At 45.6% G+C, this 115343-nt stretch carries 109 protein-coding genes, 1 tRNA gene and 3 pseudogenes (1 of these 113 running past the window's edge); 52 read left to right on the forward strand and 61 right to left on the reverse strand.

Features of this window, described 5'->3' with window-relative positions:
- The first annotated feature begins 110 nt into the window (after positions 1–110).
- The 10 genes and pseudogenes from QUB44_RS05850 to QUB44_RS05895 all read left to right on the forward strand — a co-directional run bounded on the left by QUB44_RS05850 (position 111) and on the right by QUB44_RS05895 (position 3144).
- On the forward strand, positions 111–440 hold the full coding sequence (locus QUB44_RS05850) for a type II toxin-antitoxin system RelE/ParE family toxin (RefSeq protein WP_172189571.1): 330 nt from the start codon (positions 111–113) through the stop codon (positions 438–440).
- 4 nt (positions 441–444) lie between these two features.
- Positions 445–798, forward strand: a complete 354-nt coding sequence (locus tag QUB44_RS05855; RefSeq protein ID WP_333364275.1) for a transcriptional regulator — start codon at positions 445–447, stop codon at positions 796–798.
- 13 nt (positions 799–811) lie between these two features.
- Positions 812–924 (forward strand): annotated as a pseudogene (locus tag QUB44_RS05860) (SRPBCC family protein); the annotation flags it as partial.
- A 34-nt stretch (positions 925–958) separates the two neighbouring features.
- A complete protein-coding gene (locus QUB44_RS05865) occupies positions 959–1300 on the forward strand; it encodes a type II toxin-antitoxin system RelE/ParE family toxin (RefSeq protein WP_333364278.1) in 342 nt (113 codons plus the stop codon).
- A complete protein-coding gene (locus QUB44_RS05870; RefSeq protein WP_333364281.1) occupies positions 1293–1643 on the forward strand; it encodes a transcriptional regulator in 351 nt (116 codons plus the stop codon). Before QUB44_RS05865 ends, QUB44_RS05870 begins: the two co-directional genes overlap by 8 nt.
- A gap of 13 nt (positions 1644–1656) precedes the next feature.
- Positions 1657–1770: pseudogene (locus QUB44_RS05875) on the forward strand (SRPBCC family protein); the annotation flags it as partial.
- A 34-nt stretch (positions 1771–1804) separates the two neighbouring features.
- A complete protein-coding gene (locus tag QUB44_RS05880) occupies positions 1805–2134 on the forward strand; it encodes a type II toxin-antitoxin system RelE/ParE family toxin (RefSeq protein WP_333364284.1) in 330 nt (109 codons plus the stop codon).
- Between the two features lie 4 nt (positions 2135–2138).
- Complete coding sequence (locus tag QUB44_RS05885) at positions 2139–2498, forward strand: transcriptional regulator (RefSeq protein WP_333364287.1); 360 nt, start codon at positions 2139–2141, stop codon at positions 2496–2498.
- A gap of 12 nt (positions 2499–2510) precedes the next feature.
- Positions 2511–2972 carry an SRPBCC family protein gene (locus QUB44_RS05890; RefSeq protein ID WP_333364289.1) on the forward strand — a complete coding sequence of 154 codons (462 nt, stop codon included), beginning with the start codon at positions 2511–2513 and terminating at the stop codon, positions 2970–2972.
- The gene (locus QUB44_RS05895) at positions 2956–3144 is read left to right on the forward strand and encodes a CPXCG motif-containing cysteine-rich protein (protein ID WP_006635525.1); all 189 of its coding nucleotides are present in this window, start codon (positions 2956–2958) and stop codon (positions 3142–3144) included. The genes QUB44_RS05890 and QUB44_RS05895 overlap by 17 nt, the downstream gene beginning before the upstream one ends.
- A 103-nt stretch (positions 3145–3247) precedes the next feature.
- On the opposite strand, the gene QUB44_RS05900 is transcribed toward QUB44_RS05895, so the two are convergent.
- The 3 genes from QUB44_RS05900 to QUB44_RS05910 all read right to left on the reverse strand — a co-directional run bounded on the left by QUB44_RS05900 (position 3248) and on the right by QUB44_RS05910 (position 6267).
- Entirely contained in the window at positions 3248–3991 is a 744-nt protein-coding gene (locus QUB44_RS05900; protein WP_333364292.1) for a gamma-glutamyl-gamma-aminobutyrate hydrolase family protein, read from the reverse strand.
- 204 nt (positions 3992–4195) lie between these two features.
- Entirely contained in the window at positions 4196–4858 is a 663-nt protein-coding gene (locus QUB44_RS05905; RefSeq protein ID WP_333364295.1) for a DUF2834 domain-containing protein, read from the reverse strand.
- Between the two features lie 143 nt (positions 4859–5001).
- Positions 5002–6267, reverse strand: a complete 1266-nt coding sequence (locus QUB44_RS05910; RefSeq protein ID WP_333364559.1) for an FAD-dependent oxidoreductase — start codon at positions 6265–6267, stop codon at positions 5002–5004.
- A 225-nt stretch (positions 6268–6492) separates the two neighbouring features.
- On the opposite strand from QUB44_RS05910, the gene QUB44_RS05915 reads away from it, so the two are divergent.
- Both QUB44_RS05915 and QUB44_RS05920 read left to right on the forward strand, forming a co-directional pair.
- Positions 6493–7893: a glycoside hydrolase family 10 protein gene (locus QUB44_RS05915; RefSeq protein WP_333364298.1), complete on the forward strand. Its 1401-nt coding sequence runs from the start codon at positions 6493–6495 to the stop codon at positions 7891–7893.
- Positions 7894–8369: 476 nt separating this feature from the next.
- Complete coding sequence (locus QUB44_RS05920; protein WP_333364300.1) at positions 8370–9350, forward strand: aldo/keto reductase; 981 nt, start codon at positions 8370–8372, stop codon at positions 9348–9350.
- Between the two features lie 208 nt (positions 9351–9558).
- On the opposite strand, the gene QUB44_RS05925 is transcribed toward QUB44_RS05920, so the two are convergent.
- The 4 genes from QUB44_RS05925 to QUB44_RS05940 form a co-directional block, all read right to left on the reverse strand.
- Complete coding sequence (locus QUB44_RS05925; RefSeq protein ID WP_333364303.1) at positions 9559–10776, reverse strand: M20 family metallopeptidase; 1218 nt, start codon at positions 10774–10776, stop codon at positions 9559–9561.
- Positions 10777–10935: 159 nt separating this feature from the next.
- Positions 10936–11643, reverse strand: a complete 708-nt coding sequence (bioD, locus tag QUB44_RS05930; RefSeq protein WP_333364307.1) for a dethiobiotin synthase — start codon at positions 11641–11643, stop codon at positions 10936–10938.
- A 60-nt stretch (positions 11644–11703) separates the two neighbouring features.
- Positions 11704–13401, reverse strand: coding sequence for a serine/threonine-protein kinase (locus tag QUB44_RS05935; protein WP_333364310.1), 1698 nt, complete (start codon positions 13399–13401; stop codon positions 11704–11706).
- A gap of 396 nt (positions 13402–13797) precedes the next feature.
- Complete coding sequence (locus tag QUB44_RS05940) at positions 13798–14256, reverse strand: GatB/YqeY domain-containing protein (RefSeq protein WP_333223560.1); 459 nt, start codon at positions 14254–14256, stop codon at positions 13798–13800.
- Positions 14257–14864: 608 nt separating this feature from the next.
- On the opposite strand from QUB44_RS05940, the gene QUB44_RS05945 reads away from it, so the two are divergent.
- Both QUB44_RS05945 and QUB44_RS05950 read left to right on the forward strand, forming a co-directional pair.
- Positions 14865–15857: a ribose-phosphate pyrophosphokinase gene (locus tag QUB44_RS05945; RefSeq protein ID WP_333364313.1), complete on the forward strand. Its 993-nt coding sequence runs from the start codon at positions 14865–14867 to the stop codon at positions 15855–15857.
- Positions 15858–16289: 432 nt separating this feature from the next.
- On the forward strand, positions 16290–17027 hold the full coding sequence (locus QUB44_RS05950) for a DUF3747 domain-containing protein (protein ID WP_333364316.1): 738 nt from the start codon (positions 16290–16292) through the stop codon (positions 17025–17027).
- Between the two features lie 303 nt (positions 17028–17330).
- Here the strand turns inward: QUB44_RS05950 and QUB44_RS05955 are convergent, their stop codons facing one another.
- The 6 genes from QUB44_RS05955 to QUB44_RS05980 form a co-directional block, all read right to left on the reverse strand.
- Positions 17331–17474 carry a hypothetical protein gene (locus QUB44_RS05955; protein ID WP_333364319.1) on the reverse strand — a complete coding sequence of 48 codons (144 nt, stop codon included), beginning with the start codon at positions 17472–17474 and terminating at the stop codon, positions 17331–17333.
- Between the two features lie 232 nt (positions 17475–17706).
- Positions 17707–18042 (reverse strand): XisI protein, encoded by a 336-nt coding sequence (locus tag QUB44_RS05960; protein WP_333145711.1) that lies wholly within the window; start codon positions 18040–18042, stop codon positions 17707–17709.
- Complete coding sequence (locus QUB44_RS05965; RefSeq protein ID WP_333364322.1) at positions 18030–18446, reverse strand: XisH family protein; 417 nt, start codon at positions 18444–18446, stop codon at positions 18030–18032. Before QUB44_RS05965 ends, QUB44_RS05960 begins: the two co-directional genes overlap by 13 nt.
- A 127-nt stretch (positions 18447–18573) precedes the next feature.
- Positions 18574–19464, reverse strand: coding sequence for a hypothetical protein (locus QUB44_RS05970; protein WP_333364325.1), 891 nt, complete (start codon positions 19462–19464; stop codon positions 18574–18576).
- Complete coding sequence (locus tag QUB44_RS05975; RefSeq protein WP_333364328.1) at positions 19442–23746, reverse strand: AAA domain-containing protein; 4305 nt, start codon at positions 23744–23746, stop codon at positions 19442–19444. Before QUB44_RS05975 ends, QUB44_RS05970 begins: the two co-directional genes overlap by 23 nt.
- A gap of 360 nt (positions 23747–24106) precedes the next feature.
- Positions 24107–24179: transfer RNA gene (locus tag QUB44_RS05980), tRNA-His, on the reverse strand.
- Between the two features lie 657 nt (positions 24180–24836).
- On the opposite strand from QUB44_RS05980, the gene QUB44_RS05985 reads away from it, so the two are divergent.
- From QUB44_RS05985 to cobA, 4 genes are all read left to right on the forward strand, one after another.
- Complete coding sequence (locus QUB44_RS05985) at positions 24837–26363, forward strand: serine/threonine-protein kinase (RefSeq protein WP_333364330.1); 1527 nt, start codon at positions 24837–24839, stop codon at positions 26361–26363.
- 193 nt (positions 26364–26556) lie between these two features.
- Complete coding sequence (locus QUB44_RS05990; RefSeq protein ID WP_333364333.1) at positions 26557–27240, forward strand: manganese catalase family protein; 684 nt, start codon at positions 26557–26559, stop codon at positions 27238–27240.
- A gap of 352 nt (positions 27241–27592) precedes the next feature.
- Entirely contained in the window at positions 27593–28336 is a 744-nt protein-coding gene (locus QUB44_RS05995; RefSeq protein WP_333364336.1) for a sirohydrochlorin chelatase, read from the forward strand.
- Positions 28333–29142, forward strand: coding sequence for a uroporphyrinogen-III C-methyltransferase (cobA, locus tag QUB44_RS06000; RefSeq protein ID WP_333036885.1), 810 nt, complete (start codon positions 28333–28335; stop codon positions 29140–29142). The genes QUB44_RS05995 and cobA overlap by 4 nt, the downstream gene beginning before the upstream one ends.
- 290 nt (positions 29143–29432) lie before the next feature.
- Here cobA and QUB44_RS06005 read toward each other — a convergent pair whose 3' ends face one another.
- Entirely contained in the window at positions 29433–30608 is a 1176-nt protein-coding gene (locus QUB44_RS06005) for a homocysteine biosynthesis protein (RefSeq protein ID WP_333164497.1), read from the reverse strand.
- A 199-nt stretch (positions 30609–30807) separates the two neighbouring features.
- Here QUB44_RS06005 and QUB44_RS06010 point away from each other — a divergent pair.
- A pseudogene (locus QUB44_RS06010) lies at positions 30808–31458 on the forward strand (Uma2 family endonuclease).
- A 92-nt stretch (positions 31459–31550) separates the two neighbouring features.
- Here QUB44_RS06010 and QUB44_RS06015 read toward each other — a convergent pair.
- From QUB44_RS06015 to QUB44_RS06025, 3 genes are all read right to left on the reverse strand, one after another.
- Positions 31551–32726, reverse strand: a complete 1176-nt coding sequence (locus tag QUB44_RS06015) for an AI-2E family transporter (protein ID WP_333364339.1) — start codon at positions 32724–32726, stop codon at positions 31551–31553.
- A 178-nt stretch (positions 32727–32904) separates the two neighbouring features.
- On the reverse strand, positions 32905–33522 hold the full coding sequence (locus QUB44_RS06020) for a Uma2 family endonuclease (protein ID WP_333157010.1): 618 nt from the start codon (positions 33520–33522) through the stop codon (positions 32905–32907).
- Positions 33523–33627: 105 nt separating this feature from the next.
- Positions 33628–33816 (reverse strand): hypothetical protein, encoded by a 189-nt coding sequence (locus QUB44_RS06025; RefSeq protein ID WP_333218384.1) that lies wholly within the window; start codon positions 33814–33816, stop codon positions 33628–33630.
- 187 nt (positions 33817–34003) lie between these two features.
- Between QUB44_RS06025 and QUB44_RS06030 the strand changes: the two genes are divergently transcribed.
- From QUB44_RS06030 to QUB44_RS06060, 7 genes are all read left to right on the forward strand, one after another.
- A complete protein-coding gene (locus QUB44_RS06030) occupies positions 34004–34609 on the forward strand; it encodes a Uma2 family endonuclease (RefSeq protein ID WP_333364341.1) in 606 nt (201 codons plus the stop codon).
- A gap of 245 nt (positions 34610–34854) precedes the next feature.
- Positions 34855–35442, forward strand: coding sequence for a Uma2 family endonuclease (locus tag QUB44_RS06035; protein ID WP_333364344.1), 588 nt, complete (start codon positions 34855–34857; stop codon positions 35440–35442).
- A 75-nt stretch (positions 35443–35517) separates the two neighbouring features.
- Positions 35518–35667 (forward strand): hypothetical protein, encoded by a 150-nt coding sequence (locus QUB44_RS06040; RefSeq protein ID WP_333364347.1) that lies wholly within the window; start codon positions 35518–35520, stop codon positions 35665–35667.
- 141 nt (positions 35668–35808) lie between these two features.
- Positions 35809–37140 carry a class I SAM-dependent methyltransferase gene (locus QUB44_RS06045; protein ID WP_333364352.1) on the forward strand — a complete coding sequence of 444 codons (1332 nt, stop codon included), beginning with the start codon at positions 35809–35811 and terminating at the stop codon, positions 37138–37140.
- A gap of 108 nt (positions 37141–37248) precedes the next feature.
- Positions 37249–37791 (forward strand): type IV pilin-like G/H family protein, encoded by a 543-nt coding sequence (locus QUB44_RS06050; RefSeq protein WP_333364355.1) that lies wholly within the window; start codon positions 37249–37251, stop codon positions 37789–37791.
- Between the two features lie 198 nt (positions 37792–37989).
- Complete coding sequence (locus QUB44_RS06055; RefSeq protein WP_333364358.1) at positions 37990–40248, forward strand: O-linked N-acetylglucosamine transferase family protein; 2259 nt, start codon at positions 37990–37992, stop codon at positions 40246–40248.
- Complete coding sequence (locus QUB44_RS06060; RefSeq protein WP_333364360.1) at positions 40218–41675, forward strand: FkbM family methyltransferase; 1458 nt, start codon at positions 40218–40220, stop codon at positions 41673–41675. The genes QUB44_RS06055 and QUB44_RS06060 overlap by 31 nt, the downstream gene beginning before the upstream one ends.
- Here the strand turns inward: QUB44_RS06060 and QUB44_RS06065 are convergent.
- The 7 genes from QUB44_RS06065 to QUB44_RS06095 form a co-directional block, all read right to left on the reverse strand.
- Positions 41659–43305: a glycosyltransferase family 2 protein gene (locus QUB44_RS06065; protein WP_333364562.1), complete on the reverse strand. Its 1647-nt coding sequence runs from the start codon at positions 43303–43305 to the stop codon at positions 41659–41661. The two genes, QUB44_RS06060 and QUB44_RS06065, sit on opposite strands and share 17 nt — an antisense overlap.
- A 69-nt stretch (positions 43306–43374) precedes the next feature.
- Positions 43375–43767, reverse strand: coding sequence for a tetratricopeptide repeat protein (locus tag QUB44_RS06070; protein ID WP_333364363.1), 393 nt, complete (start codon positions 43765–43767; stop codon positions 43375–43377).
- Between the two features lie 208 nt (positions 43768–43975).
- The gene (locus QUB44_RS06075; protein WP_333364366.1) at positions 43976–44128 is read right to left on the reverse strand and encodes a hypothetical protein; all 153 of its coding nucleotides are present in this window, start codon (positions 44126–44128) and stop codon (positions 43976–43978) included.
- Positions 44129–44243: 115 nt separating this feature from the next.
- Complete coding sequence (locus QUB44_RS06080; RefSeq protein WP_333364370.1) at positions 44244–45062, reverse strand: Uma2 family endonuclease; 819 nt, start codon at positions 45060–45062, stop codon at positions 44244–44246.
- A 179-nt stretch (positions 45063–45241) separates the two neighbouring features.
- Complete coding sequence (locus tag QUB44_RS06085; protein WP_333364373.1) at positions 45242–46732, reverse strand: MlaD family protein; 1491 nt, start codon at positions 46730–46732, stop codon at positions 45242–45244.
- Between the two features lie 125 nt (positions 46733–46857).
- The gene (locus QUB44_RS06090; RefSeq protein ID WP_333364376.1) at positions 46858–47238 is read right to left on the reverse strand and encodes a four helix bundle protein; all 381 of its coding nucleotides are present in this window, start codon (positions 47236–47238) and stop codon (positions 46858–46860) included.
- 83 nt (positions 47239–47321) lie between these two features.
- Positions 47322–48104 (reverse strand): ATP-binding cassette domain-containing protein, encoded by a 783-nt coding sequence (locus tag QUB44_RS06095; RefSeq protein ID WP_333364379.1) that lies wholly within the window; start codon positions 48102–48104, stop codon positions 47322–47324.
- A gap of 164 nt (positions 48105–48268) precedes the next feature.
- On the opposite strand from QUB44_RS06095, the gene QUB44_RS06100 reads away from it, so the two are divergent.
- Entirely contained in the window at positions 48269–49669 is a 1401-nt protein-coding gene (locus tag QUB44_RS06100; RefSeq protein WP_333364382.1) for a gluconeogenesis factor YvcK family protein, read from the forward strand.
- Positions 49670–49794: 125 nt separating this feature from the next.
- Positions 49795–50244: a tRNA (adenosine(37)-N6)-threonylcarbamoyltransferase complex ATPase subunit type 1 TsaE gene (gene tsaE / locus QUB44_RS06105; RefSeq protein WP_333364384.1), complete on the forward strand. Its 450-nt coding sequence runs from the start codon at positions 49795–49797 to the stop codon at positions 50242–50244.
- A gap of 41 nt (positions 50245–50285) precedes the next feature.
- Here the strand turns inward: tsaE and QUB44_RS06110 are convergent, their stop codons facing one another.
- The 4 genes from QUB44_RS06110 to QUB44_RS06125 form a co-directional block, all read right to left on the reverse strand.
- Positions 50286–50618 (reverse strand): DUF5615 family PIN-like protein, encoded by a 333-nt coding sequence (locus QUB44_RS06110; RefSeq protein WP_333364387.1) that lies wholly within the window; start codon positions 50616–50618, stop codon positions 50286–50288.
- Between the two features lie 3 nt (positions 50619–50621).
- Complete coding sequence (locus QUB44_RS06115) at positions 50622–50963, reverse strand: DUF433 domain-containing protein (RefSeq protein ID WP_333364391.1); 342 nt, start codon at positions 50961–50963, stop codon at positions 50622–50624.
- Between the two features lie 136 nt (positions 50964–51099).
- Positions 51100–51426 carry a DUF433 domain-containing protein gene (locus QUB44_RS06120; RefSeq protein WP_333364394.1) on the reverse strand — a complete coding sequence of 109 codons (327 nt, stop codon included), beginning with the start codon at positions 51424–51426 and terminating at the stop codon, positions 51100–51102.
- A gap of 61 nt (positions 51427–51487) precedes the next feature.
- Positions 51488–52810 carry a dihydroorotase gene (locus tag QUB44_RS06125; RefSeq protein ID WP_333364397.1) on the reverse strand — a complete coding sequence of 441 codons (1323 nt, stop codon included), beginning with the start codon at positions 52808–52810 and terminating at the stop codon, positions 51488–51490.
- A gap of 89 nt (positions 52811–52899) precedes the next feature.
- On the opposite strand from QUB44_RS06125, the gene lepB reads away from it, so the two are divergent.
- The gene (gene lepB / locus QUB44_RS06130; protein ID WP_333159651.1) at positions 52900–53508 is read left to right on the forward strand and encodes a signal peptidase I; all 609 of its coding nucleotides are present in this window, start codon (positions 52900–52902) and stop codon (positions 53506–53508) included.
- A 166-nt stretch (positions 53509–53674) separates the two neighbouring features.
- On the opposite strand, the gene QUB44_RS06135 is transcribed toward lepB, so the two are convergent.
- Positions 53675–55216 (reverse strand): peptide ligase PGM1-related protein, encoded by a 1542-nt coding sequence (locus QUB44_RS06135; RefSeq protein ID WP_333159653.1) that lies wholly within the window; start codon positions 55214–55216, stop codon positions 53675–53677.
- A gap of 350 nt (positions 55217–55566) precedes the next feature.
- A complete protein-coding gene (locus QUB44_RS06140) occupies positions 55567–57183 on the reverse strand; it encodes a glycosyltransferase family 39 protein (RefSeq protein ID WP_333364400.1) in 1617 nt (538 codons plus the stop codon).
- Between the two features lie 417 nt (positions 57184–57600).
- Here QUB44_RS06140 and QUB44_RS06145 point away from each other — a divergent pair, with 417 nt between their 5' ends.
- Positions 57601–57780: a hypothetical protein gene (locus QUB44_RS06145; RefSeq protein ID WP_333364403.1), complete on the forward strand. Its 180-nt coding sequence runs from the start codon at positions 57601–57603 to the stop codon at positions 57778–57780.
- A gap of 187 nt (positions 57781–57967) precedes the next feature.
- On the forward strand, positions 57968–59104 hold the full coding sequence (gene recA, locus QUB44_RS06150; protein WP_333364407.1) for a recombinase RecA: 1137 nt from the start codon (positions 57968–57970) through the stop codon (positions 59102–59104).
- Between the two features lie 280 nt (positions 59105–59384).
- Here recA and QUB44_RS06155 read toward each other — a convergent pair whose 3' ends face one another.
- A complete protein-coding gene (locus tag QUB44_RS06155) occupies positions 59385–59822 on the reverse strand; it encodes a hypothetical protein (protein ID WP_333159663.1) in 438 nt (145 codons plus the stop codon).
- Between the two features lie 300 nt (positions 59823–60122).
- On the opposite strand from QUB44_RS06155, the gene QUB44_RS06160 reads away from it, so the two are divergent.
- On the forward strand, positions 60123–61607 hold the full coding sequence (locus tag QUB44_RS06160) for a NarK family nitrate/nitrite MFS transporter (protein ID WP_333364410.1): 1485 nt from the start codon (positions 60123–60125) through the stop codon (positions 61605–61607).
- A gap of 119 nt (positions 61608–61726) precedes the next feature.
- On the opposite strand, the gene QUB44_RS06165 is transcribed toward QUB44_RS06160, so the two are convergent.
- Complete coding sequence (locus QUB44_RS06165; RefSeq protein ID WP_333364413.1) at positions 61727–62446, reverse strand: hypothetical protein; 720 nt, start codon at positions 62444–62446, stop codon at positions 61727–61729.
- Positions 62447–63063: 617 nt separating this feature from the next.
- Between QUB44_RS06165 and QUB44_RS06170 the strand changes: the two genes are divergently transcribed.
- Entirely contained in the window at positions 63064–63537 is a 474-nt protein-coding gene (locus QUB44_RS06170; protein WP_333364416.1) for a Coq4 family protein, read from the forward strand.
- Between the two features lie 29 nt (positions 63538–63566).
- A complete protein-coding gene (locus QUB44_RS06175) occupies positions 63567–63791 on the forward strand; it encodes a helix-turn-helix transcriptional regulator (RefSeq protein ID WP_333159671.1) in 225 nt (74 codons plus the stop codon).
- 149 nt (positions 63792–63940) lie between these two features.
- Here QUB44_RS06175 and QUB44_RS06180 read toward each other — a convergent pair whose 3' ends face one another.
- The 3 genes from QUB44_RS06180 to QUB44_RS06190 all read right to left on the reverse strand — a co-directional run bounded on the left by QUB44_RS06180 (position 63941) and on the right by QUB44_RS06190 (position 66905).
- A complete protein-coding gene (locus QUB44_RS06180; protein WP_333296986.1) occupies positions 63941–64837 on the reverse strand; it encodes an alpha/beta hydrolase in 897 nt (298 codons plus the stop codon).
- Positions 64838–65054: 217 nt separating this feature from the next.
- A complete protein-coding gene (dacB, locus tag QUB44_RS06185; protein WP_445299874.1) occupies positions 65055–66497 on the reverse strand; it encodes a D-alanyl-D-alanine carboxypeptidase/D-alanyl-D-alanine endopeptidase in 1443 nt (480 codons plus the stop codon).
- Positions 66498–66578: 81 nt separating this feature from the next.
- The gene (locus QUB44_RS06190) at positions 66579–66905 is read right to left on the reverse strand and encodes a (2Fe-2S) ferredoxin domain-containing protein (protein ID WP_333364423.1); all 327 of its coding nucleotides are present in this window, start codon (positions 66903–66905) and stop codon (positions 66579–66581) included.
- A 245-nt stretch (positions 66906–67150) separates the two neighbouring features.
- On the opposite strand from QUB44_RS06190, the gene QUB44_RS06195 reads away from it, so the two are divergent.
- Both QUB44_RS06195 and nblB read left to right on the forward strand, forming a co-directional pair.
- On the forward strand, positions 67151–67612 hold the full coding sequence (locus QUB44_RS06195; RefSeq protein WP_333364426.1) for a CBS domain-containing protein: 462 nt from the start codon (positions 67151–67153) through the stop codon (positions 67610–67612).
- A 138-nt stretch (positions 67613–67750) separates the two neighbouring features.
- Entirely contained in the window at positions 67751–68425 is a 675-nt protein-coding gene (gene nblB / locus QUB44_RS06200; RefSeq protein ID WP_333364428.1) for a phycobilisome degradation protein NblB, read from the forward strand.
- Between the two features lie 216 nt (positions 68426–68641).
- Here the strand turns inward: nblB and QUB44_RS06205 are convergent, their stop codons facing one another.
- Positions 68642–68830 carry a hypothetical protein gene (locus QUB44_RS06205; protein WP_333364431.1) on the reverse strand — a complete coding sequence of 63 codons (189 nt, stop codon included), beginning with the start codon at positions 68828–68830 and terminating at the stop codon, positions 68642–68644.
- Between the two features lie 103 nt (positions 68831–68933).
- On the opposite strand from QUB44_RS06205, the gene QUB44_RS06210 reads away from it, so the two are divergent.
- Positions 68934–70238 (forward strand): CAP domain-containing protein, encoded by a 1305-nt coding sequence (locus QUB44_RS06210; RefSeq protein WP_333364434.1) that lies wholly within the window; start codon positions 68934–68936, stop codon positions 70236–70238.
- Between the two features lie 223 nt (positions 70239–70461).
- Here the strand turns inward: QUB44_RS06210 and QUB44_RS06215 are convergent, their stop codons facing one another.
- Positions 70462–72102, reverse strand: a complete 1641-nt coding sequence (locus QUB44_RS06215) for a bifunctional diguanylate cyclase/phosphodiesterase (RefSeq protein WP_333364438.1) — start codon at positions 72100–72102, stop codon at positions 70462–70464.
- Positions 72103–72540: 438 nt separating this feature from the next.
- On the opposite strand from QUB44_RS06215, the gene QUB44_RS06220 reads away from it, so the two are divergent.
- Complete coding sequence (locus tag QUB44_RS06220; RefSeq protein WP_333364441.1) at positions 72541–73071, forward strand: adenylate kinase; 531 nt, start codon at positions 72541–72543, stop codon at positions 73069–73071.
- 245 nt (positions 73072–73316) lie between these two features.
- On the opposite strand, the gene murQ is transcribed toward QUB44_RS06220, so the two are convergent.
- Complete coding sequence (murQ, locus tag QUB44_RS06225) at positions 73317–74231, reverse strand: N-acetylmuramic acid 6-phosphate etherase (protein WP_333364444.1); 915 nt, start codon at positions 74229–74231, stop codon at positions 73317–73319.
- Between the two features lie 254 nt (positions 74232–74485).
- Positions 74486–74860: a DUF3110 domain-containing protein gene (locus QUB44_RS06230; RefSeq protein WP_242720559.1), complete on the reverse strand. Its 375-nt coding sequence runs from the start codon at positions 74858–74860 to the stop codon at positions 74486–74488.
- Between the two features lie 383 nt (positions 74861–75243).
- Here QUB44_RS06230 and QUB44_RS06235 point away from each other — a divergent pair, with 383 nt between their 5' ends.
- The 3 genes from QUB44_RS06235 to QUB44_RS06245 all read left to right on the forward strand — a co-directional run bounded on the left by QUB44_RS06235 (position 75244) and on the right by QUB44_RS06245 (position 83486).
- On the forward strand, positions 75244–81921 hold the full coding sequence (locus QUB44_RS06235) for a translocation/assembly module TamB domain-containing protein (protein WP_333364446.1): 6678 nt from the start codon (positions 75244–75246) through the stop codon (positions 81919–81921).
- Between the two features lie 116 nt (positions 81922–82037).
- Positions 82038–82403 (forward strand): hypothetical protein, encoded by a 366-nt coding sequence (locus tag QUB44_RS06240; protein WP_333364450.1) that lies wholly within the window; start codon positions 82038–82040, stop codon positions 82401–82403.
- 111 nt (positions 82404–82514) lie between these two features.
- Positions 82515–83486 carry an Rpn family recombination-promoting nuclease/putative transposase gene (locus QUB44_RS06245; RefSeq protein ID WP_333364453.1) on the forward strand — a complete coding sequence of 324 codons (972 nt, stop codon included), beginning with the start codon at positions 82515–82517 and terminating at the stop codon, positions 83484–83486.
- A gap of 159 nt (positions 83487–83645) precedes the next feature.
- On the opposite strand, the gene QUB44_RS06250 is transcribed toward QUB44_RS06245, so the two are convergent.
- The 9 genes from QUB44_RS06250 to QUB44_RS06290 form a co-directional block, all read right to left on the reverse strand.
- Complete coding sequence (locus QUB44_RS06250) at positions 83646–84149, reverse strand: DUF2243 domain-containing protein (protein ID WP_333364457.1); 504 nt, start codon at positions 84147–84149, stop codon at positions 83646–83648.
- Positions 84150–84400: 251 nt separating this feature from the next.
- Positions 84401–84676 (reverse strand): type II toxin-antitoxin system PemK/MazF family toxin, encoded by a 276-nt coding sequence (locus QUB44_RS06255; protein WP_333364459.1) that lies wholly within the window; start codon positions 84674–84676, stop codon positions 84401–84403.
- Positions 84670–84918, reverse strand: a complete 249-nt coding sequence (locus QUB44_RS06260) for a hypothetical protein (protein WP_333364462.1) — start codon at positions 84916–84918, stop codon at positions 84670–84672. Before QUB44_RS06260 ends, QUB44_RS06255 begins: the two co-directional genes overlap by 7 nt.
- A 121-nt stretch (positions 84919–85039) precedes the next feature.
- On the reverse strand, positions 85040–85264 hold the full coding sequence (locus QUB44_RS06265) for a hypothetical protein (RefSeq protein ID WP_333364465.1): 225 nt from the start codon (positions 85262–85264) through the stop codon (positions 85040–85042).
- A complete protein-coding gene (locus QUB44_RS06270; protein WP_333364468.1) occupies positions 85251–85547 on the reverse strand; it encodes a hypothetical protein in 297 nt (98 codons plus the stop codon). Before QUB44_RS06270 ends, QUB44_RS06265 begins: the two co-directional genes overlap by 14 nt.
- 17 nt (positions 85548–85564) lie before the next feature.
- On the reverse strand, positions 85565–85807 hold the full coding sequence (locus QUB44_RS06275; RefSeq protein ID WP_333107999.1) for a YgiT-type zinc finger protein: 243 nt from the start codon (positions 85805–85807) through the stop codon (positions 85565–85567).
- A 2-nt stretch (positions 85808–85809) separates the two neighbouring features.
- Complete coding sequence (locus QUB44_RS06280; RefSeq protein WP_333364471.1) at positions 85810–86121, reverse strand: DUF4258 domain-containing protein; 312 nt, start codon at positions 86119–86121, stop codon at positions 85810–85812.
- A 259-nt stretch (positions 86122–86380) separates the two neighbouring features.
- The gene (locus QUB44_RS06285) at positions 86381–87745 is read right to left on the reverse strand and encodes a serine/threonine-protein kinase (protein ID WP_333364473.1); all 1365 of its coding nucleotides are present in this window, start codon (positions 87743–87745) and stop codon (positions 86381–86383) included.
- A gap of 74 nt (positions 87746–87819) precedes the next feature.
- Positions 87820–87960 carry a hypothetical protein gene (locus tag QUB44_RS06290; protein ID WP_333364476.1) on the reverse strand — a complete coding sequence of 47 codons (141 nt, stop codon included), beginning with the start codon at positions 87958–87960 and terminating at the stop codon, positions 87820–87822.
- Positions 87961–88039: 79 nt separating this feature from the next.
- Here QUB44_RS06290 and ispG point away from each other — a divergent pair, with 79 nt between their 5' ends.
- Positions 88040–89260 carry a (E)-4-hydroxy-3-methylbut-2-enyl-diphosphate synthase gene (ispG, locus tag QUB44_RS06295; protein WP_333364479.1) on the forward strand — a complete coding sequence of 407 codons (1221 nt, stop codon included), beginning with the start codon at positions 88040–88042 and terminating at the stop codon, positions 89258–89260.
- A gap of 643 nt (positions 89261–89903) precedes the next feature.
- Complete coding sequence (ctpC, locus tag QUB44_RS06300) at positions 89904–91259, forward strand: carboxyl-terminal processing protease CtpC (protein ID WP_333364482.1); 1356 nt, start codon at positions 89904–89906, stop codon at positions 91257–91259.
- Between the two features lie 294 nt (positions 91260–91553).
- Here the strand turns inward: ctpC and QUB44_RS06305 are convergent, their stop codons facing one another.
- The gene (locus QUB44_RS06305; protein ID WP_333159716.1) at positions 91554–91739 is read right to left on the reverse strand and encodes a DDE transposase family protein; all 186 of its coding nucleotides are present in this window, start codon (positions 91737–91739) and stop codon (positions 91554–91556) included.
- Between the two features lie 300 nt (positions 91740–92039).
- Here QUB44_RS06305 and QUB44_RS06310 point away from each other — a divergent pair, with 300 nt between their 5' ends.
- A complete protein-coding gene (locus QUB44_RS06310; RefSeq protein WP_333364486.1) occupies positions 92040–94559 on the forward strand; it encodes a heavy metal translocating P-type ATPase in 2520 nt (839 codons plus the stop codon).
- Positions 94560–94756: 197 nt separating this feature from the next.
- On the opposite strand, the gene QUB44_RS06315 is transcribed toward QUB44_RS06310, so the two are convergent.
- Complete coding sequence (locus QUB44_RS06315; RefSeq protein WP_190659999.1) at positions 94757–95104, reverse strand: hypothetical protein; 348 nt, start codon at positions 95102–95104, stop codon at positions 94757–94759.
- A 105-nt stretch (positions 95105–95209) separates the two neighbouring features.
- Here QUB44_RS06315 and tmk point away from each other — a divergent pair, with 105 nt between their 5' ends.
- The 4 genes from tmk (at position 95210) to QUB44_RS06335 (ending at position 98997) form a co-directional block, all read left to right on the forward strand.
- Positions 95210–95878: a dTMP kinase gene (gene tmk, locus QUB44_RS06320; RefSeq protein WP_333364490.1), complete on the forward strand. Its 669-nt coding sequence runs from the start codon at positions 95210–95212 to the stop codon at positions 95876–95878.
- 258 nt (positions 95879–96136) lie between these two features.
- Positions 96137–97099, forward strand: coding sequence for a DNA polymerase III subunit delta' (locus QUB44_RS06325; protein ID WP_333364493.1), 963 nt, complete (start codon positions 96137–96139; stop codon positions 97097–97099).
- A gap of 27 nt (positions 97100–97126) precedes the next feature.
- Positions 97127–97612 (forward strand): peptide-methionine (S)-S-oxide reductase MsrA, encoded by a 486-nt coding sequence (gene msrA, locus QUB44_RS06330; protein WP_445299872.1) that lies wholly within the window; start codon positions 97127–97129, stop codon positions 97610–97612.
- Positions 97613–98160: 548 nt separating this feature from the next.
- On the forward strand, positions 98161–98997 hold the full coding sequence (locus tag QUB44_RS06335; protein ID WP_333159726.1) for a metallophosphoesterase: 837 nt from the start codon (positions 98161–98163) through the stop codon (positions 98995–98997).
- A 155-nt stretch (positions 98998–99152) separates the two neighbouring features.
- Here the strand turns inward: QUB44_RS06335 and rppA are convergent, their stop codons facing one another.
- The 3 genes from rppA to QUB44_RS06350 all read right to left on the reverse strand — a co-directional run bounded on the left by rppA (position 99153) and on the right by QUB44_RS06350 (position 100995).
- Positions 99153–99839, reverse strand: a complete 687-nt coding sequence (gene rppA / locus QUB44_RS06340) for a two-component system response regulator RppA (protein WP_333364496.1) — start codon at positions 99837–99839, stop codon at positions 99153–99155.
- A gap of 52 nt (positions 99840–99891) precedes the next feature.
- Positions 99892–100542 (reverse strand): glutathione S-transferase family protein, encoded by a 651-nt coding sequence (locus QUB44_RS06345; protein ID WP_333364499.1) that lies wholly within the window; start codon positions 100540–100542, stop codon positions 99892–99894.
- 195 nt (positions 100543–100737) lie between these two features.
- Positions 100738–100995 carry a hypothetical protein gene (locus tag QUB44_RS06350; protein ID WP_333364502.1) on the reverse strand — a complete coding sequence of 86 codons (258 nt, stop codon included), beginning with the start codon at positions 100993–100995 and terminating at the stop codon, positions 100738–100740.
- Between the two features lie 198 nt (positions 100996–101193).
- On the opposite strand from QUB44_RS06350, the gene hisG reads away from it, so the two are divergent.
- On the forward strand, positions 101194–101838 hold the full coding sequence (gene hisG, locus QUB44_RS06355) for an ATP phosphoribosyltransferase (RefSeq protein ID WP_333076539.1): 645 nt from the start codon (positions 101194–101196) through the stop codon (positions 101836–101838).
- Between the two features lie 164 nt (positions 101839–102002).
- Here the strand turns inward: hisG and QUB44_RS06360 are convergent, their stop codons facing one another.
- The 3 genes from QUB44_RS06360 to QUB44_RS06370 all read right to left on the reverse strand — a co-directional run bounded on the left by QUB44_RS06360 (position 102003) and on the right by QUB44_RS06370 (position 107620).
- Positions 102003–103460 (reverse strand): response regulator, encoded by a 1458-nt coding sequence (locus tag QUB44_RS06360; protein ID WP_333364505.1) that lies wholly within the window; start codon positions 103458–103460, stop codon positions 102003–102005.
- A 364-nt stretch (positions 103461–103824) separates the two neighbouring features.
- Positions 103825–106038 carry an ATP-binding protein gene (locus QUB44_RS06365; RefSeq protein WP_333364508.1) on the reverse strand — a complete coding sequence of 738 codons (2214 nt, stop codon included), beginning with the start codon at positions 106036–106038 and terminating at the stop codon, positions 103825–103827.
- 868 nt (positions 106039–106906) lie between these two features.
- Entirely contained in the window at positions 106907–107620 is a 714-nt protein-coding gene (locus tag QUB44_RS06370) for a DUF1997 domain-containing protein (RefSeq protein WP_333364511.1), read from the reverse strand.
- Positions 107621–107741: 121 nt separating this feature from the next.
- Between QUB44_RS06370 and QUB44_RS06375 the strand changes: the two genes are divergently transcribed.
- Together QUB44_RS06375 and QUB44_RS06380 are read left to right on the forward strand one after the other, a co-directional pair.
- Entirely contained in the window at positions 107742–108401 is a 660-nt protein-coding gene (locus QUB44_RS06375; protein ID WP_333364514.1) for an NAD(P)H-binding protein, read from the forward strand.
- Positions 108402–108832: 431 nt separating this feature from the next.
- A complete protein-coding gene (locus tag QUB44_RS06380; RefSeq protein ID WP_333364517.1) occupies positions 108833–110119 on the forward strand; it encodes a glycoside hydrolase family protein in 1287 nt (428 codons plus the stop codon).
- Between the two features lie 149 nt (positions 110120–110268).
- On the opposite strand, the gene QUB44_RS06385 is transcribed toward QUB44_RS06380, so the two are convergent.
- The 3 genes from QUB44_RS06385 to QUB44_RS06395 form a co-directional block, all read right to left on the reverse strand.
- Positions 110269–110661, reverse strand: coding sequence for a hypothetical protein (locus tag QUB44_RS06385; protein ID WP_333364520.1), 393 nt, complete (start codon positions 110659–110661; stop codon positions 110269–110271).
- Between the two features lie 729 nt (positions 110662–111390).
- Positions 111391–111639, reverse strand: coding sequence for a hypothetical protein (locus QUB44_RS06390; protein WP_333153951.1), 249 nt, complete (start codon positions 111637–111639; stop codon positions 111391–111393).
- Between the two features lie 172 nt (positions 111640–111811).
- A complete protein-coding gene (locus QUB44_RS06395) occupies positions 111812–112156 on the reverse strand; it encodes a hypothetical protein (protein ID WP_015174589.1) in 345 nt (114 codons plus the stop codon).
- Positions 112157–112363: 207 nt separating this feature from the next.
- On the opposite strand from QUB44_RS06395, the gene QUB44_RS06400 reads away from it, so the two are divergent.
- Positions 112364–113887: an SGNH/GDSL hydrolase family protein gene (locus QUB44_RS06400; protein WP_333364523.1), complete on the forward strand. Its 1524-nt coding sequence runs from the start codon at positions 112364–112366 to the stop codon at positions 113885–113887.
- Positions 113888–113908: 21 nt separating this feature from the next.
- Here the strand turns inward: QUB44_RS06400 and QUB44_RS06405 are convergent, their stop codons facing one another.
- Both QUB44_RS06405 and mtnB read right to left on the reverse strand, forming a co-directional pair.
- Positions 113909–114943: a patatin-like phospholipase family protein gene (locus QUB44_RS06405; protein ID WP_333364527.1), complete on the reverse strand. Its 1035-nt coding sequence runs from the start codon at positions 114941–114943 to the stop codon at positions 113909–113911.
- A gap of 84 nt (positions 114944–115027) precedes the next feature.
- Positions 115028–115343, reverse strand: partial view of a methylthioribulose 1-phosphate dehydratase gene (mtnB, locus tag QUB44_RS06410; protein WP_333364530.1) — the 3' portion only. The gene runs 314 nt beyond the window's last position; 316 of the gene's 630 nt are visible here — the last part of the coding sequence; its start codon lies off the right edge, out of view; it ends in the stop codon at positions 115028–115030.

Consider the following 115343-nt stretch of genomic DNA (forward strand, 5'->3'; position numbering starts at 1 on the left):
CATAAGTTAGGGTGAATCCGACTTCTAAACTCTAAACCTAAACCCTGCCTACTGTCTAGAACGAAATAGCCCTGAGTATACAGGGCTGAGTGACGCACTATAATATAATTATGCCCGAAGTCCAACCGAAAGAAATTCAGCGTTATACTACGCCAGACAACAAAGTGCCTTTCGATCAGTGGTTTGATTCGCTGAGAGATATCAATGCTCAAGCCAAGATTATATCTAGGCTTAACCGAATTGCTGATGGTAATTTAGGAGACTATCGCTCCGTGGGGGAAGGCGTATGCGAACTCAAAATCAATTATGGGCCTGGCTACCGAATCTATTTTGGACAAATAGGAATGACAATTGTGATTCTCATCTGCGGAGGCGATAAAAGCACTCAAGACAGAGATATCCGCCAAGCTAAAGAATACTGGACAGATTATAGGAGTTAAGACAATGCCTAAAAGCCTACCTTATCATCCATTTTTGATTGAATCTCTCAGAAAAAAGCCCGAACTAGCAGCAGCCTATATAACGGCGACATTAGAGGAGGAAGAGCCGGAACCTGAACTGCTAAAACGAGCTCTCAGCGATGTAGCAGAAGCTCTCGGTCAACCAAAAATGACTCCTGAACAATATGAATTGCACTTAAAAAAACTGGATGAATTGCTTTCGCAGCAAGGAAATGATGCGATTTACAATCTGGGAACTTGGCTGAATGCTTTGGGATTGAAACTAACAGTTGCTGTTTGTACTGATACAGAGGATAATACTGCAAATGCTGAAACGCGATCGGAAATAACTGTTTAACTTAATCTAGAAAATGCCCAATTTTAAATATTCGTCGCTGATTAAGGCCACCGTTGAAGTTGTATGGAACTTCACGAAAACCCGGATATTCTGCAACTTTTGACTCCGCCTTGGCAACCGGTTCAAGATAATATGAGGAGCGACATACTCTAATACAACTATGGCAGAAGTCCAACCGAAAGAAATTCAGCGTTATACTACGCCAGACAACAGAGTGCCTTTCGAGGAATGGTTTAATGTTCTCCGAGATGGCAAAGCTAAAGCTAGAATTAGGTTGAGATTAGACAGAGTTCAAATCGGCAATCTCGGAGATTATCGATTTGTTGGAGAAGGAGTCTATGAATTAAAAATAGATTATGGCCCTGGATACCGAATCTATTTCGGACAAGTCGGCACAACTATTATCCTGCTTTTAATAGGCGGGGATAAAAGCACTCAAGACCGAGACATACAGCAAGCTATCAAATACTGGACTGATTACAGGAGTGAAGATAATGCCTAAAAGTTTACCTTACCATCCCTTTCTAATAGAATCTCTCAAAAAGCCAATAGATTGTGCTATGTATCTAGAGGCTTTTTTTGAAGAAGAAAACCCGGAGGCAGAACTGCTAAAAATGGTACTTAGCAATGTAGCAGAAGCTCTTGGCAAACAGCAGATGTCTCCCGAACAATATGAAGTGCACTTAAAAAAACTGGATGAATTGCTGTCGCAGCAAGGAAATGATGCGATTTATAATCTGGGAACTTGGCTGAATGTTTTGGGATTGAAACTAAGTGTTGCTGTTTGTACTGATACAGAGGATAATACTGCAAATGCTGAAACGCGATCGGAAATAACTGTTTAACTTAATCTAGAAAATGCCCAATTTTAAATATTCATCTCTGATTAATGCCACCGTTGAAGCAGTCTGGAACTTTCACGAAAGGCCCGACATTCTGCAACTTTTGACTCCGCCTTGGCAACCTGTTCAAGATCAGATGAGGAGCGACATACTATAATACAATTATGGCAGAAGTCCAACCCAGGGAAATTCAACGTTATGTTGCCTCAGACGGTCAAGTGCCGTTTGATAACTGGTATGATTCGCTCCGAGATAGCAAAATTTCAACAATTATCAATAAAAGACTTAACCGAGTTATTTTGGGGAATTTGGGAGATTGTCAATCAGTTGGAAAGGGAGTCTTTGAATTAAGGATAGACTATGGCCCTGGTTTCCGAATCTATTTTGGGCAAGTAGGCACAACAATTATACTTCTTCTGTGCGGAGGAGATAAAAGCACTCAAGACCGAGACATTCGCCAAGCAATAGAATACTGGACAGATTATAGGAGTTAAAAAAATGCCTAAAAGTTTACCGTATCATGACTTTTTGATGGCACGGCTAAAAAACCCCAGTTATGCGGCAGTCTATCTCGAAACTCATTTTGAATTAGATGAAGGCGAAGAACCTGACGAAGCATTGCTGAAACGATCTCTGGGCGATGTAGCTGAAGCTCTAGGTCAACCAAAAATGACTCCAGAAGAATATGAATTGCACTTAAAAAAACTGGATGAATTGCTATCGCAGCAAGGAAATGATGCGATTTACAATCTGGGAACTTGGCTGAATGCTTTGGGATTGAAACTAACAGTTGCTGTTTGTACTGATACAGAGGATAATACTGCAAATGCTGAAACCCGATCGCACTTAACTGTCTAGCCCAACGATACAATGCCCAATTTTAAATATTCGTCGCTGATTAATGCCACCGTTGAAGCAGTCTGGAATTTTCACGAAAGGCCCGACATTCTGCAACTTTTGACTCCGCCTTGGCAACCGGTGAAAATCATTCGCCGCGAAGGGGGACTCGATGTGGGTGCTGTATCAGAATTTCGCCTGTTATTGGGGCCGATTCCTGTAAAATGGGTGGCGACTCACACTCAGTGCGAACAATATCGCTTGTTTGTTGATGAACAAACTGAGGGGCCGATGGCAAGTTGGACTCACCGACACGAGTTTACCTCAGAAAATGGCAAGACTAGATTGACAGATGCGATCGTATTTTCGATACCGGGCGGCCCGATTGTCGATTTGTTGTTAGGTTGGTGGGTGGAAATGCGGTTAACAGATATGTTTCGCTACCGCCACGAAGTCACAAAAAGAGAATGCGAGAAAGATGCAAACAACGGCTGAATATTATTGTGCTTTCTGCGGCGAACCGAGTACAACTTTTGTTGATATCAGCGGTGGTATGGAACAATCTTATATCGAAGATTGTCAGGTTTGCTGTCGCCCGAATGTTCTGTATGTCAGAATAGATGAAGATACCCTGGATATTGAAATAGATACTGACTATCAAGAGTAGGCGGTTGAAACCGCTCCTTGTCAAACGAAGTCTGCCTTCGCAGACTAAAAGAGGAAGAGAATATTTAAGCCGGATTTGGTATGAGATACTAAATGTGCAAAATTCACGCCGACAATTTTGAAGCTGACTTGGTATAATTCATAAATTTTGAAGCGGCTGCTTCTACGAAAGCCCTAAAAATTCCAGAGTTGAAGGAACAGTTTGGCGACATTTCCGGGTGCCATTGAATTGCTATCATCCAAGGGTGATAGCAGTGTTCCATTGCTTCTACCAAAGTGTCAGGTGCATCGGCTACAATTCGCCAATCGGATGTTACCTTCCTCACTGCTTGATGATGCCAGGAAACAACTGTTGTTGAAGTTTTTCCCATAATTTTTGCTAGGCGACTGTTTGGCTCAATTTCAATGGTATGCTCGATCGCACGCGGGGGAATTCCCGATCCATGATTAACCTCATCTCCGTAAGCATCCGGTACGTGAATCACCAAACTGCCACCGCTGGCTACGTTCAACATTTGCATTCCCCGGCAAATCCCCAACACAGGTATGTCAGCTTTCAAAGCTAGCTTTGCTAAGCTTAATTCAAAATTGTCGCGTTCTGCATTAACCGAGTAAACTGTGCGATCGACATAACCGCCGTAAAGTTCTGGGTTTATATCTCCGCCCCCGGAAAAAATCAAACCATCTACTGCATCAAAAATACTAGCCGGATCTAATTGATTGGGCGGCAGTAAAATCGGGATTCCACCAGCCGCCTGAACTGCATCAATATAAGTTCCATTTAAGCGATATTCGCCTGCTGAACAGCGGTTAGATGTTGTGATGCCAACAATCGGAAATTTTTTCATTTGCTAGAGACTGGGAGATAATTATTTACATTAATACTCAGATTTGGCACTATTTGTAATCAGTGTTTCATGGGCGGGCTAGAAGCCCAACCCCTACTCCCCACAATAAAACTTACTTATTGTGGAACAGGCATCTTGCCTGTTTCTTGTCTGATTACTTGTGATTGATTCCTACATTAAACTGAGAATTCCCTGCACTGCTGTCTAATTTGTAACAGTTTTAGTATTAGTTTCCGGCAGCGGTTTGCGCGTACACAGATAAGCCAACGGCCCGAACAGCGGTACTAATGTTACTGCCCAAAATGCTGTAGAGTTTTGCATTCCTCGGCGCACCATATCGTCTCCTAATAAGGCAGGAAATAGTAGGCAAAGCATACAAAAATCTAAACTCATTACGTGGATAAAACGGTTGGTTTGCCACTGTATCATAAAATCATACCAATCGCCTTTTGTCAACCCAAAAGAAACTAAAGCAGCAGCACCCAATGTTAGGACAATGGCAGTAAAACGGGAGTCTAATATCTTTAAAAAGATATTTTTATGACCGGAAAATTCAGGATTCGGTTCGCGCAGGGCTAAATAAGGCAGCAAGGCAACGGCGCCGACGCCAAAGGATAAAGTGGCAAATAGCCATGCAGGTATTTTCTGCCCCCTGCCGTCAGCAAATAAGACGCAACTGTAGATGAGCGGCCAGACTCCCATGAGGTTGAATAACGCTACAATTAAAGGGTTGATGTCGGCTATTTTGCCTGTGGAAATATTGGTAATTAGTGTGATAGTTTTTTCTGGACTGTCGGGTGGTGAAAATACAAAGGCGTAGGTGATAAATGCAATCCAAAGCAGCCCAAATCCAATTTTTCTGAACATAGTTAGTTTTCTTTACTTCTGATATTACTATAACAATTTTAAAGCGTTTTTGAATAACACTTTTTTTATTAACCGCAGAGGACGCAGAGGAAGAGAAGAGAAGATGAGAGCGGATAAAATGTGAGCATCTTCTGAATGTATTGCTATTTGGTATCGCCTGTTTTGGGCAGATTGCTAAATTGTTGCATAAATTGGCGATCGATCCAATCTTTCCAATACCACAATAACCATGATTCCCACATGAAATTGCCGCGAGATGCGATCGCCCTTTTATTTCCAGTACCAATTAAGCCTAAATATTGTTCCTGCGGTGCAAAGGGTTTCAGCGGTTTTTCCAATAAAAACTGCTGCAAATTTTCAAACAGCGGTTTGCCCTGACGCACGGCAAACACGCCTGCTTTGGGACGGGGATAATTAACCATCGCAGCGATATCGCCAGCCCCAAATACGTTGGGGTGAGAGACTGATTGCAGGCAATCGTTTACTTGCATAAAGCCGTTTGAGTCGGCTGCTAAACCGGATTCTCTTATCCAAGGGGCTGCCGATGCTTGTGTCACCCAAAAAATGATCTCGCACTCTAATTCAAAACCTGATTTACAAGAAATTTGGTAATCGGTAGGGAATTGAAGATTGGTTTCTCTCTCAATCTTTTTTACAGCACAGACTTTTTCCTGCAAATGCACTTTAACGCCACGACTAATCAGAATTTCTTTAAGGCGGCGGCGCACCCGCTGATTGTGTCCCTGCATCAATTCAGCACCGCTGTGAAACAAATGAATTTCTAGTTCTTCTTCTTTCTTCCCCCTTCCCTTTTCTCTCTTACGTCTTGCGCTGTACCTTAATATCCATCCGTTCAATCCGTTACACAATCCGTTGCCGAACCCTTCTTCCTTCCCCAATCGAGATTGCATATTTAATGCTAATTCTACGCCGCCGGCACCGCCACCGACAATAGCGATCCGCAGCGGTTTATCGGGATGGTTTAGCCTTTCGGAAATTAACTGATTCCAGCTAGCTAAAAACTCCGGTACGGGTTTAGCTGCAATTGCATATTCTGCGGCACCCGGTACAGATAAAGTCGCAGGAGTGCTGCCGATATCCACAGAAAGCAAATCAAAATTAACCGGAGGGCGAGTTTGACAAATAACTAAATTTTTGTTAAAGTCGATCGCGATCGCCCGATCGACCAATATTTGACACCCGGCAAATTCAGCGAGCGATCGCAAATCGATGTGACATTCATCATAATCGTAAAACCCGGCAACGTGTCCCGGCAGCATCCCCGAATAAGGCGCGTGCAGCACGTCGCTAATCAGAGTCAAACGCACTCCCGGCAGCGGTTTGATACCGAACATTTTTAATACGATAGCATGGCTGTGACCGCCGCCAATTAACACTAAATGTTTCACAATTACAGATGTTCGATCGAAATGTTCCAGCACCGATATTGTACAGCACTCATACTCCTTGGCCGCACTGTCCGGTAAGGAAAGGTTGCAGTGCGTAATTGATTTCCCAGCAGTTAGACAGAATGCTGTCACTTACCCTCTGTCTCAGAGATTATACTTAGCTCAATTGCGATCGCATAACATCAATTCACCCATTTCAGTGAACCGATTCCACATTCAGCGCAAATGGCTGTAGACTGTAGAGCGAGCAAATTTTATCACCAAATTATGCCGGGGTGTGTTTCAATAGCTAACTCACCATTCAAAACTATGACATTACGCATCATTCCCCGCAGTTGGCAGCGATCGATTAAAACTCTTTTCCCGCTTCTGTTTGCCCTCTCATTCATTATAGTATTGCTGGCGAACAACTTCATTCCGGCGATCGCCCAGCAACCCCGCCAGGAAATTCGCGGCGTTTGGATGACGACAAACGACAAAGACATCCTCAGAGATCGTCGCAAACTAGGAGATGCTGTCAGCAAACTAAAACGGTTAAATTTCAACACAATCTATCCCGTTGTCTGGAATTCTGGCTATGCAATGTATCCCAGCAATGTAGCGCAGCAAAGAGATATTCAACCCTTTGTTTACAGAGGGTTAGAGGGACAAGATATGATCGCCGATTTAATCGCTCAATCTCACCGCCAAGGCCTGCTAGTAATTCCTTGGTTTGAGTTTGGTTTCATGGCTCCTCCCACCTCAGAATTAGCCTTAAATCATCCCGATTGGCTGACACAAAAACAGGACGGCAGCCAAACATCAATCGGTGCAGGTGGCGAAGTAGTTTGGCTCAATCCCTTTCATCCAGAAGTTCAGCAATTCATTACCGAACTCGTACTAGAAATCACCACTCAATACAACGCCGACGGCATTCAATTTGACGATCACATGAGTTTGCCGTCGGAATTTGGATACGATGAGTACACAGTTGCTTTGTATACCAAAGAAACAAAAAAAGCTCCGCCCAAAGATTTTCAAAACCCAGCATGGGTGCAATGGCGAACCAATAAAATTACCGCTTTTATGTCGCAGCTAAATCAAGCCGTCAAAGCAGTCAAACCCAATGCAATTTTCTCAATTTCTCCCAATTACTACGAGTTTGCTTACAAACATCACCTGCAAGATTGGCTGACTTGGGTGCGTTTGGATATTGCCGACGAGCTAATCGTGCAAGTCTACCGTTCCAATCTAGAATCATTTGTAGACAAGCTTAACCGTCCAGAAATGCAAGAAGCGCAGCAAAAAATTCCCACCGGAGTTGGGATTATGACTGGTTTGAGAAATAACCCAGTACCGATTCAGCAAATTAAATCTCAGGTGCAAGCAGTCCAAGAATACGGCTTAGGCGCCGCTTTCTTCTACTACGAAAGCTTGTGGGAATATGCGCCAGAACCCCTCGCAGTTCGACTTTCTCAATTTAGTGCTTTCTTCCCGTCTTCTGCATTCCGAACAGCGCTACAAATACCCAGACGCGCGGCGACTTTCCCTCCGCCTGCGCCACCCAAACCAGACCCCAAAGCTAAGCCAGAGCAACCTACCAAAAACAGCCCACCTTCGCCCTCCCCAACCACGTACAAGATTTAAAGAGTCATCAGCCATTCGTAATTTTGTAGGGTGTGACATTAGTCCAACAGTCCGACAGGGGTTTAAACCCCTGTCTCATAGCGAAATTCGTCTTTAGAACACTTGAGCAATTCTATCAAAGCTGTTTTTGTATAGAGTTAGCGCCGAATATATGTGTAACTCTAATTTTCAAAATTGAGATTACTATTTCAGTCGGTTTTAACTGAGATGTTGCACCATTCTCAATTAGCCGTAGGGGCGGGTTCGCCAACAGCCTTAAAGCTTGCAAATAGGTTCTATAAACCCGCCCGACCCCACGAAAAATCCTCTTATTGATATTGCTGCAAGATGTGAGTTTTAACCGACTTATGCTATTAGACAGGGACTTGAGTCCCTGGCGGCCCGTGGCAGAATGAAACAGCTCTACTGGGGGCTAGTCGATACCGAGTTATATTCCTATAGAATATCCGTATTACCAACAACTACCATCAATAAAAATGCAAACAAAGCAAACAATTTTACTGCCAAAAATGGGCTGCGGCACTTGGGCTTGGGGCAACAGATTGCTCTGGGGCTACAATGAAAGTATGGACGAGGAATTGCAAGCCGTTTTCAATCTTTGTGTCAGCAGCGGTGTCACTTTATTCGATACCGGCGACTCTTACGGAACAGGGAAATTAAACGGACGCAGCGAGCAGCTTTTGGGGCAGTTTTCTCAACAATATCAAGGTGTAAATAAAGACAGTATTTGTATTGCGACAAAACTGGCGGCTTATCCTTGGAGGCTGACGCGACAATCAATGATATCGGCTTGCAAAGCCTCTGCTGCGCGCCTCGGAAAAAATGTAGATTTGGTGCAAATGCACTGGTCTACAGCTAATTACGCTCCTTGGCAAGAGGGGGCTCTTTTAGATGGTTTGGCTGACCTTTATGAGCAAGGATTGGTCAAGGGAGTGGGCTTGTCTAATTACGGGCCGAAACGGCTGAAATGGGTGCATCAAAGATTTAGCGATCGCCAAATTCCTATTGTTACTTTACAAGTGCAATATTCGCTACTTTCCACCTATCCGGTAACAGAACTCGGATTAAAAGATGTATGCGATGAATTGGGGATAAAATTGATTGCTTACAGTCCTCTAGCCTTGGGGTTGCTGACGGGTAAATATTCCGAAAACGGCTCTCTTCCTAAAGGTATCCGAGGTTTGGCGTGCAAGCAGCTACTTCCGGGAATGCGATCGCTTTTGGAATGTTTGCGAGAAATAGCGACATTCAGAAACAAAACTGTTTCGCAGGTAGCAATCAACTGGTGCATCTGCAAAGAAACTATTCCGATTCCGGGGGCGAAATCTGCGACACAGGCGAGGGATAATATTGGTGCTTTGGGCTGGGAATTAGACTCCGGGGAGATTGCCGAATTGGATAAGGCGGCGGCAAGTGTAGATAAGAAAATGGTGCAGAATATCTTTCAAACTCGGTAAAAAGACTCTCGCGTGGGGTGGGGGCGGGTTTATTTAAGCTGTCTACATTCTTTAAATCTTTTGGTGAACCCGCCCCTACAGTTTTTTGACGGCGGGTGCAAGAGATCGAATTAAATAGATATGATTGCTGTAGGGGCGGGTTTTACAAACTATCATTGCCTAAAATCAATAATCTCATAAACCCGCCCCCACCAAATGACACAATCTTTCATTGATTCGCACAAAACTTTTCCACACACCGCACAAACATTTCTACACCCATCCCCAGCGCAGTTTCATCAAAATCAAAGCGCGGGTGATGGTGCGGGTAAGCCAAGTTTTTCTCTGGATTTGCCGAACCTAAAAAGAAATAACAACCGGGGACTTCTTGCAAAAAGAACGACATATCCTCGCCGCCCATTGTTTGACATTCTGGCACTATTCCCGCCGGAGTTTCAACAACCGATTCTGCTACGCCGCGCACCAATTCAGCTATTCTCGAATCATTAATAACTGGCGGGTAAAGCGCACAATAATCTAATTGGTAATTTGCCCCGTGACTCTGACAAATTCCGGCGATTACTTGCTCGATTCGCTTTGCAAAATAACCTTGATATGCAGGATTGAAATAGCGCACCGTGCCACCGATTTGAGCGGTGTCGGCAATGACGTTGTGGGTGTGGCCTGCGTGGAATTTGCCGACAGTTACTACCGCTGAGTCGATCGGGTCAATGTTCCGCGCGACAATTGCCTGCAAAGCGCTGACAATTTGGGCTGTAACGACGATCGAGTCCACAGTCTGATGTGGCATTGCGCCGTGTCCACCTTTGCCAAAAATCGTGCAGTCAAAAACTTCGACAGCCGCCATCAAAGCGCCGCTGCGGACGCCTACAGTCCCCAAAGGTAGATTGTTCCACAAATGCAAGCCGACGATCGCATCAACATCAGGATTCTTCAAAACTCCCGCTTCAATCATCGGTTTTGCGCCTCCGGGCCCTTCTTCGGCGGGCTGAAAGATAAATTTTACTTTACCCGAAAAGCTGTGTTTGTGCTTGGCAAGATAACAAACAGTACCGAGGGCGATCGCAGTGTGGCCGTCGTGGCCGCAAGCGTGCATAATTCCATCATGCTGCGATCGATAATCCACCTCATTTTCTTCTTGAATAGGCAAAGCATCCATATCCGCCCGAATTGCCAAAACCCGCCCCGGTTTGCCGCTGTCTATAGTTGCGACAATACCAGTTTTAGCAATATTAGTTTCATGATCTATTCCCCATTCCTGCAACTTTTGTGAGATAAACTGCGCCGTTAAATTTTCATCAAAACTCAACTCCGGCCTTTGATGCAAAAGGCGACGCCATTCGACTAGCTGAGGCTGCAAATTTCTAATTTCCAGCCGCAATTGAGATAAATCTACAGAAGTTAAATTCGGTAAAGTAGAAACCATTTTTCATTCTCCTTATAACAATTTGTGAAACTCTCTCTTCTCTTTCTCTGCGCTCTCTGCGCTCTCTGCGGTTAAAATAAAATCTTAGTTTTTAACCACAGAGGCCGCAGAGTACGCAGAGGAAGAGAAGAATCAGAAAGAGAGGTGTTTAGAATAGGGTTATTTAGAAGTCTGAGGAACTAAATTAACCCCAGGTAGCAACCGCTCTAAATCTAAATCTGAAGCAACTTTAGCTAATTTAGCAAGGTCAGTCGGGTCATCTAAATGCGGCAAAATACCCAACACAGGTATTTGAGTCAGCGACTGGATCAAATCAACGGGCGCTAAATCAGCAATTTCTTGTTCAGAATAAGCTTTAACGCAATTAAGCACAATTCCTCTCAGCTTAAAACCAGTGTGTCTGGCGAGAGCAACATTCGCCACAGCTTGCCCGATCGCCCCCAACCTCACAGGTACTACCAAAACCCCCCTCAGCCGCCAATCCCTGGCAATATCGGCCACCGTCAGTTCCCGCGTTACAGGCGAGCCCAGCCCTCCCAAAGCTTCCACCAACACAAAATCCTTGCGCTCAGAGAGGCTTTGCCACGCCGTCCAGACCTTTTCGAGTTCGATACGTCTCCCCTCCAATTCCGCAGCAATCGGTGGTGCTAGAGGCGCATCAAAGTGCAGCGGATTGAGTTCTTCGGGGGATTGGTCGAGGGCAAACAAACGGGTGTAGAGTTCGCGATCGCCCGTTCCTGTTTGCATGAGTTTCATAATTCCCAAACTGCGATCGGGAAAATACATTTGCCAATAAGCAGCCAGAGCGCTGGTCAAAACAGTTTTGCCCGCGTCGGTATCAGTTCCAGCAATTAGCAGCGAGTTCATTGGCAAATAGCTAACAATTAATTGGCATCAACCTCAGTCTAGGGGAATTTTGCCAGAAGTTTAGAGTTCTGGCGATGGTGCGGGTGTTGGTGCTGGTTCCGGTTCCGGCGCTGGTTCCGGTTCCGGTTCCGGTGACGGTGCAGGAGTTGGTTCCGGTTCCGGCGATGGTGCGGGTGTTGGTTCCGGTTCCGGCGACGGTGCGGGAGTTGGGGCCGGTTCCGGTGTTGGTGCGGGTGTTGGCGCGGGTGTTGGCACTGGTGTTGGCGACGGCGCGGGTGTTGGTTTGGGTGCGGGAGTTGGTGCGGGCGTCGGTTTGGGCGTCGGTTTGGGCGCGGGAGTCGGCGCTGGCGTCGGTTTTGGTGCCGGAGTTGGCGCTGGGCTTGGTTCTGGGCTTGGTTCCGGCAAAGGTTCTGGGCTTGGTTCCGGCAAAGGTTCTGGGTTCGGTTCCGGCAAAGGTTCTGGGTTCGGTTCCGGCAAAGGTTCTAGGGTTGGTTCCGGCAAAGGTTCTAGGCTTGGTTCTGGCAAAGGTTCTGGGCTTGGGCTTGGCAAAGGTTGCGGGGTTGGGCTTGGCAAAGGTAGCGGGTTTGGTATGGGAGTTAGTGTCGGCGTCGGATTTATGAGTGCTGGCGGTGTCGGAGTGGGTTTGGGGCGCGAATTGTTGAGAAATGAGCCGACTAAAGCCCAGGAACCGAAGCCCGTCAAGATTACTAAGCCCGCCAGCAGACCGATCGCAGCAATGGGATTGTCCCAAAAAGAGCCGCCAACAGGCTCAATTAACGGATCTGGCTGGTTTTGCGGGTGGGAACTCTGGGCGGCGGGCTCTGGCGGCCTGCCCACGGCCACCGTTGCTATTAGCGAAGGGTTTGTCGGCACCACTGCTGGCGGCGCGGGCGGTACAGTTGGCTGGCTAGGTTTAGGATTAGTTTGGGCGTCGAGTGCTTGGGCGACTTCGCTTACAGATTGATATCGATCGCCCGGAGACCGACTCAACATCCTATTGAGAACCAAAGCCAAACCTGTGCTCACCTGCGCTTGTTGCTGCCAATTCCACTGCAGCGTTGTTTGATCGAGCAATTCCTGCGGTTCTTTGCCTGTCAGCAGGACGATCGCCGTTACGGCTAAAGCGTAGAGGTCGCTGCTGGCTGTTGCCCGCCCGCTTTGCAACTGTTCCATCGGCGCGTAGCCGATTTTACCGACTGTTGTCGCGTGGGCTGTTCCTTCGGGAGACTGGACTTTGGTGGCTAGTTCCTTCACCACTCCAAAGTCAATCAGCACCGGCAACTGGTCGTTTTCCCGCCGAATTATATTTTCTGGGGAGATGTCGCGGTGGATGATGCCGCGGGCGTGGATGTGAGCCAGTACCGGCAGCATTTGCCGAATGAATACCAAGACTTCGGCTTCGGTGAAGCTGCGACCATTTGAAGTTCGATCGAGCAACAGTTCGCGGTAAGTCATCCCTTCCACGTAATCCTGCACTAAAAACAAACGCTGGTTCTCTTCAAATATTGCCCGAAACTGGGGAATTTGTGGATGCCCAATTTGGTAAAGTATTGCCGCCTCTCTTTGAAACAATTCCTTCGATTTTTCCAAAACGTAAGGCCCGCTTTGCACCGGAATCAATTCCTTCAGGGCGCAGCGTTCTTGAAACCGTCCCAAATCTTCTACTAAATAAGTCCGGCCAAATCCTCCTTGACCTAAAATATTCACCAAGCGGTAGCGGTTTTGTAGGAGAGTTCCAATAGCAATAGGTGGCTGCATAAGTTTAAGTAGAAACTGTTAAAAAATAGACGATCGCTCACAGACTTAGTAATGCTAGGTCTTTCATGCTCTTGAGCAGACTTCACTCTCTGTAGTCCCCAGTCCCGACCAAAGTTAGTATTTTACATTTTTTTGACATTCTTGGACGCAATGATGGTCAGAAACCGGGTTTTTTCACGAAAACACAGAGGTTGCCACCTGCATATCCGATCAAAAACCCGGTTTCTGCGTCAATATCTCAAGGGAGAAATGCACGATTTTTCGTAGAAACCGGGTTTTTTGGCCTTAGCCCTAATAAATTGTCGCCCCCCGGCCTAAGCCATACATCTCTATAAAGCTTGAGATTATTTATGGGAGATGTCTACTGACTACTGACTACTGACTACTGACTACTGACTACTGACTAAGCTTTGCTTTCACCATGTCTTGAATTCTGTTACCGTCTGCTTTGCCCTTAAGCTGCTGCATTGCCTTGCCCATCACCTTGCCCATATCTTTTGCAGAAGTAGCGCCAACCGAAGCAATCACTTCGTCAACAACTTGACTCACCTCTTCGTCTGACATCTGCGCCGGCAAATACTCTTCAACAATTGCTAACTCCGCCTCCTCTTGTGCCACTAAATCTTCGCGGCCACCTTTGCGGTATTGTTCGATCGAATCCCGGCGCTGTTTGGCTATTTGCATCAAAATTTCCATTTCTTGAGCTTCTGTCAGCGTGTCTTGGCCGGAAGGACGGAGGCTGACTTCTTTTTCGAGAATAAATTTCTTGATGCCGCGAACTGTTTCCAAGCGAACTTTGTCCTTGGACTTCATGGCTGCTTTGATTTCTGCGTCAATGCGTTCTCTTAAGCTCATCGATTTCTACCTTGCTTTGCCCGATATCAAAAATCTGAAGTATGCTTCCGATTCTTAACTTTTTTTACAGTATTTTTCAAGTTTATTGCCTGTTGGTGGCATTTTTATCGCATTGAACCCGGATGCCTTCGGCTTCCGACTGAATTTGGGGTGGCTGCAGTTGCAGCCTCAGCCCCAAATTGACTCACGCTAGAACTTTTAGACGCAGGGGCAGAAGTGCGATCGTACTTCTGCCTGTACAGAGATCGCTAGATCCCACATTCCGCACCCTGGGGTGTTACTCAGCATAATTACGCAGAAGACTCTATTTTTACAGTAATAAATTATGCCTTTAAAAACTTTTTTATCCGCCAATGTACGGTATTTAAGTATAATTCATAGTTTTATTGCTGGATAAAAATAAGTAAAAACCGATTGTGACCGTTGAAGGTGCCGAAAGTGAGCTAGAAACCAGGTTTCTAGGACATATTTCTGCAAGTCCTATTCAATTCGCCTAACTTAACTCTTGTGGTCGCCCTGAATGTTAAATGTATTAAAAAATTGGCTGAATATTTCTAGTTTCAGATGGTAAGATAGCGATGGAATAAACGTCCTGCAAGAGGCCTGCTGTGATCCGTTCTGCTACTTTACCGCTTCCGCTTCCCGAGCCGCCGGTTTCCGCTCATGACCGTCTGCGGCTGTTCTCCGGTTCTGCTAATATTCCCCTCGCCCAAGAGGTGGCTCGCTATCTGGGGATTGATTTGGGGCCGATGGTTCGCAAGCGGTTTGCTGATGGGGAACTCTACGTTCAAATTCAAGAATCGATTCGGGGTTGCGATGTTTACTTGATTCAGCCAACTTGCTGTCCGGTAAACGATCGCCTCATGGAATTGTTAATTATGATCGATGCTTGTCGCCGCGCTTCGGCTAGACAAATTACTGCTGTCATTCCCTATTACGGATATGCTAGGGCTGACCGCAAAACGGCCGGAAGAGAGTCGATTACTGCAAAATTAGTGGCTAATTTGATTACGGAAGCTGGGGCCGGTCGCATTTTGGCGATGGATTTGCACTCGGCTCAGATTCAAGGTTATTTTGACATTCCTTTCGATCACGTTTACGGTTCGCCGGTGCTTTTGGATTATCTGGCGAGCAAGCAGTTGACCGATATTGTTGTGGTTTCGCCGGATGTTGGCGGAGTCGCTAGGGCGAGAGCTTTTGCCAAAAAGCTTGGTGATGCTCCCCTGGCAATTATTGACAAGCGCCGCCAAGCTCACAACGTCGCCGAAGTGATGAACCTTATCGGTGATGTCGATGGCAAAACTGCCGTGTTGGTGGACGACATGATCGATACTGCCGGCACGATTTCTGAAGGTGCGAGATTGTTGCGCCGGGAGGGTGCGAGGCAGGTTTATGCTTGTGCTACTCATGCGGTGTTTTCGCCTCCGGCGATCGAGCGTTTGTCTAGCGGGGTTTTGGAAGAGGTAATTGTTACGAATACAATTCCTGTGCCGGAAGAGAACCGTTTTGAGCAGTTGACGGTGCTGTCGGTAGCCAATTTGCTGGGAGAAACTATTTGGCGGATTCACGAAGATAGTTCTGTTAGCAGTATGTTCCGCTAGACAGGAAAGGCGCTTTTTGAATGTTTGTTTTAGGGTGCGTTACACTTGGTTAACGCACCGTTTTTTTGCCCAATAGTGCGATCGTTTCCCGCAAGTAATCAGCCCAGGCTCATCTAAATTTTACTGTCAAGTCCCATCAAATTCTTGTGGAGTGGGCGTCCAGCCCGCCCGGAAAATACAATTTAGATGCCCAACAGCTTATCAAGTTCCTCGGTAAAATAACGGTTATAACTTTGTAGTGAGGACTAAAGCCCTCATAAAATTCGCTCGGACTTTAGTTCTCACTACGAACCAAGGTGACGATCGGCGATCGATCGCACTTGGTACCACCGGAACAAGAGGTGGTAAAATTCTATCTTGTTGTTGGAAGAGGGCGAATTTTTTATATTCTAGATAAGTCTCATCACAATAAGGAGCCAATAGGGAAAAATCATGAAACATTCACTTGTACGAACAGTGGCAGCACTGGCAGGTTCAGCAATTTTAACACTTGGCGCGATCGGTTCGGCTAAAGCATTTACTTTTGACGAAACCGACATTAACCAAGACCGAGTAATTGTCATCGCCCAACCCCGACCTTCCGGCGGCTACCAATTGCTAATTGTAGAACAGGTATCTAACACGCGACAATGCTGGAGCGAAAGTGGCTCTAATCCCGTGAAAGTCGATCCATTATTAGTTAGTTTTGATTTCACCGGTATTTGTGGCCGCGCAACAGACAGCAACGGCTTTTCAATTCGCATGGCAGGCACCGATTTAGCATTAAAATACGCCCTGACTTTGGAAAGTGTTGATGGCGATGTTCTACTAATTGGAACTCCGGTAGATTACCAAGGTAAATCTGTGATTATCGGTCGCACAAATGGCGATGCTAACGAATTCATGAAAGTCACTCTCGATCCTGCTTGGCGCTTGAGTAAAAGGGCTTACCAAGGTCGCACATTAGGTCACTTTTATTTCACTACCAATCAACCCGCACCGGAAGAAATTGGCAATACCGGAGGCAATACCGGAGGCAATACCGAAGCAATACCGCAGCCAATACCAATACCAATACCCCAGCCAATACCCCAGCCAATACCCCAGCCAATACCCCAGCCAATACCCCAGCCAATACCCCAGCCAATACCGCAGGAAATACCCGTGGAAATACCGGTGGAAATACCGTAGGCAATACTGACCCTTCTACAATTCGGAGATAGCTACCGATGATATCTATGCTTGGGAAATTAAAGAAGCTGTGGGCCTTGGGTTCGTAGCCCGGTTTTCTCAAAATAATGCTTTGCGGCCGCAACTTGCTGTTACCAGAGAGCCATTGGTATCTTTAGTTTGGGAATCTTGGAAATGAATACAAGGCGCTAATATCACATTTCCTAGCCATATTTCTATCCGTCCATTTAGCGAAGTTGATATTTCCCGCTGGAGTGCGGGAAAAGTTCTATTGGCGCGGGACAACAAGATAGTTAGCTACTATCAAGATGGAACTTTTAAACCTACCCAGCCCGTCACTTGCGCTGAATAGATGGCGGTGCGCCGTCGAGCGGCGGAATTCGGTTTGTCGGCGGGAATGCAGCCGAATTTAGTTGCTAAAGAGCCGTCTAAAACTTTTTCAGACATTCAGAATTATTGGGCTGCTTCTATTATTACTCAAATGTCTTCTTATTGTTCTGTTGCTGCCGCTATTAAGGAAATGGACTCGGTTTGCTCCGAATGATTCTGCAAAGCGCAATTACGCGGCGGCTACTTTGCGGATGCTGAAATGCGTCAAGGCTCAGTAGGGCGAAGTAGATACCCGACAACTTTGGCGAAGTCGGGTATCTGAGTATTCTGTTTTTTTTAGCTTGACATTTTACGCTACACCGTAATCAGTATACGGTCGTTTGTATGGGGGTTGCAATCCCAAAATAATATCCTCTCTCGGTACTCCCATTGCAACTAATTCCTCCGCAGGATTTTCCTCGGTCAAATTTTGTTGAAGCCAGATTTTTCCATCTTTGATGTCAATGTGAATGAAGGTTTGATAAATCCGGGTTAAGTGTTCCCAGCCGACATTCATCCACTGATAATGATCTCGCTCTGTGTCTAAGATTAGTTGCACTTCGACTTCATCATCTGAAACATCATCTTCGGCATAACGGCTCATTAATGTCTGAACGTACTGACGATATTGAGCTAGTTTGTCCATTGTACAATTACCTCATTTGTTGCATCGTATACGATTAGCAATACCTGATACTGTTGTACTGCAGCTTGAGTAAACTCAGACTGAAAAAATGTTCTATACACGTCAATTGGTACTGCCAAGTATAATTTCCGATTAGGTTCAACAGATGCCAGCCCTAGCCGATAACTGAGAAATTGTCCCAATGCAGCATAAAAGTCTGTAATTACAGAAGGATTGAGGAAGCTTTTGATTTCGACTGCAATTTTCTCCCCTCCTCGCTCCGCTGCGACTAACCTTTCTGCTCCCAAATCAACCTGAAATTTAACATTGCCAAACTTAAACCTTAGTGGATCTGCAGTAATCACCCACTGTTCTTTTTGAAGGGCCCGTTTTACGGATTCGTGGAAGGTATCTTTGGCAGACACAGACAAATTCTCAGCGCGATTGCAAACAAGTATTAATTATACCAAAATCGCGGTAGATTGTCAATCGGTACCATCCTAATTTTCTATATAGTTTTAATTTTTAAGTTGATCAGGAGTGTAGTGCTTATCATACCGTTTTCTTTGGTTTCTTCTTAGATGGCTTTTTAGGATTTTTCGGGACGGGGATAATTTCTTGTTCTTGCAAGATGACATCTTCTGTTAATTTACATAAGTCGTTCAAGGAAAGTTTTTGTTGCGATTCAAGTTCGTTTAGCAAGTTTGATGCGGTTTCTAATATTTGCTTTCCCTGTCTGGCTTGAATAGTAGTTTTATTTTCGATCGCATCTAGCAACACAAAAATCGAGACTGTTTGCCAAATATCTAAATCGTCGCCTACGACATCGCAAGCAGAGACAATTTTGCCGTTTTCGGGGACGTGAATTCCTAAACCGGAAGCTTGAATTAACGGCTGGATTTCTGCTAGACTTAAATTCGCAAGGTCGCTAATTTTATGTTCGAGCGATACTAAATCTGCTAAATCGGGCAAGTTGACCGATTCTGTCGCTAAAGCATCGAATTTAAAGGTAAGAGTTTGATTCAGCGGATCGGAAATGGCATAAATTGATTGAATTTGCGATCGACTAACCGCACCTTTCTCGAAAAAATCCCTGCCTTGCAGGGCGATCGCAATTTGCCCATTTTCCGCCACCTCCAAGCTTTCCAAACTAACCAGAGTCGCCGCCGTAGTCTTCACAAAAATCTCGTCCAACCCCAGCAAATCCGCCAATTCCTTCAAAGTTGGCGCAGGTTCAAACTCAACGCCCGCCCGCAAAATAAACTCTTCCAACACGTTAAACTCGCGCGGTTCGCTAATCGCCACCTCCAGCGGAGTTTGCCGGATTGCAAAGCGGAATTGACGCGCCGCCAACACTGACAAACCCGGATTTTGTTGCTCAATTTGTTCGGCTAGCGAACTTAAATTCGAGTCTATTGGTTTAGTTGAGGACGCTAGAGACATCTACAAAACCTCCGCAGTGACGCACCGTTTTTGAAACTTCCTGATACATTTTTCCCACTGTACCTGTTTGTTGGGTAAATAAATCGTGGCAGCCGACAACAATCAGCAATTCTTGAGCGCGGGAAAATGCCACATTCACCCGTTCAGGTTCCTTCGCAAATCCAATATCGCCCCTAACATTATTGCACACTGTGCTGACAATAATTACAGGTCTTTCCATGCCTTGAAATATGTCAACCGTACCGGTGCGGATGCTCAAAGCAGGGAATCTTTCCCCTTCGATTCTGTCTTTAATTGCATTTAATTGAGCAGCATAAAAAGTGATAATTCCGATTTCTTTCGGTGGTTCGCCGTCGGCAACTTTGGGCCGCCAAGCTGTCTCCATTTGTTCGCACAAACGCTCGATCGCATCAATCTCCTTAACATTCAACCGCGAAGTACCCTGTTTTTCCTCTTCAAACCCTTGTCCTATCGGCGTTTTCACCCACAGAATGTGATTATTTTCTTGAATGATTCTACCTGCGAGGTTGTGGGCGCGTTTGGTGTCAGCTTCCTGGATACCACAGTTGAGTTTTTGCTGGTAAAACTGATTGATTGCGCCCATGATTTGTGGGTGCATTCGATACTGAGTTGTCAGCATTTTTTTGATGCTGTCGCTGGCATTTTCAAACAAAACTTTGAACAGCGATTCTTTGATAAAGCTAAGTTCGTCTCCGGTACAGCCGATGTCTTCGGCAATATCGTCGATCGTACTTTGATTAAACATCGGCGGCAATTGCCTGTGATCGCCCACTAATACTAACTTTCTGCCCTTCAAAGCGGGGATTAACAACTCTGGCGGAGTGCATTTGCTAACTTCGTCAATGATGACTGCATCAAAGCTGGGAAAGTTTTTAGTAAAATCGAAACTAGCAGCTTGCACGCAAGTAATGCCGATAACGTTGGCATTGTCAATATAAATTTGCTTTAAATCGTTGCGGTCTTTTTCTGATGGATTGCGGAGTTTTTGAATCCAATCTGTCACAAAGTTTTGAGAGCGATTTAGGGCGATTTCTTCTTGTTCTAATTTCCGCTGCCAAGTTTTGAAGAGACGCTTAATTTTGCTTAAAAAAGCTCCGCTGAATAATCCTGTATTCGGAACTTCTGGCTGGTATTGAGTCGGGATAGTTTGCCATGCTGACTCCCACCAATTTCTCTCAACAAGTAATGCTGCGGTTGGTTGTTGCTGTTGCAGTTGAGCGTTAATTTCGCTCAACTCGGCTTGAAGTTCGGCGAGTTGCTGCTGCGAAGTTGCAGCCGCAATTTGCAGCGGGGATAAATGCTCGTCAAGACTCTTTTTGATAGTCTCCAAAACCCCAAAAGGTTCTAAGTCAGCAATGGATTTTTCAAGCTGAAGCGCGCTTGCTTTCCAAGTCTCAACTTGCTTGACAAAATGCTGCGGTTGCTCCCAAATATTTGATTTTTGGGCGAGATATTGTTCGGCTAAAATCCGCAACTTTTCAGGTACATTTGGCTGTTGGACAATTGCTTGCAACAAATTAGTAACTTCGCTAATTTTTAAGTTAGCCTCTTGCTGGGCTGTTTCTACCTGAAGTTTAGCGGCGGATATTTGCTGCTGGTTTAAGGTTTGACCGATTTTATCTAATAACTGTTGCTGTTTGATAAGCTGCTGTTCGGTTTCGGTTTTCAGAGGAACCACGCACTGACGCGCATTTGCGAGGATACTGTGCAGCAATTCTTTGACTAGGCGATCGAAGGTAGCCTGGATATTATTTGGCTGCAAGGATTCACTATAAAATTGTTGAATGCTACCTAAGAAAGTGCGAGCTTTTTCGATGATAAATTTGCGCTGACTTTGGCTGACTTGGGAGTAGCTGGCGAAGTCTTTGGCGAGTTGTTGCCACTGTGTACGATCGCCCGCAGAGAGCACGATCGGCGTTTGACTCAAATTTAGGTGCAAAAACTCGCTAAACCGGAACTGTTGCCCTTGTATATCCTTAAAACCTGCGCTTTCTTCGTGGGCTACCGCCTTTTGCAACCGATCCAAATCGGGCAAATTGATTTTGCATTTGGGCGGCACGATCGGCAATTTGAGCGATCGGGCAATTTTCAGCAATCCTGCGGGCAATTCTACCATATCATCCGTCAGGATTGCGCCCGTTTCCCAGCAAGTTTTCACAACTTCATAGAGCCCCGTATCTGCCGTCTCAATCCATTGTGCAACGGCTACAACAACGGCTGCAATTTCCGCTTTTCGCAGTTCCAAATTCTTGATTTTCTGTTCGAGATTGTGGCGGTGTGTCTGATTTTGCCGATCGCCCAATTCGAGTTGATTCACAGCCTCAGACATCTGCCGCGACACCCGCAACGATTCCGCAACCGCCGACATAGCGTGACAAACATCATCAGCGCGATCGAATGCCGTCTTAAATTCCGATATTTGCGCTGCTACTGTTTCCTGCAACCAAACCGCAATCCCAAACGCGCCGCAAGCAGGGCGATCGAAGCCTATTTGAATAGCATTGCTAGCGGCAATCCGAACATTTGCCATAAAGTTTTCTACTAAAACATTGCCTTCGGAATAGGGTTTTAGTCGGGGCATAAACTCGGCAATTTCTGGAGATTCCCAGTTGACATTAGGCGCATCCAGCAGATTTTCTAACCCACTAACTAGAGGTTCAATCTCCATTTTTTCGGTTAAAATCTGTTCATACTCTGCTGCTTGCTGGCTGCACTTTTCCTCAAGATTTGCTTTACTGTCGTGCAGGTGTTTTAGTCCATTAAAAAAATCTCTCTCTGCGGCACAGTAGGCGGTAAATCGCTCTGATTCTGCCAGCAACTGCCGCAAAGATTTGATATTAGTCAGGCGCTGCGAGAGCTTTTCTTCGCAGTCAGTCGCCGTATTTTGCAGCCAAGTGCCGATCGCATTTTCCTCCAAAAACGGCTGCCCTTCTTCCTGCACCTTATGAGCTTTTCCCTTCCGCAAAGCCCGAATCGCCGGGTTGTGAACTAACCGACTCAAAGCATTATCTACAGCCAAATTTGCTTGCGAAGCAATCAGCGTTTTGCCGCCCTGACGGGCAATTTGATAGCAAATCTCCGCAATCACAGTCGTTTTGCCCGTTCCCGGCGGGCCTTGAATCAAAATTAAATCCCGCGCCGAAAGCACCGTTTCTACGGCAGCAAGTTGATCCTCATTAGCATTGCGATTTAATAAGTTTTCCCGATCCAATTTAATCAGTTTTTCGGGCATTCGCGCCTGAGAAGAGTCGAATAAAAACTCACTCAAATAGGGATTTTGAGCGCGACCGTCTGTCAGCATTTTTAAAGCTTTTTTCTTGCGTTCGATCTGACTGATATCGCCCGCCGCCTCAAAATACAAGAATCCTTGTTTGGGCATTTGATATCTGCCGCCCGCCATGCGATCGCCTAAATCAACATCTAATTTAATGCGTAATTTACCCTTTTCAAACTCTATTTCGGCGATGCTGCCTAATGTCTCTCCATCGCGGCTGCTTCTGCTTCCGGGCGGCGAATCAAACAGGATAATTTCTTCATTTCTGGCTTTTTTCAGCCTTTCGCGAAAGTCGCCCAATTCTAAGGAATTTTCCTCATAGCCGTCAAGAGTTGCGGAATTACGTTCAATTTCAAAAGTGACGATTTTAAAGCCGGAACCGTAATTATGACCGCGAAAAGGCACGCAAAATTGACGCGCTTCCGCAATGCGTTTTTCCACATTTAAAAAAGTATGCCAAACTTTTAGTTGTTCGGTCGTTGGTATGTGTCTGTCGTCCCAAAATGGCATTTGTTGGACGCGGGCGATCGACTTTACAGGAATTGGCGATCGACTGTTAGCCAAAAGTCGCAACTGAACCGGCAAAGCATACCCATCTTTCCTCCCTCTGGGAACCGCCACCAAACCAGCATCCAGCAGTTTTAAACCGCCACTTCCGTCTTCACAGCGTACAGTTGCTAACAACCGCAAAGTGCGATCAGCTTTTTGCAAAAATTGGGGTAATTCAAAATCATCTCCATCCGTAGCAAGCAGCAATTCCCAGATTTCTTCTTCCGAAAATCTCTCATTTACCTTTTGGCGGCGCACGTAGAAAAGACTGTGGGATTTGCCGGCAATCTCAGACATCAGAATTTCCGCACGCTCTCTGCATTCCCAATCGCAATATTTCCCTAAAGCCGCTTCTCCTTCTATATCCCGAATAAACTTATTAATTGTGCGATCGCCACTAAATTTATATCCCCAATCTTCTGCTACTAAAGACGGCATATTTTGATTTTAGATTTTAGATTTTAGATTGGATTTAAGATTAGCACACCGGAACTTGTGCCGACACATTGGTGTCAACTAGAGCCTGCAACCCCTGATAAATCTGGCTTTTTGCTGAGTCTAGATCCCCCTAAATCCCCCTTAATAAGGGGAGTAGGGGTTGACTTTGATCACGCTCTTGTCCCCCCCTTATTAAGGGGGGTTAGGGGGGATCTAGACCTAACTGTCAAACAGCAGACCTATACTACTTTTAACGTTAAGTGGACACAAATGATACCGACAGAACGGCTAAATCCCAAAGATTAAGGTTTGCTGAAGCCCACCCGGAGGCGATCGAATTAAACTGTTTAGAATCAAAAGGGCGAATGATGGGAATTGAACCCACGAATGGTGGTACCACAAACCACTGCCTTAACCACTTGGCTACACTCGCCATATCTTTTGTAACTATAGCATCAGATCTCAGCACAAGTCTAGGGGTAGGGCAAAAATATTTTGAAATATTTCTGAGCGTCCCTCAACCGGACAGATCGATTATGCCTCAAGTTCCAAGCACAGTAAGACTATAGCACAATTCTCGCTCTGTGCGATCGGCCTGTGCGAGCCTCTTCGAGGGCTTCGCCAACGGCAATTATCTCGCCCGCAGCACTCATGCGGCCTGGGTTGGGCAGCTCTGGCAGCGTCCCGATTCGGCCAAGCGCATTAAAATAGCCTTATCAGCCCAGGTGCATCTAAATTTTACACTCCAGTTTGATAAAACTCACCTCTGGCACAATTCTCAAGAACAGGCAAGATGCCTGTTCCACAAAGAATGAATTTCTTTTAGGGTGGGCTCTTCTAGCCCGCCCCTAAAAGCCTTATTGAGAATTGTGCAACATCTCAGAGGAAAGCTTGTGGGGTGTCCCGCCCACCCGAAAAATACAACGCCAGAAGCGGGACAGCGTATCCCACACTGCATGAGTTATCAACCATTCTTCTTCTCTCTCTTCTCTCTTCCCTATTCCTTCGCGTAGCTTCGCATCTTCGCGCTTCGTTTAAAAAAAAGTCTTGTCCGCAATCTAAAATCTAAAATCTAAAATCTAAAATCGATATGAGCTACTGTGTCAACCCAGAATGTCAAAATCCTCAAAACTCCAACACCGCCAAATTTTGCTTAAACTGCGGCTTTAACCTGTTGCTGAGACAGCGATATCGCCCGATTCAACTCTTAGGTAGAGGCGGATTTGGTAAAACTTTCCTAGCAATTGATGAAGACATCCCATCTCTACCCCGCTGTGCAGTCAAGCAATTTTATTTTTACGACCGTGACCCCGAACTTTTCAACAAAGCCGTTGAATTATTTCGTCAAGAAGCCGTCCGTTTAGACGAACTCGGAAAACACCCGCAAATCCCGACATTATTAGCGGGCTTTGAACAAGAAGACCGTATTTATTTAGTTCAAGAGTTTATAGATGGGCCGACTCTCAAACAAGAATTAGACCAGAGTGTATACGATGAAAATCAAATTTGGCAACTGCTGCAAGACTTATTGCCCGTGCTGCAATTTATCCACGACAAGCGCGTCATTCACCGCGACATCAAACCCGAAAATATCATCCGCCGCCAGTCGGATAACAAACTCGTATTGATCGATTTCGGCATTGCCAAACTAATGACTGATACAGCGATACTCCGTCCCGCAACGCTCATTGGCAGTCAAGATTATGTAGCTCCCGAACAAATGCGTGGCAAAGTATTTCCTGCTAGCGACCTTTACAGTTTAGGTGTTACTTGCATTCGCCTGATGACGCAAGTTCCTCCCTTGGATATGTACGACTGCAACAACGAGCGCTGGTGGTGGCGCGAGTTTCTCCCCAAAGCCACGAGTATTAGCGATGAGTTAGGTGAAATTTTAGATAAATTGTTGCAAACTCGTCTCAATCAGCGGTACAGTTTTGCTACGGAAGTTTTGCAAGATATCCAAGCAGCTTTAGATATTTGCGATCCAAATTTGCTTTCGCCCAAAAAGCCGATCGCTCCTGCTCCCAGTAATAGCGACAACTCAACTGATCTCAGCGCCCTACAAACTTCTGATTCTCCGATTTCACCGACAAAATCCGTCGCCAATTCCGCAGAAACTTTTTCCTTATCTGTTACTTCAAATCTCGACCAATCTCTAATTTCTGCACGGGGAGTAGATTGTACCAAACTGCGGGATTTTTTGTCAAACAAAAAGTGGAAAGAAGCCGATCGCGAAACTTGGGTTCTGATGTGTCAATCTCTTTCCCAGCAACCGGGAACTCAGCTAGAAATTAGCCAAATTTACCAGCTACCCTGCGAAGAATTGCAAACACTCGATCGCCTGTGGCTGCACTACAGTCAAGGTCGGTTTGGCTTCAGCGTCCAAAAGCAGATTTATGAAAGCGTTAAGGGAGACTATATCAGATTTTGCGATCGGGTCAACTGGCAAACCTACAATTCTGCTAATACTTTAGGGCAGATTAAATTTAGTCAGCAAGCACCAATCGGACACCTCCCCTCTCGCAGTTGGGTTGGCGGCATTCAGTGGCTGCGGCATCTCGATGCCCTGTCAGCAAAATTAACCGAGTGCGACAATAATCCTGCTCCTAAATTGTAATTTGGTCTACCGACTCAGTAAGTAAAATTTCATATTTAAACTCTACCTGAAAGCAGAGAAATTTGTCGAGCTAGATGTATCCATCGACCGAGGCTCGGTGCGATCGTTTGTCGCACAATGGATTAAGGCGAACACAGATAAAGTCTGCGATCTTTGAGACTTTAACAACAGAACTAAAAAGAGGTACCGATCCATGTTTTTTCATAAAAAAGAATTAATGGCTGCCGTCACAGTAGACGAAGCAAACCCCCGTTTTGCCCAATTGCTGCTAGAACAGTTTGGCGGAGCAACCGGAGAACTCACAGCAGCTTTGCAATACTGGGTCCAGTCATTCCACTGTGAAAATCCAGGGATTAAGGATATGCTTCAAGATATTGCGATCGAAGAATTCAGCCACTTAGAAATGGTGGGCCAACTGATAGAAATGCACACCAAAAACGTTGACCAAACAGAAGCTTACAAAAGCACCTTGTTTGCGGTGCGCGGTGTAGGCCCACACTTGTTGGACAGCCAAGGTCAAGCTTGGACAGCAGCTTATATCAACGAAGGCGGGGATGTGGTGCGCGATTTGCGCGCTGATATCGGTGCGGAAGCAGGAGCTCGCCAAACCTACGAAGAATTGATTAAACTAGCACCGGATATGGGAACGAAAAAAACGTTGCAGTTTCTGCTGACTCGCGAAATTTCTCACACTCAGATGTTCATGAAAGCTCTGGAATCGCTGGGTAAACTCACCGATCCGATGTTCGGCAATATTCCGCCAGATTCCACTGTGGATCTCTACTTTAACTTGTCAACAAATGGCAAGGATGAACGCGGTCCTTGGAACTCGGAACCTACTTTCAAATACATTGCCGATCCCGCTCCAAAAGGTTAATTTGAGAGTTGTTTAGGGTGTGTGGCTTAGAAGATTTAAGCCCAGTATTAAGTAATTTTTAAGCCGCCCGCCTTCTTTTGTAAGGTGGGCGGCTTAGAATATTTAAGCCCTGTGCGTAGGTTGGGTTGAGGAACGAAACCCAACATTTTCCTTAAATGAACCGTATTGATTTTTAAGCCGCGCACCTTCTTTTGTAAGGTGGCGGCTTAGAAACTTTAAGCCCTGTGTTGAGTGATTTTCCAGTCACGCACCCTAGGATATCGAACTTTTGTGTTGAGGATTTTTTAAGTCACGGGCCCTACGGTGTTATAATTATTTGAAATCCCGATCGAACATTAACATCAAATCTATATTGAAATTGCGATCATCGACCTATTTATTAGTTTCTCACGGCAGCCGCGACCCCAGACCCCAACAAGCTTTGGAAAACCTAGGTCAACTGCTGTCTCAAAATTTGGCTGACTCATTCCCCGCAGTCGCAACCGCCACCTTAGAACTAGGCCCCGCACCGCTGCACGAACAAATTTGCAGTTTTGGCGATCGTACCCTGTCGCTGGGAGTGACAGAATTGCAAATACTGCCTGTATTTTTATTGCCGGGAGTTCACGTCGCCGAAGACATACCGGCAGAGGTGGAAATTGCCCAAAAAACTTTTGGTGACAAGCTAAAAATTGCATTGCGCCCGCATTTAGGTTCCCAGGAAGCAGGCTTAACAAAATTGGTAAAAAGTCAGATGGAAGAGGTGACTTTTCTCCCCAATCTGCTATTGCCAAAATGGATTTTATTATCTCACGGCAGCCGTCGCCCCGGAGGTAACTCGACAGTTGAGGAAATCGCTAGCAAACTCGGTGCGCTGACAGCTTATTGGTCGGTAAAGCCGAGTTTGTCAGAGCAAATTGACAGTTTGGTTCGTGGTGGACAGCAGCAAATAGGGATTGTGCCATACTTCTTATTTAATGGAGGAATTACAGATGCGATCGCCAAAAATGTCGCACAGCTAAAGCAGCAATTTCCTGCGGCAGAACTTCATCTCGCAAATCCTCTAGGCGCAAGTGTACAATTAGCAGACTTAATTGGGAATTTAATTCAAAAATGAACCGCAGAGGCAAAGAAGAGGTAAAGGAAGAAAGAAAAATGTCTTTAGGAAAAGTGTATTTAGTAGGTGCGGGGCCCGGAGATCCGGGTTTGATGACCTTGAAGGGAAAAGCTCTGTTAGAGTGCGCGGATGTGGTCATTTACGACGCTTTAGTCAGCCCTCAAATTTTGGCAGCAATCAACCCCCAAGCAGAACGAATTGATGCGGGAAAACGCAAAGGGCGTCACTCGTTAATGCAAGATGAAACCACTCAGTTAATGATAGAAAAAGCTGGAGATAATGCGATCGTAGTTCGTCTCAAAGGCGGCGATCCGTTTATCTTCGGTCGCGGTGGCGAAGAAATGGAAGAGTTGGTAAAAGCGGGAGTGTCAGTAGAAGTCGTCCCCGGCGTAACTTCTGGGATTGCGGCCCCTGCTTATGCGGGAATTCCTCTAACACATCGATCGTACAGTTCTTCTGTCACCTTTGTCACCGGTCACGAATCAGCGGGAAAATATCGACCGGAAGTAAATTGGCAGGCGATCGCTCGTGGCTCGGAAACCATTGTAGTATACATGGGAATCCACAATTTGCCTTACATTATCGGCCAGTTAACAGATGCAGGATTGAGTGCAGAAACGCCAATAGCGTTAGTGCGCTGGGGAACGCGGCCGGAACAAGAAGAATTGATCGGGACTTTGGGTACAATTGTAGAGCAAGTTGAGGCGATCGGATTTGCAGCACCTGCGATCGCGGTAATCGGAAATGTTGTCAATTTGCACTCGATATTGTCTGGCTGTCGGCCAGTTTCTCAGACTGTAGAATAAGCGGGAAAATTGGGTCAGAACCGATATAATTTCGATCGCTTTGATTTCGCTCCCTCTAAGGTGCCTCGCCAGCGGGGACAATCGCACCCTTAATGTCATTCCGATGTCATTCCAGGACGCATAAATGACATATTTACAGCATATTCTATGTAGATGTAGATCGCAAGAAACCGGGTTTCGAGCAACAGAATCAGTAAGGATGCGAGAACTGTAAAGAAACCCGGTTTCTGAGGTGTATTTTATAAACCTGGAATACGCTGTATAATCCGTGACTTTAGTTTAGCGAATGTCTATTCCAGCCTCACTTGGGCCCCCCACAAATCTTGGGGGAGAAATACTCTGTCGGTGGGTAGGGGAGCAACTGGGGCCGTAAGGGTAAATTGACCCGCTTCAATTTGCTGCTTCAATTCCAATGCTACTTGCCGGGAGAGAAACATACTCGCAAGGGGGGCGGCCCGCACAGGTTTGCCCTCTATCAGGATGCGGCCAGTCTTTAATTGAGCATAGCTGACTAAACCGAAGGTGGGACGAACGCGCCGGGGGATAGAGAAATCTACCACCGGCGCTACTATTTTTTTGTCGGATACTGCACAGTGGGCGACGACTGTTTCGTTTAAGACTGGAAAGGGGATGCCGACTCCCAGCATCAGGGATGGGCCGTAGTTTTTGAAGTAGCAGCCGCGCACCCATTTGGAGTTCATCTGTTTGGCGTCGCCGATTAGTGCGAGGGTGGCGGCCGGGCCGATGGGGGTGCGGTTGGGCTGGCGTTTTTGCAGCGGGAAGTGCTGGGTTCCTTCCCAGGTGATGTAGCCGGTGGCGCCTCCTAGGAAGATGCGGGTGCCGATGCCGATGGTTTCGAGGTCGGGGTCGTTTAGCAGGGGAGACATGGCTCCAAGGTTCGAGTAGACGGCGTTGCCGAGGTTTGGTTGCAGGGGACCGAGGTAGGTGAACAGCGGGCGATCGCCTCCATTGACGCCAACAATAAAGTTTTGATATGCGTTCCGGGGATTGAATAAATAAAACTGGTTGATTGTATCGCGGGTAATCGTGGTTTCAAAGGAGGCGCGGGGGTAGCAGTCTGTTACTTGCCCCAAGGCTCGCAACTGCACGGGTTTGCCGGCTATTAAGTCTTCGATGACGTGTCCGCCGCCCCGTTCGCGGGATTCTTCCCCGTCTTCGGCTACTTGGGTGGCTCCCAGGTACAGGTCTACTGCCCCGAAGCCGGAGTAGGCTAAAACCCCGTCCAGCCAGCATTGGCGGATTTTGATCGGCGGGTCGGTATGGCCGAGGTTGATGATTGCACCGGAGGATTCCATCGGCTCGAATGTGCCTGCGGTAATCACATCGACTTCTTTGGCTGCTTGGGTAATGCTGGTTTCTTGAACTCTAGTTTTGAGTTCTTCGATTGTCCAGACTGTGGCTTTGCCCTGGCTGATTTTATCGTTGATTTCGTCGATCGATCTCATATATTTTAGATTTTAGATTTTGGATTTTAGATTTTGAATTGATTGATTTTGGAGTGATTTTGATTTTGGATTGACTTTGGATTGATGGAATGTCGATCGAGCGAATGCTGTTTTGGCGATCGACCTCAGTTTGATAACACAGCAAAATGCTATAACAGATATCTGGATTATATTATAAATAAAATAAAGAGCGATCGCCATGAATCAAGCGATATTAAAACCAGTCACCTTCGATGAATTTATTGACTGGTATCCTGAAAATTCGGTAAACCGTTACGAACTGCACAATGGAACTATTGTTGAGATGCCTAAAGCAACCGGAGAACATTCAGAAGTAGCGGGCTTCCTTGTCGCTCAACTCAACTTTGAAATCAGACGACTAGGACTTCCTTGCTTCGTTCCCAAAGAATGCGTTGTCAAAGCTAATAACGAGCTATCTGGCTACGAACCGGATGCGATCGTTTTGGACAGGCAAGGGACGGACAGCGAACCGAGATGGAAAAAGGAATCTATCATTACAATGGGTAGTTCTGTCCGGCTAATTGTCGAAGTTTTCAGTACCAATTGGCGGGATGATTACGGCTACAAATTGGTTGACTACGAAGCTTTGGGCATTTCTGAGTAGTGGATTGCGGACTATTTGGGACTTGGTTGGCGACGCTATATTGGCAATCCTAAACAACCTACTTTTTCTGTTTACCAGTTGGTTGACGGTGAGTATCAAGTCACTCAGTTTCGGGGGAGTGATAGGGTTGTTTCACCCACATTAGGGCAGTTGAATTTGACGGTTAAACAGATTTTTAGCGCAGGCAGATATCCGATAGAAAATGCGAGGCTTGAAGATAGTTAGTTGAGGGTGTTCGTACCACATTTTTGCTCAGAGTGAATACTTTTGTCCTATAACTTGGAATTAATCAGGAGTGAAGTCATTATGAACCTTAACTATTGATTTTCAGGAGCCTCATTTTCAGCCGGATCGGGGATGTCTGGTTTCTGTTCTGGTAAATATTTTTCTGGCAGGCTTTCGGCGACTCCTAGAGATTCATGTTTTTCATGGATAGCAGAATCGATTGCTGCTAAGGTTTTAGGACTGGCACTCCACTGGTTTAGAATATCTTTAATTAGGGCTTCCCTAATCCAAACTTGAGCTACAACGGTTAGGGGGAGAGCTAGCAATAAGCCTAAAAATCCAAAGAAGGTGGCAAAGAATACTTGAGCTATTAATGTTACTGCTGGCAGCAGTGATACTTGCTGTGCCATAACGTAAGGGGTGAGGAGGTTGCTTTCAAATTGTTGAATTAGAAAGTAGAGGATAAGCACAAAACCGGATTTTAAGGGAGAGTCTAAAAGTGCGATCGTCACTGGAGGAATGACGCTCAAACCAGGACCGATATTGGGTATTAGGTTCAGCAAGCCGGCTAAAACAGCGTGAGCTAGAGCTAGGGGAACCTGCAATACTGACAAACCAATTAAACTCAGAAAAGTGATGACACTCATGCTAATTAAAGCGCCGATGACCCATCGACCGAGAGCTATTTCGCATTCATCTAAGATGCCATCGACTCGTCGCCGATAGAAAGAGGGAAATAGTTGGATGAATGCTTTGCGGTAAGATAGAGGTTCTGCTAATGTCATCAATGTCAAAACTATGACTAGCAAAAAGCTGAGGATAACGCCTAATGTGTTGCCGACAAAGGCTCCTGCACCGCCGACGAGTTGGTTGAATAAAGGTTGCAGTTGTTGCATGATGTCGTTAACATCAAGATTTGGTAGCCGCTGGCCAAATTGTCCTGAAAAGCGACCCTCAAATTGATCAATCCACTGATTTAATCTTTCTATTCCTTGAGGGGCTCTTTGGGTAAGTTGTTGAAACTGTTGGGTAAAAGGCGGTACAATTATCAGGAATAAGCCTACGAATACCAGGATTAGGAAGCTAACTGATAATAGTACAGCGATCGATCTTTTGAGTCTAAATTTTTGCAAGTAGCGCGCTAGTCTGTTTAAGGCTGTGGCTAAGACGACGGCGGCAAACAGCAGCAGTAGAGCCTGCCTGATTTGCCACAGGATGTAACAAGATGCGATGAGGGCTAATAAGCCCATCCACTGTCCTAGCTTCATTAGATTTTAGATTTTAGATTTTAGATTTTAGATTGAGGAATAGGGTATTGGAATTGCAGCTTGGTAATTGCTATGCAGCCCAGAAGCGATAAATCGCATCTCTATAAGATACCTTAGATGCGGGCGATCGCATCTTTAATCAGATACCCCTACTCGGACATCAGTATAAGCAGCCTCCTCAATTCCCTTTTGCGAACACCTGCTGCGCTGTCAGCTTCAATTCTGGGAAAGTTGGGGACTCAATACCCTCGCCGCCTCTGAACAGTTTGACTTGGTATTCCCCGTCAATTAGTTGGTAAATCGAAAAAGTGGGTTGTTTGGGGTTGCCAATAAACCGTCTGCCGCCCAATCCTAGATAGTCTATAATCCAATATTCTTGAATACCCATTGACTCATATGCCTCAAGCTTTAGGGCATAATCATCACCCCAATTAGTGCTAGTTACCTCGACGATTAGGGGGACTGATGAACCCATTGTGATAATTGATGATTTTTCCCATCGCGGCTCGTTTCCAATGGTTTGTTCGTTAAGTACAATAATATCTGGTTCATATCCCGATTCCTCGCGCATGGGTTTGATGACGCATTCTTTGGGGATGAAGTAGGGTAGGTTTAAGCGTTCTATTTCGAGAAATAACCAGCCGCTGGTAAAACCGGCAACTTTAGAATGTTTACCTGTTGCTTTTGGCATTTCAACAATTTCTCCATTGTGCAGTTCGTAACGGTGTTCGGAATTTTCAGGATACCAGTCAATGAATTCATCGAATGTTACTAATTCTGTTATGGTTTGAATCATGGTGAGTACCTCAAGTTTGCTTGTGATAAGCTGTACGGGGAATTAAGATTTGGGCAAAAACACAGTCTAAAGACCAAGTAGCGATCGCACTTTTTGATGGCGTATCTACTGCTGCTGTTGTTGCGATCGCCAGCCGAGGATAGCAGCTAGGATGATACTGGGGGTAAAGACGGCGATGAGGGCGTTGAGGTCGGTAGAAGGTATGGATAAGCTAGGCCCTGCATATTTGATGGCCAGGGAAAGGGCGGCGGAAAGGGTGAATACTTTGAGGATGGGGCTGATGTTGGTGTTCATGGACGTGGTAGTTGGTTATATAATTAGGGATTGAGACTATTATCGCAAGTTTGTGCTAAGCCCGGAAGTAATAGAAGATTAGGAGAGGGGCAGGATTGAGAGCAAAGTACCAAACCTTTGTTTTTTTGCCAGGACGCCGATTTTAACTAAACTTACAATTAAATTACATCCCGTTAAAACACGATCTATGATCTATACCACACCCAAATTACTTAGCTTTGAGGAGTTTATCGCCCAATATGGGGATAATACACGCTATGAACTAATTGACGGAGAACTCAGAGACATGGAACCTACTGGCCCTCACGAAGCTGTTGCCGGGAGCATTGCGGGTAGAATTTATGTCGAAATCTTTCGGGATAACTTCAACTGGTTGGTGCCAAAAAATTGTCTAATCAAACCATTATATGCTGAAGCTACAGCGCTGCGTCCTGACGTAGTTGTTTTAGATAAATCAGAACTCTGTCAAGAACCCCTTTGGCAAAAAGAACCAGTTATTTGTAACGGTAGTACCATTAAGCTTGTTGCTGAAGTAGTCAGCACTAATTGGCAAGATGATTATGCCAGAAAAGTGGAAGAATACGCTTTCTTGAATATCCCAGAATATTGGATTGTGGACTTTCGTGGCTTAGGTGGTTGGCAATTTATCGGCAACCCAAAGCAACCGACTTTCACGGTCTGCCAGTTGGTTAATGGTGCATACCAGCAGCAACAATATCGCTTGGGAGATACTATTTATTCTTACCTGTTTCCAAATTTACAACTGAGACTCGACGACATTATGCCGACTTGAAAGTCTGGTAAGCTGTCGCGCATTTAAATTGTATATTCGGGGCGTTGCTCAAAGCCCAACCCTACTCCCCACAAAAGTTTGATTGTTTTTTGACATATAATTTAAATGCCGCAACAGCTTATCTACTTATCGATAGCTCGCACTTTTGGAAAAAAAGGTAATCTAAACTTATCACATAAATAACGTTAACAGTATTTAATGCTTTATAAATGTTGTTTTAAACCCAGAACTTGATTGAGGTTTGCATGATGACACAGACACTCTTACAGCCACGAGACCAACGGTTCATTCAGTCCGGGATTAGCTGGGAACAGTTCAAGCTAATTGAACAGGGGTTTTCTGACTCCCCAGGGACGAGGTTGTTTTATTACAAAGGAGAGGTAGAAATATTGGCAGTTTCCCCAGAACACGAATTTTTTAGTCGGACAATTTGTACGCTGCTGGCTATCTACTGCGCCGAAAATGAAATTGAGTTTGCCCCTACGGGAAGCTTTACCCAAGAAAAGGAAGGGGTAGTATCTGCACAAGCTGATGAATCTTATTTTATTGGCCGACGCATAACCCCAAATTATCCCCCAGATTTATGTATCGAAGTTATCTTCACTAGCGGTACTGTCAAAAAATTGCAGCGCTATCGAGTATTGGGAGTTCCTGAAGTCTGGTTCTGGGAGGATGGTGTATTGGCTATGTATCGCTTGGGATCTGAGGGTTACGAAAAAATTTCTTCAAGTGTTGTTTTGCCAGATTTAGATATTAATTTACTGTGTCGCTGCTTGCTGATGGCTTCGAGTGTGGAAGCGATGAGGGAGTTTAGGAGGGGGATTTCTGGTTAGGGCGATCGCACCTATTTTTTTATGCTTAACTTGATTTGAGTATGTTGGGTTCGCCAGCCTAGGAGTGCAGCTAGAATGATATTGGGGGTAAAGACGGCGATGAGGGCGATCGCAGCCGTTGAGGTTATGGATAGAAGGGGGCCGCGGTACTTGATGGCGAGGGAGAGGGCGATCGAGATCGGGAATACTTCCAGGATAAATCCGGTGTTGGTGTTTATAGAATAGGTCTTTGGTGATACAATATGGCAGCAGGTGGGAAAATTGGGGGCGATAGATTTTGCCCCAGACGGCGCGGCTCGGATGCCTTTCTATTTTAGAATAGGAATGTCTCACCAGGTAATTTGGTAATATTAGGCTTGATTGAGAATGGATAACCAAGAATCAGAGTTAATCGAGAAAATTCGTCAACAATTTGACCAAGCTCCTTACCCTAAAATTCCCCTCGACTACTCTCCCAAAACAGACTATCAATCTCTCTATATTCATAATCTGGTAACAGCTTACTATTTAAGAAATCAAAAAGTTATAGATACTGAAGGTAAAATGATTTTAGATGCGGGCTGTGGCAGTGGCTACAAATCTCTGATGTTAGCAGAAGCCAACCCCGGTGCCAAAATTATAGGAGTAGATATATCTGAGGAGTCGGTCAAGTTGGCCAGACAGCGGTTACAATATCACGGTTTCAATAACACTGATTTTTATGCTCTACCCCTTGAGAATTTACCCGATTTAGGTTTAAAGTTTGACTATATCAACTGTGATGATGTCCTTTATTTAGTACCCGATCCTGTGGTCGGTCTTAAGGCACTGCAAGCGGTTTTAAAGCCAGATGGCATCATTCGTGCTAACCTTCATAGTTCTCTCCAACGCGCTTCTTATTATGCCGTTCAAAAAGTATTTAAAATAATGGGTTTATTAGAAGAAAACCCCAGAGAAATGGAAATAGGTATCGCTAAAGAAATTATAGAAGAATTACAAGATAATGTAGCGATCAAGGCAAGAACTTGGAATTTGCCAGTAGAAAAAAATGAACAATGGCTGCTGGCAAACTATCTTATTCAAGGCGATAAAGGCTACACGATTCCAGAAGTTTTTGCAGCTTTAAGGGAAGCGAATTTAGAATTCATCAGCATGGTGAATTGGCGACAATGGGAGTTAGCAGACTTATTCAAAAATCCCGAAAACTTGCCCGCATTTTTGGCGATGAGCTTGCCGGATCTCCCTGTTGATCTCCGACTACACCTATTTGAGTTATTGCACCCGGTCAATCGCTTGATTGACTTTTGGTGTGGTCATCCTAATCAAGCTCAATCTTTTAAAGAGGTTTATGAATGGACGCAATCTGACTGGCAGCAAGTTCGAGTTTATCTGCACCCTCAACTCAGAACACCTGAGTTAAAAAACGATCTAGTGAATGCTATCACTAATCACAAAGTTTTCGAGATAAGCCGCTACGTAAGTCTGCCTACGCTAGTACCAATTACGGTAGATAGTATGATGGCGGCTTGCCTACTACCTTTGTGGGAAAAAGATCGGCCACAGTCGGTCATGTGTCTTGTAGAGCGTTGGCTCAAACTCAGACCCCTAGATCCTATCACTCTTGAGCAAGCTAAGCCAGAAAAAGCTTTTGAGGAAGTTAAAGAACTCCTTAGTAGCCTAGAAGTCTTTCTATACATACTTTTCGAGCGTTCGGTTTGATGCTGCTCAAAAATTTGGTTAGCGAGTGATATGAAAGTTATTGAAAAGGGGTAAGTTACTCTTAGGAGTCAAAAATCAAGCATCTCACGCGATTTGGAGAAATAACAGATGAAAACTGAATTGAAAGCTAAATTTCTACAACACCTCAATCAGAAGCGGGATAAGGGTTTCACCCTAATTGAACTGCTGGTGGTTATCATCATCATCGGCATTTTGTCGGCCATTGCCTTACCCTCCTTCTTGAACCAAGCCAACAAAGCTAAGCAGTCAGAAGCTAAGCAGTATATCGGTTCCATGAACAGGTCTCAACAAGCTGTCTACGCAGAGAATGGTAGATTTGCCACATCTGTTGGCGAGTTGAATCTTGGCATAAAAACGCAGACTCAAAACTATACATACGCGCTCGATCCCATAGCACCTGCTACAAATGCTACAGAGGTGGGAAATGTCGCACAACCCATAGGCGAAGCGCTCAAAGCATACGCAGGAAAAGTAGCTTTAATTCAGCCTCCAGGAGCAACTGAAAGAACAACTGCGGCGGTATTGTGCGAAAGAACAGCGGCCGGTGCAGCAGCTGTCACGGCCTATGCAACGGTTGCCGCTGACAGTGTGGGTTGTACAGGTACCGCATGGACGGAAGTTTCTAAGTAGGCTCGATCTAGTCTTTAAAGCTAGAATTGTTCCTGCAAGCCTCATCAGCAGCTGATGCAACAATGGGTAGTGTTCTGAACGCTACCCACTCTTGTAGCCAAATTATCACTAAATAGTTATTTTGTTTAGGTATGTTCTTTGCAATAATTTTTTTTGAGGCAAGCTCATAACAATAAGGATAAAAAAGGAGACTTACTTATGGTGGTATTTTTAGAAAACACCTCATCTACAGATTTAGCAGCTTTGGAAGAACAAGCACATAAATACTTAACTGAAGGACAGTACACTCTGGCTGCCAACCTATATGAGCAAGCAATTGCTACGGAACCAGATACCAAGTCTCACTACTGGAATTTGGGGCTAATGCTATTATTGCAGGAGCAAGAGCTAGAAGCTCAAGCTAGTTGGCTGTTAGGCATGGCAGAGGGTGAGCCAGAACAAATTGAGCAATGGACCGATCAGCTGATAATGGTTCTGCAAACAGAAGCAGAACGCAGGGAGGCTTTGAAAGAGGACTCGATTGCTTGGGCAATTCGGCACCACATCCGGGAGATTGCTCCCACAAATATTAACAACCTGTTATACTTGCTTGAGCTTTCCGTCAGGCTGGGGAATTTTACGGCTGAGGAACTGACTTCTCTAGGAGTGATTAAACTTCTTAAATCAGAAGAATCTGGAGAAGTAAACTTCGAGGTATTGATGCAGGTGTTAAAAAGCATTTTAGAATACGATCCTTTGCACCCATCATCCTTGGAATTGGCAGAAGCCTGTCTTACTCATGTCTGTGACTCCCAACTATATATTAACCTATATATTAACACTGTAATACCAACGGCTTTTGGACTGGCCACTTTGTGGAAAAACTCCAGGCAAGCAGTACACTTTGCTGAATTGTGTTTACGCTTAGATCCAAACAATCTAGATATTATCTGTCTTTTAAGTGTTTTTTACCAGAATGCAGGTCAATATAATGAAGGGATAAAGACCGCTAAAATTTTATATTCATTAGCGAAATCTTTGCCAGTTAAAATCTATGCGACGCATCTAGTCCTTCGGGGGTTAATGAGCGCCGGTGGGTATTGGGAAGAAGCTGTCTCATTCGTTAATCGCCTGCAATTTCTCCAAGAGTCCTTGATAGCTGAACAGCCAATTTCATTGGACTTAATTACAGCTCATAACCTATTTCTTACCCCCTTCTTTTTCCCTTACTTTCGAGATGAACCCAAACATTACAGAAAAATCAGTAACCAATTAGCTCAAATATGCCAAGTCAATATTCAAAACTCTGCTAAAAAGCAGATAGAACTATACAGGCAGCGCCAGTTTACTCATCGCAAAAATATTAGTAGTTTAACCAAACCTTTGAAGATCGGTTATTTATCTCATTGCCTCGCGACCCACGCGGTGGGGTCGCTAGCTCGATGGCTAATCAAGTACCACGATCGCGAGCGTTTTCAACTGCATGCCTATTTAATTAATTATAGGAATATGCAGGACCCGCTACAAGAATGGTACGTAAATCAAGTGTCTAAAGCATATAGGTGCGGGATTGTAGGTACTGAAATCGCTGAGCAAATTTCTCAAGATGAGATTGATATTCTAATTGATCTTGACAGCCTCACCTCAGATGTTAGCTATGAAGTGATAGCGCTTAAACCTGCACCTGTGCAAATAACATGGCTAGGATGGGACGCATCAGGGCTACCTACAATTGATTATTTTATTGCCGATCCTTATGTTTTACCAGAATCAGCTCAGGATTATTATTCGGAAAAGATATGGCGTTTACCTCAAACTTACATAGCAGTAGATGGTTTTGAAGTGGGGGTACCAACACTTCGACGCGAGCAGTTAGATATTCCTACTGATGCGGTCATATACCTTAGTGCTCAGAGAGGTTACAAACGGCATCCTGATACAGCACGGCTCCAGATGAAAATTATCAGTGAAGTCCCTAATAGTTATTTCATAATAAAAGGAGCCGCTGAGGAAGATTCAATTAAAAAACTCTTTAATGAATTAGCACAAGAAGAGGGTATAGATTTTAATCGATTACGATTTTTGCCAGAGGTAGTCTTGTCAGAAGTTCACCGAGCCAACCTTAGTATCGCTGATGTAGTTTTGGATACCTATCCCTATAATGGGGCTACAACCACTCTAGAAACTTTGTGGATGGGTGTTCCTTTAGTGACAAAAGTTGGAGAGCAGTTTGCAGCTCGCAACAGCTACACAATGATGATGAATGCTGGGATTAACGAAGGCATTGCTTGGACTGATGAAGAGTATATAGAATGGGGAATTCGTTTAGGGAAAGATGCGGCTCTGCGGCAGCATATATCCTGGAAACTGCGGCAGTCACGACAAACGGCTCCACTGTGGAATGGCAAGCAATTTACGCGAGAGATGGAGAAAGCATACGAGCAGATGTGGCGAAATTACGTAGAAGCTGGCAATTAAATGCTGCCCTAGGGATAACAGAGGAAAAAATTAGTATGACGAATAATCACATTCCTAGAAGTTCAATGTTGGGGTCATTATTGAATGCAAAGCAGTTGGGTTTTGAACCGGAAACGGTTATTGACGTAGGTGCTGGATTAGGCACATTTGAGATTTATTATGCTTTTCCCAAATCAAGATATCTCCTGATCGAACCCATAGCCGAGAACGAACCATATCTCAAAAAAATCTGTCAACATCTTGAAAGAGCAGACTATATAATTGCTGCTGCTTCCACAGAGGCAGGACTTGTGCCTCTTCAAGTGAATGTGAGCAACTTTATCCACTCTTACATCTCAGAGGATGGTGAGGCTAGCTCCGAAAATTTTGAGCTAAGGACTATCCCGGCCGTTACTCTGGATGAAATTTGTCAAACTCGCCAGTTAGAAGGGCCGTATTTAATCAAAGTTGATGTAGATGGTAGAGAACTAGATGTCCTAGCAGGTGCAACTCAAACTCTTCAAAATACAGAGTTGGTAATTGTAGAAGTTAATTTATATGTAACAGCTAGATTTGATAAGATGGCCAGTGTTATAAACTTTATGAAAGAGCAAGGTTTTGTAGCCTATGATCTGGTCAATCTTGCTTGTCGTTATTCAGACTTAGCTTTATTTCAGGTTGATATGGTTTTTGTCAAAGAATCAGGTCAGTTTACAAAAGAATCCCGTTATGTGGCAGGAAAGGAGCAGGAAGAAAGACTGAGGGCGCATTTGAAAGCGTATCGAGAAACCTTAATCACACAGATCGAAAATTTGACGCCTTTTGAAGTTTTACAAAAAACAGGATTGACTCAAGCAGAAACTATCCAGAATCAAGCTTATCAAAACTTACTTCAAGGAGATTACAGCCGAGCTGCCCATCTCTACGAACAGGCTATTGAAGCTGAACCAGATAATAGGTTTCACTATTGGTATTTGGGGTTGGGGTTGCTATTAGACGGACAAGAGATAGAAGCTCAGGCGACATGGCTGATGGGGATGAGGGGAGGAGATAGCGAACAAGTCGATCTCTGGACAAAGGATTTAATGCAAGTCCTGCAAACAGAAGCGGAGCGACGGGGAAAATTCGGAGACTATGGAATTACTTGGACAATCCGCCATCATCTACGGGAAATCAATCCGACAGACATTAATAATCTATTGCATTTGATTAACCTGTCTATTCTTATGGGGAGCTATACAGAAGCTGATCTCGATTCTTTGGGCGTAATCAAGCTTCTGAAGTCGGATCAATCCTCTGAGGTAGATTCTGGCTTATTGTTGCTAGTTGTGAAAAATGTTTTAGAATACAATCTTTTGCACCCACTTTCTAGAGAATTATATGAGCAAGCGGGGACCAGGCTTTTTGGAGCTAGCCCACCGCAGGATACCCTTAAGAAGGAGAACTGATTTCATTACGGGAGTTGCTGATAATTAAGCTGTCTAACTCACGAGTGGGAATGTGTTGGGCTTGTACTCTGGCGATCGCCTCTTTATTTTCAGCAGACTGCAACACAATTCTACCATGCAGGCGAGGTTTCACAGTTTCCCACTGAATTTCGCTCAACTGTCCAATCACTGAAATTTCCGGCCCGTCGGAGACATCTAAGTCCTCTTCCATTAACAGGTTCATCACCACACTAGATAAAGCAAGATTAGCATCTTCATCAGAAATTTGGCTACTGTCTACCAGCAAAGTCATCTTATCTTTGTCTGGGTGAGTTGCTATCGATCTTATTACCTGGATTAAATCCTCATTTAAAGACTGTTCCGGCTGATTCCAGTCTGGAAATACGATTAAATTGATTTCTCTTAAGTTCAGGTTTTGGTAGAGATCATTTCTGCGATCTTTAGACAGATAGTTAACCCGAAAAAAGCTTAAATCAGGTAACATTCCCCATACCAGCATCGCCGCTTGAGCCACATTAGATATTCCCGCTTGCTCTCCATTAATCGCCCAGGTACCTATTGAGCCATTTCCGTCCGACATGGGACCTTGATATGCTTGGGGCTGATGCGTCTGTCTTTCAGGAATTTTAAACTCCGAAGGAGGAATTTTATGTTTTTTAGCCAATTCTTCAATTTCTTGCAAACGAGTGTCGTACTCGCCAATATCCATATTGATACTTGAAGCACCAGCCCTTACGACAGTTAAAATATCAAAGTTAATTTCTTCATCCTCCGGAAAAAATAACTCTTTGGTGCTAACTTGCACGTCAGCAATGCACATAAATGGGTTGATTGATGGTACTAAACTCTCGTGCAGCAGTTTCTTGGTATCTTTCTTGGCATCGTTTAAAAAATCTTTAAATGGTTTCCCATCCAAGCTGGGGTAGCACGATGAAGTTCCCGTACTATGTCCAGAATTGCCAGCCACTGAAAGAGGGCGAAAAGAATATAAGTAATTTTCTAAAAAATAGGCATTAATCACACCCGAATACACATCGGGAATAGATGACATGAAATATTTACCATGAACAGATTTAATTTTTTCTATTAAGGCTCTAGGAATAAAAGCATTGTAGAGCATTGGGAGTGCACCATAAGAAACTTCAAAATTATAGAACTGCTTTAATTTTTGTCTTGCTTGAAAATTTACAGCTACCTGCTCCTGCAACTGAACGTACAATTTATTCTTATGCCAAGGGACGATCGCACTCTGCCACCAATATACAGTGCCCCGAGACCAAGCCACTGTCTGCACGTCATATTCCTGGAGAAGATTTAAACAAATTTCGAGGCAATCTGGCATTAAAGCATCATCATCTCCGAGAACAGTAATGTATTCTCCTGTAGCATGAGATAACCCCAATTCCCAATTGTCAGACATGGAGAGTCTTTCAGGTGCGCGATAATAATTGATTCGCCGATCGTTAAATGAAGCTACAACTTCGGCAGTTTCTGCACTACTAAAATTGTCCATAACCACCAGTTCAAACTCCTTATGAGTTTGATTAAGTACACTCTGAATCGAATGTTTTAATGTATCATGTCTCTGGCGTGTAGGGATGATAATAGAAAATAAATTGTTTGATGACATTATTGATACCTTGGATAGATAATAAAATTGAGATTTCGCCAATTCTTGATTAACCGATCGCCCCTCACCCTACTTCCCCTTAGCCTGCGCCAAAAGCGCCTTATAATCAGCTCTGTCGGGATTTAGCTTCACTAACTTCTCCAAAGGCTCGATCGCCCCCACCTGATTATTCATCTGCAACCGCACATTTGCCAACCCCTCCAGAGCCGTCTGATTCTGCGGTTCCCGCTGCAAAACCGTCTCATATCCCCGTTCCTGCGCCGCCAGCAAAGATTCCTGAGAAACTGCCGCTGTCGCCGGTTTTTGTTGATGCTGGCTGCTCAAACCGCTGCCGAACAGGCTCACCATACCAAAAATTGCCGAACCACCAAAACCAACCATTGATACTAACGCAAAAATCTGCTTAATTCGATCGCTCCGATGAACCCGACTATCACTAGATTTTTTCTGTGTACTTTCCATTGCTAACTCTTGACGTCGCTGTTTTCCAGGCACTCGCAAAGCACCTAATCTCTAGAATGCCCAAGTTCGATCGCAAAACGATCGCCCTTCGCAATTTAAAATTTGAAACCAATTATAGCTCCCACACAAAATCTAAGATTTGTCAAGGACATTTAGGTAACAATAACACGCGGGCGAGATCGATGAAGCGCGATCGCACCCTTACTTTTTAGCCGTTACTCTCAGGCAATTTGCCAAACCGAGCTCGGTAACGCGCTAGCAAAGATTCGAGTTCAGGATCACGCTGACGTTCCGCTTCTAGTGCTGAGGCTAAGTCATCAGGAAGCCGATCTAATTTTTCTTCTAATGTTGTTGCAGTCATGTCGATCGCTCCTTAATGGTGGTTATTTTTAATCTAAAACGCCCTGGCTGACTCGATTGTGCAATCAAAATGGGATTGGATTAATGGCCGAAAGGTCGATCGACCTCCCACAGCTTCAAATGCCATCTGGATCGATACCCTGACTTCTCAAGTATGCCATTAGTCGATCGGCCCTCTGGCGTTCCTCTTTGGCCCTCTGGCGTTCCTCTTCGGCCCTCTGGCGTTCCTCTTCGGCCCTCTGGCGTTCCTCTTCGGCCCTCTGGCGTTCCTCTTCCACCCGTTCCGCACCCCACAGCAGCAAATTGCCATTCTCATCCCACCAGCGCAACCAATAACCCGTTCTCTGAGATTTTTCACCTTCCCAAACCCCTAGAAATAAACCCATTGATTCTATCCAGAATCGCTGATTAGCATCCGGTTCTTGCAGTTCGTATTCTCCAGAATTCGAGAGTTTGTATACTTCCAATACTCCCGATTTCGGTTCAAAAATTACATAAATCGGTACTTGCAAAATTCGCTCATAAAATCGCCATTTTCCGTAAGGATATGTCGGTTTATTTGAATATTCACTACCGTCAGTATCCGATAAAAATTCCATCACTACGGCAGGTACTTCTCCCTCAGCATTGCGCGTATAACTGCGGCGAACTTCTCCTGGTTCTGCTGGCAATACCGAGGGAACGTACACCCAATCAGGGGCTTTTACTACTGTTTTGTCGTTAACTTTGGCACAGAGTCCAAAATTGGAAGCTATTAGCATTGAAGCTAGGATAAATCCTGCGAGATCCAATGCTTCTCGCAAGGCGGCGGCTAAAAGTGGTTGGTCGATGTTTTCCACGGGATCGTCGGGTAATTTAAAGTCATCTGGCAATTTTTCCCAAGTTATAGTATACTGGTTTTTGGTTGCGTCCGCTTTCGATAAAGTTTGCGTCATGGGTTTTCCTTGTTTCGATAGAAAGAGTTTTTTGTTAATAGGATTTGGACAATAACTTTAAGGCAGGGTGCGAAAGGCGCACCTTATTAACTAGCTGTAATCGAAGTGCGTATTGCCCACCTTATTCACTAGAGGAAGTCGCGAATCTTGCAATGGCGGTTATTCAATGATACCCTGTTTTAAGGGTTATGTTCGGGAGCCACTGGTTCTGCTGACCTGGCAGTTTGAGAAGGTATAACAGGCAATTTTTGCTGTTTGTGCAAGCTGGGAAATCCAGGCTCTACTGATTGATTTCGGGCAGGTGTAATCGCTTTTACTTTCTCAGAAAGGGGAGCTAATGTTTGAGTCACTTTAACTTGCTGTCGCAGTTGTTCTGTCGAACCCAACAAGCCTCCTAATCCGTTGAACAACCTGCGAATGTTGTTGCGGAAAGCCGGATCTCCTGTCAAATCATCCACGTCGGAAGTAATTTTCTGCACGTTCTGAAATGTAGCTCGTGCAGAATCTAGAGTTTGCTGCAATAATAGCAAAGTGGCGGGATTGTTTACCTGGCTGGATAAATCTCGCAAACTACCAGAAGCTTGGGCAGCATTCGCTGATAAAACTTCTAAATTGTTCAGCAATTGTCCTTGGTTGATTCGATTAATTGTCGGACTCAAACTGCTGACAGCTACCCGCAGTTCCTGGCTGCTTTGATTGATGTTATTCAGAGTTGAGACTAAACTGCCGCGGTTGGTTGCTACTAAAGAATTGACTTGGTTGGCTGTCAATGTAATTTGATTGGCTGCTTGAGTTACTGAATTAGCAGAATTTATCGCAGCGGCAGATACGGCTTTTGTGGAAGTGTCCGCCGTAGCTGCTACTTTAGAAACATCAGCGGCGGCGGCTGATATTTCCCCTTTTAGCGATTGATTTAAACTGCTGGCTTCTCCCTTTAATGATTGATTTAAACTGCTGGCTTCTTCCTTTAATGATTGATTCAAACTGGCTATTTCGGTTTTAACCGATTGATTCAATGTCCCAATGTCTCCCCTGACAGATTGATTTAAATTTTTGATTTCGGTTTGGGCAGTTTGAGTTAAATTCGATAAATCTTGAGTGAGTTTAGCTGCACCTTTAGCTGTGTTAGCTGTATTTTGTGCCAGGGATTTAATATTGTTGAACAGCGCAGGGTCAGTGTAGAAATTAGCTAGGCGGACTGTGGATTTAATTAGTTCGTCGATAGTGACTCCAGCTTGACCTTTTAAGCGCGAATTTTGGCAGATAATCTCAGGGGGACAGTCGGCACTAACGGGATTGGCGGTAAGTAAGGATTCTGGCAACATCGAGTTGGGGGTAATGTCGATCGACGATTCGCCAATTAAACCCGATTTATTCGCTTCGATCGTAACATCCCGGGGAATCACTAAAGTACCGGGGGCAATCTCCAGCGTCACGTCTACGCCGTTGGAACCAGGTTGGAGGGCGGTAATTTTACCGACTGCAACCCCACGATACCTGATGGGCGTACCTATTTGCATTCCTTGGGCGCTGGCAAATTCTACGGCGAATTTATAGCTGCGGTTCCCTAGCTGCACGCCCCGCAGCCAGAGCACTAAGCCGCCAAATAAACCGATTCCTACTAAAATTAAGAACCCGACAGAACCTTCTCTTACAGTTCGCGATCGCATATTACCTCTTCAGTCATTAGTCATTAGTCATTAGTCATTAGCCATTAGTCATTAGTCATTAGTCATTAGTCATTAGTCATTAGTCATTAGTCATTAGTTGTTAGTTGTTAGTTGTTAGTTGTTAGTTATTGCTCGTGATTTTTAGGGGATGATCCGATAGATTGTAGGTAGGAGTTTAATTGAGGAGCTAAGTCATTAATGATTGCTGTGAATATATTGACTTGTTCAACAGTTAAAAGGTTTCGAGTGTAAGCTCGTCTCAACCAGTGTTGAGTTTCATATAAAGAACCTCTAGCTATCTTGACAAAACGTTTATTGTCTTGATAGCTGCCGCGTCCGACTCCTTCTGCTATGTTAGCACCGACGCTATCGGCTGAACGGACAATTTGTTGGCCGATCGTATTTTTGGCAAATGGCTCCCAAGTGTTAACAGCTTTCCAAATTTCATCAGCTAGTCGTTCTGATAATTTATAAACCCGCAATTCCTGAAAACTTTTTGTAGCCATATTACCCTCGACTTTAATAACTAATGACTGCTGACTAATGACTGCTGACTAATGACTAATGACTAATAACTAATGACTAATGACTATCCAAGCGCTTGAATTGGCCCAGTAACACTGCCGCTAAAAAATTGTCGGATCAGTAAATTATCTGTCGATGCAATGTCATTGACGGTTCCCTCCCACTGCACTTTGCCTTGATAGAGAAACACGATGCGATCGGCAGTGCGGCGGATGGTACTGTCTTGGTGAGTGACGATCGCATAAGTGCTGCAAACACCTTGGGCCGCCTGCAACTCGCGGATTAAATCTTCAATTACCGTCGAAGCGATCGGATCTAAACCCGCCGTCGGTTCGTCGTACAGCAAAACCTCTGGATTATCCCTGTCATTATCAGGATTCGCCATGATAGCGCGGGCAAAACTTACCCGCTTCCTCATTCCCCCAGACAACTGCGCCGGATAGCGTTCGCCAATTCGCGGCAAACCCACCATCTCCAACTTTTCCTGCACCAATTCCCGAATGCGGCGGCGCGGCAGCTTAGAATGCTGGTAAAGTAAAAAACCGACATTCTCCTCCACCGTCAGCGAATCAAACAAAGCCGCTTGCTGAAACACCATCCCAATTCCGATCGGATCTGCCACGTCGTCCACCCATCCGACCCTGCGCTGTCCCTGAACAAAAACCTCACCGGCATCCGGGGCCAACAAACCCGCAATTATCCGCAGAATCGTAGATTTCCCCGTCCCGGAAGGGCCAATAATTGCCAGGGCTTCTCCCCGATAAATCCTCAGATCGACTCGATCGAGGATCGGGTTCTGGCCGAAGGACTTACTTACCCCCTTGAGTTCGATTAGCGGCTCAGCCATAAGATGTTATCAATAAGTTGTCAGTCCTCAGTCATCAGTCTAGCTAATGACTCATGACTCATGACTAATAACTAATGACTTAAATTGACTGCCAGAATCAAAACTCTCTTGTATTGTAAATTTGTCAGCTTGAGCTGTTCCAATACCCTTAAGACTAATTAACCATGTCAATTAGTTCACTTCCTAAAGCCCTCCGCGTCTTGGCTAAAGCCAAGCAGGTTTTTGCCCAATCCAGACATCCTTACGCCCCTTCTTTGCGGAACGGGCGAGTTCACCAGTGGTTTAAGTGGTTAGCCCCCGGACTTTTAGTGAAACGGTGGCTGCTGATCAGTGCCAGCGGCGTGGTACTTGCCACTTTGGGTTTAGCAATTTGGACTGGGATGACTCCCATTTTCTTCTTATTGCAATTGTTGAGAAATTTTTTGGCGTGGATTGCGGATGTTATTCCCAATTACGTGTCGGGCCCGATCATCATTGCTGGCGGGATTTTGTTAATTCTGTGGGGGCAAACTCGCAGTTTGAACTCTATTACTCAAGTGCTGATGCCCGAAGGGAATGAGGAATTGGTCGATCGACTCCTCAACCACCGCCGCTTGCACCGCGGCCCGAAAATTGTGGCAATTGGGGGCGGTACGGGTCTTTCTAATTTGCTCAGGGGATTGAAGGATTACAGCGCCAAAATCACTGCTATTGTCACGGTGGCGGATGATGGCGGGTCTTCCGGGCGACTGCGCCGGGAAATTGGGGTATTGCCGCCCGGAGACATTCGCAATTGTTTGGCGGCTTTGGCAGATGAGGAAAAGTTATTGACTGAGTTATTTCAATATCGCTTTCAGGCCGGTGACGGTTTGATGGGTCACAGTTTTGGGAATTTGTTTTTGACGGCGATGAGCGATATTGCTGGAGATTTGGAACAGGCGATCGCCGCGAGTTCTAAAGTTTTAGCAGTGAGGGGAGAGGTGCTGCCGGCTACTCTGAGCGACGTTTCTTTGTGGGCAGAACTGGCTGACGGCCGGAGGATTGAGGGGGAGTCCAGCATTACAAAAGCTAACGGAAAAATCCTCAGAATAGGCTGCACTCCTGCTAATCCTCCGGCGTTACCGAAGGTAGCCCAAGCACTTCGGGAAGCGGATTTTATCATTATTGGGCCGGGGAGTCTTTATACGAGTGTTATTCCGAATTTGTTGGTGCCGGAAATTGCTGATGCGATCGCCAACAGCGAAGTTCCGCGCATTTATGTTTGCAATATTATGACTCAGCCAGGAGAAACAGATGGCTATACAGTTGCGGATCACATTCGGGCGATCGACCGCGCTTGCGGCCGGCCGCTGTTCGATGCTGTAGTCGTTCAAGGAAAAGTCCCTTCTGCAAAAGCTTTGATCCGCTATTCTCAGGAGAATTCTTATCCGGTTGTGCTCGATCGAGAAGCTGTAACGCAATTGGGGCGGCGAATTGTCATCGCAAATGTGATGGATGAAGATAAAAATACGGGTTTAATTCGCCACAATTCTCAAAGGTTGGCGGGGATGTTGCTGCGTTGGTACGGCCGCGCCCAGAACATTTAAGCTGTTGACTGCTGACAGTTGACAGTTGACAGTTGACAGTTGACAGTTGACAGTTAACCGTTAACCGTTAACTACTGACTACTGACTACTGACTACTGACTACTGACTACTGACTACTGACTGAAATGAAAACTTTGCTTCCAGATTCTGAGGCTACGCGCAACTTTGGTGTTGCGTTAGGTCGATCGCTCCCCCCAGGCACTGTAATCTTATTACAAGGAGATTTAGGTGCTGGCAAAACTACCTTGGTTCAAGGTATCGCTGAAGGTTTAGGAATCTCAGACTCGATCGAAAGTCCTACTTTCACCCTGATTAACGAGTATTTTGCAGGGCGAGTTCCGCTGTACCATCTAGATTTGTATCGATTGGAACCCCAAGAAGCCGAGGCTTTGCACTTAGAAAGTTATTGGGACGGATTAGAAAGGGATTTGGGAATTGTGGCGATCGAATGGGGGGAAAGATTGCAGTACAAACCAGAGAATTATTTGCAAATTTCTTTAAGTTATCTAGATAACGGGCGGCAAATTGAATTGATTAGTAATGACCCATTATTAGATTGGCCATTACAGGGTTAAGAAAGGGCGATTCCCTTCGGGATAGCTTCGGTCGCGCGTACTTACTGCGGACGGTTGACACGAATCAATTTGCCTCTCAAAGTTTCTTCACCAGCAATAGCATCATTGATGCGTGTTGCCAACCTTTCTAGATTTTTATCGTCTGTACACACGATAATACCAGCATGGTTGGGTTGTTGAGTGTGCAAGCGAATGAAATGCCGACGATTTTGCGTCATAACCGCCCGATCGTTATTCACAGCAAAGGCTAATACTTCGGGATCGTCATCTCCAGCATTTCCTGCCTCTTGAATAGTCAGGGCATCGTGACCCAAATTTCGCAGCAATGCCACAACAGGAAACGGGAACTGTTCATCTGCATAGAGACGTGCCATAAATTATACTTCCTGCATCATTGCTGCTGCTTCTTCTCGGAGTGCTGTTTCAATTTCTTCTGAGTTAGCCTCAGCATAAGTCCACACATTTACTAAGTTTGCAGCATTTAAATAGGGGTAAAATTGTAGAATTTCGGCATCGGTTGAACCTTGACGGCGCAAACTCACGAACAGCCAAACGGGAAGTCTAGTTTTGGCGATACAAGCATCGCCCCCACACAGGTTCGGAGTTTTGGTAATTCCCGGCCAGCTATTGTTTAAACTTTGAGTTACGAGCCGTAGGACTTCAGCTTTATCAGTGGGAGTTAAGGCCAGGAGTTGTGTTTCTAGTTCTTTGAGGAGCATGGTTAATATCGCCTTTGCAATAGGAGAATATACAGTTATTTTAGCAAAATTTTTTTGAGTTAGGCTCAAAAATTGTCGCAATTCCAAAGATGGGGCAAGTCGGTATTGCAGACAGAACATACAAATTCAGCATGACTCAGGCTTCCTCATTCTTGCAGATTGCTTCTTCGATTTCCTCCAGATGTGCATCAGCATAAGTCCAAACATTGACTAGATCGGCCGCGCCCAGATGGGGATAAAATTGTAGAAGTTCAGCATCGCTTGAACCTTCATGGCGAAAACTTTCAAGCAGCCAAACTGGGATGCGAGTTTTGGCAATGCAAGCATCGCCGCCACACACGTCGGGAGTTTTGGTAATTCCTGGCCAGCTATTGTTTAAACTTTGGGTTAAAAGCCGGATGGCTTCGGCTTTTTCGTTGGGAGTTAAGGCCAGGAGTTGTGTTTCTAGTTCTTGGAGAAGCATGGGTAATATCGCCTTTGCGATGCAGGAATACCCAATTATAACAATTGAGTTAAAGTCATGCTTACTCAGCGTCAAATGTCAAGGCTTCTCCCCTCACATTTGTATCCAATTTACCATTCTCAAAAACAACTTTTCCTCCCACAACAGTCACAACTGGCCATCCAGTCAAATTCCATCCTTCAAAGGAACTCCAGCCGCACTTGCTCGCCATCTCTGCGCCGACCACCGGGCGGTATTTCTCCAAATCAACTAAGACTAAATCTGCATCAAAACCCGGAGCGATCGCCCCTTTGTTTGGAATCTTATAAGCCTTAGCAACTGCCGCCGACATCCAATGAGAAACTTGCGCCACTGTACATCTTCCTTCTACTGCTTGCGTCAGCATCAAAGGCAAAGAAGTTTCGACTCCCGGCATTCCAGACGGCGTATTCGGATAATCTTGAGCTTTTTCTGCTAATGTATGCGGCGCGTGGTCGGTGGCGATAAAATCAATTACGCCGTCGAGTAAAGCTTGCCAAAGTATTTCGTTATCGCGGGGCTCGCGCAAAGGCGGATTCATCAGAGCTAAACTGCCAATTTTTTGATAGGCGCTGGTATTTAACAACAAATGCTGCGGCGTAACTTCTGCTGTTACCCAACTCGGTTTTTCGTGGCGCAAAAACTCAGCTTCATCCCCCGTTGAAAGGTGCAGAATGTGCAGTCGCCTCTGATATTTATTAGAAAGTTTTACTGCTAGTTGAGTGGCCAATAAAGCTGCTTGATTGTCTTGAATTTGCGAGTGCACGGCAACATCGGAAATCCCGGCAAATTCCTGACGCCTCTGGTTGATTCTAGCTTGGTCTTCTGCGTGCACGGCAATTAGTCGATCGCCTGCAGCAAAAATCGCCTCTAAAGTTGCTTCTCCATCGACCAACAACTGCCCGTGCATCGAACCCATAAACACCTTAATTCCCGGAGTCGGATTCGCGTTCAACAAATCCGGCAAATTCTCAGGCGTTGCACCAATAAAAAAGCCGTAATTCACCAAACACTTCTCGGCAGCGCGACTTAGTTTATCATCTAAGGCAGCTTGGGTTGTGGTCAGCGGTCGCGTATTCGGCATTTCCAAAAACGAGGTCACGCCGCCTTTAGCGCAAGCAGAGCTAGCGGTAAATAAGTCTTCCTTGTGTTCTAAACCCGGTTCGCGGAAGTGTACCTGGGGATCAATTACTCCGGGTAACAGAGTTAAGCCGATCCCATCTATTTCTCGATCGCCAGATTCGACAATTTCAGCAGCAACCTTGACAATTTTGCGATCGCAGATTTGCACATCTCCTACCAAAAACTCACCATTGGGCAAAAGAATGCGAGCGCGACGGATTAACAAACTTGATTGGGGAGTCATAAGATATCCTTAATTCAGTAAACAGCGTGCTAGCATGGAAGCATTATTAAGTTTATAATTCGTATCCAGCTCAGTCACTACAATACCCTATGACTCGTCTAGACAAGTCAGCCGACGAAAAACCTCCGCAAGACACCGAAAATCCTTGGATTGAAGGAATTAAGACGATCGGCTTAGCAGCATTTTTGGCCTTTGGTATCCGCACCCTGGTTGCCGAAGCACGCTACATTCCCACCGGCTCGATGCTCCCAACCTTACAAATTAACGATCGATTAATTATAGATAAGGTAAGCTATCGATTCCAAGAGCCCCAGCGAGGAGATATTATCGTATTTATGCCTCCTGACCAGGCTAGTTTGTGCACGGGACAGCCGCCACCGATCAAAGATGCCTATATCAAGCGAGTGATCGGACTACCGGGGGACAGTGTGGAAGTCAGAGATGGAAAAGTTTTTATTAACAAGCAGCCGCTACAGGAAAAATATATTGAAGAAATTCCGCAGTATCCCTACGGGCCTGTAGTTGTAGCTCCAAATTCTTACTTGGTGCTCGGCGACAACCGCAACGCAAGCTGTGACAGCCATTACTGGGGCTTTGTACCCAAGCAAAATATTATCGGTAGGGCGATTGTGCGTTTTTGGCCGCTCAACCGCACAGGTTCGATCGATCCCACGCCCATTTATCCCGCTAAAAATTAGCTCTAATGGAACCAAGAAGGCCAATTCAATAATAGCAATGATTTGAGTGATTAAGAACATCCTAATCGTCTGATCGTTTGCTATACAAAACGCGAGGGATATTAGATCCCCGACTTCTTCAAGAAGCCGGGGATCTAAGCTGACTGGCTGGATCAAATCTCAAATCTCAAATCTCAAACCTCAAATCGCCTGACGTTTCGCGATCGAGAACTTTCACAACTTTGTTATACATATCCTCAGCTTCTTGCGGCGAATTGCCGATACTCGTCACTCCTAATTTGCCAAACTCCGACAAACAACCCATTAAATGAAACACACTCCCCGTCTCTGTACCGCTGTCAAAATGCAGTTGATTGTCAGCAATAATATCCATCAAATCGTTCGGTAATAATCCCCTATAACGCTCTTTTTTCAAATTGTCCGAAGCGACATAATATTTCGGACGGCCCTGCAGGCTGTAAAATAATCCGGTAGTACGATCGTACCGGCCATTTGTTAAGAGCTTCAGCGCCATAAACGGATGAGTTGTGCCTCCTTTCCGCAAGTTAATTTCTATTGCTTGCATATCCCAGTTGCCGTCTGATTGCCGCACCGCGAGAAAATCTACTCCAAATCTCTCTAAAGCACCTTTTTCGGCTAAATTTTTCCCTACTTTCCATCCCAACTCCTGCAACGCTATTCGATAAGATTCGTCCGCCGGAAATTGGCAACCCAAGAAAATTTGACCGTCTGGGCCTCCTAAAATTTGGTCATGGGTTGAGAGAATTTCTACTTCGCCACTGGGGACAATTCTGCCTTGAACGCTGGGCGAGAACTTTTCTTCTCCTTCGATAAATGCTTCGGCAATTGCCCCTAATTCGGGAATGCGGCTGCTAAAATTTTCCCAGGTTTCGCCCGTTGCTTGAAAGCGCAAATTATGGAAGTGCTCGCCAATTGCCTTCGCTCTTTCTGTAGGCGCTTTACCTGCGAGGGACTTCAGATCTAAAATTGCATTTCCTTCCCCCGAAAAACCTTCATTTAACTTAATTACTATCCGCTGCAAATGCGGCTGCCGCGCCCACAACTCGGCCGCAGCTTCCGCTAAATCTTCCGCATTCCAAACCAACTCGGAACCGTCAGGATAAGGCACGCCACATTCTTTAAAAATTTGCCTGCTACCGCTTTTGGTTCCCCAGTATAACAGATCGGGATCGCTAGCCCACAAAGGAATCCCCAATTGAACAGATAACTCGCGTTCCAAGGGCGTCGAGTTATAACAAACCATATAGGATTTTGTCGGCCGCGCTGCTTGACGAATGCGCTCCATTAAGCGGGGACGATCTAAAATTTTCTGTGTGAGGGATTTGGCAGAAGCATCGTAAGCACTGAATAGCACAAGCCGATCGCGCGCATGAGAAAATGGTATTCCCGGCAGCAATTGCAGGTAATAATCCACAATCATTGGGTGCAAGGGCTCCGAGGTAATGTAAATTAAGCGCGTGCGGGGATTTCGCAGGCGAATCAATGAAAATAAATGCCGCTCTTCGTAATGGTAAGCACCCTCAACTTTCTGCATTTCTTGCTGATCTAAGCTGAGAGAAGGAATGATAATAATGTCACAATCTCCGCCGTCGAATTCTTCGATTGCTCGCCAACGTTCGCGTAATTCTGTCTGAAGATTGCGAAACTTCTGCGCGGATTCGGAAGATGAATTATTTAACTCTTGCATTGCGTTTTATCCTAAGTATTCAAATAATTATTGCTGATGATGTCGGGTGTGTCAGCCCCAATACTTGAGATAACTCACACAGTTTTTTTTCTGACGCACCTTACCGGGAATAGGGACAAAAATACCCAAATAGTGATTTAAGGTGCGTCAGTCGAAATATTTGAGGCAATTCAAACAGTTTTTTCTGCCCCCGCCCAAAAACCGATACCATGCCACGTACTCCTATCGTGAATATCCAAAAATTTTAGACCAAAGTTTAATCTCCCAGATTCATCTGTGGAATAAATCTAAAATCTAAAATCCACTGACGCACCCTACCGCGCACGAGCTTCCATTTCTGTCAATCTGCTCTAAGAAGCTCGCCGCGCTCGAAACAGTCTGGCATATTCCAATATCGGCTCTAAGCGACGTTGATTTTGCTTGAGTGCCGATCGCAATTTTTCCGAAGGACGGAACACCAGGGGAGCCGAATATTTGTTCAGCATCTCCATATCTGGCGACTCGCTCATCAGCATCAGCCGCACGTCTTTGTCGAGCAAATAACTCAGAGAAAGCAAATCTCCCATGTTAGTAAAATCGTTGCCGCGATCGCTAATTACAATTGTATCTTTAATCGACCGATTAGCTATCGCCTCTTTGTTAATAATTTTCGCAACTTCAGCATTAAAATAGCTCAAGTCTTTGCTCCACCAAGTATCAGAAAAAGCGCTGACGGTACAGGATGCTATACTTGCTGTAAATACCAAGGCTAAAATGACTTGCCAAAACCGCTGCTGAGTTTTCACGTTACTTGCGAGCAAGTAACCAACTGCTAGCTGCACTCCCGGAAAGCAGGAAATCAGATAACGGCTGACGGCGGAACGTTTGCCGCCTAGGATTAGATCCGGTAACGCCAGGATCAAAAAAGGTACAAAAATTGATGTTACAATAAACAGCCAAGTTGAACTGCTAGTCCGGCGGCAGATTTTGTAAAGGGCGGCCGCCATTAACAGCAAAAATGGCAATCTCAGCAGATAAGTCCAAATATTATCAAACCCGAAGTCGAAGTCAAAAAATAAGGATGTAAAGCTGAGTGTCCACAATTTGACAAGATACAGCCAACCCGGAGATACTCGCGTCCAATCTGTCGTAGAGGAGGCACGTTCCAGGTTGGTCGCCAGCACGTAAATCCAGGGGATATACAATATTAAAGCTGCTGTTACGGCTAAAAAAAATTGGGAATTAATTACATGACCTCGCAATTTTGTTTTTTTGAAAAACAACCAGTAAGAAATTATAAAAACTCCGTGTCCGATGAGTGTTAAACTGAAAAAAGGGTGAGTGTAGAAACCAATGGCGATCGCCAGCGAGTAAAATACCCAATTTTTCCAACCCCGCAACCGCACTGCTCTCAGCAGCAGCCAACTGCTGCCAACAACTGTGGCTGTCAGCAAACTGTACTGCCTTGCTGTCTGAGCAAACAATATGTCAAAGGGAGATAAAGCCAAAAGTGCTGTTGCTAATAACGCCGCCAAATTCGAGGCGAAAAGTTCCTCAGCTAAAGCGTACATCAAAGGCAGCGACAGCAAACTCAATATTGCTGGCAAAGTGCGGGATTCTGTTAGAGAACTGCCAAATTCCTGCATCCACCAACGAGCCATGAGAAAGTATAAAGGCGGATGCTGCGGGTCTTCTAGTGCTAAAGAACGAATTGTGTCTGCTTCTGTACTTCCCGGTTTAATCCGCTGATATTTTTGCAATTCGGGTGCGGTAAAAATCCGGTTTTGGAATAGTTCGTTGTCGATTTCTTGGCGGGTGAAACCAGCGGCGCGGATTGATGTGTAAGCTTCGTCGTGCCAGTACAGTTTGCGATCAATCTCAAAAAACCGAAATCCGATACCTAGTAAAAGGCCGATCGCCAATAAGTTCATCAGCCAGCGGGAATTTTTGGTATTAACAGATGTGTCTTGATGTGTTGTAGATCCCATGCTTGTCCTAATTGTGGCGATTTCCTCCGGGATAGCTACGCTTCACGGAACGTGGAACTGCAAACCATCTTAACTCAATTGGCGTAAGTCTCACACCGTAACTGTACCCGGTTCGGTGTTGGGATATAAGCCAAACAAAAATATAGAAAGAGTTGGCATATAGAGTTGATTTGAGTTAATATATAAATGGTTGCGACCCACTCACTCGGCTGTAATAACAAAACGGTCATAGTAGCAGTAATATGCTTACCGGGAAACTGCGAGAGAAAGGAGGAAAAGGCAGACCGCTGGTTAGTATGGTATGCCCTGCTGTAAAAAATAACCCATGTTTGTTGTACGAAAAGAGTTTTTGGTCTTAGGAAATAGGACTTCTGCGTGGGTTCCCTACGAGGGGATAAAGGGCGTAAAAGCCCAGAGATGCTGTGTAAGACTCCGATCGTCTTTGATGACGAATATTCAGCAATGAATATCCCCAATAGAGCGACGGCAAACGAGACACGAAGCCCGAATTATAACGGTACTCCGTTTAGTTTGGGTATTTCACACCTCACTCAAGGAGCGATCGATACCCACTATAGCGGTTCGATCGCGTGGTGAGGTATGCCCTGTTTGCCCTGCGCGGGCCCATGCCCGAGTGAAAGCTCGCGAGTGGCCGGGGCCTCCCCAAAATCAAGAATCTTCAACCAGATCCTCCCAGAACCTCCAGACCCCAAAAATAACTGCTAACATACGTGTTGTACAGTTAATCAACAAGCTCCGCAAGGGGTCTACCCGCTTACCGCAAATGGCAAAAAAAGAAGCGTCTATAAAAACTTCCACTGAAAACTCAGAAAAGCAAAAAGCTTTAACTTCCGTACTCTCCCAAATCGAGCGCAGCTTTGGCAAAGGGGCGATCGTCCGATTGGGAGACTCCACTCGCATGAAGGTAGAAACCATTCCCACCGGAGCCCTGACGCTGGACATTGCTTTGGGCGGCGGTTTGCCAAAAGGCCGAGTCATTGAAATTTACGGGCCCGAAAGTTCCGGTAAAACCACTCTAGCCCTCCACGCGATCGCCGAAGTCCAAAAATCCGGCGGTATCGCAGCCTTCGTGGATGCCGAACACGCCCTCGATCCCACCTACGCCTCAGCTTTAGGCGTCGATATTGAAAATCTCTTAGTTTCCCAGCCGGATACCGGCGAAATGGCCCTAGAAATAGTCGATCAACTCGTGCGTTCCGTCGCCGTCGATATCGTAGTAATTGACTCCGTAGCCGCCCTCGTCCCCCGCGCCGAAATTGAAGGCGACATGGGCGACTCCCACATGGGTTTGCAAGCGCGCTTGATGAGCCAAGCTTTGCGGAAAATCACCGGCAACATCGGCAAATCCGGCTGTACCGTCATTTTCCTCAACCAATTGCGGCAGAAAATCGGCATAACTTACGGCAACCCGGAAACAACAACCGGCGGCAACGCACTCAAATTCTACGCCAGCGTGCGGCTCGATATTCGCCGCATTCAAAGCTTGAAAAAAGGTACCGAAGAATACGGCAACCGCACGAAAGTTAAAGTTGCTAAAAATAAAGTTGCTCCGCCTTTCCGTATTGCCGAATTTGACATTGTATTTGGCAAAGGCATTTCTACTTTAGGCTGTCTGACTGACTTAGCCGACGAAATGGGAGTAATTCTGAAAAAAGGTTCTTGGTATAGCTACAACGGAGAGAACATAGCTCAAGGACGAGACAAAGTGATCCAGCACATGGAGAAAAACATCGATTTCAAAAATGAAATTGAGGAGCTAGTTAAAAAGAAACTTGAGACAGGTGCTCTGGTTTCTGCTAATTCTGTCGCTCCTATTGAGGTAGATGATGTAGATGATGTAGATGATGTAGATGATGTAGATGATGTAGATGATGTAGATGGTTTGGACGAAGAAATCTAAGTTTTTTAGTCAATAAATCCGATAGGTGTTATAGCTCCGACTTTTTAAAGAAGTCGGGGCTCTGTTTATTCTGTTTTTTTAAGATGTAGGGGTAATATCAAATCCGTTAGCATCGGAATAGTAAATTCGAGTTCACTGTTCACTGTCAACCGTAAACCGTAAACCGTCAACATCATTCCGGTGTAACCGGAAATGATATAAAGCATTTGAGAAAATACAAAGAACCCCGACTTCTTCGATGAAGTCGGGGTTCTAAAATAAGAGTATTTCACCACGTTATTTAATGTTGAGGAGTTTGGTGAAAGGAAATCTCTAAAACTTCTATCTGCTGGTTGAGAGTAGCAGAGCGCTTCTGAGCATATTTGTCGTGCAGAAAAATACTTAAGCCCACACCCACTGGCAAAACAAAATAGATAAATCCCAGCAACATCTGAGCAATGTCTTCTTGGGCTACTGCATCGAATTGAGGCGCAGCAGTAGGTTGACTTGTCGTGCTGTTGACTGGCTGCTGATTGGATTGCTCGATCGCCTGTGCTTTTTCTTGCGGTTGAGCTTCCTGGGCGATCGCCCCAGAAGCAGTTCCCAAGCATCCAGCCACTGCTACACATACTGTCAGGAAACTAAAAAGTCTTGATTTAACCTTTAATCCGTTGTTCATGGCACTGATTGAGTGGCGATCGCCTTGCTGAGTTTCTCTTTCGGTTAAGCGTACAAGCATTTTTACTTACCTGTTTTTAAAATAAATTTAATTTCTGTATTCAAATATACTGTTTTTTGGATTTTAACGCAATAAGCATTTATTACTAAAATTAGATTTAAATGCAATATCTGCATTTATTCAATGCGCCAGGTGGGGTTTTGAGCACAAACAGTAACTTTGTATACAATTTTTCCTCTCGACATCCACTTGAATTGGAACGCAACATCAAAGCGCGATCGTAAAAAAACCGTTACCTCAAACAGTTAGAAAGTCAACTCGAAATTAATAATCTGTATTATTTATTAGGACAAGTTATATATGCTTCAAGGACTTTTATCGTTCAGAGGGCCTTTTCGGATTCTGAACCTGAGTTGGTTTGCTTTTTTCTTAACTTTCGTAGTGTGGTTCAACTACGCACCCTTCAGCACAACGGTGCAGCACGATTTGGGATTGACAGTTGGGCAAGCCAGAATCATCAGTCTGTGCAACCTAGCTTTCGCAATTCCTGCACGTATTATTATTGGGATGTTGCTCGATCGCTTCGGGCCTCGCATCACCTTCTCTTCACTCCTGGTGTATGCAGCATTTCCGACACTGGCATTCGCCTTTGCCCAAAACTTTAATCAGTTGGTTTTGAGCCGTTTGGCAATGGGAATTGTCGGCGCTGGATTCGTAGTTGGCATTCGCTTAGTTGCCGAATGGTTTCCCCCAAAAGATATCGGCTTCGCTCAAGGTATCTATGGCGGCTGGGGCAACTTTGGCTCTTTTGCCGCAGAAGCAGCGTTACCAGCGATCGCGGCAGGAACAGCTTTTCTCTCAGTCGGGCACACAAATTGGCGGCTGGCGATCGCCCTTACTGGGATTGCCACAGCAGTTTTTGGAGTCATTTTTTACTGCAACGTTCAAGACACTCCTCCCGGCAAAGTTTATCAGCGCCCGGCCCGCAACGGCGCAATGGAAGTCACCAGCGCCAAAAGCTTTTGGGCACTGTCGATGACCAATATTCCTCTATTTGGTGCATTAGCTTTGATTGTGTGGCGCTTGCAGAAAGCAAATTTTCTGACTGCAAATGTGATGTACGCTATTTGGATTAGTTTGACAGCACTGTATTTAATTCAGGCTTACAAAGCCTGGCAAGTTAACCGAGAAGTTGTCACCGGTCAAAAACATTACCCACCTCAAGAACGCTATCAAATCAGTCAAGTATTCCTATTAGAATTAGCTTATGCAGTCAGCTTTGGTTCAGAGCTCGCTGTGGTTTCCATGTTACCGGAATTTTTTGAACACACCTTCAATCTAAATCATGCGATCGCCGGGCCCCTAGCTGCTACATATCCCATGATGAACTTGGTCAGCCGTCCAGCCGGAGGCTTAATTTCAGACAAAATCGGCAGCCGCAAGTGGACGCTGACAGTGACGATCGGCGGAGTGGGATTGGGATATTTAATTATGAGCCAAATTACGGCAAACTGGCATTTAGCAATTGTGATTATCGTGACCATGTTATGTGCCTTCTTTGTCTTCGCCGCAGCAGGCGCAACTTTTGGTATCGCCTCCTTAATTAAACGAGAAGTAACTGGTCAAATTGCCGGAAATATCGGTGCTTACGGCAGTGTTGGCTCTGTAATTTACGCCACCCTTTATAGCTTTTTGCCCCAAACAGTTGCAGGCAACCGCAGCTTCTTTGAGGTACTCGGAATTGCTGCTGTAATTGTCTGCTTCCTTTGTGTTTTTATCCTGAAGGAACCGAAGGCTATTGAAAGCCAAGATTTGGCAGAAGAAGCTATGCTGCTGGGCCACTAAATCCCAAATCAAGTTTTAATTAGAACAACTTAAAACAAGAGAATACCCCGCCGCCTGACTTCTTTATTTAAGAAGTCAGGCTTTGAGATGAGCAGCAGTTTATTTATTACTTTTGTCACTTACTGTGGCAAAGAAACTGGCTCGATGTATTGAGAATTAGCGCGCACATAACAGCCTTGTCTTGTCAGCAACCAGGGTTGACCGTTCGCCATCGTAATAGCATTTGCTCCCCTGAGTTCAGCCGCAACTGTATCTCTATCCGCGCGGTAAACTTGTTGAATTGCTCCGTTTGCGGTCTTGCGGCAGTTGAGTTGTCCATCTCGCGAGGTGACTCGCCAAGCAGGCCAAGTTACCAAACCATTTGTTTGACTCGACCAAGTATTAGCATTGCTAGAAGTATAGTCGCCACTTGCATTAGGACGCGGTAAAGATTCGACTAAATTTACTTTAAATGTCTGGCCCATAGAAGGACAATTTTCTCCTCCTTTCACCTTCCAAGTAACTTCGGCTCCCAATTGGCTGCTTCTTCCAACTTGACGCCTGACAATGGCAATATCTCCAGAACAAACAATTTTTCTGCCAGGGCCGATCGCACTGTCTTTGAAAGTCCCATTGTAATAATAAGAGCCGGCAGCTCCTTCGGAACGGGTAATTTGAATATTGCCAAAAAATTCCCGATTGCCTACTTTAGTCAAGTAAAAACTGCTGCGATTGTTTCCTTTTTCTGACAAGTTTAAAGTAGTTTTACCGTTAGGATTAACATAAGTGGTAGCGCTAGCAGCAGCGCACCAAATCAATGACACAACTCCTGTGGATAACAAAATGGAAAGTTTTTTCACAGCAACACCTTGTATGATACGAATCTCTACTTTATTTGTAGCTGTTGGTGAAGATATTTGACCAGTAGCTCAAATGAGTGTCACTCATTTGAGCTACATTCTAACGACATACGGGCAATCCCCCATGATTGCCACGACCAATTGGGCAACCACGGGTGATGGGCACTACTGCGTAATTCTGAAAAATCAACTCTGCATAACTTCACCTTGCTTCAGGTCCCTTCTACTCTCTTCACTTGTATGCACCTGCATCACGAGGCCTGCAAGCTTCCACTTCTGACTCATTGCAGGTTCCAATAATTAGCAGCAGAATAAATTTATATACGTAAGTAAGGGAGTTCCAATCACCGCTAAATACTGTGGATTTTACGGCTACTTCCCGGTGGGTCAAGTGGGGGCAACTAACACTAGCCCGATTTTGAAAACTGGCAGATTTCACCTCTGAGGCAGTTTGTAAAGAAATGTAAAAGCTCCTGATCGCCGATTGGTTTGACAGAAAGTACGATTTTTAAGCTGAGTCGGTAAAAAAAGTCGTCTTGATTCAGCGCAAAAATGAAATTGACAAACACAAATTAATTTGCTCGAAACTTAAATCATTGTCGAAGGGAGAATAACTTATGGCTGACGGTCAATTAGGAGTTATATTAAAGATGGCTCAAACAATTAATCCTCAAATAGAGAGCGATCGACACTTTGAAATAGACTTGGCAAAGTTGCGCCAACTGCCAGCAGGAACATTAGGGTGTGAAGTGGCGCGATTTCTAGACGAACAAGGCTTTGAGCCGATCGCATCGGGAGACTGGATTCAGCGAAACCACGACGTTTGGCACGTTCTGACTGGTCTTTCGGCTTCAACAGAAGATGAATTGGTACTTCAAGCGTTTACTCGCGCTCAAGTATTTCGTCCTTCTTGTGCGATTTTAGTGTTAGTTGGACTGATCAGTGGCAAATGTGCGATCGGACAAATTATCAAAGGATTAAAACACGGAAAATTAGCCACTCAGTTAATTAATTGGGACGTTGCATCTGATTGGGAAACTCCTTTATCGGAAGTTCGAGAAAAACTCGGAATTCTACCCTTAATTGATTAGATTTTAACTCGTTACCTCATTGCAAAAATATGCAAAGCCAAAGTTACAAACCGGAAATTAGCCTGAGCCCACGCGAAAGAGCGATCGCGCAATTAGTAGCCCAAGGCCTGCCAAACAAATGTATTGCCAAAAATTTAAATATCAGTCACTGGACGGTTGCTACTTACGTGAGGCGAATTTTTATCAAACTCGGTGTTTGTTCCAGAACTGCGATGATTGCACTGCTGATCCAAGAAAATTTGCTCTGGGACTGATCAATAAGTAGGGTGCGTCAGCTAGCTGGAATTCTCTGGTAATCCAGAAACTCTAGGCACAACGCACCCTAAAAAAAACCTATCCCTAGACAGATGAAAACCCGGTTTTACAGCTAAACCGGGTTTTCATTTGCAATGTTTAAAACCTTCTATGCCACAGCCACAGAACGAGAAGAATTTCTCAGAAAACTCAGCAATTCTCGATTCACCGTTTGCGGCGCTTCCTGCTGAATCCAGTGACCACAGTGAGGAACTAATTTCAACTTAAACGGAGCCGTAATTAATCTGTCTAAACCTTCTACCAGTTTGTGGCTCAAAAACGCATCTTCTTCTCCCCAAAGCACCAAAGTAGGTACTGTCACAGGTTCTAATTTCTGCCCCAAATTCCAAAGCCTCTGCGGGTGAAACATCTGACGGTAATAATTGATAGCGGCGGCTAATACTCCCGGCTTTTCTAAAGCAGTCTGATAAATCTTAGTTTCCTCAGCGCTAAAAGATCCTTTGCGAACAGCTTGTCCTTGGAAAACATTGTGAACAAAATCTTTCAAGTTTTGCCGGATCAACAATTCCGGAATGCCGGGAACCTGAAATGCCAAAACGTACCAACTGCGGCGGATTTGATCTAAATTACTCGCCATTTCCTGCATGAATCGCTGCGGGTGCGGAGCGTTTAAAATTGCCAAGCGGTTGAGTTGTTCGGGGAATTTTTGAGCTAAGTGCCACGCAATCGCCCCTCCCCAATCATGACCTACAACGTGAGCTTTTGTATAACCGAGGCTCGAAATCAAACCGCGAATATCCGCGCTCAGCGTATCTAAATCATAGCCGCTTTCCGGCTTATCGGAATCGTTGTAGCCCCGCAAATCCGGCACTACCACCTTGAAATGACGCGCTAAAGCAGGGATTTGATGACGCCAAGAGTACCAAAACTCTGGAAACCCATGCAGGAGGAGAACGAGCTCGCCTTCTCCTTGAGAAACGCAGTGCAGGCGGATGTTATTGGTTTCGACAAAGATGTGTTGCTGTTCGGAATCGAAAGAATTCATAGTTGGAAAGTTAGACTTATTTTCGGTCAGTACAGAACCCGCCGACTGGTAGCAGGCTAAAACGTCCCAATGGTGTTAAATTTTCTACTTTTATTGTAGCTGCTTTTCGATCCCCGCCGCTGCAATCTAATCAAACTTAAAACTTGTAGGGTTTTGGGGTGTCCGGTGTTTTAGGTGTAACTACTGAGTTCAAGTTTATCACCTTAAATGTATTGTTTTAACAGCGGCGCAGGCGATTCAATAATAGCACAATTTCGTCCGTTGCCGATCGCATTTTTGCAGTCGATAGGTCAGATTGATTGACGATAATGCTAAACACCAGCGGTTCGTAATTCGGAACTTCGATATATCCCGACAGCGCCGAAACTCCGCTCATAGTTCCTGTTTTTGCTTGCATAATTACGCGGTTTGGTGTAACATTAAAGCGATTTTTCAAAGTGCCCTTCTCGCCAGGGATCGGCAGTGACTGGCGGTAAATAGATGCAGCAGGTGAATTGGCCATAAGTCTCAAAGTTTGCACCAAGGCTTCTGGAGTAATTAAATTGTGCCGAGACAAGCCGGAACCGTCGGCTAATCTGTAGCTGTTTGGATTTACTCCTAATTGAGTTAAAACTGCCTTTAGCTCTTTCAAACCCATTTCCCCTGTATCCTCTTGTGGCACAGGCATCTTGTCTGTAACTTTCCCCAACAATCTCAATAAAACTTCTGCATAAAGATTGTTGCTTACTCGATTAGTTTCTCTCACCAATTCCGCCAGTGGCGGCGATTCAACGGTTGCTAATTCTTGATTTAAATTGCGAGAAGCCGATGCCACTAAAGCCTGTTTAACAGGAATTCCCTCAGTCGCCAGGGCTTGTTGAAAATACTGCAAAAAATTATTAGCGGGGTTGACAACTGCGACATAAGCTGATTCAGGTTCTGCACCAACTTTCAACTGTCCGCCCACTCGAATTATAGGTCGATCGAACTCCCGGCCAACTTCAATAAACTCAGATTCGTTTTCGGCGACGGTAACAGTATTGTTCTGAAGTTGCCACTGATTTGCCAGCTTTGCTTCGACAAAAGTAACTTTCAGAGGTTGCCCGATTGCCTGTGGGGACAAGAGAAGGTCGATCGCGTTTTGATTGAAAATTAAACTGTTAATCGGCGCTCCGTAGCCAGCTTGCGCGTCTTCCCATTCCCAATTCGGATTGACTGCACTGCCTTGAAAATAGCTGTCATCGCCAATCAATTGGTTAACTTGACTGATTCCCCGCTGCTTCAACTGCTGCGCCAAGGATTTCAACTGAGCCTCAGCAATGCTCGGATCTCCCCTGCCGGAAACGTACAAACTGCCATTTTCGCCGCTGTAAACCGATGTCTTAATCCGAAAATCTGCACCGAGTTTCTGCAAAGCAGCGGCTGTAGTTAGCAGCTTGGCATTTGATGCTGGAATAAAATATTTGGTGGCGTCGCGGCTGTAGAGAGTAGCAGTAGAAGATAGAGGTTGAATCAAAATGCCCCAGCGCGATCGACTAAATTCGGGACGGTTGGCGATCGCATCTACTTGCGCTCCCAAATCCGCAGGACAAATATCCCCAGCAACCGCCGACGTTTGAGCAGCAACCGCAGACGGACGCCCCAGAATTAGGACTAACAAACTAAGCGCAATTCCTTGGATTTTCAAAGTGCCAATTCCTTAACAATAACTATTAAAATTAGATGCACCAAAGCTTGGAATTTTCACCGGATCAAGTCAATATTAATAATAATAACGCGCATGAATTCTCGGATTGAACAGCGCCTCTACAGGTTTTCCCTCTTTGAAGTGCTCTTCCACAATTAACGGTACATCACTCGGTTTAACTCGACAATACCAAATTTCGTCCGGCGTAACTCGTACAGTCGGGCCAGTGGTGCACTGTCCCTGACAACTACAGGCCTCCACTTTCACCCCTGCAACTTGTTGAGCTTCAAAAGCAGCTAGCACTGCTGCTGAACCATTTTTCAGGCAAGATTGATACTGGCAAACCAATACACAGCGCGCTTCTGGTTGGGAGTCTGGTTCTCGGGCTGGAGATTCTGGCATTGGTAAGGATTTATCCGCTCTTTAAGATATCTTAACAATCTTGTCAGGTCGATCGCTCGCCGGAAGGAGGCAAACGGCAGAATTTTATAGTGCGATCGAAAAAAACAGCAAAATTCTGCCATTCAAAATTTTTCCTTCTTTACTACCTTCAAACCAATCCTTTCAGCAGAGCTGCCTTTCTTCAGTCTGTGTCACGCTTTGCCTATATGATCGATAAGGAGAGATAACTCAATCAACCGCTAATCATGCCAAAAACAGTAGCCGATGTAATGAGCCGGGAGCCGATTTTGGCGCGACCCGAAATGCCCTTGAACGAAGCGATTAAAATTTTAGCCGATCGACGCATTAGCGGTCTTCCCGTCGTAGATGAGAATGACTTGTTGGTAGGAGTCATCTCCGAAACCGACTTGATGTGGCGGGAAACCGGCGTAACTCCGCCCGCTTATATCATGGTGCTTGACAGCGTGATTTATTTGGAAAATCCCTCTCGTTACGAGCGAGAACTCCACAAGGCTTTAGGACAAACAGTAGGAGAAGCGATGAGTACAGACCCAGTTACCATCGAGCCAGACAAATCTGTCCAAGAAGCTGCCAAACTAATGCACGATCGCAGCATCCATCGATTGCCGGTGGTCGATTCGGCGGGCAAAGTAATCGGCATCCTCACTAGGGGAGATATTATCCGCTCAATGGCGGCCGAATCTTAAATTAACTGTTGCAGTTCCAGGGCTGTATCAGAAAATGAGTCGTGAAGCGAAGCTATCCCGTAGGGAATCGCTCCTTAAATCTCCCTCGCTTTTGGCAATTACCAATTACCAAATCTAAAATCTAAAATCTAAAATCCGATGAGCATTACCCCTGAGTCTGTCGAACAATTGCTGAATTCCGAGGATTTTGGCGAAAGACTGCGAGCAGTAAACCAACTGCGGCAACTAGAACCCGCGATCGCCTATAAACTAATTCAAATAGCGATCGGCGACAAAAACGTCCGGGTTCGCTACGCAGCAGTCAGCCAATTATCAACCCTCGGTACGCAGAATCTGCCGAACGCTTTAGAGGTACTGCGAAACAGCCTGAACAACGACCCCGAACCCGACGTGCAAGCAGCAGCAGCCGATGCTTTGGGCGCATTGAAATTAACAGATGCTTTAGAAGATTTGCAGCAAGTTTATAGCAGTACCTCTGAATGGCTGGTGCAAATGAGCATCGTCGCGGCTTTGGGAGAAATGGGAGATCCGAAAGCCTTTCCGATGTTAGAAAATGCCCTGACTTCTGAAAACGAATTGATCCAAACCATTGCCATCAGCGCATTAGGTGAATTGGGAGATAAACGGGCGCTGCCGCTGCTGCTTCCCTACGCTTCCAATGCAGATTGGCAGATCCGTTACAGAGTCGCCCAAGCTTTGGGGCGGTTGGGCGGGGCAGAAGCACAGACAGCTTTGGAAATTCTAGCCAAAGATGAGGTCGAGCAAGTTGCTCAGGAGGCTAAAGTCGGACAAGAAAATAGTTTGAAATCTTGAGATTGCTTTGGCGATCGCGAACAACCCTGCGCGGTTGTGAATTTTGAATTAATTTAGAATTTTTTGTGAGGATTCTACTAAAAACTTAGTTGGCGATCGCACACAGAATTCAGAAACCCGGTTTCTTCCTATATTTGTCCTTCCTCTCTGCAAAAATCGTAGAAACCGGGTTTCTAGCCAGCCAGCCAACACGCTGGGTGCGTAGCGCAAACCTTACTAATCAGGAAAAATCTCAAATCTCAAATTTAAAATTGTATTGATGCCACGGGCGATCGCAAATTTCTGTGAAACTCTCCTTAAATTCGATCGCACTCTTCCCAATCCAAACCAGAGTCTGCCTCTTGACATCCCCACTTTGACAAAAGCTATAATTAAAATAAATACAGTAGCGGCAGGGATTAACACAATTATGGAATTGTGCCCAGCCAGCTAGCGATCGGGGAAACTATCGTTAAGACGGTAAGCAATCTACCAGCAAAACCAAGTCTTAAAACAGTTTATCATCCCCATGCTTGAACAACTACAAAATTCCGGTTCTCAGTCCTTGGACATTTTAACAGGAGAGCGATCGGCCTCTCAAGTAGCACCAAGCCCAACCAATCAAAACTTTATTAATAGAGTTTTAGAACTTACCAACATCGAACGCAGCAAATTGAGTTTGCCCCCGCTAACCTTAAATACTCAGTTACTAAATGCGGCGGAAACTCACAGCCAAAACATGGCACTGCAAGACTTCTTCGATCATACCGGCAAAGATGGTTCGTCATTAACCAGTCGCATTACTACAACGGGCTATAAATTTGCGGATGGAACTCCAGCGGAAAATATTGGTGTAGGATATTCTACACCTGAAGAAGTCATAGAAGGGTGGATCAACAGTCCCGGCCACCGTGCCAATATCCTTGACCCCAATCTCAAAGAAATTGGCATCGGTTACTATTTCTTAGCCAACGATACAGGTACAGAAAATTGGAATCACTATTGGACGCAAGTTTTTGCGACTTCTCTTGACGGTAGTGTCAATCCTGCACCAACTCCCACACCAACTCCCACACCGACACCTACTCCCACGCCTACTCCCAACACATTGGTATCGATTACTTCGCCCATACCCAATGCTACAGGGGACGGCAGCCCGACGACAGCAGCCAAAAATACAGCCAGCGGCGGCAATTATTTCTTATCAGATAGTGCCGATACTCAAATACCGACAAATGCTGCGGGATTGCCAATTTTTGCCCTTTCCGGCAAAGATAATATCACCGGGGGAGAAGGTGTTGATAGCATTAATGGGATGCAAGGTGCGGATACAATTAATGGCGCAGGAGGCAATGACAGCTTATCCGGCGGCAAAGAATCCGATTTAATTGATGGCGGTGTTGGCGATGATTTTATCAGCGGCAACAACGATAACGATCGACTAATTGGATCTGAGGGTAACAATACTATTCGCGGCGGCAAAGAAGATGATATCTTGATCGGCGGTAACGGTGACGATTTGTTGGCGGGCGATCGCGGGCAAGATATGCTGACGGGCGGCGGCGGAAATGATACGTTTATTTTAGCAGGAGGTTTGTCTGCTTCGGCTACTTTAATTAGTGCCGATGTAATTGTCGATTTTGGCGCTGGGGATAAAATTGGTTTGACTGACGGTATCGGATTTGCAAATTTGACTTTTGAAGCTGTGAGTTTGCAGTTGGATGGAGGCGCAAGCGTCGCTTCTACGGCGATTAAGTCTGGCAGTAATTATTTGGGAATCGTGCAGGGTGTCAGTCAAAGTCAGCTTACATCGATCGTTTTTGTTAATGGATAGTGGGTAATTGGCATTGGTGTGTCACGCCCCCTTAGAGGCAAGGCGATCGCCCGCGAACTCTTCGTCAACTCTTGTACCCCGATCGTCGAGATAGCCACGAAGGTGACTGTCTATTTTTTTGGCTTGGTTTGAAAAATCCGTGGATGTACCGCGAAGCCGTGCCTCCTTCGTTAGACTCAACTCATACCATTAAACGGAACTACCCCGCAGGGGGTAAGTTCCGTTAAAAGTGGGTGGCAAGAGCCATAGATGCTGCATCAGACTGAAACGACTCGTTTAGCAGTTTGGTGATCGTGTCAGCGTTAGCAGGGCGACTGAAGTAAAACCCTTGACCTTCATGGCAGCCTCGCGCTTGCAGGTAGTCACGCTGCTCCTTGGTTTCAATGCCTTCTGCGGTGATCGTTAATCGCAGACTTTTTGCCAGAGCAATGATCGCATCAGTAATGGTGGCGCTGTCCGGGTTAGACAGTACATCTTGGACAAACGATCGATCGATCTTGAGCATATTAACCGGAAACCGTTGCAGGTAGTTGAGGGAAGAATAACCTGTGCCAAAGTCGTCCAGGGCGATCGACACGCCAAGTTCTCGCAGTTGCGTTAAGACATTGACCGATCGATCAATGTCAGTCATCAAGGCAGTTTCAGTCACTTCCAGTTCTAAATAAGCAGCTTCAAGTTCCGTCTCTGCCAAAATTTGGCGAACCATCTCAACCAGATTCGCCTGCTCAAATTGTCGAGCCGACAGATTCACCGAAATCCGCAGGGCTGGCAGCCCTGCCAGTTGCCAGCTACGGGTTTGAGCGCAAGCCGTTCGCAAGATCCATTCACCAATGGGCACGATCTCGCCATTGGCCTCGGCGATCGGAATAAATTTTACCGGAGGGACCAAACCCTCTGTAGAATGCTGCCAGCGAACCAGCGCCTCCGTTCCTGTCACCCGTCCGCTGTCGAGGTCGATCAGCGGTTGATAGTAAACCAGTAGTTCGTTACGTTCCAGCGCTCCGCGCAGGCTATTTTCTAGGGCCAGTCGCTCCTGTAAGTGAACGTTCATTTCCGGTGAATAAAACTGATAGTGGCTCCGCCCTTGCTGCTTTGCCTGATGAAGTGCGAAGTGAGCTTGCTGAAGAAGTTGCTCTGGAGAATTGGTATTTTCTAAATGGTTCAATGTAATACCAAGACTGGCGGTGAGGTGGATCGGTTGACCCTCTACAGAGAAAGGTTTTGCTAGCGTACTCAGCAGCAGTTGGGATAGCTTGACCACACTCTCCAGCGAGTGGAGTTCGCTGCGAGCGATCGCAAACTCACCGTCGCCCAAACGCGCCAAGACATCTGACCGATCCATGCACTGTACCACCCGTTGGGAAACGGCTCTAATTAGTAAGTCGCATATCTCAGGCTCCAACGAATGGCGAATCCCTGTGAAATCATCGATACCCAATACCAGCACTGCGACCAAGGATGAGTCATTTTGAGATCGGGTTTGATTGAGGCGATCGCAGAATAAGTCACGATTTGGCAATCCAGTCAGTTCATCGTAGTGGGTAATGTAATCAATCAATTCATCTAGTTTGTAAAGCGTTTGTGAGGAATTTGCCATCAGCGTACCGACTTCATCAGTAAACTCTGTGGGTAAGTTCGGCAATGTTCTTGTATCGAGGTAGTTTTGTAGAGCCTCCGAGGTTAAGATTACCGGAACAAGGAGGTAGCGTAGGGTAGAAAGCGTTGCTGCCGTACCCGCTAATGTCGCCAGCAGAGCAATCAGGAGAACCCGGACTGATGTCTCTACAGAGTAAGCGTTTGAGGTAAGAAACCAGACCATTAAGGTTAGCAAAGGAACGTGCGTGCCTAAAAATGCAACCACCATAATTTTGGCAGTGTAGCTTTTTTTCAGCCAGGGGAGATGCGCCAAGGATGAGTATAGGTTAAGGTTAGGCTTTGGTTGCATAGGACTCGGTTTAAAATTTCAAAGTGGGTAGTATCCAGCAGTCTCGTACTAGGTGCGTTGGCTTCAGAAACGGCTTTTTTAACTAAGGAGCGATCGCCTTAGATTTGACAGATATTTTACAAATCGATCGACAATACCGGGTCGCGATCGCTTGTCTAATAAAATATCCAAGTGATCGTCAAACAAAAAATATATATACTGACCCTAATCGCCTTTTTCAAAAACGTCAGTGATCCGCGCCACAAATCACCAAATTGACTTTTTTGAAAGCTACAAATTAGATCGGCCTTCAGCTTTTAGTCTGCTACTGATAACTAATGACTAATGACTAATAACTAAATTACTAAAAAGGAAATTATGAAAAAAGTAGCCGTGTTTGGTAACGCTGGAGGCGGTAAATCAACTCTCAGCAAGAGATTATCGGAAATCAAGGGTTTGCCACTTTACCCCTTGGATAAGATTCAATATCAATCTGGGGGCGCTGAGGTTCCAAATGAAGAATATAAGCGTACCCATGAGAAAATTTTGGCTACTGACCGATGGATTATTGACGGGTTTGGTTGCAGGGAAACCGTCTGGCTTCGACTCAATGAGGCGGATAGTCTGGTTTTTGTCGATCTGCCACTATACGTGCATTTCTGGTGGGTAACTAAACGGCTGATGACAGGTAAGTTTATACCGCCAGAAGGCTGGCCGGAAAAGAGTCCTATCTTGAAAAGTTCAATTAATAGTTACCGTGTTCTTTGGTTGTGTCACAAGTATTTGACTCCCAGATATCGCGAGTATGTCGATCGCGCTCAAAATACCAAAAGTGTTTGTCACATCAGATCTACTGAAGAGATTTCACAATTTTTTGAATCAATGGTGCAAATGACTATTGACTGTTGACTATTGACTGTTGACTGTTGTTAGCTGCTACCAATAACCAATAATATCATGTCCGATCGAGTGACCGCGATACCTCCATTGGGGCGGGTTTACAGGATCTCTCATTGTCAATATAGATCGTTCGTTAACCTGCCCCTACAGCAATTATGGGCGAAGCGAAGCGGAGGGAATTGACCGGACACGATCTAACTAATAATCAATAACTAATGGCCAATAACTAATGACTAATGACTACTGACTACTGACTACTGACTAATTGATGCCACAGCCGATCGCAAATTGCCTTGAAACTCGCCCAAAATTCGATCGCACTCTTCCTTCTCCAAATTTGTCCAGTGCATCATCAAAGCTAATTTAACCGACTTGCCGCTTTTTTCGAGCAAAAAACCCGCATCCTCCCGGCTTAAATCAGTCAAATCCTGCAACATCCGCACAGCCCGATCGCGCAATTTCTTATTAGTAACCGCCACGTCAACCATTCGATTGCCGTAAACTTTCCCCAGCTTCACCATTACCCCAGTCGAAATGATATTCAAAGCCATTTTTGTTACTGTACCGGCTTTCAAGCGCGTCGAACCCGCCACTACCTCCGGGCCAACCAACAACCGAATATCAACATCAGCCTCAAAATTGACTTGTTCGACGGGTACGCAGGCCATAAACACAGTTTTCGCCCCCCGCTGGCGTGCCGCCTGCAAAGCGCCCGCGACAAACGGCGTCGTACCTCCAGCCGTAATGCCGACAACTACATCTAAGTTGGTAATTTGACGGTGGGCGATCGCCTCAGCCCCATCCTCAGCCCGATCCTCCAAATCCTCCGAACTCCGCACCAATGCCCCCGCACCCCCGGCAATTATGCCCTGTACGAGTTCTGGCGGCGTGCAGAAGGTGGGGGGACACTCGGCCGCATCCAGCACCCCCAAACGCCCGGAAGTACCCGCACCGACGTAAAACAGGCGGCCTCCTTGACGTAGAGACTCGGCTGCAATGTCGATCGCTTGGGCTAACTGTTCGCGGGCGTGGGCGATCGCGCTTAAGGTTTGGGCGTCTTCGCGGTTGAACAAGTCCACTAATTCGATCGAACTGAGTTGGTCTAAATTCTCGCTGTTCGTATTCACCTGTTCAGTCAGCAGATGGCCCCGTTCTTCCAAATTCTTCATGTTTTTTGATTAGTTATTAGTCATTAGTCATTAGTCATTAGTCATTGTCATTAGCCGTTATCATTAGTCATTAGGTGTACAAAATAGGCTACGCATTGCCTGCCCGCTGGTGAGCTTGGTGAAATCGTGACTCAAAGGCTCGAAATTTGCGGTTCTGGCGATCGGCTAAATCTACTTCCGAGAGAGAGACAATTACCCATTACCCATTACCCATTACCAATAACTGCTGACTAATGACTAATGACTAATGACTATTACAAAAGTCCTTCGAGTCGGCGGCGAATAGAATCCAGTTCGTTTTGGGAAACCTCAGAATCAGGCTCGGGCTCGGACTCGGACTCCGGCTGCCACTGAGTCTGTGTTACATTGTCTTCTGGGGGAATAGCCAGCGCGCCCGCGGGCACAAGTTCCCAATCATAATCAACACTGTCGCAGAACTCCTTAATTTCCTCCTCGTCGATCGCCTCAACCGTGGGCTCTGGGAAATCCTGAGCTTCCAACATCACGCCAAAGCGGGTGGCGTCGTCTTCTGACTCAAACATCAGAACTTTGTTGCGATCGCCGAGTTGAATGGTATGAATTCCCTCATTCTCGGTGCGGGCATTGAAGAGTAAGACGAACACTCGCATAAGTTTTAAAGACCTTCTTAACCACCGTTTTTTTATCTTAGAAGCGATCGGGCAACCAATCAGTCGATTTTAGATTTTAGATTTTAGATTTTAGATTGACGATCGATCCTGCACTGGCGCGATCGAGACGATTTAGGGGAGTTGGAGGACTTGGTGTTAAGTCGTGTTGCGTGTTTTGATTAAGTTCGGTAAAGGTTTCTGGAGTCTACCCTGGAGTAGGGGCGTGCCTTTTGCGTGCCTTCGATCCTGGGATCGGCACTTCCTACCTCACTTTTGAGTCTACCAAAGGCAGAAGCCACCCAGGCGAATCACAGAGATTATACCTGTCTCAAATCGGCTGATTCCCTATAATTTCTCAATTCTCTGATTTCTGAGAAACACCCATGACTAACTCGGACGATAACAAAAATCAACTCGCACCCCGTCCCCACCGCCGCTGGTGGCGTCTGGTGCTGCTTAGCGGTACGGGATTGGGCATTATCGCCTTGGTTGGGGCGGCGCTAGGATACCAGTGGGTGCGGGCAAATTTAGCTCCTTTGGTGGAAACTGAAGTCAGTCAGTTGCTGAAGCGGCCTGTGCAACTCGGACGTTTGGAGAGATTTTCTCTGACAAGTTTGCGGTTTGGCCGATCGACTTTACCTGCAACTCCTACCGATCCGGATTACGCTTCTACAGAAGCAGTGGAAGTGAAATTTTCAATCTGGCCACTGCTGTTCACGCGCACTCTCAAATTAGATATTACCTTAGTTAAACCCAACGCTTATATCGAACAGGATGCTCAAGGCCGCTGGGTTAATATTCCAACTGCGGAGCAAAAATCTCCGGGTTTATTTAAAACTGAAGTTGAGGCAATTCGAGCTGAAAATGTCGCCGCAGTTTTGGTGCCGAGTCCTGCTGTTGGACAGAAAACTTCGGCTCCGATTTCTGTAACTTTGAAAAATGGCAGCGCTCTCTTTCGTGACCAAAATCAGCGCGTTCTCTACGAACTCAACGGTCAATTTACTAATAGCGATAATTTTATAGTAAAAGCGGATTCTCTCTTACCTGCTGCTCAAACTAACCTGCAGTTACAAGGTCAAAATTTGCCTTTGCCCGAACTCGATCGATTGCTGAAAGTTCCCGGTATTTCTTTACAAAAAGGTCTGGCTAACGGCAATTTGACCGTTCAATTGCGAGACAATAAATTATCGGGAATTACCGGAGCGGCTAGTTTTGGAGGAGTGCAAGCGAGTATTTCTCCCTTGAAACAAATCATACAAAATAGCAGCGGTCAGTTGCGGTTTCAGGGAACTAATTTGATTGTCGATAGTCTGGTGGCTAATTACGGTCTAATTCCGCTGAGAATAGCAGGAACAGTTGCCACTGGAAATAATTTTAATTTGGAACAAGCTAACTTCAATCTGATAACTAACGTGCAACCAGTTGCTTTGGCAAGTGTTGTCAGTGCGGTGGAAACAGAGTTAGGGCAGAAAGTAGTATTACCCGTGGCTGTGGCGGGGGAAGTGAAGGCGGATGCCAAGCTGACTGGAACAGTTGCAATGCCGGTGCTGACAGGTACGATCGCCTCGACAAAACCCGCTACGGTCGATCGACTGCAATTAAACAATATTAGCACTAATTTTAAATTGGAACGCGGGAGAATGGCTCAAACCCCAACTCCCAATTCTCAATCTTCTATTCCCCCGTTTTCCTCTTTAGCTTTGACTTTGAGCGATATTTTGGTAGTCCCGGCGGCGGGGGGTAAAATTGGCGGCAAAGGTGAAGTTGATATTGCTTTGGGAAGTAAGAATTCGGCATCGGGTTTGGTGTTTGACTTCCAAGCTGAAAATGTACCTGCAGATGCGATCGCCCAAATTTACGATCTCCCGATTCCTGCTACTGTTCAAATTGGCACTGTCTCCGCAAAAGCTCAAATTTTCGGCCCGTTAGAAAACATTCAAGCTAGAGTTCAATGGCAAGCACTGCAAGGGACTTTCCCCGCTGCGGGCGAAATTCGAGCCGGAGGCAATTCGGCCGATTTGCAAAATACGGTTGTGAAAATTGGCGACGCTTCTGTTAACGTGGATGCGGCGTTAAAAGACGGTCAGTGGCAAGCTTTGATCGAGGGCGATCGCGTTGATCTCAACAGTTTGGATCAACTCCTGCCAGACCTTAATTTGCCTCCTGAACTAGCAGGTTTGTTCAGCGGAACCGCCGAAGCTGCGGGAACTCTGGACGATTTGAGTTTAAGTGCGATCGCTGCGACGGGCAAAGGAACGCTGAATATTGCTGACAGTATTGTTGATGTTAATGGCGAACTAGAATCGGGCAGGTGGCAAGTTTTTGGCAACACTGAACAAGTTGCTGTCAATCAATTGATTGATATTGGATTGCCGTTTTTAGCACGGGAAACGACCGCAAATCTAGACAATCTAAAATCCAAAATCGAAAATCTAAAATCGTTAGGCGGACAGCTAGCAGGTGAATTTCAAGTGGCGGGAAATGTTGACAATTTGACTGCTGACGCAATCAATGTTACTGGCAACGGTAGACTCAATTTTGCCGACAGCAATGTCAATTTACAAGGAGAATTGGTAGCGGGAAACTGGCAAGCAACAGCAGAAACCGATCGCACTTCCATCAACCGCTTGGTAGATTTGACACTGCCGATTTTAGATGTGGCTTCAGCATTCAATCCCGAAAATCAGCAATCTGCCAATCTCAACAATCTAAAATCCAAAATCCAAAATCTAAAATCGATTGACGGACTGCTATCGAGTCAATTTACAGCATCGGGAAGTCTTGACAATTTGACTGCTAGCAGCATCAATGCCAGCGGCAGCGGCAGACTCAATCTTGCCGGCAGTGATGTTAATTTTAAAGGAGAATTGGCAGCGGGAAACTGGCAAGCAACAGCAGAAACAGATCGCACTTCCATCAACCGCTTAGTAAATTTAGGATTGCCGCTGTTAGATGTTGGCTTAGCTTTCACTGCTGACAATCCCCAAACAGTCGCCAATATCAATAATCTAAAATCCCAAATCCAAAATCTTAAATCGCTTGACGGACAAATATCCAATCAAATTCAAGCCAGCGGCAATCTTGATAATTCAACCGCCCCCGACATAGCCGTCAACAGCAGCGGCAAACTCAATATAGCGGACGGTACTATTGCTTTTAGAGGTAAATTAGAAGACAGACGCTGGCAAGCTTTCGCCGATGCCGATCAAGTTATTCTCAGTCGCTTAGAACAAACAATCCGCAATACCCAACTCATTACCCTAGCGGCGACTTTGCCTGAAGGATTAGACGGCAGAATTAACGGCAAATTCCAAGCAGCGGGTAGTTTGGATAACTTGACAGCCAAGGGAATTAGTGCTAGCGGGGAAGGAGTGATTGTGGTCGATCGACTCGGGGCGATCGATACTACGGCCAAATTAGAAAACGGCAACTTGGAAGCATTGCTGGAAACCAACGGAATTGCCGTCAGTAATTTAGAACAAACCCTCAAACAAACAGGTTTGCTGACAGCGGATTTACCGCCAGAAATTAACGGAACCCTCGACGGCCAAGTCCGCATTTTGGGAACAGTAGATAATCTAACCGCCAGCGGCATCACTGCCAACGGCGACGGACAAATTCGACTCGCCAACGGCGGAGGAATTATCAATGCTGAAGGCAGCGCCGCATCGGGGAATTGGCGCGCGTCAATCGAGGGCGAGCAAATTGCTCTAAGTCGCTTCCAGCAAGCCTTTGAGTCGCAGCGCCAAAGCTTGCAAAGCGGAGGTGTAGTATCTGGTGCCCAAAATCTCCCCCAGCTTGGAGGACTGTTTAACGGCAATATCAATTTATCCGGCGCGATTGCCGGTTCCCCGCAAACAGTTCGCGCCGGCGGCAGTTTCCGCATCTCGGAATTGCCGTTTTTGAAACAACCTTTTGAGGCAGTATTTAATTGGGACGGCAAACGGGTGGAAATTGAGAACGCCACAACTCCCGGTTTGACAGCAAACGGCTTTGTTAACGTCGAACTCGAAGGTAGAGGAGGGCCCTCAATTTCCAACTTAGATTTGGATGTCAGACTCGCCAACTTTAACCTGGAAGCCTTACCAGCAGAACAACTAGGATTTTTGACACCAACTAATGTCAAAAATCCTTCACAGAACAAGCAGCCTCTGCGCGGCAATGTCGATTTTACCGGCCGCCTCAGCGGAACCCCCGCCGCCCTCAACTTAGTTGGCGACGTGGAAGTGCGGGATTTAGCAGTAAATCAAATCGCTTTTGACCCGGTACTGGCGGGGAGTGTGAATGCGGATGCTGGGAAAAGTGTAGATTTGCGTTTGGCCGGCGCCAGCGACAAAATCGAAGTAGCTTTAAATCAATCTTTTCTGCCGACATCTTTCTTAATTCAACGCGGGGAATCCGTGGCTAGCGGCCAAACCGAGGGAGAAACTTTGCGAGTTAATTTAAGCGATTTTCCCCTGGCTGCTTTGAATCTCGCACCGGGGAAAGAGGCCGGTTTGGGGCCGATAACCGGTACGGCGTCGGGACAAGTGAATGTGTCGGGTTGGAAGATGCCGTTAAATCCGGCGACTTTGCAAGCAAGCGGACAAATTGCGATCGCCCAACCGGCGATCGGCTACATTAAAGGTGACAGTTTCCAAGCCGAATTCAGCTACGATAACGGTGTCGCTACTCTCACAGATGGCATATTCCGCCAAGGCAGCGGTCAATACTTAATTTCCGGCAAGGTTGAAACAGGCGCCAACCCGAAATTTGCCGGGAAAGTTAAGGTACAGGAAGGCAAGTTGCAGCAGGTTTTAGCCGCTTTGCAATATTTCAATTTAGGCGACTTGGCCAGAGGCTTAAAACCTCCTGTTTACGGTGACAGTGGCGACGTACAAACTGTAGCAGTGGGAGAACCAGAAGCGCCGCTAATTGAACAGTTGCGCCGTTTGGCAGAAATTGAAATACTTTTGCAGCGACAGCAGGCAGTGGAAACATCACAAAAATTGCCTCCCTTATCTCAATTGCAAGGCACTTTTGACGCGGAAATTGCTGTCGCAGGTTCTTTGGAAACGGGTGTGCAAGCTCAATTTAACGTGGAAGGTGATAACTGGCAGTGGGGAGAATATGTCGCCGAACAGTTCAACCTTGAAGGCAGTTTTCAGGACGGGATTTTAACTGTTTTGCCTTTGGAAATTCGATCGGGAGAAAGTGCGATCAGCTTTTCGGGACAACTCGGGCAAAAAGCTCAATCCGGGCAGTTGCGGGTAGAAAATGTGCCCGTGGAAGAGTTGGCAGAACTGGTGGAATTGCCTTTTGTGGATGTCACAGGAAATTTGAATTTGCGGGCGAATTTGGCCGGCAGTTTGGAAAACCCGCAAGCCACCGGGGAATTGAGTTTGGTTGACGGTACGCTAAACGGAGAACCGATTAAACAAGCCGACGGCAGTTTCAGTTATAGCGATGCCCGCCTGAATTTTGGCGGCAGCGCTTTGGTAACTCAAACAGAACCGATTGAAGTGCAGGGAAGTTTGCCTTTTGAGTTGCCGTTTGCAGCGGTGAAAGCTGATAGCAATCAAATTGATTTGAGGGCGAATTTGCAAAATGAAGGTTTGGCAATTATTAATGTATTGACTCCGCAAGTTGCGTGGGTCAGCGGTCAGGGACAGGTGCAAATTCGCGTGGGAGGGACGCTGCAAGATCCTGTAGCGCAAGGAATTGCGAATTTTGAAAATGCAACCGTCCGCGCGCAAGCCTTCCCAGAACCGCTGACAGGGCTGACTGGGACGGTGCGCTTTGAGGGCGATCGTATTCGGGTAGAAGGAATTCGGGGACAGTTGAGTCAGGGACAAGTTGTGGCCCAGGGCGTGATTCCGCTGTCTGTGCCTTTTGCTGAGGGCGATGTCGATGTGGCTAATCCTTTGACTGTAAATTTAGACAAGTTGGCAGTGAACCTCAGAGGATTGTACAGCGGCGGCGTGGTCGGTCAAGTGCAGGCAAGGGGCACGGCTAGGCGCCCGCAGTTAAGCGGTAATATTGAACTGTACAACGGCGAAGTATTTCTCCGGAGTCCCGGCGGCGGCAGAACTGAGTTAGCTTCTTCCTCTTCTGCTTCTGATTCTGATTCCACATCTTCCGCTTCCCCTGCGACGGAGGTTTCTGATTCCCCTACAACTGAGGTTTCTCCTTCTCCTGCGACTCCGACTTCCCCTTCTCCTTCCCCTTCCTTTGAAGTTGGATTGAACGATTTGCGGCTGAATTTGGGCCGGGGAATTCGGGTAACGAGTGCGCCGATATTGAGTTTTCAGGCGACTGGGGGTTTGACGGTGAATGGAACTTTAGATGACCTTCGCCCCGAGGGTACGATTCGGTTGACTTCGGGGTCGGTGAATTTGTTTACGACGCAGTTTAGACTCGATCGAGGATACCCGCAGACTGCTACCTTTGTACCAACACAAGGACTCGATCCGACGCTGGATGTGAGATTAGTAACTTCGGTGCAGCAAGTAACGCGGTTCCGCACTCCCGGCACATCTGTAGCCTCTGAAATAGCAGACGAACCAACAAGTTTCGGCAGCGTGCGGAGTGTGCGAGTTCAAGCGTTAGTGCAGGGAAAAGCTTCTCAGTTGGGGGAAAATCTGGAGTTGAGGAGTTCTCCGAGTCTATCAGACACAGAGATTGTAGCGCTGTTGGGTGGCAGTTTCGTGCAGACTTTGGGACAGGGAGACAGTACGCTGGCGATCGCAAATTTAGCGGGTGCGGGTTTCTTGAACAACATTCAATCTGCGATTACTAACGCCACTGGATTGAGCGAATTTCGCTTATTTCCCACTCGGATTAGAGGTAACGAAGGAAAAACTGCTAGTTCCAGTTCCGCTGCGGGTTCTCTCGGTTTAGGTTTAGAAGTTGGGTTTGACATCACGCGCAATATTTCAGCATCAATCATCCGAGTTTTGTCAGCCAATCAACCGACAGAATTTACTGTGCGCTATCGATTGAGCGATAAACTTTTACTCAGGGGTTCGAGTGATTTTCAAGGAGACAATCGCGTCACCGCTGAATATGAAGTGAGGTTTTAGGCATCAGCAAACAGCAAACAGCAAACAGTTACAATTTCTCAATAATTTGCTATAATATTAACAGCAGCAAATTGATACTGCTAACCCCACACACAAGGTTATAGGAGTTAAGTCAAATGGCAAACAAACTCCAAGTTAATACACAGTCGATCGGCTACAGCGACTTTTACTGGAACCGCTTTAGTCCGAGAGTGGCGACTATCAGCAGCGTCCGCAACGCCAATCACTGGGACGGCGGATTTCTCACCTATATTGCATTTCCCACAAAAGTAGAAGCTACAGCAGCAATGAAACATTTGCTCTTGAATCAAAAAGCTGCTGATGTCGATATGCGGAAAGCCAAGCGAATGAAAGCAAAAGGCATTCGGTGGGAACTCAAAATTCGGGGTTTAGCTTTTAATGAAGTGCTGAAGCTTGCGACGATGGATATAACTGGAAAGCTAGAGATGTCCGCTGCAGCTACTACTCAAGCCACAGGCTGATAATTGAAAAACTTCGTAGTTGCGCTAAGGGTGGTAAAGCGCAACTACCAACCTAAAAATCCCTAAAATATTGCATTTTTCTTCTTCCCTCTTCCCTCTTCCTTCTCTAATATGCGTTTCATCAGCCCCAAAACAGACTTTGCATTCAAAAAAATCTTCGCTTCTTCCGAACATCCAGAAATTTTAATCAGTTTCCTAAATGCAATGCTGTATAACGGAGAACCAACCATCCAAGAATTAGAAATAATTGACCCTTATTCAGCAGGAAGCGTTACAGGATTGAAAGACACTTACCTGGATGTCAAAGCCAAGATTACCGGCAACAAAACCGTGATCGTGGAAATGCAGGTACTCAACGTCGCCGCCTTTGAAAAACGGGTAGTATACAATGCAGCCAAAACCTATTCTACTCAACTCAAAGCTGGAGAAGGTTATTTAAAATTAAATCCGGTCATTGCTTTAACAATTACCGACTTTATCTTATTTGAAAACACCGAAAAACTAATCTCTAACTTTGAATTCACAGAAACCGAAGAGAAATTCGTCTATCCCAACTGCGAGTTAAAGTTAGTGTTTGTCGAGTTACCGAAATTCAAAAAAGAATTGAATGAACTTGAAACTCTGCCGGAAAAATGGATTTACTTTATGAAAAACGCGCCCTCTTTGGAAGCTGTACCAGATACATTGGGGTCTATTGAAGAGATTAATACTGCGCTGGGAATTGCCAACCGAGCAAATTTGACACTAGACGAATTGAATGATGTAGATAAACGAGAAATGTTTATCCAAGACCAAATCGGGTCTGTGATGAAAGGGATAGAAATTGGTCTACAGCAGGGGATTGAACAGGGAATACAACAAGGAATCGAACAAGGAATCGAACAAGGAATCGAAAGGGGTAAAATTGAGGGGGAAATAGGGTTAATTATGCGTCAGATAGTGCGGCGGGTGGGTGATGTTACACTGCAAGTTCAAACTCGCATCCAGGGGTTATCTGGGGAACAGTTAGATGATTTGGGAGAAGCTTTGTTGGATTTTAGGAGTAAAGAGGATTTGATCGCGTGGTTGGATTCTGCGGGATGAACTGAGGAGTTAAACAGAGAGTCAATCGATTTTAGATTTTAGATTTTAGATTTTAGATTGAAGCATTGAGCCCACGGATAAATTCGGGGGCTTGTTTATCGGATACAAGTCAGGGATTTTTAACGTGGATTTGGTAGAATTCCCAATCTCTGCATTCATTTAAACTTTAGTATCTGCGGGAACTTCCCTCTGTACCAGCATCCAACCTAACAGCGCTAAAATAAGACCGAGAATGAGAAATCCTACATCCCAAGCTAACTCGTTGATACCGGGTTTGACGTGGTGGATTCCCAAAATTTGATGGTCAACAATGCCTTCAACAAAGTCAAACAATCCAGCACCAATTAATATTGAACCGAAAAAAGTTTGAGTTAACAAAGGAACATCTTTGCGCTTCACAGCACTCCACAAACAGAAGATTCCCGCCACTGTTACCAACCAATCCGCAGCGTGAAACAATCCATCTCCGAGGGTATTCAATTCTAAACCGGCAACAGTAGCATCGGTTTTAACGCTACTAAACATATGGTGCCACTGGAGGAGTTGGTGCAGCACAATGCCGTCAAAAAAGCCGGATTGACCGATACCGAGGAGAATTCCTGCGATAATTAGAGGTCGGCGGTTGTTAACAGCGGTGGTTGGTGCGTTTGTGCGATCGTCCAATGGAAAACCTCCGATGCTTTAAATGCTGAGCCTGGGTCTGTGAAGGGATTTACCAGTACATTTTTTAGTTTTGCTGGGGAGGAGGGGCGATCGCATCATCCGCGAGATAGATTTCTGGATACTCTTGATGCTTAATGCCAACTACAAATCTAGTTTATAATTTGATTAACTATTCATCAACAGTCATATTCTCAAACAAAATAGGTTGAATTTGCCTCAAAACTTCCTCAATTATATCTGATCGACATTCACTAAGAAAACTTGCTTGCCTTGCGCGATAATCTTGCATAACGGAGTTGATCCGTCATAATTACACCTGTTATCGCTTCACTTTCTGGAATGGGAACATAAAACGGATTTTTGCGTTGTGTGTTGCTGATGGGACAGACGAACACAAACCCCATTTTTTTGTTAAATTTAGTTTGACTCACCACCAGTGCGGGCCTAGTCCCCATTTGTTCGTGTCCTGCTTGAGGCTCAAAATTGAGGCGAATAAAATGACCTCGTTCGGGGATATAGTTTACCAAACTTCCTCTCCTTCTGGTTTTCCCCAAGAGACTTCTTCGCTAGATTCTATTTCGCCTGCCAATAATTCATCTAGGGTATACTTTGATATTTTATTATTTACAGGCTCTACGACCAGTTTCCCATTTTCTATGCTGCAAATTACTGAATCTTCGGCTTTAAGGTTGAGAAACTTTACTATGTAGTCTGGTATTGGCAAAGCCAAGGAATTACCTAATTTGCTGATGTGTATTTTGGCGGTCATACATTTGCGATGTTAACACTCAGGTTTATTTATTGTAACACAATATTGGGCGGGGCGGGTTTATTGAGATTGCTGTTTATAAACATAGAGGTTGGTGAACCCGCCCATACATAACCTTTGTCTATGAAAATACTGCTTCTACGGCTTTCGGCAATGCGATGGGTACGAAATATGCGACTGGATACAAATAATCTTCGCCGGATTCATCAATAACTCGGATAAATTGATGTTCGGCAGCGCGACTATCGGGTATTATTCGATAGATTTTTCGCACTTCCAAGGATGCTTGATAGTCTTGATTGTTAATGCAAACTACAAATCTGATTTCTAAGTTAAACTTCAACATATTTGCATAAAGTAGTCTGTTCAGAAGCAGTTGCCTCTGTCAAAATAATCGTCCTCTCAGTAGTCAATTCCCATGTGTCGCGAGGCGAATTTGTTTCTACATATCGTTTAACCAAGCCATCAGCAGCCAGTTTTTTTAAGACAACCATCATGTCAGGTTCTCGCGGTACATCTCGACGGGAAAGTGCATTCGCGAGTTCGTACCAACTCCACTTTCCTTGACCTTTAGCTACTAATTCCAGCAGCACTAATTCAAGCTGGGTTAATTGAGTTAGGTTTTTCATTCTTTTTATTGTATAACTTAGCCAACTCGAAAAGATTGCCCCATCGCTTGAAATTCTTGAGTCTCTTCTCGCTGTAGCTGCTGTCTAATTTTGGCAAATTTCCTAACTGTTTCCACAGAGTACAACCGTTCTCCACAGCTTAGGCAAACTTCAGCGGATACTTTTAAGATAGCAGTATGCTTGCCGCCCCGTAAAAGTTTATCGACTTCTTTGATAACTATTTCACCGCCGCAAATTGGGCATTTTTCTACAGATAGCATTGTTAATTTCTCCTTTGTATCCAATTAATCCATCGATTTGCATCTGGACGATAAACTGTGATTAGGATGGCTAGTTTATTACTAGGGACATAAGACCAAACACTGTGAATAGGATCGCCTCTAAAGCTTTCACCATAGATTAGGTATCGGGGATAGGGTTTTTCTTTGGGATAATTTTCTATGATTTCACCATAAAGGACGGAAAAGTAGATTTCATCAAATGAGAGATTATCATCGTCTGCTTCTTCATCAGCATGGTCTGTAATTCGCACCCTATTTTCTAATATTGCTTCTCTGATATCGTTTAGATTCATTCGTTGAAAGATAAGTTTGCCGGGAGGGAGAGTGGGATGCAGAAAATCCAGAAATTTTAGCGGTGGCTGAAAAATTTGTTTTTGCTAACTCTTATAACCCGTAAGTGGCGGGGCAGATACTACAAGAAACTACGCGAAAGCCTAAAGAAAGTGAGGACTGCCAGTGCCAGGTATCGGAAACGTAGAATTGGCGAGGTTTCGTGCTTAAAGCCTCTGTTATAAATCTTCACGAAACTCTGTAACCCTTAGATGTTACACTCTACAAGTCTCGACGCGAGAGAAGAGAACGCCCCACAACAAGCCCCCCACCAACCACCCCATCAGTTAACTTTCCCTTCACACACGGGAGGTGTCCTATAGGTGCTTTGGTGTTGAATTTTAGATCATTATAGTGCAACCATTTACTACTATTCACACGCCAACCTACCCGATCGCCAAAAGCTGCCCAAATTTTCCGATCATATTCTCTGCTTCCCCCCAGACTTTCATAGATGCGTTTCTGCACCGAAAAGCCGAAACGTCCGTTACTGTATTTTACCCAAAGTTGGTCAATAGTTCGTAAGTCTTCACAGGGGAATCGATCGATATCTTCACCCCTCAGCCAGCCATCCTTTGTTCTCCCCGCTACTTCCAGCATTTTTATTGCCGTTTCCCCATCCGCCTCTTGCCATTTTCCGCTAGCCAACAGCCGATCGAGTTGACGATAATCAACTCCTTTTGCTGAAATCAATTTTACAGGTTGTGGCGGTGGCTGCGGGCTAGGAATGGTTGGTGAAACACCCCCTCTTTGCCCCCCATTACCAAGGGTAGGTTGTGGAAGCATAGCCAACCATTTTTGAACCGACTGAGGGCGTTTTGTCGCATCCATTTCCATCCCTTTCATAATTGCCCGATGCACCGCATCGCTAATATTAGGATTAATCTGAAACGGCGGCTTTAAAGGATGATTTAAAGCCCTCATAAATGCAGGAGTTGGTGGTGTTTTCGTTAGCAAATAGTATAGCGTTGCTGCCAGAGCATAAACATCTGTGTACTCAGCAAATCTGCCAATCTTCCCGTACTGTTCGGGAGGTGCAAAACCGTGTGTTAGCCCCAAAGTCATTTGCTGAGTGCGATCGGGAATAAAACCCCGTGCCAAACCAAAGTCAATCAAAACTGCATCAAAATTGTCGCGTACCATAATGTTCTCTGGCTTGATATCCCGATGTAGCAAACCTTTTTCGTGAACTACTATTACCGCTTCTGCCACTTTGCGGATGTAGTTTAAAGCTTCGGTTTCCCACAGGATACCGCGCTTTTCTACCAATTTCCACAAATCTTTCCCTGCCACATATTCCATCGCAATACAAGGCAAATCACCATCAATGAAATAGTTGTCTATTTGCACAATATTAGGATGTTTGCACAAAGATAGCAGTAGCGCCTCATCCCGGAATTTGTCCCGATACCAGCCAAAATTTGGATCTCTCAATAAGTCGTCTTTCAGCGTTTTGATGACAACCCGCTGGCTGTTTTGCGCCTTCTGTGCTAGGTACGTGGCCCCAAAACCGCCCTCGCCCTTGTCTATCTTGCGCTCAATAATATACCGATCGCCATTTAACCGCTGCCCCGGTGTCCAAACCATTCTCCTCACCGCCAACCAATATTAATTTTTATCTCGGCCTAGCCTGTATTTTAACTGTATTTTCTAAGTTCGGTTTAGTTCCACGGGCCCAACTTCAGTTCGCCTTCCCGGTGATGGTTGGCTTTGAGTTCGATCGCCCTTTTCCGACATAATTCGATCAACAAATTCGCCACAATTTCATTAAGAATCCTAAATCCCAAAACCTCTTTGCCCAAACAGTCCCCTTATGTGCAAACCTAAAAAACAGCAGACACAATTTTATAAACTCTAATTAAAGAACCCTAGCAACCAGTTATGCAAACTCTGCCGAACCCCACTAAAACCCTCACCACCGAACCAATCTTCGACACCACCATCAAACGCCGCAAAACCCGTCCCGTCAAAGTCGGTAGCGTCACCATCGGCGGCGGCTACCCAATCGTCGTACAATCGATGATTAACGAAGACACCCTCGACATCGACGGTTCAGTCGCCGGAATTCGGCGCTTGCACGAGATTGGCTGCGAAATCGTCCGCGTCACCGTGCCCAGCATGGCCCACGCTAAAGCTTTAGCCGAAATCAAGCAAAAACTGCACGCCACCTACCAACCAGTTCCCCTCGTCGCCGATGTCCACCACAACGGCATGAAAATTGCCCTCGAAGTGGCGAAACACGTAGACAAAGTGAGAATTAATCCCGGACTTTACGTGTTCGAGAAGCCGAAAGCCGACAGAACCGAATACACCGACAGCGAATTCGCGGAAATTGGCGAAAAAATCCGCGAAACCCTGGAACCTCTGGTGATTTCCCTGCGCGACCAAGGCAAAGCTTTGCGAATCGGCGTTAATCACGGTTCCCTCGCCGAACGGATGCTTTTTACCTACGGCGACACGCCCGAAGGCATGGTGGAATCGGCCCTGGAATTTATCAAAATTTGCGAATCCCTCGACTTCGGAAATATCGTACTTTCCCTGAAAGCCTCCCGCGCACCGGTGATGGTTGCTGCTTACCGCTTGATGGTGCACCGGATGGACGAACTCGGCATGGATTACCCGCTGCATTTGGGCGTCACGGAAGCAGGAGACGGCGAATACGGCCGCATCAAATCCACCGCAGGCCTCGCACCGCTGCTGACTGACGGTATCGGCGACACCATCCGCGTCTCGCTGACAGAGGCCCCAGAAAAGGAGATTCCCGTCTGCTACAGCATTCTGCAAGCCTTGGGACTGCGGAAAACGATGGTTGAGTATGTCGCTTGTCCTTCCTGTGGCCGCACGTTGTTTAATTTAGAGGAAGTGTTACACCAAGTGAGAGAGGCTACGAAGCATCTCACCGGTTTGGATATAGCAGTAATGGGCTGTATTGTCAATGGCCCGGGAGAAATGGCTGATGCTGATTACGGCTACGTCGGGAAGCAACCGGGTTATATTTCGCTGTACCGGGGCCGGGAAGAAATTAAGAAAGTCCCGGAAGACCGAGGGGTGGCAGAATTGATTGACTTGATTAAATCGGACGATCGCTGGGTTGATCCTTAATTGCTGTCGATCGCCCCTAGGGAGTGTTTTAAACCCGGAGATCCCCCCTAACCCCCCTTAGCAAGGGGGGGACAAGAGCGCTCGAAGTCCTTGTTAAGGGGACAAGAGGGATATTTCGTCCCCCTTCTCAAGGGGGATTATCGCTGGGTAGAACCTTAATTGCTGTCGATCGCCCCTAGGGAGTGTTTTAAACCCGGAGATCCCCCCTAGCCCCCCTTAGTAAGGGGGGGGATAAGAGCGCTCAAAGTCCTTGTTAAGGGGACAAGAGGGATATTTCGTCCCCCTTCTCAAGGGGGATTATCGCTGGGTACAACCTTAATTGCTGTCGATCGTCCCTAGGGAGTGTTTTAAACCCGGAGATCCCCCCTAACCCCCCTTAGCAAGGGGGGGACAAGAGCGCTCGAAGTCCTTGTTAAGGGGGGACAATAACGCTCAAAGTCAACCCCTACTCCCCTTCTTAAGGGGGATTTAGGGGGATCGAGACTTTGATACAAACGAAAGAGATAGAGGGTTTCAGTCTTAAGTTGACACCGCAGAACTCGGCAAAGTTGAATAATATCTGTACCCCAAATACGAGCAGGCCTTGCCTGTGTTAGATTGAGCGTAATTATTCTGAACTCTTTTCCTCCCGCGCGTCAGACAAATGGTTATAACAAAACGAGGGCTTGTTCTAAGTGCAGCAGCAGTGGTACTCACTGCCGTAACTCTTGCGAACGCTGGTTGCAGTTCTAAATCTCTGGCTTCTTTTCGGGGAAGCCCTAAAGAGTTAGTTGATGAAGTTTGGCAGATTATTGACAAAAGTTATGTAGATGGCACTTTTAACCAGGTTGACTGGAAAGCGGTGCGGAATGATTATTTGAACCGGACTTATACCAGCGACGAGGAAGCTTACAAAGCAATTCGGGAAATGCTGAAGAAGCTGGATGATCCTTATACGCGGTTTATGGACCCTCAAGAGTTCAGAAATATGCAGGTTGAAACTTCTGGGGAACTGACAGGAGTTGGGATTCAGTTGACTCAAGATGAGGAAACCAAAAAGTTGGTGGTGATTTCGCCGATCGAAGATACCCCTGCTTTTAGTGCTGGTATTCTGGCAAAAGATATCATTACTAAGATAGACGGCAAGAGCACAGAAGGCATGGATACGAATCAAGCAGTAAATTTGATTCGCGGTCAGGTGAATACTGAGGTGACGCTGACTATTTTGCGGGACAACAAGGAATTAGACTTTAAACTGAAACGCGCTAAAATTGAAATTCATCCTGTGCGGAAGTCGGTGCAGAAAACTCCCATCGGAGAAGTCGGCTATATTCGCTTAAATCAGTTCAGTGCGAATGCTGCATCGGAAATGCGATCGGCAATTAAGGATTTGGAACAGAAAAAGGTGAAGGGCTATATTTTAGACTTGCGTTCCAATCCCGGCGGGTTGCTGTACGGAAGTATTGAAATTGCTCGGATGTGGCTCAAAGAAGGTACGATCGTCTCCACGGTCGATCGAATCGGTGAGGCCGATAAACAAACGGCAAATAAGGGAGCGATCACAGACAAACCGTTAGTTATACTTGTAGACGGCGGTTCAGCAAGTGCTAGCGAGATTCTATCCGGTGCTTTGCAAGACAACAAACGCGCGGTTTTGGTGGGAACAAAGACATTTGGTAAAGGTTTAGTTCAGTCAGTACGAGGCGTGGGAAATGGTGCCGGTTTGGCGGTGACAATTGCCAAGTATTTTACTCCCAACGGCACTGATATCAACAAGGCCGGGATTGAACCGGATTTTAAGGTAGAACTCACCGAGGCTCAAAAACAGGAATTGAGGCGCGATCGGGAGAAAATTGCTACGACAGGCGATCCGCAGTACGCGAAAGCTATGGAAGTTTTGACACAGCAAGTTACTGGTAAAACAGGGAACAATAAGGCGGAGTCGAAACCGAATGCTGCGCCACCTAAACCGACTGCGGCGCAAGCAAAACCGAGTGCAGTACCTTCTAAATCTAAGTAGAAAACCTGTTTAGGGTTTCAGTTAAAAAAAAGCATTCGGGGGAAGATTTACGGCTAAAAGCCAAGATTTTAAACTCGAATGCTTCGCTATTTTTGGCAATCCGTCAATGCGACTCATATCAATTCCGGTTACACTCCTTATGATATAGAGGACACGGCAATGCCGTGTCCCTACCGAAAATAATATTGTAGGGACACGGCACTGCCGTGTCCTAATTTTGGCTAATAATTCCGATGCTACCGGAAACGATATCACGTTAGCTTTCGCGATGCGGAGGAAAGTAATAGTAATTCGTCATTGCGGCTGGCATTTGCCGGCGCGAATTAATCCGATGCGGCGGGCGATGGCATCTTCGGGCGAATCGTAAGGGCCCCACTTTTCAATAATACTGGGGTTTTGTTCTTCGAGTTGCGCGATTGGCAAAATTTCGCAATTACCCGCAGGACGTTTGACAATATAAAATTTGGGTGTTTCTGTCATAGCTAAATTCGTCAAATAAAAGCTGGATACTAACTAGGCAATTGGCTCATTATATCAAATAGGCAAACAGCACTACCCTGCCCAAGGCGTGTCTTAGCGTTAAACTCGCAGTCCGACAGTAGTTGAAACCCCTGCCGGACTGCGGATTTAACCGCATGGAATTAATAAGAATTAAAAAAAACTAACACTTTCGGAAGATGCCACAATATTTATCTATGATCAAAATATAGACATTTGTCTAAACAGGGCATTAAACCATTTCAAAAGTGGCGAAATATTCTAATCAATACCAAAAAAACCATGCAATTTTTGCCCAAAACAATCCCCGAAATTCAACCAGAAATCCTACCAGTTAACGAATCACCGCCAGAACTTGTTACTTTCGATGTTGGCGGGATGAAATGTGCCGGCTGCGCTAAAGCTGTGGAACGCCAACTCATGCAGTATTCAGGCGTAATTTCAGCTTGCGTTAACTTGGCCGTAGAAGTCGCGACGGTTGAGTGTCAACCGGGGGCTGTCGATGCAGAGGCTTTAGCGAAAAAGTTGACTGATAATGGATTTCCCTCTCAGTCTCGTTTAGGAGAAAATCAGCGGGAAGCAGAAGCGGCAACAATTGAACGGCGGCGGCAAGAAATTAGACAGCAAATCAAGCAATTGACGATCGCCCTTATTTTAATTATCCTATCCGGTTTAGGTCACGTACTCGGCACAAAAGCCCCTATTCTCAGCAATATTTGGTTTCACTGGGGACTCGCCACCCTAGCTTTGCTGCTACCGGGCCGCCCGATTATCGTTGACGGGTGCCGCAGTTTGTGGCGAAATGCACCCAACATGAATACTTTGGTAGCTTTAGGTGCTGTTACAGCTTACACCGCTAGCAACGCGGCGCTGCTGTTTCCACGGATGGGATGGGAGTGCTTTTTTGATGAACCGGTGATGCTGTTGGGCTTTATTTTGTTGGGAAAAACTCTCGAACAGCAAGCCAGACGGCGTGCTGCATCAGCTTTGCAAGCTTTAATCGCTTTGCAACCGGCGAAAGCCCGCTTAGTTGATTTTAAAATCCCGAGTTTAGATTTGCGATCGCAAGAATTGCCTTTAAACTCGACATCAGAAGTCTACGATCCACAATACATTGAAATTCCTGCCGATCGCGTCCGAGTCGGAGAATGGCTGCAAGTTTTGCCAGGGGAAAAAATACCAGTAGACGGCGAAATTTGCGAAGGCAAAACAACAATAGATGAGTCGATGCTGACTGGCGAATCAATGCCGGTTTTGAAGCAACCAGGAGATACAGTTGCGGCGGGAACTATCAATAAATCCGGGGCAGTTGTGATGCGGGCAACTCGCACCGGTAAGGAAACAACTGTAGCTCAAATGGTGGCTTTGGTGCAGGCAGCCCAAACTCGCAAAGCGCCGATTCAAAATTTAGCTGATACTGTCGCCGGATATTTTGTTTATGGGGTAATGGGGATATCGCTTTTAACTTTCCTATTTTGGTATTTTGCCGGCACTCATATTTGGCCTTCTGTGCTTTTAGGACACGATATTGGGCATGGGGCAATGGGCATCGGGCATGGGGTATTGGGCATGGGAAATGAATTGCCAATTATCCATTATCAATCGCCTTTGCTCTTAAGTTTGAAATTGGCGATCGCAGTTTTAGTCATCGCTTGTCCTTGCGCTTTGGGACTGGCTACCCCAACTGCAATTTTAGTCGGTTCTGGCATCGGGGCGGAACGCGGGCTTTTAATTCGGGGTGGTGATGTTTTAGAACGGGTGCATCAATTAGATACGGTGGTTTTTGACAAGACTGGCACTCTGACAACCGGAAATCTCACACTCACAGATTATTTGCCGATTTTCCAGAATTCGGAGTGGGATTTGAACTCAGATATTAATGTTGGCAACAAACAAGATGCCTCTTCCACAATAGATGGAGTTTCTGGCAGAGTTGACTCAAAACTGCTGCAAATTGTGGCGACGGTGGAAAGCGGCGCTTGTCATCCCATCGCCGCAGCGATTTTGCTGGAAGCTCAACAGCAAGGTTTGCCGCTGCTAGCTGCTGAGGATTTCTGCACGGAACCGGGCTTGGGGGTTTCTGCTTTGGTGGAGGGCCGGCGGGTGTTCGCGGGAAATGCTGAGTGGATGAAGGAGCAGGGGGTCGCTGTGGCGACGCAATTGTCGGGGTCTTTGCAAGGCAAAACGGCGGTTTACGTAGCTTCTGAGGGCGTTTTGCTGGGGGTAATCGGGCTAAAAGATACTCTGAGGCCGGATGCTAAGGCGGCGGTGGAACGTTTGCGGGGCATGGGATTGCGGGTGATGATGCTGACGGGCGATACGCCGTCGGCGGCGGCGACGACGGCGCAGCAGCTAGATTTGACGGCGGCTGATGTTTTGGCCGGGGTGCGGCCGGAGGGGAAGGCGAGGGCGATCGCGACTTTGCAAGCCCAAGGCTGTAAAGTGGCTGTGGTGGGCGATGGTATCAATGACGCCCCGGCTTTGGCTCAAGCTGATGTCGGTATCGGTTTGCACTGCGGTACTGATGTCGCTGTTGAGACAGCTCAAATTGTGCTGATGCGAAATGCTTTGATGGATGTTGTTGAGTCGATCGAGCTGGGGCGCGCTACTTTTAATAAGATTCGCCAAAATTTATTTTGGGCTTTTGGTTACAATACTCTGGGAATTCCGGTGGCAGCGGGTATCTTGCTGCCTGCAACCGGAATTCTACTCAGTCCTGCCGCGGCCGGAGCATTTATGGCGTTTAGTTCTGTTAGCGTGGTTACAAATTCTTTGTTTTTGCGCCGGGGATTTCGAGCTTAAATTTAGGGATTGCATATAAAAGTCGGAGGCCATCGGTCATTAGCTAGAAACTAATGACTAATGACCTCATCCCAAGACGGATACAAGCCCCCCACACCAGGAGTCGAGAGCAAAGAAGTTTCCAGATTAGTTCGAGACTCCAAATTTATCTGTGGAGTCACTCTAAAATCTAAAATGTAAAATCGACTGACTGATGGCTACAGTGCCATACTTTCCAAGAGTCGCCAATTATTGTTGTTCATAATTGAACGACTCACTAGCTCGAACATTTGACGGCAGTGGTTGTTGGTTTGCAGGGGCAGTTCTTCGTTTTTAATCACGAAGTTCATGCGAACCTCTGAGTCGCTGGCCGTGTTTTTCTCAATTAGGACTTCTGCGGTGACAAGTTTGGCAATCGAAACTTGACCTGGGAGCTCGCGAGCCATGACGGAATCTCCTGTATTGTAGATAATATCAAGATTGCATGACTCTAAAATTTCAATCAGGGATTGACGGAGACGGTCGATCGGAACGGCAACGATAAAAAAACCAGTATAGCGAGCCATAGACAACTCCAGCCGTGAGGCATTTAGACTTTATTATCATACCGAACCTAGAACAGATCCACAGAACAATATAGATTTATTTTATTGAGATGGGAAGTTAGGGCAATGAAGGGCAAACTTATCGTGTTTGAGGGGGTTGAAGGTGCGGGTAAAACTACGCAAATGCAGCGCTTGATACAGTTTCTGCAAGGAAGTTGCTTTCTGAGAGTCCGCTTGGTGGCTACTCGCGAACCGGGGGGTACTGAGCTGGGAAGGGGACTACGACATTTGTTGCTGAAACAAGATGGGGGCGAATCTGTATCCGATCGAGCAGAATTACTAATGTACGCTGCCGATCGCGCTCAACACGTCGAAACTTTTCTTAAACCCGAGTTATCTAAGGGAACGATTGTTTTATGCGATCGCTTTACTGACTCTACGATTGCTTATCAGGGCTACGGCCGCGGTCTTAACTTAAATTTAATTAAGCAGTTGAATGAAATTGCCACCGGCGGCTTGGAAAGCGATCTGACTTTGTGGCTGGATATTAATGTGGAGGCGGGTTTGGCGAGGGTAAGGGCTCGGGGAGGGTGCGATCGGATCGAGCAAGCTGATTTGAAGTTTCACCGCCTTGTGCAGCAAGGTTTTTCGGAGTTAGCCGAGGCAAATAAATCTCGAATTGTCCCGATAAATGCCGATCGGCCTGAATATGAAGTCGCTCAGGAAATTCAAGCTATTGTAACTCGCAGGTTAGAAGCTTGGGGATATTTAAATAATACCAATTCTGAAAAATAGCGCTAGATAATTTGTAGAGACACAGCAATGCCCTGTCCTGCTGTGGCAACTTACAATTTAACTTCTTAACTCAAAATAATTATTTAGCATTCCGTTAAAACACAATAACCTTTTGGTATTATTATAGCAACCACCCCCGACGATTAAGATGTTCTTAATTGCTGAAACCCTAGATTTTATTCCTTCATCCTGATATCCGTTACATCCGTTACATCCCGTACATTGCTCGTTGCCGAACTTCCTTTTTTCTGAGCAAACATGAATTATTTTACATCATTAATCGGACAAGAGCGAGCAGTAGAATTGCTAACTCAAGCAGTCGAGCAAAACCGAATTGCTCCTGGTTATTTATTTATCGGCTCTAACGGCATCGGCAAAAGTTTAGCTGCTCAGTCTTTCATCGAGCTTTTATTCTCAGCCAATCTTCCCGAAACCAGACTAATAGCCTCCGTTCAAAATCGCGTGCGGCAGCGAAATCATCCAGACTTACTCTGGGTAGAACCAACTTATATGAACCAAGGCAAACGGCTTACACCAAAGGAAGCAGAGGAAGCCGGTTTAAAGCGGAAAGCACCACCACAAATTCGCTTAGAACAAGTTCGAGAAATCGGTGATTTTCTCAGCAGACCGCCGCTAGAAGCAGCGCGTTCAGTCGTAGTTTTGGAACAGGCAGAAACAATGGGTGAGGGAGCCGCTAACGGCTTATTGAAGACATTGGAAGAACCGGGAAAAGCAGCGCTAATCTTAATTGCTCCGACTGTGGAAGCTTTGCTGCCAACTTTGATTTCCCGTTGTCAAAAAATCCAGTTTTCACGACTGAATCTCGAAGCAATGGCACAAGTTTTGCAGCAAGCGGGATTCGCAGAGATTTTGGATCATTCCGAGGTACTGGGGATGGCTCAGGGCAGTCCTGGGGAGGCAATTGCTATTTGGCAGCAACTGCAATCAATACCCGATGATTTGCTGCAAAAGGTGAAGCAGTTGCCTCAAAATCTGCGGTCTGCTTTGGAATTAGCCAAGGAAATTGATAAAACTTTAGATACTGAATCTCAGTTGTGGTTAATCGATTATTTACAACACTGTTACTGGCAGCAATTTTTGGCAGGGGGAATTAGTCGATCGCCCTTAGAGCCCTTGGAAAAAGCACGACAATATTTGCTAAACTACGTACAGCCGCGATTAGTTTGGGAATGCACACTGATGGGAATATGTCAAGCATAATTTATTGCCAAGTTTGAACCCAATACGATGAGTAACATGATGGAAAAAGCCACATTTGCCGCCGGTTGTTTTTGGGGAGTTGAACACAAGTTTCGCGCCGTTGCTGGTGTCGTCTCGACTGTTGCAGGCTACACAGGAGGTCACTGGCCGAATCCCTGCTACCTGGATGTTTGTGCTAGAGTCACTGGTCACGCTGAATCTGTGCTGATAGAGTACGATCGATCGCAGGTGAGTTACGAAGCACTGCTAGATGTATTCTGGAACTGTCACGATCCTACCCAAATCAACCGCCAAGGCCCCGACAGAGGCGAACAGTACAGGTCGGTGATTTTTTATCACAATTCCGAACAAGAAAAAGCCGCTCGCGCATCCAAACAAAAATTGCAAACTTCCGGTAAATACGACAAAGATATTGCAACCGAAATAAAACCTGCTGGTGAATTTTATATGGCAGAGGATTACCACCAGCAATATATTGAGAAAAAGCGGCATTCGTCAAAAGTTATTAGTTAAAAAGTAGGCAAACTCGACAAAAAATAAAATATCGTAGGGGCGGATAAGGCAATGATATATACTAGCCGCCAGTTTATTATTAATGCAAAACTCTGCCTCTCCCAAGCCATGTTTATTTCCACCTGCTTAGTAATAAATCATTAGTGATGAGATAGTGTTTGGTAGGGGAAATCCCCCCGTGGTAGGTCGATGCGATGGGGATGCGACACGAATCTCAGCTTTGACAATTGCTAAAAGAATATAGATGCGGGGCGGGGAATGCCACTCTGAAGAAGATCGCGTTTTAAACAGCTTGTTACGCAAGTCATAATATTATAAAAATGCTGTAGTAGTTGGGCGCGTAATACCCAAACAATTTTGCAAGAAAGCCTAAATAAAGATTGGGCATTTCTGTCTCAATTTTCTTGAGTAATCCCACTTTTTGCGTCCTGGACTGTAGTCATTAGTCAGATGACAGAAGGAAAAGGGAAGAATATCTAGTTTGGCAGTCTTGCTTGTTTATTTGCTAAGCTAGAGGTGGCGCTCTGTCATCAATAAACTTTAGATTTATGCACAGGTTATTAACTGGGAAACTGCGAATAGAGTATTTAACAATACCAATCGCTAATCTTCCAGCAAATCTATCCGGTACTAAAATTGTACAGCTTACAGACTTTCACTATGACGGGGTGCGACTGTCGGAATGGTTGCTAGAAGAGGCGATTGCAGCAGCCAATGAAGCCGAACCAGACCTGATTTTTTTAACTGGTGACTTTATTAGCTATGACCCCGCACCTATTTACGGCTTAGTGCAGCGATTGAAAAACTTGCAAAGTCGGGTGGGAATTTACGCGGTTTTGGGCAATCATGACCACTACTGGCCGGAGGCAAAAAGAGAGGTTACTAAGGCTTTAAATAGCGTCGGGATTCGGGTTTTGTACAACGAAGCAATCTATCCTTTGGGTTCTGAATTGGCTTTAGTTGGGTTAGCAGATTTTTGGTCGGGCGATTTTGCGCCTAAACCTGTAATGACATCCATAAATCCCGCGATTCCTCGGATTGTCTTGTCTCACAATCCTGATACTGCTGAAAAGCTGCAAAATTGGCGGATTGATTTGCAGTTTTCTGGGCACACTCACGGTGGTCAAATTGTTATTCCTGGTATCGGCCCTTTGTACGCTTGGGTCAGAAAAATTGGCTATTTGATTCCTAAACGAATCCGAAAGTTCATTCCTTTTATGTCGGCTTGGGATCGAGTAGTTACTCACTGGGAATGGGCTAGCGGTTTGCATCAGGTTGGGAGTAATTTGCTGTACGTAAATCGGGGTTTGGGAACTTATTCGCCGGGGAGGCTATTTTGTCCGCCGGAGGTGACAGTAATTACTTTGGTTTGTCAAGATACGTAAAGGCTGTTTAGGGTGCACACTTTCCCGATAATAGATAATATAGCCGAAGGAAAAAGGAAGTTCGGCAACGGATTCGCTCGACGGATGTAACGGATGTCATGGATGTCAGTCCGATGGAAGAGAAAAGAGGGATTTTTGTACAATTGCTATTATTTTTAATTTGCTTCTCCAAAACGATAGCCTCTGCCGTAGACTGTGTGAATTAGCACAGATTCGCCAGGGGCTTCTATTTTGCGGCGCAGCAGGCGAATTTGAGCGGCTAATACATTGCTGCTGGGTTTTTCGGCTTCACTCCACAAATACTGGTGGATTTGTTCGTGTGTTAGCAATTGACCGGTATGGCGCATTAAGTATTCTAATAACTGACATTCTTTTTCTGATAAGTCAATTGTACGATCGCTCCGATAAGCTAATTGATTGTCGTAGTCTAGCTGTAAATCTGCAACTTGCAGTCGGCCGATAGCAACCTCGGCATCCAAAGTAGGAGGCCGCCGCAACAAGGCGCGGACTCTGGCTAGCAGTTCTCGCAGTTCAAAAGGTTTGACTAAATAGTCGTCTGCACCGGCGTCGAGTCCTTGTACACGATCGTCTACGGTATCTTTGGCGGTGAGAAATAGCACTGGCGTACTCCGTCCTTGCGATCGCAACTTGTGGCAAATTGCCAGTCCGGTTTGTTTCGGCAGCATCCAATCCAAAATTAGCAAATCGTAATTGCCCTGCATGGCTAAATTGCTGCCACTTGCTCCGTCAAATGCCACATCAACTGTATAGCCTTCGCGCGTTAAGACTCGACTCAAAGGGTCAGTTAACTCAACTTCATCATCAACTAAAAGAATCCGCATCCTGATTTCAAATTTGAGATTTGAGATTTGAGTTTAAGTAAACTGATTTTTCCTAGATTTTAATGTGTGGAATACTTTCCGTTTCGCTGTAAGCTGCTGCTACCCATTCCTGGATGGCAGGCAAGGCTAAAATCGCATCCGCATAAGCTTTTGTTACTGAATCTAATTTGACTCCGTAGGTGACAAAACGCATCACAACGGGAGCAAACATAGCGTCAACTATTGTAAATTTTCCGAATAGCATATTGCCGCCTGTTCCGAATTTTTGGCGGCATTCGCGCCAAATGACAAAGATGCGATCGATCTCTGCTTCTACACCGGCAGTCATCCCTTCTCCCGGATAGCGGTTGCGGCAGTCCATCGGCATATTTTCGCGCAAATGTTGGAACCCCGCGTGCATTTCGGCGCAGATGGAACGCGCGATCGCCCGTTCCGCTACATCTGTCGGCCACAAATCATTTGCAAAGCGTTCTGCAACGTATTCGCAAATTGCTAAAGATTCCCACACTTTCAAGTCGCCGTCGATTAAAACTGGCACTTTTCCCGAAGGAGAATAGCGCCGAATTTCTTCATTGGTTGTCGGCCAGTCTAAGGGGATTCTCACCTCGGCAAATTCCAGTCCAGCTTCTTTCATCGCCAGCCAAGCACGCAGCGACCAAGAGGAATAATTTTTATTACCAATAACAAGTGTCAATTCGGTCATAGTTTAACTTTCAGCTATTTGCGATCGTCCGTGCAATTTTAAGTTTTAGAGTTGAATATACAAAGCCGTGAGACTGAATGACGATCCTGTTCCAAGGCTTTCCTTCGGATCGCTTCGCTAACGCTAACGCGCGTTAGCGAAGCCCTCGAAGAGGATCGTCCAGTTCTATGCACCAGCCTGTGCAAGCATTTTACATTAACAACCTCCCAGCGTTCCGCGTTTTTCTGCAAACTGCGATCGGGGGGCGCGATCGAACACGCTTGATTTCACATGAGATGAGAAGCCTCTGTCCCTGGGAACCCTGGCCTGGTTAGCGCTAGGTACAGCTACTGTATAGTCCATTTCCTCCCTCTCTACACCACCGCCTGAGAGGATTTCATCTACTGTAATCTTTTTCAGGGAATCCTGGTCTACACTGTGAAAATTTTCCTCAAATTCTTGATTATTTTCCATACCGACCGCCATTGAAAAACGTGACTCAATAAAAAATTACTAAATATAATATATCCTCAAACAAAAGATCGAGCAATACCCGAAATTTATTTTTCGCTATGAACTCTATGTGTTATTCTGAGTTTGGTAAAAGCTGTTTCTGCTTAGGCCGCGATCTCCCCCTTCCCAAATTAAGAAATTTACCCTCTAAAAATTGACATGATTACTGTTGCACTTCCCAAAGGCGGATTGTTAGGAGATAGCATTCGGCTGTTTAAATCGGTTGGATTAGACTTCAGTGCTTTTCTCGATTCCTCGAACCGACAACTTCAAATTTATGACCCGACAGGCACTGCCAAAGCTTTGTTAGTAAGGACGCACGACGTACCGGTTTATGTGGAATACGGTCAAGCGGATTTGGGGATTGCTGGCTATGATGTTTTGCGGGAAAAAAAGCCGAAAGTTGCCAATTTAATTGATTTAAAATTTGGCAAGTGTCGGCTGTCGGTGGCGGTGAAGGAATCTAGTTCTTATCGGCGAACTGTGGATTTGCCTCCTCACGGTAGAGTTGCTTCTAAGTTCGTACACTGTGCAAGGGAATATTTTCACAATTTGAATTTGCCGGTGGAAATTGTGCCGCTTTACGGTTCTGTCGAGTTAGGGCCGATTACGGGTATGTCGGAGGCAATTGTCGATTTGGTTTCCACTGGCAAAACTTTGCGGGAAAATGGTTTGGTGGAAATTGATGTTTTGTTTGAAAGTTCGGCTTATTTAATCGGTCATCCTTTGAGTTACCGTTTGAATGCGGGGGGGGTTAATGAGCTGATCGGGAAGTTGAGAGAGCAAGTTTTGACAACTGTTTGATGCTAACTCCAATTAAAGTAGACTTATTGCATAAATCTTTCATTGATAAGGAAAGCACAGACGCTACGCCGATACAATACACGATAGTTAGCGACTTTTTCCAGAGTTCTAAACTATTGTGTGGAGTAGGGTTGGGCTTCTAGCCCGCCCTAAAAGTTAAATCTTTATGAGCTACTATTTGCAGGTAGAAAACCTAGTTTTTCCTGGCAGCGATTTATATAAAAACGGACAACTGTATCCGCAGGGTTTTGTTCGATTAGTTGCTGAAAATATCCCAAGGCCGCGACAAATCTTTCGGATTGCCATCCTTGAATTCCTTTGTCAAATAAACCCTGGGTAAGCTGCTTTGCCTCCGAGTCGGGACAGGAGGCTGCCCAGATTTCGTAGATTTCAATAGCTTGCTGCTTGCCACGCGGGGTTACTCGATCAATCCAGCGATAGTAATAATTGTTGCTGGGCAAATGGCACTCAGCAGCAGTCGCCCCAGAAGTAGAAATCATACTCTCTTGTGTTTCCACTTCTAAGTCGCACTTTAATAATAAACTTTCTTTCGAGTGGGAGTTGGAACTTATGCCATTTAGAAATTCTCTCGCATGAACAATGGCATTTTCGCTAACAATAATTTGGCAGCCGTATATTTTAGTTAAATTTTCTAACCGAGAAGCTGTATTTACTACATCGCCGATGACTGTAGAGTCCATGCGGCGATCGGAACCCAAAGTGCCGATCATGCCGATACCTGTGTTAATTCCCGTACCAATATTGACGGGAGATTCTAAATTGTATTTGTGGCGACTGGCATTAAATTCTTGCAAAGTTTCTTGCATGGCTACTGCGGCTTCGATCGCATCCATGGCGTGAGAATTGGGCTTGTCAAATACTGCCATGATTGCATCGCCTAGGTATTTGTCAATAAACCCGCCGTGAGACGTTATGCACTCGTTCATTTTAGTGAAAAAAGCGTTCAACCATTCAAAAGTCTCGCGAGCTTGTTGAGATTCGGCGATCGTAGTAAACCCGCGAATGTCACAAAATAAAACAGTCAGCTCTTCTTCTGTGACATTGCCCAACTGAATAGATTCTATTCCTTGCGGCGCAATTCGTTCGAGAAGTTGCTCTGGCACAAATAGCTGAAATTTTTCTGAAAGATATTCGTTGGCTTCCCAAGCTGCGGCGATTTGGCGTTTGCTTTGCTCTTTTACCTGCTCGTGCAATTGGGAAGATACAGCTTGCGATCGCATTTGACTCAACTGCAAAATATTTTCAACTTTGGCCAGCAACAAACGACTGTTAAAAGGCTTTGTTAAATAATCATCTGCCATCATTTCTAACCCTTTGATGCGAGAGGTATCGTCATCGAGGGCTGTTAAAAAAATCACCGGTACAGTTTGCAATGCCGTATCCTTCCGCAGGATCTCGCACACATCAAAACCGTCCATCTCCGGCATCATAATATCTAGTAAAATTAAATCAGGTCGAGATGCGCGGGCGAGGGAGAGCGCTTCATGGCCAGATAAAGCTGATACTGTAGCGTATCCTTTCAGGTGCAATAACTCTTCCAGTAAAGTCAGATTAGCTGGCTCGTCATCAACCAACATGATGCAGGGCGACTTGTTTGACATGGAATATGATATAATAACGCATTGAATTTAGATCGGGACTTGCGCGTGTAGATGCTCGAAATCTGGTTGGTTCCTGTATTTCTCGTTATTAAATTCGATGTTTTTGGTAGGAACTTACATCTTTCACCATTATCAAGAACAGGCTTTCCGGCCTGTTCCACAAAGAGTGAGCTTTCTTGTGGGGAGTAGGGTTGGGCAGGAGAGCCCGCCCAAGACTGATTGAGAATAGTGCAACATCTCAGTAGGAACCGGGTTTATCGGGCAACTCTGCACAAGTCCTATAGATATTTATCTACTATTGAGTTTAACCTTTCTGGTTATCAATTATCATAAATGGCAGTGCTGGAACTGCAAATAATTATTGTTAGCCCAGATAAGAACGGACAGTAGCGATCGCCAAATTCAAATCCAGTGGCTTGCTTAAATAAGCAGAAGCGCCAGCTTCCAAACATCGCTCACTGTCACCGGGCATCGCCATCGCCGTCACCGCAATCATCGGTACCGAATCCCAGACAGGATCTGCTTTAACTCGGCGCATCAACTCAAAGCCGTCAACATCCGGCAACTGAATGTCCATCAAAATCAAATCCGGCAGCAACTCCGGGGCAGCAGAGGCTGCGAGAATACGATCGGCCATCGCCTTCCCATCCGCGAGTATCTCTACCCCGTACCCCTCCAATTCCATCACCTCAGAAATTAACATTTGGTTAAAAGGCTGGTCTTCGACAACCAAAATCCGCTTCCTGCCAATTGGTAAAGCAATCGCAGAAGCAGGGACTAACTTGGAATCCAAGGCACAAGAAGCAAAGTTTCCCAACTCTTGACGCATCTCCGTCAAAGGCAGCCAAACGCGGAAAAGACTTCCCCGATCGCAAACAGATTGAAAAGAAACAGTCCCCCCGTGCAATTCTGCCAATCGCTTAGTCAAAGCCAAACCCAAACCTGTACCTTCGTGGCGCCTAGTCAGGGAAGAATCCACCTGTTGAAAAGGTCTAAATAGCAAGTGCCAGCGGTCTTGAGGAATGCCGATGCCGGAGTCTTTTACCTCAAAACAAAAATAAGGAGTGCTGGCATTTACAGGAGAACAATCCGGCCGGTAGTCGCCGTCTATTTCGCTGCCGTAGGCCAGACGCCCGCTGAGTTTAACTTGTCCCTGTTCGGGGGTAAATTTGATGGCATTGGAAAGTAAATTAATCACAATTTGTCGCACTCGCCTTTCGTCTAGCCAAACTTTAGTAATACGGTAGTCGAGTTCTAAAGACAAACCGATTCGCTTTTTGTCTGCCCGTGGCTGCATCATTTTCATACAGTCTGTCGCGAGTTCTTGAACGCGAACAGGCTGTAAACTTAGCTCTACTTTCCCGGCTTCAATTTTAGAAAGATCGAGAATATCGTTGATTAGCTGCAACAAGTGCTGGCCACTTTTTTCGATCAGTTCTACATAGTTGATTTGTCGATCGCTCAACTGTCCGGCCGTTTGCCGCAGCAGCAAGTCAGAAAAGCCGAGAATGCTGTTGAGAGGCGTCCGCAATTCGTGGGACATTGAGGCTAAAAACTCGGATTTCAACTGAGAAGAATACTCTAATTCTTCATTAACTTGGCGCAGGTTCTCTTGTGTCTGAGCCCGCTCGATCGCCGCCCCCAGAGTCCGGCAAGCAGCCGAGAGCACTTCTTGGTGGAGGGCGGTTTGCAGTTTTTTGACGTTGCGGGACTCCAGCGTCAGTACGCCGATAATTGTACCGTCGGTGGCTGCGATCGGAAAAATACCCAGTTGTCCAATTCCCGGATGCCGAAATTCCGGCACAGCATTGGGATGTTGGGCATACTCCTCGACAAACACAGGTTTACCAGTTTTCACCACTTCCCACAGCAAACCGATGCCGTAGGGAATGCCTTGGTCGAGCAATTCTTGCATTCCTGCGACTACGGGTTCCCCGTAAGTAGCCAAAAATTGACTAGAAACTTGGTTGCAAATCCCCGACGCTTGCCGATCATTTCCCTTGCCGTTAATCACCTTGACATCTCCGAAAGCTGCATTCATTGCCTCTACTAAATAGGTGAGGGCAAACTGACCTATTTGTTGCAAACTGTCAGACTTTTGCAGGCGTTCGGTTAAACCTAAAAGAAAGCTCAGGCGCCTGACTTCTGCGTTCAAGCTAGCTTGGGAGTTTTGGTATACCGTAACGTCTCGAAAGGTAAACAGCCGTCCGCCACTGTTGGTAATCGTGGCGCACACCTCCAAACAAACCGCATTGGATTGCTCGAAATAAAATGATAAACTTTCATCCTGAGATTTTTCGAGTGCTTGCTGAAACTCTTGCCATTGCTGAACAGACAAGTAACCCCGATCGACAATTTCCGCAAACAGCAAGTGGCACTTCGGCTTTGTTTCCAGCCATTCTGGGGACAATTCCCACATTCCGGCCAATTTTTTGTTAAACAAAACTAAGCAGTCAGACGAGTCGAACAGAGCGATCGCATTGTCTACTTGGTTGAGAATCAGTTCTTGGTCTGCCCTCAACTGGTGCAAGTCTCTCTCCATTTTCTCTGTCTGTGTACCTCTTAGTTTCGTTGTCATAACTTTCTAGGGATATGGCAAGAGTTCTTTGATAACTCTTCACTTAATGTTACATAATTTTACGTTTTTGGCAGTGAGGGTGATCGATCGGCTTTGTGATCTGAGACACTTGCTGGTTTCGGAGGGCGATCGGAGCCACCTTTGAACTGCGTCGCCTACATTGCTTAATCATGAAGCAATAAGGAGGGAAAGCATTATGACAGAAGGAGAATCTTTTAATAATAATGCTGTCGAACTTGATGGCATCTGACTTGAAACTATGGTGTCCAACCCTGTGCTAAATTGACCCATAATAAAAACTAATTCCGGTGATAAGAAATCAGCATATAGCAATCCTCGCATCATTTGTGAATTTCTTACGGACTCCCAGCGGGTTCGGAGAGGGTTGGGGTGGGGTAAAAAATTTACGACTTCTGCAAGGATTGCTATATGTCAAAATGCAATCATGACCTTACCTTTAAATTTTATTAGCAATAATTTGGTTATTTGGATTAACTGCTCAAGCAAGTGTTGGATTCAAAAACATAGGCATAAGGCGCGCCCTAAGCACCCGGAGACAGTGATATCAGTTTCAAAAAAGCAACTGTAGGCTGGTGATCCCAACCCATACACAATCAGTTATTCCCAATAATTTAATCTAAAATTGTGCAACTGAGCGCTCACGCCGAAGTCTAAAATCCTAAAATGGCATGAGTTATTACGATCGCACTTATGAGTAAGGTGTGCAGTGCACACCCTACAAATGTGAGTTAAGCTAATCCGCATTTAAATTGCAGAGAAAAATAAATCTTTACTCTTGTGGGGTGGGCAGGAGCTCCCGCACTTAACATACAATTTAAATGCACAACAGCTTAGAGCGTAAGTATTGTTAATGTTTCTTAGGATTTTTCGGAAAAGGAATTCCCAAACTTTCGTGAAAAACAACCTGAGTTTTATAAGTCAAGCGCCGGTTAACTTGTTTGATAATTTTTTCCAAAAGCGCATCGCCGGTTTTTTCTATTAAAGGTTGAGACATCGATCGAATAAACTTGGGAAAGCAAACTCCCACAGCCAAATCCAGCTTCCACGTAGCGCTGGTAATCGCAGGCGGCAGCTTAGCACGTTCCGACGCAGGCCAATCGGCGGCAAACTCCTGAGACGGTATCTCCACTAGCTTCATTGCCGATCGAAAATCTACTTCATACCCAGGCGAGGTATAATTCGGAACCGGAATAGTCTTAATCAAATAGCAGCCTTCAGCGTCAGGCGGCAGCAACTCTAAACCAATTCTCGCTTCAACACGGTAGCCGAAAGCCCCAAAACGCCCGATTAATAAATCATAGCCGTTTTCGCCGATCGGCTCGGCCTTCATCGGCGAAGCGCACTGGCAAAACCAAGTCTTGTGGTTGTTCAAATGCTTCGCCACCGTCTCCGCATCCGCGTACATCTCCATGCTGTCTTCAAAATGCGTGTGAAACCAAATCGGCTCAACTTCCTCTGGTGCATCCGCGCTTCCACTTTCGGGCTGTTGGGAACTCGCATCTGGGTAGTAATTTTCGTCAGAAGCTTCAACAGTTTGATATTCAGCGGAATCCTGCTTCATCGTATGCTCTCCTGTTATACACGCCAATCGATCCGGTTGGGGATGTGTTAAGGGAGTTTCCTCCCTACAATTGAGAAATTGATAGTAACAAAACTTACCCTAGTTCAGCATAACTCGACTTATGAAAGCATTTGTAGCAGGAGCCACAGGTCAGACTGGCCGCCGAATCGTCGCAGAATTGGTCAAGCGAGGTATTCCCGTACGCGCCTTAGTCCGAAATCTAGACACAGCTAGACAAATTTTACCACCGGAGGCTGAGTTAGTGACTGGGAATGTATTAAATGCAACTTCCCTGGGCGATGCCATCGGCGATAGTACGGTATTGCTGTGCGCGACAGGGGCGGCCCCTGGTTTTGACCCGACAGCGCCTTACAAGGTGGATTTTGAAGGTACTAAAAATTTGGTGGATGCAGCTAAGGCTAAGGGCATTGAGCATTTTGTGCTTGTGACTTCTCTGTGCGTCTCTCAGTTTTTTCACCCGCTGAATTTGTTCTGGCTGATTCTGGTTTGGAAAAAGCAAGCCGAGGAGTATTTGCAAAAAAGTGGCTTGATTTATACGATCGTCCGTCCCGGCGGTCTCAAAAATGAGGATAATTCAGATGCGATCGTCATGACTGGTGCGGACAAAATGTTTGAGAGCAGCATTCCCCGCACCAAGGTAGCCCAAGTGTGCGTGGAGGCGCTGTTTCAGCCGACTTCTCGCAACAAGGTTGTCGAAATTGTGGCGAAGTCGGAGGCTCCGCAAAAGAGTTTTGAGGAGTTGTTTGCCAGTGTGATTTGATTGAATTAGCCTCGCTTGGGTTCGGTGCGTCAATCGATTGCGCGATTTTAGATTTTAGATTTTAGATTGAAGCATTGACCCCACCGATAAATTCGGGGGGCAAGTTTCATCGGATACAGGTTTTTTATTTCTGGACGGATGAATCCGGGGGCTTGTATCCTGGATGCTTTCGGTCAGACAAAAAACCATTTGATTTGGGTCTGAGATGTTGCACCATTCTCAATAACAGGCAAGATGCCTGTTCCACAAAAAGTGCATTTTCTTGTGGGGCGAGCATCCTGCCCGCCCAAAAAAGGCTTATCGAGAATGGTGCAAGATGTGATTTGGGTCAAAGATTTGGGCTGACGCACCCTACAGCTATTTTCCGATCGCCAAATCTGGCAAAATCTTAATAGTTTTACGATTCGCCGTTAACTTTTCCCTCTCTCAGCATGAAAACTCTCAAGTGGCCAGCTTGGTTCCCCTATCCGATTTCGTGGTTAAGGGCATTTGCTCTCGCTCAGAGTTTTAGTTTTGTCCTTAGCCGGGGCATTCCTTTTGTCAGCGACGATATCGGCTTTCTGAGTCTACTGCTGGTGGCTTGGCTGATTCAGTTGCCTTTGTTTTTTGTGTTTCACTTGTTCGCCGTCAAAATCTTAAATCCCTTACTAATTATGCTGCCGGGGCGCTTTAGCGTTGCGCGCAAGTTCAAGCGCAGGCACAGTGGTATTCGATCGCACTTGCGAGAAGGCTTGAATGCTGTTGTAGTGATTTTTTTTGCATTTAATCTGTCGCTGTTGGTGCAAATTGCGATTTTTTATTGGCCAGCGCGATCGATCGATCCGGCTCAGTTACTAACAGGAATATCTACTCTGACAAATGTTGCCATAGCCGGTGAATTAGATTTCTGGCTGATGAAATTGGCGGGGGTTTTATCGAGTCTAACGCTGGTAGCCGCGCCGCTATATCAATACGATTTTCGGGTGCGCCGGATGCGGGCGGCTCGAAAATTAGCCGAAATTTCGGAAATGGAAATGAGTTGGCTAGAAGCTGAGAAATTCGGCCGTCGAAAAAGAGGTTTGCTGAGGCGATCGGAGATTCAAATCCTCGGATTTATACTTTTAATCGGCGCTGTGATTAGCGGCGGTGTTTTTTTGGTTGACAGTTTGCGGGGAAATCAGCAGTTGTCGCAGTCTGTAAGCGGGCTGGGAAAATTCCCGCCGCTGGCTATTAAAACGGGCGATCCTTATATTCGGGCGCTGATGCGAACTATTTCTGCTAGCGAGTCGAATGTTGCTCGCCCTTATCACGTTGTTTACGGTGGCAAATATATATTAGATTTGAGCCGCCATCCTGACTGGTGCGTGAAGATTGTTAATGGCCCGAATCGAGGCAGGTGTACTACCGCTGCGGGCAGGTATCAATTTCTGACTTCGACTTGGAAGGAGAAGGCTAAGCGCTATCAGGCGCGTCGTGCTAATTTTTTATTCTGGGAAGATTACAGTTTTGAACCAGAAGATCAGGATGCTGTGGTTTATGCTTGGTTGAGCGATCGCAAGTTTTGGAAAGCTGATATTCCTGAGATGTTGCGGCAGGAAAGATTAACTGACGTATTGCGGATGCTTTCGGGAACTTGGACGAGTTTGGGATATGGAATTGAGAACAATTCTATGAGTTCTCGTTTGCCGAAAGTCTACCGGGAAATGCTGCGGGAAGAATTGGAAAATGCTGGTTCTTAGGGAGTTAAATGTTGAATGTTGACTGTTGACGGTTGACTGTTGACGGTTGACGGTTGACTGTTGACGGTTGACTGTTAATTCTTAAATAATGTTATTGGTTATTACAAGCCAAAGTGATTAAGAAATAACCACTAACAAGTAACCAATAGCTACTCCTTCAATTTTGGTAAAAATGCTGTCAAACATTTGTACAATTCTAATCCCGGCCCTGCTTGCAAGGGATAAAGCCTGTCGAAATTAATGGGGTTTCCCGGTGCTAATTTCCACTGGGTTTGCTGTGCTGTTTTTGGGGAACTTTCGATCGCTACCGTGATGTTAATAATGTTGTTTTGCTGGGGGATGCCCCGGAAGCAGTAACTTTTGCCCGTGCGTTTGTCTGAATCGCTGCCGGTGATGTATCTGTCTTGTTTGCGAAATTGGATTTCTCTGAAAGGTCGATCGATCGCAAAGGAGTCTCGGTAGCGGTAGTCTCCGTCGCGCAAGCTTTCGACAGTCGGCCTGATTTGAGTTATGACTGTTGCTGGACTAAGAGTTAGCATCATTTATCCGCGTTCCTCCTGTGAAATCGGTGATTTTGCTGTTTGGTGGCTGGTGTCTGAGTCGCTGTGGGCGATCGGCTTAAACAAACCCGTGCCGTGTAACAAATTAATAAAAGTTGTGATGCAGTTTAAGTTGATCCCTATTTATCGTGAATAATTATTTCATGCTTTTATCTCTGTTACCTATCTGAGTAATAATAGAAACATACAGCAAGCCGTGAGAAATTTTACGGGCGCATATTTAGGGATTAATTGACGATACTGCGAGGATACTGCTATGTTGTATGTGACGGGAGAAACAAAAAATTTAGGGCGACTTGAAACCGGAAATTTTCAACGGCGAGGGTCTTTCACTTCTGCGTCTAAAAGTACCCGTATTCTCCGATCGCGAGTTTACAAAGATGAGGCTCTGGTGTCGGCCGTGCTAGCGGGACTGCCAGCTCTTTTGGCATCCCTCGAAAGCTTTCGCGAGCAGTAGAACTTGGCATTTTCTCTTGCTATATATCGCGCGTGGATGTTTGTGATAGAGGCTGCCAAATGAGCAGCGGCTGTTTTGATTGCACCTAAAATCCTCCTCGATTTGATTATAGTTTTGCTGTGCTGAACTCTTCCGGGACGCAGAAACCTGGTTGTTTACACAAAAACATTTTGACAGCCCTTTGTTATGGTATGAAAAATGGTATAAAAACCCGGTTTCTTGGTATGTATCCGTAAGTCTTGTGTTAACAAAATTTATTTGTCAGTGTCATCGGGTGCGATCGATGCCTCTACCTCTTGGGAGGAACGGCTTAACATAGAGTCGTGCAGGTGTTCGTTGTGCTGCCTTTCTTGAGCCATTAATTCTCTGGCTTTTTCTTCAGCAATTCCCTCCCCATGTGTTTCTAGCTCGTGGGAGGAACGGTTGAGCATAGATTCGTGCAAGTGTTCGCTATGCTGCCTTTCTCGTGCAATTAGTTGTCTAGCTTTTTCTTCGGCGTTCATGGTAGTCTCTCCAAGTGTTTGTGAGAACTGATTCTTATATTAAGATGCCACAATTAGAGGGTAAATGTAGCAAGATTAACATAAAATTTTACAAATAATTGTAGAAAAAAAATGTAGAAGAAAAATTGAGTTTGCTGGCGGTGGGTATTGGGTTCGGTGGTTGCTGAGCTAATTATTGCCAGACGCCGGAAAAGATATTTTTGACTGCGATCGCAATTCGATTTAAGTCTTCCTTCAGCAGCGGTGGCCAAGAAACTCCTCTGCGGAGTCCAGCTTCAAATTGCTGCAAACCTTCTACTGACAGTAAATGCAGTGCCGAGATTAATTGTCGATCAAGCATTGGAGATTCTTGCAGGCCTTCAAACAATATTTTTAAAGCTAATAAAATCGATGTCACCTGTCCGGGTACGGGCGGTTGACCTTGTTTGAGACGCATCAGGAAGGCGTCGGGATTTTTCTTTGTTTCCAGGGCTGTTCCTTGGTCGATCAGAAAACTGCGGGCTGTTTTATAATCCATTTGACGTGCGATCGATCTCCTGCAATTAATTAGCTGGCATTATATCACTTTTTGTCTCGCTCAATTTGGTAATATATTTCCATACAGCCTACACTACAGCTACTGGTGAGGTGCGCCCATAAGCACGCTACAGCTACTGATTAGAGGCGTAGCATTCATCCCACAGTCGCCTTGAGCGAAGTGAAACGGACAGGAAAGAATAAAACAATGGCAAAACACCCAGGAAATAGCAGAAAACCAAAGATTTATCGCTACTTGTGGCTGCTTTTTTTGTGTCTGAGCTTTCTGTTAGTTCCGGCTATCAAAAAAATAGCTGCCTATACGCCATTTCCCGCGCCCGCTCCTATTGCAAATAATGCTAGTTTTGGAGCGAGGATTCAAAGGACGATGGGGCTACTTGCTGCTAGCACTCCAACTGAACGCCGCCAAGTGCGTATTCTATTTTACGGTCAATCCATCACTCTGCAAGAGTGGTCGCAAGATGTAGTAAAGGATTTGAAACAGCGATTTCCCAATGCAGATTTGATTTGGGAAAATCGGGCGCTCGGAGGATTTTCAGCCCCGATTTTAATCCGTCCCAGCGAACACGATTTGTATCCTTTTTATCCAGACTTGCTCATTTTTCACGTCTACGGAGGCGGTGAAGATTACGAAGCCATAATTGCCAATGTCCGCAGCCGAACTGCTAGCGAAATACTCTTGCATTCAGACCATATTGACTGGATGCCGACAGGCAACAGCGACGATCCAAATTTAGTCAGCAGATACGAATGGCACAACACTCATTCTACTAAATGGCTGCCGGAGTTGGCCGATAAATACGGCTGCGAAATCGCCGAAATTCGTGAACCTTGGCTGCGGTATTTGAAAGATAATCGCTTGCAGCCCAAACAGCTATTGAGTGACAACATTCACCTCAACGATTGGGGAAATTTTCTCCTAGCTGCTCTCATAAAACCGCACCTGCGATACAGGCAAAATTCTCCTCAACCGCCGCAGGATTTAGTAAAAACCTACACAGTTGGCAGCGATGTTAAGTGGCAAGATGGCAAGTTGGTTTTAGAATTTGAAGGAAATAGAATAGATGCGATCGCCGATAAAACCTTTAACGGCAAGGCAATTTCTGCTAAAATTGCGATCGACGGCAAAAAACCCTCACAATTTCCTGAACTTTACAGCATCACCAGACCTAGCCTTAGCCTTGGCGTTCCTTGGCCCGCTATTCTCCAAGTATCCAGCCAAAAACCGCTCATCGTCGAAGATTGGAAAGCCATAATTACTGAGATTAACAGCGACGCCAGCAAGTTTAAATTTGACGTTGTAGGTTCTAAAACAGGTTACGACGGCAGCGGTACAAACGACGAAATGTTTGTCTCAAACTCCGGCCGCGTCGTGATTGAACCGAGGAACTGGTGGCTAAAAAATTCTTATGAACACTCTAAAAAATCGACGCCTAAAGGCTTTGAGATTTCCTGGCAGGTGCGACCAATGTTTGTTGATTCATACGTTCCTCCACAAATTACAGATTCAAGCCGCGAGTATTCTACAACATTGGCTCAGAATTTGAGCAACTCCAAACACACGCTCGAAATCGTCCCCGAAACAGATGGGAAAGTGCCTATTCAGGCAATTCGAGTGTATCGCCCTCCTTTCTCCAATCTACCATCTCAAGTTGAGAGTTTTAAACCGCAGATATCAAATGTCGATCGCACTTTTCTTGGTATTTCTTAACCACTGACTAAAACTCTAGGACTACTCCGCCAGTAATAAGTCGATAAACTTATCCAACTGTTCATTATTCTTTTCGGCTTGATCCTTGCCAATTCTCAGCAGTTCCGATATTTTCTCTTCCGAGGCATCATCAATCTGCAGCGGTTGTTCGTGGCTCAAATCGGGAGTAATTCTCAAATATTGATTCTGTCTTTCAACCGCATCATAAATTTGGATTAGTTGATAATTTACAGTTTCCGCAACTCCCGTCATCATGATATTAATTAAAGGCTCAACCCACTCAACTTGACCCCAACTTTTTACTTTTTCGTAGGGGTATTTTTTCTGAGCTTCTCCGGTTCCCAAGGATAAAATTACCATCTCTTTTGCTGTCGGGCCTTTGTCGGGACCATTGTCGGGAATTCTGAATTTATTTCTAACTTCTGCATAGGCACAAAGTGCGGGATTGTTTGCGAATACTCCTCCGTCAATTAAAGCGTAGCATTCATTGCTAAAAGAGTAGATTTTAGAAACCTCAAAATAAGAGGGAGCTGCCGATGTTGCTCTGGCGATATCTCTAATAAAATAGTCTTCTTCTGGAGATTTTTTAGCATCTATTTGATCGAAAAAGTGAGCTTTTCTCCTTTCGATGTCGTAACTGGAAATTAAACAAGGTTTTAGTAGTTCGCTGAGTTTGTAATCTCTAAAATTTTCCCAAAATAATTTTTCTAAGGGATCGCTGGGATATTTTTCATCTCTCAAACCATCTAGAGATCTGACTTTTTGCCAAAATGAAGTCTGAAAAACGTCGCGGCCACTCTTAATCGAAAAATTAACAGCGTCTTGGGCCGCCCACCGAGGCCTGCTGGGATTTTCGGCATCGGGACACAAATAGATGCAAGTTAAAATTCCTCCCGCACTCGTGCCGGCGATTAAATCAAAATAGTCAGCTATTCTCGCATCAGGGTTGCCACTTTTTTGTTGTAGCTTTGACTCAACGCTAACTAAAATTTGCGCGGGAATAATTCCTCTAATTCCACCTCCATCTATGGATAAAATTCTGGTATATTTAGCCATAATTGTTGCCTATTCTGAATATTTTATCGTTTCCTAATCTCAAATCCCCAACCCTCCGAATCCATGCACCGCTTAATCTAAAATCTAAAAGTTCAAATCTAAATTTAATTGGCGGGCTGCGATCGTATAGCGAAAAATGTATTCTACAATTTCTACGTAATTGTAGGCAGCGGCGGGCGAGTCTGCCCAGACTGTGATGCCGTGATCGCGAATTAACAAAGCGGGTACAGAGGGCGCACACATGGCAAAGAATTCGCCAATTTCCTTGGCTATCTTAGGGACTTCTAAATAATTTGTAAAGAGGGGTATAGACACTTGCGGGTTTTCCTCCCACACCCCCAAACCTTTCAGAATTTCGATCGCGGGTAAAGGCACTGCATCTCCTGCTGTTAGCCGAGAA

This window comes from Microcoleus sp. AT3-D2 (assembly GCF_036705715.1).
Taxonomy (GTDB): domain Bacteria; phylum Cyanobacteriota; class Cyanobacteriia; order Cyanobacteriales; family Microcoleaceae; genus Microcoleus.

Coding starts and splice junctions, on each gene's coding strand:
- QUB44_RS05870 (WP_333364281.1), top strand. CDS start 1,293: ATGCCTAAAAGTTTACCTTACCATCCCTTTCTAATAGAATCTCTCAAA.
- QUB44_RS05900 (WP_333364292.1), bottom strand. CDS start 3,991: ATGAAAAAATTTCCGATTGTTGGCATCACAACATCTAACCGCTGTTCA.
- QUB44_RS06180 (WP_333296986.1), bottom strand. CDS start 64,837: ATGAATTCTTTCGATTCCGAACAGCAACACATCTTTGTCGAAACCAAT.
- QUB44_RS05920 (WP_333364300.1), top strand. CDS start 8,370: ATGCAAACAAAGCAAACAATTTTACTGCCAAAAATGGGCTGCGGCACT.
- QUB44_RS05905 (WP_333364295.1), bottom strand. CDS start 4,858: ATGTTCAGAAAAATTGGATTTGGGCTGCTTTGGATTGCATTTATCACC.
- lepB (WP_333159651.1), top strand. CDS start 52,900: ATGACTCGTCTAGACAAGTCAGCCGACGAAAAACCTCCGCAAGACACC.
- QUB44_RS06245 (WP_333364453.1), top strand. CDS start 82,515: ATGCGTTTCATCAGCCCCAAAACAGACTTTGCATTCAAAAAAATCTTC.
- QUB44_RS05940 (WP_333223560.1), bottom strand. CDS start 14,256: ATGAGCTTAAGAGAACGCATTGACGCAGAAATCAAAGCAGCCATGAAG.
- QUB44_RS05985 (WP_333364330.1), top strand. CDS start 24,837: ATGAGCTACTGTGTCAACCCAGAATGTCAAAATCCTCAAAACTCCAAC.
- QUB44_RS06135 (WP_333159653.1), bottom strand. CDS start 55,216: ATGCAAGAGTTAAATAATTCATCTTCCGAATCCGCGCAGAAGTTTCGC.
- QUB44_RS06260 (WP_333364462.1), bottom strand. CDS start 84,918: ATGACCGCCAAAATACACATCAGCAAATTAGGTAATTCCTTGGCTTTG.
- QUB44_RS06310 (WP_333364486.1), top strand. CDS start 92,040: ATGCAATTTTTGCCCAAAACAATCCCCGAAATTCAACCAGAAATCCTA.
- QUB44_RS06220 (WP_333364441.1), top strand. CDS start 72,541: ATGAAAAAAGTAGCCGTGTTTGGTAACGCTGGAGGCGGTAAATCAACT.
- QUB44_RS06285 (WP_333364473.1), bottom strand. CDS start 87,745: ATGGTTTGGACACCGGGGCAGCGGTTAAATGGCGATCGGTATATTATT.
- QUB44_RS05915 (WP_333364298.1), top strand. CDS start 6,493: ATGGCTGTAGACTGTAGAGCGAGCAAATTTTATCACCAAATTATGCCG.
- QUB44_RS05880 (WP_333364284.1), top strand. CDS start 1,805: ATGGCAGAAGTCCAACCCAGGGAAATTCAACGTTATGTTGCCTCAGAC.
- QUB44_RS06385 (WP_333364520.1), bottom strand. CDS start 110,661: ATGATGCTAACTCTTAGTCCAGCAACAGTCATAACTCAAATCAGGCCG.
- QUB44_RS06380 (WP_333364517.1), top strand. CDS start 108,833: ATGAAAACTCTCAAGTGGCCAGCTTGGTTCCCCTATCCGATTTCGTGG.
- QUB44_RS05935 (WP_333364310.1), bottom strand. CDS start 13,401: ATGCAGCCACCTATTGCTATTGGAACTCTCCTACAAAACCGCTACCGC.
- QUB44_RS06315 (WP_190659999.1), bottom strand. CDS start 95,104: ATGGCTCGCTATACTGGTTTTTTTATCGTTGCCGTTCCGATCGACCGT.
- QUB44_RS06325 (WP_333364493.1), top strand. CDS start 96,137: ATGAATTATTTTACATCATTAATCGGACAAGAGCGAGCAGTAGAATTG.
- QUB44_RS06040 (WP_333364347.1), top strand. CDS start 35,518: ATGATATTGGGGGTAAAGACGGCGATGAGGGCGATCGCAGCCGTTGAG.
- ctpC (WP_333364482.1), top strand. CDS start 89,904: ATGGTTATAACAAAACGAGGGCTTGTTCTAAGTGCAGCAGCAGTGGTA.
- QUB44_RS06160 (WP_333364410.1), top strand. CDS start 60,123: ATGCTTCAAGGACTTTTATCGTTCAGAGGGCCTTTTCGGATTCTGAAC.
- QUB44_RS05885 (WP_333364287.1), top strand. CDS start 2,139: ATGCCTAAAAGTTTACCGTATCATGACTTTTTGATGGCACGGCTAAAA.
- QUB44_RS06070 (WP_333364363.1), bottom strand. CDS start 43,767: ATGGAAAGTACACAGAAAAAATCTAGTGATAGTCGGGTTCATCGGAGC.
- QUB44_RS06350 (WP_333364502.1), bottom strand. CDS start 100,995: ATGGAAAATAATCAAGAATTTGAGGAAAATTTTCACAGTGTAGACCAG.
- bioD (WP_333364307.1), bottom strand. CDS start 11,643: ATGAACTCGCTGCTAATTGCTGGAACTGATACCGACGCGGGCAAAACT.
- QUB44_RS06020 (WP_333157010.1), bottom strand. CDS start 33,522: ATGATTCAAACCATAACAGAATTAGTAACATTCGATGAATTCATTGAC.
- recA (WP_333364407.1), top strand. CDS start 57,968: ATGGCAAAAAAAGAAGCGTCTATAAAAACTTCCACTGAAAACTCAGAA.
- QUB44_RS05990 (WP_333364333.1), top strand. CDS start 26,557: ATGTTTTTTCATAAAAAAGAATTAATGGCTGCCGTCACAGTAGACGAA.
- QUB44_RS06280 (WP_333364471.1), bottom strand. CDS start 86,121: ATGAATCTAAACGATATCAGAGAAGCAATATTAGAAAATAGGGTGCGA.
- QUB44_RS06215 (WP_333364438.1), bottom strand. CDS start 72,102: ATGGTGGTTGCATTTTTAGGCACGCACGTTCCTTTGCTAACCTTAATG.
- QUB44_RS05925 (WP_333364303.1), bottom strand. CDS start 10,776: ATGGTTTCTACTTTACCGAATTTAACTTCTGTAGATTTATCTCAATTG.
- QUB44_RS06140 (WP_333364400.1), bottom strand. CDS start 57,183: ATGGGATCTACAACACATCAAGACACATCTGTTAATACCAAAAATTCC.
- QUB44_RS05895 (WP_006635525.1), top strand. CDS start 2,956: ATGCAAACAACGGCTGAATATTATTGTGCTTTCTGCGGCGAACCGAGT.
- QUB44_RS06090 (WP_333364376.1), bottom strand. CDS start 47,238: ATGGCTACAAAAAGTTTTCAGGAATTGCGGGTTTATAAATTATCAGAA.
- QUB44_RS06400 (WP_333364523.1), top strand. CDS start 112,364: ATGGCAAAACACCCAGGAAATAGCAGAAAACCAAAGATTTATCGCTAC.
- QUB44_RS06015 (WP_333364339.1), bottom strand. CDS start 32,726: ATGAAGCTAGGACAGTGGATGGGCTTATTAGCCCTCATCGCATCTTGT.
- QUB44_RS06265 (WP_333364465.1), bottom strand. CDS start 85,264: ATGTTGAAGTTTAACTTAGAAATCAGATTTGTAGTTTGCATTAACAAT.
- QUB44_RS05865 (WP_333364278.1), top strand. CDS start 959: ATGGCAGAAGTCCAACCGAAAGAAATTCAGCGTTATACTACGCCAGAC.
- msrA (WP_445299872.1), top strand. CDS start 97,127: ATGAGTAACATGATGGAAAAAGCCACATTTGCCGCCGGTTGTTTTTGG.
- QUB44_RS06155 (WP_333159663.1), bottom strand. CDS start 59,822: ATGCTTGTACGCTTAACCGAAAGAGAAACTCAGCAAGGCGATCGCCAC.
- QUB44_RS06115 (WP_333364391.1), bottom strand. CDS start 50,963: ATGCTCCTCAAAGAACTAGAAACACAACTCCTGGCCTTAACTCCCACT.
- QUB44_RS06025 (WP_333218384.1), bottom strand. CDS start 33,816: ATGAACACCAACATCAGCCCCATCCTCAAAGTATTCACCCTTTCCGCC.
- QUB44_RS06235 (WP_333364446.1), top strand. CDS start 75,244: ATGACTAACTCGGACGATAACAAAAATCAACTCGCACCCCGTCCCCAC.
- QUB44_RS06080 (WP_333364370.1), bottom strand. CDS start 45,062: ATGACGCAAACTTTATCGAAAGCGGACGCAACCAAAAACCAGTATACT.
- QUB44_RS05890 (WP_333364289.1), top strand. CDS start 2,511: ATGCCCAATTTTAAATATTCGTCGCTGATTAATGCCACCGTTGAAGCA.
- QUB44_RS06305 (WP_333159716.1), bottom strand. CDS start 91,739: ATGACAGAAACACCCAAATTTTATATTGTCAAACGTCCTGCGGGTAAT.
- QUB44_RS05955 (WP_333364319.1), bottom strand. CDS start 17,474: ATGTCTGAAAAAGTTTTAGACGGCTCTTTAGCAACTAAATTCGGCTGC.
- rppA (WP_333364496.1), bottom strand. CDS start 99,839: ATGCGGATTCTTTTAGTTGATGATGAAGTTGAGTTAACTGACCCTTTG.
- QUB44_RS06390 (WP_333153951.1), bottom strand. CDS start 111,639: ATGAACGCCGAAGAAAAAGCTAGACAACTAATTGCACGAGAAAGGCAG.
- QUB44_RS06050 (WP_333364355.1), top strand. CDS start 37,249: ATGAAAACTGAATTGAAAGCTAAATTTCTACAACACCTCAATCAGAAG.
- QUB44_RS06095 (WP_333364379.1), bottom strand. CDS start 48,104: ATGGCTGAGCCGCTAATCGAACTCAAGGGGGTAAGTAAGTCCTTCGGC.
- QUB44_RS06100 (WP_333364382.1), top strand. CDS start 48,269: ATGTCAATTAGTTCACTTCCTAAAGCCCTCCGCGTCTTGGCTAAAGCC.
- QUB44_RS06120 (WP_333364394.1), bottom strand. CDS start 51,426: ATGCTTCTCCAAGAACTAGAAACACAACTCCTGGCCTTAACTCCCAAC.
- QUB44_RS06270 (WP_333364468.1), bottom strand. CDS start 85,547: ATGAAAAACCTAACTCAATTAACCCAGCTTGAATTAGTGCTGCTGGAA.
- QUB44_RS06210 (WP_333364434.1), top strand. CDS start 68,934: ATGCTTGAACAACTACAAAATTCCGGTTCTCAGTCCTTGGACATTTTA.
- QUB44_RS06065 (WP_333364562.1), bottom strand. CDS start 43,305: ATGTCATCAAACAATTTATTTTCTATTATCATCCCTACACGCCAGAGA.
- QUB44_RS05975 (WP_333364328.1), bottom strand. CDS start 23,746: ATGCCGTCTTTAGTAGCAGAAGATTGGGGATATAAATTTAGTGGCGAT.
- QUB44_RS06365 (WP_333364508.1), bottom strand. CDS start 106,038: ATGACAACGAAACTAAGAGGTACACAGACAGAGAAAATGGAGAGAGAC.
- QUB44_RS05950 (WP_333364316.1), top strand. CDS start 16,290: ATGAAACATTCACTTGTACGAACAGTGGCAGCACTGGCAGGTTCAGCA.
- QUB44_RS06395 (WP_015174589.1), bottom strand. CDS start 112,156: ATGGATTATAAAACAGCCCGCAGTTTTCTGATCGACCAAGGAACAGCC.
- QUB44_RS06335 (WP_333159726.1), top strand. CDS start 98,161: ATGCACAGGTTATTAACTGGGAAACTGCGAATAGAGTATTTAACAATA.
- QUB44_RS06075 (WP_333364366.1), bottom strand. CDS start 44,128: ATGACTGCAACAACATTAGAAGAAAAATTAGATCGGCTTCCTGATGAC.
- cobA (WP_333036885.1), top strand. CDS start 28,333: ATGAACCGCAGAGGCAAAGAAGAGGTAAAGGAAGAAAGAAAAATGTCT.
- QUB44_RS06240 (WP_333364450.1), top strand. CDS start 82,038: ATGGCAAACAAACTCCAAGTTAATACACAGTCGATCGGCTACAGCGAC.
- QUB44_RS06370 (WP_333364511.1), bottom strand. CDS start 107,620: ATGAAGCAGGATTCCGCTGAATATCAAACTGTTGAAGCTTCTGACGAA.
- QUB44_RS06170 (WP_333364416.1), top strand. CDS start 63,064: ATGGCTGACGGTCAATTAGGAGTTATATTAAAGATGGCTCAAACAATT.
- QUB44_RS06045 (WP_333364352.1), top strand. CDS start 35,809: ATGGATAACCAAGAATCAGAGTTAATCGAGAAAATTCGTCAACAATTT.
- QUB44_RS06230 (WP_242720559.1), bottom strand. CDS start 74,860: ATGCGAGTGTTCGTCTTACTCTTCAATGCCCGCACCGAGAATGAGGGA.
- QUB44_RS06360 (WP_333364505.1), bottom strand. CDS start 103,460: ATGTCAAACAAGTCGCCCTGCATCATGTTGGTTGATGACGAGCCAGCT.
- QUB44_RS06175 (WP_333159671.1), top strand. CDS start 63,567: ATGCAAAGCCAAAGTTACAAACCGGAAATTAGCCTGAGCCCACGCGAA.
- hisG (WP_333076539.1), top strand. CDS start 101,194: ATGATTACTGTTGCACTTCCCAAAGGCGGATTGTTAGGAGATAGCATT.
- ispG (WP_333364479.1), top strand. CDS start 88,040: ATGCAAACTCTGCCGAACCCCACTAAAACCCTCACCACCGAACCAATC.
- tsaE (WP_333364384.1), top strand. CDS start 49,795: ATGAAAACTTTGCTTCCAGATTCTGAGGCTACGCGCAACTTTGGTGTT.
- QUB44_RS05855 (WP_333364275.1), top strand. CDS start 445: ATGCCTAAAAGCCTACCTTATCATCCATTTTTGATTGAATCTCTCAGA.
- QUB44_RS06055 (WP_333364358.1), top strand. CDS start 37,990: ATGGTGGTATTTTTAGAAAACACCTCATCTACAGATTTAGCAGCTTTG.
- QUB44_RS06005 (WP_333164497.1), bottom strand. CDS start 30,608: ATGAGATCGATCGACGAAATCAACGATAAAATCAGCCAGGGCAAAGCC.
- QUB44_RS06375 (WP_333364514.1), top strand. CDS start 107,742: ATGAAAGCATTTGTAGCAGGAGCCACAGGTCAGACTGGCCGCCGAATC.
- QUB44_RS06085 (WP_333364373.1), bottom strand. CDS start 46,732: ATGCGATCGCGAACTGTAAGAGAAGGTTCTGTCGGGTTCTTAATTTTA.
- QUB44_RS06190 (WP_333364423.1), bottom strand. CDS start 66,905: ATGCCAGAATCTCCAGCCCGAGAACCAGACTCCCAACCAGAAGCGCGC.
- nblB (WP_333364428.1), top strand. CDS start 67,751: ATGAGCATTACCCCTGAGTCTGTCGAACAATTGCTGAATTCCGAGGAT.
- QUB44_RS06195 (WP_333364426.1), top strand. CDS start 67,151: ATGCCAAAAACAGTAGCCGATGTAATGAGCCGGGAGCCGATTTTGGCG.
- QUB44_RS05850 (WP_172189571.1), top strand. CDS start 111: ATGCCCGAAGTCCAACCGAAAGAAATTCAGCGTTATACTACGCCAGAC.
- QUB44_RS06030 (WP_333364341.1), top strand. CDS start 34,004: ATGATCTATACCACACCCAAATTACTTAGCTTTGAGGAGTTTATCGCC.
- QUB44_RS05970 (WP_333364325.1), bottom strand. CDS start 19,464: ATGTCTCTAGCGTCCTCAACTAAACCAATAGACTCGAATTTAAGTTCG.
- QUB44_RS05960 (WP_333145711.1), bottom strand. CDS start 18,042: ATGGACAAACTAGCTCAATATCGTCAGTACGTTCAGACATTAATGAGC.
- QUB44_RS06125 (WP_333364397.1), bottom strand. CDS start 52,810: ATGACTCCCCAATCAAGTTTGTTAATCCGTCGCGCTCGCATTCTTTTG.
- QUB44_RS06345 (WP_333364499.1), bottom strand. CDS start 100,542: ATGACCGAATTGACACTTGTTATTGGTAATAAAAATTATTCCTCTTGG.
- QUB44_RS06405 (WP_333364527.1), bottom strand. CDS start 114,943: ATGGCTAAATATACCAGAATTTTATCCATAGATGGAGGTGGAATTAGA.
- QUB44_RS06035 (WP_333364344.1), top strand. CDS start 34,855: ATGATGACACAGACACTCTTACAGCCACGAGACCAACGGTTCATTCAG.
- QUB44_RS06145 (WP_333364403.1), top strand. CDS start 57,601: ATGCTGTGTAAGACTCCGATCGTCTTTGATGACGAATATTCAGCAATG.
- QUB44_RS06110 (WP_333364387.1), bottom strand. CDS start 50,618: ATGGCACGTCTCTATGCAGATGAACAGTTCCCGTTTCCTGTTGTGGCA.
- murQ (WP_333364444.1), bottom strand. CDS start 74,231: ATGAAGAATTTGGAAGAACGGGGCCATCTGCTGACTGAACAGGTGAAT.
- QUB44_RS06275 (WP_333107999.1), bottom strand. CDS start 85,807: ATGCTATCTGTAGAAAAATGCCCAATTTGCGGCGGTGAAATAGTTATC.
- tmk (WP_333364490.1), top strand. CDS start 95,210: ATGAAGGGCAAACTTATCGTGTTTGAGGGGGTTGAAGGTGCGGGTAAA.